The 115,343-nt window shown below is 41.9% G+C and carries 91 protein-coding genes and 2 pseudogenes (1 of these 93 running past the window's edge); 53 read left to right on the forward strand and 40 right to left on the reverse strand.

What is annotated here, in order from left to right:
- The first annotated feature begins 173 nt into the window (after nt 1-173).
- Nucleotides 174-1,556 carry a chromosomal replication initiator protein DnaA gene (gene dnaA / locus NOS7524_RS00010; protein ID WP_015136400.1) on the forward strand — a complete coding sequence of 461 codons (1,383 nt, stop codon included), beginning with the start codon at nt 174-176 and terminating at the stop codon, nt 1,554-1,556.
- A gap of 336 nt (nt 1,557-1,892) precedes the next feature.
- A complete protein-coding gene (dnaN, locus tag NOS7524_RS00015) occupies nt 1,893-3,053 on the forward strand; it encodes a DNA polymerase III subunit beta (protein ID WP_015136401.1) in 1,161 nt (386 codons plus the stop codon).
- Nucleotides 3,054-3,276: 223 nt separating this feature from the next.
- Here the strand turns inward: dnaN and NOS7524_RS00020 are convergent, their stop codons facing one another.
- The 7 genes from NOS7524_RS00020 to trxA form a co-directional block, all read right to left on the reverse strand.
- Complete coding sequence (locus NOS7524_RS00020; protein WP_015136402.1) at nt 3,277-6,033, reverse strand: GAF domain-containing protein; 2,757 nt, start codon at nt 6,031-6,033, stop codon at nt 3,277-3,279.
- A 347-nt stretch (nt 6,034-6,380) separates the two neighbouring features.
- Nucleotides 6,381-7,568 (reverse strand): TRC40/GET3/ArsA family transport-energizing ATPase, encoded by a 1,188-nt coding sequence (locus tag NOS7524_RS00025; RefSeq protein ID WP_041555471.1) that lies wholly within the window; start codon nt 7,566-7,568, stop codon nt 6,381-6,383.
- A 116-nt stretch (nt 7,569-7,684) separates the two neighbouring features.
- On the reverse strand, nt 7,685-7,954 hold the full coding sequence (locus NOS7524_RS00030; protein ID WP_015136404.1) for a hypothetical protein: 270 nt from the start codon (nt 7,952-7,954) through the stop codon (nt 7,685-7,687).
- Nucleotides 7,955-8,032: 78 nt separating this feature from the next.
- On the reverse strand, nt 8,033-8,410 hold the full coding sequence (locus NOS7524_RS00035) for a DUF2358 domain-containing protein (protein WP_015136405.1): 378 nt from the start codon (nt 8,408-8,410) through the stop codon (nt 8,033-8,035).
- A gap of 4 nt (nt 8,411-8,414) precedes the next feature.
- Nucleotides 8,415-8,993: a hypothetical protein gene (locus NOS7524_RS00040; RefSeq protein WP_015136406.1), complete on the reverse strand. Its 579-nt coding sequence runs from the start codon at nt 8,991-8,993 to the stop codon at nt 8,415-8,417.
- A 220-nt stretch (nt 8,994-9,213) separates the two neighbouring features.
- Nucleotides 9,214-9,819: a hypothetical protein gene (locus NOS7524_RS27675; RefSeq protein WP_015136407.1), complete on the reverse strand. Its 606-nt coding sequence runs from the start codon at nt 9,817-9,819 to the stop codon at nt 9,214-9,216.
- A gap of 344 nt (nt 9,820-10,163) precedes the next feature.
- A complete protein-coding gene (trxA, locus tag NOS7524_RS00050) occupies nt 10,164-10,481 on the reverse strand; it encodes a thioredoxin (RefSeq protein ID WP_015136408.1) in 318 nt (105 codons plus the stop codon).
- 311 nt (nt 10,482-10,792) lie between these two features.
- Between trxA and fabG the strand changes: the two genes are divergently transcribed.
- Nucleotides 10,793-11,545, forward strand: coding sequence for a 3-oxoacyl-[acyl-carrier-protein] reductase (gene fabG, locus NOS7524_RS00055; protein ID WP_015136409.1), 753 nt, complete (start codon nt 10,793-10,795; stop codon nt 11,543-11,545).
- Between the two features lie 15 nt (nt 11,546-11,560).
- Here fabG and NOS7524_RS00060 read toward each other — a convergent pair whose 3' ends face one another.
- Nucleotides 11,561-12,640, reverse strand: coding sequence for an MraY family glycosyltransferase (locus NOS7524_RS00060; RefSeq protein WP_015136410.1), 1,080 nt, complete (start codon nt 12,638-12,640; stop codon nt 11,561-11,563).
- Nucleotides 12,641-12,798: 158 nt separating this feature from the next.
- Here NOS7524_RS00060 and groL point away from each other — a divergent pair, with 158 nt between their 5' ends.
- Complete coding sequence (groL, locus tag NOS7524_RS00065) at nt 12,799-14,472, forward strand: chaperonin GroEL (RefSeq protein ID WP_041555042.1); 1,674 nt, start codon at nt 12,799-12,801, stop codon at nt 14,470-14,472.
- Nucleotides 14,473-14,652: 180 nt separating this feature from the next.
- On the opposite strand, the gene NOS7524_RS00070 is transcribed toward groL, so the two are convergent.
- Nucleotides 14,653-15,369 (reverse strand): biliverdin-producing heme oxygenase, encoded by a 717-nt coding sequence (locus NOS7524_RS00070; protein ID WP_015136412.1) that lies wholly within the window; start codon nt 15,367-15,369, stop codon nt 14,653-14,655.
- 875 nt (nt 15,370-16,244) lie between these two features.
- On the opposite strand from NOS7524_RS00070, the gene glmM reads away from it, so the two are divergent.
- From glmM to hpsP, 6 genes and pseudogenes are all read left to right on the forward strand, one after another.
- Nucleotides 16,245-17,720, forward strand: coding sequence for a phosphoglucosamine mutase (gene glmM, locus NOS7524_RS00075; RefSeq protein ID WP_015136413.1), 1,476 nt, complete (start codon nt 16,245-16,247; stop codon nt 17,718-17,720).
- A 221-nt stretch (nt 17,721-17,941) separates the two neighbouring features.
- Nucleotides 17,942-18,715: a glycosyltransferase family A protein gene (locus NOS7524_RS00080; RefSeq protein WP_015136414.1), complete on the forward strand. Its 774-nt coding sequence runs from the start codon at nt 17,942-17,944 to the stop codon at nt 18,713-18,715.
- An 8-nt stretch (nt 18,716-18,723) separates the two neighbouring features.
- Nucleotides 18,724-20,388, forward strand: a complete 1,665-nt coding sequence (hpsL, locus tag NOS7524_RS00085) for a hormogonium polysaccharide biosynthesis protein HpsL (RefSeq protein WP_015136415.1) — start codon at nt 18,724-18,726, stop codon at nt 20,386-20,388.
- Nucleotides 20,389-20,446: 58 nt separating this feature from the next.
- A pseudogene (locus NOS7524_RS30505) lies at nt 20,447-20,548 on the forward strand (hormogonium polysaccharide biosynthesis glycosyltransferase HpsN); the annotation flags it as partial.
- Nucleotides 20,547-21,386: pseudogene (locus tag NOS7524_RS00090) on the forward strand (glycosyltransferase); the annotation flags it as partial. The pseudogenes NOS7524_RS30505 and NOS7524_RS00090, both read left to right, overlap by 2 nt.
- A 92-nt stretch (nt 21,387-21,478) precedes the next feature.
- Nucleotides 21,479-22,669 carry a hormogonium polysaccharide biosynthesis glycosyltransferase HpsP gene (gene hpsP, locus NOS7524_RS00095; protein ID WP_015136416.1) on the forward strand — a complete coding sequence of 397 codons (1,191 nt, stop codon included), beginning with the start codon at nt 21,479-21,481 and terminating at the stop codon, nt 22,667-22,669.
- Here the strand turns inward: hpsP and NOS7524_RS00100 are convergent.
- From NOS7524_RS00100 to NOS7524_RS00115, 4 genes are all read right to left on the reverse strand, one after another.
- The gene (locus NOS7524_RS00100) at nt 22,666-23,787 is read right to left on the reverse strand and encodes a substrate-binding domain-containing protein (protein ID WP_015136417.1); all 1,122 of its coding nucleotides are present in this window, start codon (nt 23,785-23,787) and stop codon (nt 22,666-22,668) included. The genes hpsP and NOS7524_RS00100 overlap by 4 nt on opposite strands.
- A 1-nt stretch (nt 23,788) precedes the next feature.
- Complete coding sequence (locus NOS7524_RS00105; RefSeq protein ID WP_015136418.1) at nt 23,789-24,343, reverse strand: hypothetical protein; 555 nt, start codon at nt 24,341-24,343, stop codon at nt 23,789-23,791.
- A gap of 85 nt (nt 24,344-24,428) precedes the next feature.
- Nucleotides 24,429-25,154, reverse strand: coding sequence for a hypothetical protein (locus tag NOS7524_RS00110; RefSeq protein ID WP_015136419.1), 726 nt, complete (start codon nt 25,152-25,154; stop codon nt 24,429-24,431).
- Between the two features lie 46 nt (nt 25,155-25,200).
- Nucleotides 25,201-26,913 carry a VWA domain-containing protein gene (locus tag NOS7524_RS00115; RefSeq protein WP_015136420.1) on the reverse strand — a complete coding sequence of 571 codons (1,713 nt, stop codon included), beginning with the start codon at nt 26,911-26,913 and terminating at the stop codon, nt 25,201-25,203.
- 364 nt (nt 26,914-27,277) lie between these two features.
- On the opposite strand from NOS7524_RS00115, the gene NOS7524_RS00120 reads away from it, so the two are divergent.
- The 3 genes from NOS7524_RS00120 to NOS7524_RS00130 all read left to right on the forward strand — a co-directional run bounded on the left by NOS7524_RS00120 (nt 27,278) and on the right by NOS7524_RS00130 (nt 29,286).
- Nucleotides 27,278-27,916 (forward strand): peroxiredoxin, encoded by a 639-nt coding sequence (locus tag NOS7524_RS00120; RefSeq protein WP_015136421.1) that lies wholly within the window; start codon nt 27,278-27,280, stop codon nt 27,914-27,916.
- Between the two features lie 153 nt (nt 27,917-28,069).
- Nucleotides 28,070-28,654, forward strand: a complete 585-nt coding sequence (locus NOS7524_RS00125) for a Uma2 family endonuclease (RefSeq protein ID WP_015136422.1) — start codon at nt 28,070-28,072, stop codon at nt 28,652-28,654.
- A 47-nt stretch (nt 28,655-28,701) separates the two neighbouring features.
- The gene (locus NOS7524_RS00130; RefSeq protein WP_015136423.1) at nt 28,702-29,286 is read left to right on the forward strand and encodes a Uma2 family endonuclease; all 585 of its coding nucleotides are present in this window, start codon (nt 28,702-28,704) and stop codon (nt 29,284-29,286) included.
- Between the two features lie 46 nt (nt 29,287-29,332).
- On the opposite strand, the gene NOS7524_RS00135 is transcribed toward NOS7524_RS00130, so the two are convergent.
- The 6 genes from NOS7524_RS00135 to NOS7524_RS00160 form a co-directional block, all read right to left on the reverse strand.
- Nucleotides 29,333-31,540, reverse strand: a complete 2,208-nt coding sequence (locus NOS7524_RS00135; RefSeq protein WP_015136424.1) for a dynamin family protein — start codon at nt 31,538-31,540, stop codon at nt 29,333-29,335.
- Between the two features lie 86 nt (nt 31,541-31,626).
- Entirely contained in the window at nt 31,627-33,711 is a 2,085-nt protein-coding gene (locus tag NOS7524_RS00140; RefSeq protein ID WP_015136425.1) for a dynamin family protein, read from the reverse strand.
- Nucleotides 33,712-33,734: 23 nt separating this feature from the next.
- Nucleotides 33,735-34,055, reverse strand: a complete 321-nt coding sequence (locus NOS7524_RS00145) for a DUF3040 domain-containing protein (protein ID WP_015136426.1) — start codon at nt 34,053-34,055, stop codon at nt 33,735-33,737.
- 245 nt (nt 34,056-34,300) lie between these two features.
- Complete coding sequence (locus tag NOS7524_RS00150) at nt 34,301-34,684, reverse strand: hypothetical protein (RefSeq protein WP_015136427.1); 384 nt, start codon at nt 34,682-34,684, stop codon at nt 34,301-34,303.
- A gap of 416 nt (nt 34,685-35,100) precedes the next feature.
- Entirely contained in the window at nt 35,101-40,590 is a 5,490-nt protein-coding gene (locus tag NOS7524_RS27680; RefSeq protein WP_015136429.1) for an FG-GAP-like repeat-containing protein, read from the reverse strand.
- A gap of 62 nt (nt 40,591-40,652) precedes the next feature.
- Nucleotides 40,653-42,803: a TIGR03032 family protein gene (locus NOS7524_RS00160; protein ID WP_015136430.1), complete on the reverse strand. Its 2,151-nt coding sequence runs from the start codon at nt 42,801-42,803 to the stop codon at nt 40,653-40,655.
- A gap of 611 nt (nt 42,804-43,414) precedes the next feature.
- Here NOS7524_RS00160 and NOS7524_RS00165 point away from each other — a divergent pair.
- The 3 genes from NOS7524_RS00165 (at nt 43,415) to NOS7524_RS00175 (ending at nt 45,867) form a co-directional block, all read left to right on the forward strand.
- On the forward strand, nt 43,415-44,389 hold the full coding sequence (locus NOS7524_RS00165; RefSeq protein ID WP_015136431.1) for a cysteine synthase A: 975 nt from the start codon (nt 43,415-43,417) through the stop codon (nt 44,387-44,389).
- Between the two features lie 224 nt (nt 44,390-44,613).
- On the forward strand, nt 44,614-44,946 hold the full coding sequence (locus NOS7524_RS00170) for a (2Fe-2S) ferredoxin domain-containing protein (RefSeq protein ID WP_015136432.1): 333 nt from the start codon (nt 44,614-44,616) through the stop codon (nt 44,944-44,946).
- Between the two features lie 54 nt (nt 44,947-45,000).
- A complete protein-coding gene (locus NOS7524_RS00175) occupies nt 45,001-45,867 on the forward strand; it encodes a DUF5331 domain-containing protein (RefSeq protein ID WP_015136433.1) in 867 nt (288 codons plus the stop codon).
- Nucleotides 45,868-45,921: 54 nt separating this feature from the next.
- Here NOS7524_RS00175 and NOS7524_RS00180 read toward each other — a convergent pair whose 3' ends face one another.
- Together NOS7524_RS00180 and NOS7524_RS00185 are read right to left on the reverse strand one after the other, a co-directional pair.
- Entirely contained in the window at nt 45,922-46,962 is a 1,041-nt protein-coding gene (locus tag NOS7524_RS00180) for an adenosine deaminase (RefSeq protein ID WP_015136434.1), read from the reverse strand.
- Nucleotides 46,963-47,054: 92 nt separating this feature from the next.
- The gene (locus NOS7524_RS00185) at nt 47,055-49,544 is read right to left on the reverse strand and encodes a PAS domain S-box protein (RefSeq protein ID WP_015136435.1); all 2,490 of its coding nucleotides are present in this window, start codon (nt 49,542-49,544) and stop codon (nt 47,055-47,057) included.
- 592 nt (nt 49,545-50,136) lie between these two features.
- Between NOS7524_RS00185 and NOS7524_RS00190 the strand changes: the two genes are divergently transcribed.
- From NOS7524_RS00190 to NOS7524_RS00215, 6 genes are all read left to right on the forward strand, one after another.
- Nucleotides 50,137-51,480, forward strand: a complete 1,344-nt coding sequence (locus tag NOS7524_RS00190; RefSeq protein WP_015136436.1) for an adenylosuccinate synthase — start codon at nt 50,137-50,139, stop codon at nt 51,478-51,480.
- A gap of 89 nt (nt 51,481-51,569) precedes the next feature.
- Nucleotides 51,570-51,869 carry a 50S ribosomal protein L25 gene (rplY, locus tag NOS7524_RS00195; protein ID WP_015136437.1) on the forward strand — a complete coding sequence of 100 codons (300 nt, stop codon included), beginning with the start codon at nt 51,570-51,572 and terminating at the stop codon, nt 51,867-51,869.
- 213 nt (nt 51,870-52,082) lie between these two features.
- A complete protein-coding gene (locus NOS7524_RS00200) occupies nt 52,083-53,624 on the forward strand; it encodes a bifunctional aminoglycoside phosphotransferase/ATP-binding protein (protein WP_015136438.1) in 1,542 nt (513 codons plus the stop codon).
- A gap of 84 nt (nt 53,625-53,708) precedes the next feature.
- Nucleotides 53,709-54,212: a hypothetical protein gene (locus tag NOS7524_RS00205; RefSeq protein ID WP_015136439.1), complete on the forward strand. Its 504-nt coding sequence runs from the start codon at nt 53,709-53,711 to the stop codon at nt 54,210-54,212.
- A 60-nt stretch (nt 54,213-54,272) separates the two neighbouring features.
- The gene (locus NOS7524_RS00210; RefSeq protein WP_015136440.1) at nt 54,273-55,064 is read left to right on the forward strand and encodes a YdcF family protein; all 792 of its coding nucleotides are present in this window, start codon (nt 54,273-54,275) and stop codon (nt 55,062-55,064) included.
- A gap of 186 nt (nt 55,065-55,250) precedes the next feature.
- Complete coding sequence (locus NOS7524_RS00215; protein ID WP_015136441.1) at nt 55,251-55,472, forward strand: hypothetical protein; 222 nt, start codon at nt 55,251-55,253, stop codon at nt 55,470-55,472.
- A gap of 5 nt (nt 55,473-55,477) precedes the next feature.
- Here the strand turns inward: NOS7524_RS00215 and NOS7524_RS00220 are convergent, their stop codons facing one another.
- Together NOS7524_RS00220 and NOS7524_RS00225 are read right to left on the reverse strand one after the other, a co-directional pair.
- Complete coding sequence (locus NOS7524_RS00220; RefSeq protein ID WP_041555046.1) at nt 55,478-55,750, reverse strand: ferredoxin-thioredoxin reductase variable chain; 273 nt, start codon at nt 55,748-55,750, stop codon at nt 55,478-55,480.
- A 566-nt stretch (nt 55,751-56,316) separates the two neighbouring features.
- Nucleotides 56,317-58,317, reverse strand: a complete 2,001-nt coding sequence (locus NOS7524_RS00225; RefSeq protein ID WP_015136443.1) for a PP2C family protein-serine/threonine phosphatase — start codon at nt 58,315-58,317, stop codon at nt 56,317-56,319.
- 238 nt (nt 58,318-58,555) lie between these two features.
- Here NOS7524_RS00225 and NOS7524_RS00230 point away from each other — a divergent pair, with 238 nt between their 5' ends.
- Together NOS7524_RS00230 and NOS7524_RS00235 are read left to right on the forward strand one after the other, a co-directional pair.
- The gene (locus NOS7524_RS00230) at nt 58,556-58,993 is read left to right on the forward strand and encodes an NfeD family protein (RefSeq protein WP_015136444.1); all 438 of its coding nucleotides are present in this window, start codon (nt 58,556-58,558) and stop codon (nt 58,991-58,993) included.
- A gap of 44 nt (nt 58,994-59,037) precedes the next feature.
- Entirely contained in the window at nt 59,038-60,012 is a 975-nt protein-coding gene (locus tag NOS7524_RS00235; protein WP_015136445.1) for an SPFH domain-containing protein, read from the forward strand.
- A gap of 113 nt (nt 60,013-60,125) precedes the next feature.
- On the opposite strand, the gene NOS7524_RS00240 is transcribed toward NOS7524_RS00235, so the two are convergent.
- Nucleotides 60,126-60,527 carry a Fur family transcriptional regulator gene (locus NOS7524_RS00240; RefSeq protein ID WP_015136446.1) on the reverse strand — a complete coding sequence of 134 codons (402 nt, stop codon included), beginning with the start codon at nt 60,525-60,527 and terminating at the stop codon, nt 60,126-60,128.
- Between the two features lie 144 nt (nt 60,528-60,671).
- Between NOS7524_RS00240 and purS the strand changes: the two genes are divergently transcribed.
- From purS to NOS7524_RS00260, 4 genes are all read left to right on the forward strand, one after another.
- Nucleotides 60,672-60,950, forward strand: coding sequence for a phosphoribosylformylglycinamidine synthase subunit PurS (purS, locus tag NOS7524_RS00245; protein WP_015136447.1), 279 nt, complete (start codon nt 60,672-60,674; stop codon nt 60,948-60,950).
- Between the two features lie 112 nt (nt 60,951-61,062).
- Entirely contained in the window at nt 61,063-61,737 is a 675-nt protein-coding gene (purQ, locus tag NOS7524_RS00250) for a phosphoribosylformylglycinamidine synthase subunit PurQ (RefSeq protein ID WP_015136448.1), read from the forward strand.
- Nucleotides 61,738-62,047: 310 nt separating this feature from the next.
- Nucleotides 62,048-63,976, forward strand: a complete 1,929-nt coding sequence (locus NOS7524_RS00255; protein WP_015136449.1) for a type I restriction enzyme HsdR N-terminal domain-containing protein — start codon at nt 62,048-62,050, stop codon at nt 63,974-63,976.
- A gap of 57 nt (nt 63,977-64,033) precedes the next feature.
- Nucleotides 64,034-64,342, forward strand: a complete 309-nt coding sequence (locus NOS7524_RS00260) for a Uma2 family endonuclease (RefSeq protein WP_235622382.1) — start codon at nt 64,034-64,036, stop codon at nt 64,340-64,342.
- A gap of 43 nt (nt 64,343-64,385) precedes the next feature.
- Here NOS7524_RS00260 and trpE read toward each other — a convergent pair whose 3' ends face one another.
- From trpE to NOS7524_RS00280, 4 genes are all read right to left on the reverse strand, one after another.
- Nucleotides 64,386-65,900, reverse strand: coding sequence for an anthranilate synthase component I (gene trpE / locus NOS7524_RS00265; RefSeq protein ID WP_015136450.1), 1,515 nt, complete (start codon nt 65,898-65,900; stop codon nt 64,386-64,388).
- A gap of 149 nt (nt 65,901-66,049) precedes the next feature.
- Nucleotides 66,050-66,469, reverse strand: a complete 420-nt coding sequence (locus NOS7524_RS00270) for a photosystem I reaction center subunit II PsaD (protein ID WP_015136451.1) — start codon at nt 66,467-66,469, stop codon at nt 66,050-66,052.
- 197 nt (nt 66,470-66,666) lie between these two features.
- Nucleotides 66,667-68,688, reverse strand: a complete 2,022-nt coding sequence (locus tag NOS7524_RS00275) for a DICT sensory domain-containing protein (protein WP_015136452.1) — start codon at nt 68,686-68,688, stop codon at nt 66,667-66,669.
- Nucleotides 68,689-68,740: 52 nt separating this feature from the next.
- Nucleotides 68,741-68,977: a hypothetical protein gene (locus tag NOS7524_RS00280; protein ID WP_015136453.1), complete on the reverse strand. Its 237-nt coding sequence runs from the start codon at nt 68,975-68,977 to the stop codon at nt 68,741-68,743.
- Nucleotides 68,978-69,552: 575 nt separating this feature from the next.
- On the opposite strand from NOS7524_RS00280, the gene NOS7524_RS00285 reads away from it, so the two are divergent.
- Nucleotides 69,553-71,847: an amylo-alpha-1,6-glucosidase gene (locus NOS7524_RS00285; RefSeq protein WP_015136454.1), complete on the forward strand. Its 2,295-nt coding sequence runs from the start codon at nt 69,553-69,555 to the stop codon at nt 71,845-71,847.
- A 71-nt stretch (nt 71,848-71,918) separates the two neighbouring features.
- Nucleotides 71,919-72,164, forward strand: coding sequence for a type II toxin-antitoxin system Phd/YefM family antitoxin (locus NOS7524_RS00290; protein WP_015136455.1), 246 nt, complete (start codon nt 71,919-71,921; stop codon nt 72,162-72,164).
- Nucleotides 72,165-72,556: 392 nt separating this feature from the next.
- Here the strand turns inward: NOS7524_RS00290 and NOS7524_RS00295 are convergent, their stop codons facing one another.
- Both NOS7524_RS00295 and NOS7524_RS00300 read right to left on the reverse strand, forming a co-directional pair.
- Nucleotides 72,557-72,886, reverse strand: a complete 330-nt coding sequence (locus tag NOS7524_RS00295) for a DUF2973 domain-containing protein (protein ID WP_015136456.1) — start codon at nt 72,884-72,886, stop codon at nt 72,557-72,559.
- 249 nt (nt 72,887-73,135) lie between these two features.
- Nucleotides 73,136-73,444, reverse strand: a complete 309-nt coding sequence (locus NOS7524_RS00300; protein ID WP_041555476.1) for a DUF2605 domain-containing protein — start codon at nt 73,442-73,444, stop codon at nt 73,136-73,138.
- Between the two features lie 448 nt (nt 73,445-73,892).
- Between NOS7524_RS00300 and thrS the strand changes: the two genes are divergently transcribed.
- Nucleotides 73,893-75,740 (forward strand): threonine--tRNA ligase, encoded by a 1,848-nt coding sequence (thrS, locus tag NOS7524_RS00305; RefSeq protein WP_015136458.1) that lies wholly within the window; start codon nt 73,893-73,895, stop codon nt 75,738-75,740.
- An 81-nt stretch (nt 75,741-75,821) separates the two neighbouring features.
- Here the strand turns inward: thrS and NOS7524_RS00310 are convergent, their stop codons facing one another.
- Nucleotides 75,822-76,634, reverse strand: coding sequence for a MerR family transcriptional regulator (locus NOS7524_RS00310; RefSeq protein WP_015136459.1), 813 nt, complete (start codon nt 76,632-76,634; stop codon nt 75,822-75,824).
- A 249-nt stretch (nt 76,635-76,883) separates the two neighbouring features.
- Here NOS7524_RS00310 and NOS7524_RS00315 point away from each other — a divergent pair, with 249 nt between their 5' ends.
- The 7 genes from NOS7524_RS00315 to NOS7524_RS00345 all read left to right on the forward strand — a co-directional run bounded on the left by NOS7524_RS00315 (nt 76,884) and on the right by NOS7524_RS00345 (nt 86,554).
- Complete coding sequence (locus NOS7524_RS00315) at nt 76,884-77,921, forward strand: FecCD family ABC transporter permease (RefSeq protein ID WP_015136460.1); 1,038 nt, start codon at nt 76,884-76,886, stop codon at nt 77,919-77,921.
- A 79-nt stretch (nt 77,922-78,000) separates the two neighbouring features.
- Nucleotides 78,001-78,789: an ABC transporter ATP-binding protein gene (locus NOS7524_RS00320; protein ID WP_015136461.1), complete on the forward strand. Its 789-nt coding sequence runs from the start codon at nt 78,001-78,003 to the stop codon at nt 78,787-78,789.
- A 455-nt stretch (nt 78,790-79,244) separates the two neighbouring features.
- Nucleotides 79,245-81,914, forward strand: a complete 2,670-nt coding sequence (locus NOS7524_RS00325) for a TonB-dependent hemoglobin/transferrin/lactoferrin family receptor (protein ID WP_015136462.1) — start codon at nt 79,245-79,247, stop codon at nt 81,912-81,914.
- A 19-nt stretch (nt 81,915-81,933) separates the two neighbouring features.
- A complete protein-coding gene (locus tag NOS7524_RS00330) occupies nt 81,934-82,821 on the forward strand; it encodes an ABC transporter substrate-binding protein (protein ID WP_015136463.1) in 888 nt (295 codons plus the stop codon).
- A gap of 195 nt (nt 82,822-83,016) precedes the next feature.
- Entirely contained in the window at nt 83,017-83,925 is a 909-nt protein-coding gene (gene thrB / locus NOS7524_RS00335; RefSeq protein ID WP_015136464.1) for a homoserine kinase, read from the forward strand.
- Nucleotides 83,926-84,014: 89 nt separating this feature from the next.
- Nucleotides 84,015-84,554, forward strand: a complete 540-nt coding sequence (locus NOS7524_RS00340; RefSeq protein WP_015136465.1) for a hypothetical protein — start codon at nt 84,015-84,017, stop codon at nt 84,552-84,554.
- A gap of 386 nt (nt 84,555-84,940) precedes the next feature.
- On the forward strand, nt 84,941-86,554 hold the full coding sequence (locus tag NOS7524_RS00345) for an NAD(P)H-quinone oxidoreductase subunit 4 (RefSeq protein WP_015136466.1): 1,614 nt from the start codon (nt 84,941-84,943) through the stop codon (nt 86,552-86,554).
- A 244-nt stretch (nt 86,555-86,798) separates the two neighbouring features.
- Here the strand turns inward: NOS7524_RS00345 and NOS7524_RS00350 are convergent, their stop codons facing one another.
- On the reverse strand, nt 86,799-87,215 hold the full coding sequence (locus NOS7524_RS00350) for a 2TM domain-containing protein (protein WP_015136467.1): 417 nt from the start codon (nt 87,213-87,215) through the stop codon (nt 86,799-86,801).
- Between the two features lie 318 nt (nt 87,216-87,533).
- Nucleotides 87,534-88,247, reverse strand: a complete 714-nt coding sequence (locus NOS7524_RS00355) for an SDR family oxidoreductase (RefSeq protein WP_015136468.1) — start codon at nt 88,245-88,247, stop codon at nt 87,534-87,536.
- Between the two features lie 86 nt (nt 88,248-88,333).
- Between NOS7524_RS00355 and NOS7524_RS00360 the strand changes: the two genes are divergently transcribed.
- Complete coding sequence (locus NOS7524_RS00360; protein WP_015136469.1) at nt 88,334-88,993, forward strand: helix-turn-helix transcriptional regulator; 660 nt, start codon at nt 88,334-88,336, stop codon at nt 88,991-88,993.
- Between the two features lie 57 nt (nt 88,994-89,050).
- On the opposite strand, the gene NOS7524_RS00365 is transcribed toward NOS7524_RS00360, so the two are convergent.
- Together NOS7524_RS00365 and ruvB are read right to left on the reverse strand one after the other, a co-directional pair.
- Nucleotides 89,051-89,857, reverse strand: a complete 807-nt coding sequence (locus NOS7524_RS00365) for a tetratricopeptide repeat protein (protein WP_015136470.1) — start codon at nt 89,855-89,857, stop codon at nt 89,051-89,053.
- A 93-nt stretch (nt 89,858-89,950) separates the two neighbouring features.
- Entirely contained in the window at nt 89,951-91,051 is a 1,101-nt protein-coding gene (gene ruvB, locus NOS7524_RS00370) for a Holliday junction branch migration DNA helicase RuvB (protein ID WP_015136471.1), read from the reverse strand.
- A 152-nt stretch (nt 91,052-91,203) separates the two neighbouring features.
- On the opposite strand from ruvB, the gene hisF reads away from it, so the two are divergent.
- The 8 genes from hisF to NOS7524_RS00410 all read left to right on the forward strand — a co-directional run bounded on the left by hisF (nt 91,204) and on the right by NOS7524_RS00410 (nt 100,218).
- A complete protein-coding gene (gene hisF, locus NOS7524_RS00375) occupies nt 91,204-91,971 on the forward strand; it encodes an imidazole glycerol phosphate synthase subunit HisF (RefSeq protein WP_015136472.1) in 768 nt (255 codons plus the stop codon).
- A gap of 112 nt (nt 91,972-92,083) precedes the next feature.
- Nucleotides 92,084-92,275 carry a hypothetical protein gene (locus NOS7524_RS00380; protein ID WP_015136473.1) on the forward strand — a complete coding sequence of 64 codons (192 nt, stop codon included), beginning with the start codon at nt 92,084-92,086 and terminating at the stop codon, nt 92,273-92,275.
- A 354-nt stretch (nt 92,276-92,629) separates the two neighbouring features.
- Nucleotides 92,630-94,192, forward strand: coding sequence for a bifunctional ADP-dependent NAD(P)H-hydrate dehydratase/NAD(P)H-hydrate epimerase (locus NOS7524_RS00385; protein WP_051039216.1), 1,563 nt, complete (start codon nt 92,630-92,632; stop codon nt 94,190-94,192).
- 57 nt (nt 94,193-94,249) lie between these two features.
- Nucleotides 94,250-94,603, forward strand: coding sequence for a papain fold toxin domain-containing protein (locus NOS7524_RS00390; protein ID WP_015136475.1), 354 nt, complete (start codon nt 94,250-94,252; stop codon nt 94,601-94,603).
- Between the two features lie 13 nt (nt 94,604-94,616).
- Nucleotides 94,617-94,985, forward strand: a complete 369-nt coding sequence (locus tag NOS7524_RS00395; RefSeq protein WP_015136476.1) for a hypothetical protein — start codon at nt 94,617-94,619, stop codon at nt 94,983-94,985.
- A gap of 268 nt (nt 94,986-95,253) precedes the next feature.
- Nucleotides 95,254-95,553 (forward strand): hypothetical protein, encoded by a 300-nt coding sequence (locus tag NOS7524_RS00400; protein WP_015136477.1) that lies wholly within the window; start codon nt 95,254-95,256, stop codon nt 95,551-95,553.
- Between the two features lie 117 nt (nt 95,554-95,670).
- Nucleotides 95,671-98,082, forward strand: coding sequence for a GH116 family glycosyl hydrolase (locus NOS7524_RS00405; RefSeq protein WP_015136478.1), 2,412 nt, complete (start codon nt 95,671-95,673; stop codon nt 98,080-98,082).
- An 84-nt stretch (nt 98,083-98,166) separates the two neighbouring features.
- Entirely contained in the window at nt 98,167-100,218 is a 2,052-nt protein-coding gene (locus NOS7524_RS00410) for a prolyl oligopeptidase family serine peptidase (protein WP_015136479.1), read from the forward strand.
- A gap of 117 nt (nt 100,219-100,335) precedes the next feature.
- On the opposite strand, the gene NOS7524_RS00415 is transcribed toward NOS7524_RS00410, so the two are convergent.
- Genes NOS7524_RS00415 through NOS7524_RS30510 form a run of 3 tightly spaced genes read right to left on the reverse strand, consistent with a single transcriptional unit; the run spans nt 100,336 to nt 106,096 of the window.
- Nucleotides 100,336-100,917 carry a GNAT family N-acetyltransferase gene (locus NOS7524_RS00415; protein WP_015136480.1) on the reverse strand — a complete coding sequence of 194 codons (582 nt, stop codon included), beginning with the start codon at nt 100,915-100,917 and terminating at the stop codon, nt 100,336-100,338.
- A gap of 34 nt (nt 100,918-100,951) precedes the next feature.
- Complete coding sequence (locus tag NOS7524_RS00420) at nt 100,952-102,028, reverse strand: hybrid sensor histidine kinase/response regulator (protein ID WP_015136481.1); 1,077 nt, start codon at nt 102,026-102,028, stop codon at nt 100,952-100,954.
- A gap of 12 nt (nt 102,029-102,040) precedes the next feature.
- Complete coding sequence (locus NOS7524_RS30510) at nt 102,041-106,096, reverse strand: PAS domain-containing protein (RefSeq protein ID WP_015136482.1); 4,056 nt, start codon at nt 106,094-106,096, stop codon at nt 102,041-102,043.
- Nucleotides 106,097-106,461: 365 nt separating this feature from the next.
- On the opposite strand from NOS7524_RS30510, the gene NOS7524_RS00435 reads away from it, so the two are divergent.
- Nucleotides 106,462-109,230, forward strand: coding sequence for a M16 family metallopeptidase (locus NOS7524_RS00435; protein ID WP_015136483.1), 2,769 nt, complete (start codon nt 106,462-106,464; stop codon nt 109,228-109,230).
- Between the two features lie 180 nt (nt 109,231-109,410).
- Here NOS7524_RS00435 and NOS7524_RS00440 read toward each other — a convergent pair whose 3' ends face one another.
- Complete coding sequence (locus NOS7524_RS00440; RefSeq protein WP_015136484.1) at nt 109,411-110,262, reverse strand: uroporphyrinogen-III synthase; 852 nt, start codon at nt 110,260-110,262, stop codon at nt 109,411-109,413.
- A gap of 87 nt (nt 110,263-110,349) precedes the next feature.
- Here NOS7524_RS00440 and NOS7524_RS00445 point away from each other — a divergent pair, with 87 nt between their 5' ends.
- The 4 genes from NOS7524_RS00445 (at nt 110,350) to NOS7524_RS00455 (ending at nt 112,084) form a co-directional block, all read left to right on the forward strand.
- Entirely contained in the window at nt 110,350-111,042 is a 693-nt protein-coding gene (locus NOS7524_RS00445; RefSeq protein WP_235622383.1) for an HAD family hydrolase, read from the forward strand.
- A 27-nt stretch (nt 111,043-111,069) separates the two neighbouring features.
- Nucleotides 111,070-111,240 (forward strand): hypothetical protein, encoded by a 171-nt coding sequence (locus NOS7524_RS29775; RefSeq protein ID WP_171815334.1) that lies wholly within the window; start codon nt 111,070-111,072, stop codon nt 111,238-111,240.
- 182 nt (nt 111,241-111,422) lie between these two features.
- On the forward strand, nt 111,423-111,791 hold the full coding sequence (locus tag NOS7524_RS00450) for a Crp/Fnr family transcriptional regulator (RefSeq protein WP_015136486.1): 369 nt from the start codon (nt 111,423-111,425) through the stop codon (nt 111,789-111,791).
- 56 nt (nt 111,792-111,847) lie between these two features.
- A complete protein-coding gene (locus NOS7524_RS00455; protein WP_041555051.1) occupies nt 111,848-112,084 on the forward strand; it encodes a hypothetical protein in 237 nt (78 codons plus the stop codon).
- 8 nt (nt 112,085-112,092) lie between these two features.
- Here the strand turns inward: NOS7524_RS00455 and NOS7524_RS00460 are convergent, their stop codons facing one another.
- Nucleotides 112,093-114,561 (reverse strand): BsuBI/PstI family type II restriction endonuclease, encoded by a 2,469-nt coding sequence (locus tag NOS7524_RS00460; protein WP_041555053.1) that lies wholly within the window; start codon nt 114,559-114,561, stop codon nt 112,093-112,095.
- Between the two features lie 370 nt (nt 114,562-114,931).
- On the opposite strand from NOS7524_RS00460, the gene NOS7524_RS00465 reads away from it, so the two are divergent.
- On the forward strand, nt 114,932-115,343 hold the 5' portion of the coding sequence (locus NOS7524_RS00465) for a TspO/MBR family protein (RefSeq protein WP_015136488.1). It continues 344 nt past the right edge of the window; only the first 412 of its 756 coding nucleotides appear in the window; it begins with the start codon at nt 114,932-114,934; its stop codon lies off the right edge, out of view.

Consider the following 115,343-nt stretch of genomic DNA (forward strand, 5'->3'; position numbering starts at 1 on the left):
TCAAAAACTGGTTCCGGGTCTAGAGCATCTCAATCTAATTTGATGCTTGCTTTCAAGAAACTAGGGGTGCAGGGAAAGAACAAGTGTCGCTTTCATCTGTTGCTAGCGTGTAGTCGCGCTGGTTGGAGGCTCACATCTTCTATTGTGACGATTAGCAGCAAAGGTGGTAAATGATGGAAATTCCCATTGACAGTTTATGGAGTCAGGTATTAGAGCGTTTACAGATCGAATTATCCCGTCCCACCTTTGAAACGTGGATTAAAACTGCTAGCGCAGAACGGTTAGAAAATAACTGTTTGGTAATCATGACTCCTAACCCTTTTGCTCGCAATTGGTTACAAAAGTATTACATCACTACAATTGCCAATGTTGTGCAAGATATTTTGGGTTATCCTATAGAAATTTCTATTAAAGTTGTTCAGGGTGATGCAGTTTGTGAACTGGGAGAATCAGCACTTGGTTGGGAATTACCCACTCCCAATATTTTTGCAGAAACTATTCCGAAAAAAAAGCAAACAACTACAGAATTAAACTCTAAATATACCTTTTCTCGCTTTGTGGTCGGTGCAAATAGTCGTATGGCTCATGCCGCCTCGTTAGCTGTGGCAGAATCTCCTGGGCGAGAGTTTAACCCTTTATTTTTATGTGGTGGTGTCGGTTTAGGTAAAACTCATCTCATGCAAGCTATCGGACACTATCGCTTAGAAATTTGTCCAGATTCTAAGATATTTTATGTTTCTACAGAACAGTTTACTAACGATTTAATTACAGCTATTCGTAATGATAGTATGCAGAGTTTCCGAGAACATTATCGGGCAGCTGATGTGTTGTTAGTAGATGATATCCAGTTTCTTGAAGGTAAGGAATATACTCAAGAAGAATTTTTTCATACTTTTAATACATTACATGAAGCTGGTAAGCAAGTAGTGATTGCTTCCGACCGTCCACCAAACCAGATACCTCAATTACAAGAGCGTCTTTGTTCCCGATTTTCGATGGGCTTGATTGCTGATATTCAGTCTCCAGATTTAGAAACGAGAATGGCTATTTTGCAAAAAAAATCTGAGTACGAAAATATTAGGCTACCCCGTGATGTAATTGAGTATATTGCTGCTAATTATACTTCTAATATTCGGGAACTAGAAGGAGCTTTAACCAGGGCGTTGGCTTACATTTCGATTTGGGGTTTACCGATGACGGTAGAAAACATTGCCCCAGTTTTAGAAACCCCTACGGAGAAAATCGCAGCTAGACCGGAAGAGATTTTAACGGTGATAGCTGACAATTTTAATATTGCCATAGAAGACCTTAAAGGTAACTCCCGTCGCCGAGAAATCAGTTGGGCGCGTCAAATTGGGATGTATCTGATGCGGCAACACACTGATTTGAGTTTACCGAGAATTGGCGAAGAATTTGGTGGTAAAGACCATACAACGGTGTTATATAGTTGTGACAAAATTACTCAACTCCGGGAGAGCGATCGCGCCTTAGCTCAAACTTTACGTCAACTGAGCGATCGCATCAATATGACTAGCCGTTCCCATAAAACAACTTGACAATAATTTATTGTTTTCCACAACCAGTAATCATCTCACTCGCCGAACACAAATTAAAATATTAAGTAATGTATAAAAACAGTTTAAATTTCCTTCTCCTCTGTGGAAAAATAGTGATTTTTTTGTGGAAAACTTGATATTTTCGTGGAAAACTTCATTAAGTATAATTACCCTGTGGAAAAAACCTCAATGTTTTCCACAAGTTTTCCACAGACTATAAGTAATAGGCAATAGGCAATAGGCAATAGTTATTCTCCTCTGCTCCTCTCCTCTCCAATCCCTACTCCAGACTGAACTAGGGATGTTAGTATATTCACTCACCAGCTAAATCTAACTATGAAATTAGTTTGCTCCCAAAGCGACCTCAGTAGCAATCTCTCCCTTGTCAGTCGTGCTGTACCGTCACGGCCGACTCATCCCGTACTTGCCAATGTGCTACTACAAGCAGATGCTCAAACTAACCAGGTAAGCTTAACAGCCTTTGATCTCAGTTTGGGTCTTCGCACCAGCTTTAATGCGGAAGTTTGGCAAGGAGGAGCGATCGCACTTCCTGCTAAGTTACTTGTAGATATCACCTCTCGTCTACCAGAGGGAGAAATTACCCTAGATGATGAATCGGCAGATAGCAAAGCCACAGGAGAGGGTTTAGTTGTTACCCTCACACCCAAAACTGGACAATATCAGTTACGCGCTATGGGTGCGGAAGAGTTTCCCGAATTACCTTTAATTGAAAACACCGAAGCCATCAATATCACCGCCACAGCATTAATTGAAGGCTTGCGGGGTTCATTATTTGCTACCAGTGGGGATGAAACAAAGCAAGTCCTCACAGGAGTTCATCTCACAGTGAAACAAGACGCATTGGAATTTGCTGCTACTGATGGACATCGCCTCGCAGTGGTAGAAACCAGCAACGAGCAGCCTGTGGAAGATACTGAGCAACAACTAGAGGTGACAGTACCAGCTAGAGCATTAAGAGAACTAGAACGGATGTTAGCTCATAATGCTGCTTCCGATGAACCCATAGCCCTATATTTAGATCAAGGTCAAGTTGTGTTCTCATGGCGTAATCAACGCCTCACCAGTCGGACATTAGAAGGCCAATACCCAGCTTATCGGCAACTTATTCCTCGCCAATTTGAACGACAAGTAACAGTTGAGCGCCGACAATTTTTAAGTACATTAGAGCGAATTGCCGTATTAGCTGATCAAAAAAATAATATTGTTAAACTCACAATTGATAGTGATGCTCAAGAACTTACCTTATCTTGTGAAGCTCAAGAAATGGGTAGTGGCAGAGAGTCTATGTCTGCTCAAATTTCTGGCACAAATATAGACATTGCCTTTAACGTCAAGTATTTAATGGAAGGCTTGAAAGCTTTGCCATCCTCAGAAATTCAAATGCACCTGAATCAAGAACTGACTCCAGTGATTTTTACACCCTTGGGTGGTTTAAAGATGACTTATCTAGCCATGCCAATCCAATTGAGAAATTAAGAATGTGACAGGTTATACCAATTCAAAATACCCTACGGAAAGGCAAGCCTACAAAATTCAAAATTAAGAAATTGAGACTCAGCATACCTTTTAGCGTTTGCATCTGTATCAAATTTTTTGTGAATTGGTATTACAGCTCAAGAGTTCTCTAACCCATAACCTGTCACCTGTCACCTGTCACCTATCACCTGTAACCTGTCACCTGTCACCTGTCACCTATTCCCTAACTCCTACTTTGTTGCATAGGAATTTCAATCCAAAATTCTGTCCCAGATCCTAACTGCGAATCACATTTAAATACACCACCATGTTTATCGACTACAATCCCATAACTAATTGATAATCCTAAGCCAGTACCCTTACCTACTGGCTTAGTAGTAAAAAATGGATCACATATCCTTCTTCTTACACTTTCTGGTATGCCTGGGCCATTATCTGTCATGCGAATCACGATGCTTTTAATATTGCCCTGTAACTCGCCAATGCTAGTACGGATAGTAATCTGACTTTTATGGGGTTGTAATTGCTTGTCTTGATAGTCTTCTAAAGCATCAATGGCATTACTCAAAACATTCATAAACACCTGATTCATCTGCCCGGCATAGCACTCTACTAAAGGAATGTCACCATACTCTTTGATGACTTTAATCGCAGGACTTTCCGGTTTTGCTTTCAGGCGATGCTGCAAAATCAGCAAGGTACTGTCTATACCATCATGAATATTTACAGCTTTCATTTCTGCTTCATCGAGACGAGAGAAATTTCGTAAAGACATGACAATCTGACGGATACGCTCCACCCCAATTTCCATAGAAGATAAAGTTTTGGGTAAATCTTCCGATAAAAACTCCAAATCAATCTTATTTACCAAATCGAAAATTTCCAAAGTTCCATCAGGGAATTGCTGCTGATAAAGCTCCACCAGACTGAGCAAATCTTTAGCGTATTCGCTGACATGAGAGAGATTGCCATAAATAAAGTTGACTGGGTTATTAATTTCGTGGGCAACACCTGCCACCAATTGCCCTAATGAGGACATTTTCTCTGTTTGAATCAGTTGGGTTTGGGTTTGTTGTAAATGATGTAGTGCTTGAGATAACTTTTGGGCTTGCTGTTTTGTTTGACTTAGGAGTTCAGCTTGTTGTAATGCTACTCCTAATTGGGCAGCAATCTGAGTGAGGAAATTAACTTCTGAGGGTTTCCACTGACGAGAACCAGAATGTTGATAAGTTGCTAATAAACCCCAAAGTTTTTGCCCAAAAAAGATGGGAGCAAGAATAAAAGCATGAATTTGATACTGTTCTAAATTATCAATATGACACTGAGCAAACCCCATTTTATAGATGTCATCTACTGCAAAAGTTTCATTATGGCGGTAGCGTCCACCTTCTGTATCTTGTAAGTAAGTGTCATTCCAAACTAAATTAATACCTAATTGGGATTCATTAGACCAATGGGGACTAGCAGCCTCAAAATCACCAACAAATTCACCACCCCATTCAGCGTTGAAGCGATACACAGAAACCCGATCTGTTTTGATGAGTTGACAAACTTCTTTAGTAGTTGTTTGAAAGATAATATCAGTATCCAGAGATTCACGAATCTTATTAACAACCCCGAATATTGTTTGTTGTTGTTCTGTGGTTTGTTGTAGCTCAAGAGTGCGCTTTTGAACTTGTTTTTCTAAATTCTCATTGAAGGCTTGTATCTGTTGGTATTGTTCATATTGCTGAATCGCTGAAGCAAAGTGTTTACCGAGTTCTCTAGCTAGTTCAATGTCTTCAATTGTCCATTGTTGAGCTTGGGCTTTCTTAGATTCACGCCACAGTTCAAATGATAGGCGGGGGTAAATTTGCCTTTGATCAGGATCATGCTGACCAGCCCAGAGAGTTTCTGTGTCTATTTCATTGCGGAAAATGCTTAAATATCCTAGCAACTGTTGACGATATTCCAATGGAATCATCAAAATGCTACGAATTTTCGTTGCTTGAAAAACAGGTTGTAAACTTCGTAAGGCGGAAGTTTGATAGATGTCGGTAATTGCCCACACATCATACTCATGGGATTTGTAGTGTTCCTGCCAGACGCTATACTGCTCTATGAGGGGATAGATAGTTTGTTCTGGGATGAGTGGTTGCTGTCCATAAGTATAAAGTCGAATACAATCACTACCTGGAATCAAACATTCTGCCAAACTCTTGTGATTGCCATTGTTGAGATCAAAAGCTTCATTTCTCAGACAAAGCCGACCACCAACACCGTTAAAAGCATTAACGGCTGCTTCTAAAGCTGGTTGTAAGACAACTGTGGGTAATGAGTGTAGTAGGGTAGCAATGCGGTTAATTACTGCTTCCCGTTGGGCTTTGGCACGGGATTGAGTGAGGAGGTTACTGTGGGCGATCGCTACCGATAATTGATCGACAACCATCTGCATGGCTGCTAACTCATTCTCTGAAATGTTGCGGGTTTCAGAGTGATGGGATACCAGCAATCCCCAGAGTGTATCTTGATGAAAAATTGGGGCAACAACGGAAGACTTCACCCCCATTGCAGTGAGATATTCCAGATGACAGGGATCTACGGGACGATAACAAATTTCTTCTGCTATTTGTTCTCCTGTTTCCAAGTTGTATAAGGGACTTTGCCCAATTTGCCCTGCATCAACATTGACGACAGAACGTACCTTGGATTTGATCAATAGTTCTCTGGCGTGGGGAGGAATGTCATCAGCTGGAAAATTTAAGCCCAGCAATGAGGGTAGGCGATTTTCATAAATCGATTCAGCAATGACCTGACCGCTTGCATCTGCATGGAATTTGTAAATCATCACTCGGTCAGTTCCCAGTAAGGAACGTACCTCAGCCGTTGTCGCTGTAATGATATCTTCCAATTCTAAGGATTGACGTATACGAGTTGTGATGCTGCGTAGTATGCTTTCTTGATTAAGGCTAACTTGCAGTGGTTGAGCGATCGGGAACATTGGTTTTAGTGAAATGAATTTTAGAATAATCGCCAGATTTTTATAAATCTAAAGACATTTTGGTTTTCAATTAATCACATTGTCCACAGTAAAACTACGGTCAAAATTTACCTAACAAATTTCGCTGTCTGTACATTAGTTAAATATCTAAAAATGCCAATAATTTTTAGGTAATATATTGCTCAACTTAGGAAGAACAATTTAATCAAACTAACCTGAACCCAAAACAAAAAAATCTGCCAAAAAAAGACGCAATATTGATTGCGCCTGATAAAGTTGCTGAAGAACCTCTTAATAGTAATATTTAGTGTTCATGGATTATCTCGTTACCCACTTCATCCACTAAATTAAACTCTCACATTATCAGCAAAGCGGATTTTAAGATAGTCTTCTTCCATCTTTGCGCCTGCGGGCTGGAGTGCTGCTAGGGCTTGGGGTAAGACCAGATTGCGGCGATGGTTGCCAATCGTAATATTTAATTCATCTCCAGTTTTACTGAGTTGAATTTGGTTTTTAGGAATTCCCGGCAAGTACAATTCTAAGCTGTATTGATTTTGTTCTTGCACGACTCTGACAGTCGTTTCTTTGTAATATACCTGAGTGGGGTCTTCATCTTTATAGAGTGTTTCTTTTAAACGCTCTAAGGCTGCTAAACCACACATTTCTTCAGAGAATAAGGGTACCTCTTTCACGGGTAGAGGAAGAAAATTTTCATGGATTTCTTGACGATATTCTTCCTGATTTTGTTTCCAACTTTGGAAGAATGGATCTTGCACTTCAGCCGGGATAATGCGATTAGCCACTACTAAATCTGTGGCAACATTGTATAAGCTTAAATAAGCATGAGCGCGTAGAGATTCTTTAATCACCATCTTTTCTGGATTGGTGATTAAGCGAACTGAAGTTTGGGTATTATCTGTTAATACTTTTTCCAACGCTTCAATTTGCTCATAAAATTCATAAGGTGCATCCATCACCTCTTTATCTGGTAAAGAAAACCCTGCGATTGGTTTAAATATAGGTTCAACTAGGGGGCGGAGTGCAACTGAGATGTTTTGAAATGGCTTGTAAAAACGCCGCATATACCAGCCACCGACTTCTGGTAAACTCAGAAGTCGCAATGCTGTACCGGTGGGAGCAGAGTCGATAATTAAAACATCATACTCGCCTTCATCATAGTGGCGTTTCATTCTTACCAAGCCAAAAATTTCGTCCATTCCTGGCAAGATGGCTAATTCTTCTGCTTGGACTCCCTCTAATCCTCTGGCTTGTAAAACCTGGGTAATATAACGCTTCACAGCACCCCAGTTTCCTTCTAGTTCTTGTAGTGCATCTAGTTCTGCACCCCATAAGTTGGGGCGAATTTGCCGGGGTGCGTGTGCTAGTTCTAAGTCAAAACTGTCTGCTAATGAGTGGGCAGGGTCTGTACTCAAAACCAGTGTACGATATCCTAATTCTGCACAACGGAGTCCAGTTGCTGCTGCAACTGAGGTTTTACCCACGCCGCCTTTTCCTGTCATTAAAATTACTCGCATGGATGATTCTGCCCTGCCTGAGAATTGTTTACATTTATTTACGCTATCTCCATTATCGATGGTTTTGGGGATTGGGGGCATGAGTCAATAGTTATTCTCCCCTGCTCCTCTACTCTCTACTCCCTATTCCCTTGTAAAAGTTGATCTAGTTTATTTTCGATTTCTGAGAGTTTGTTAAGAATTGTGGGGCGCTCACCATCTACTGACAGCAACAAATTGAATATTCCCTCTTGTACTTGCGTTAATCGTTCTACTGCTTTTTGTAGTTGGATCATGCCTTCGCGGAGTTCTTGGCGTTCCTCTCGTGCGTCAGCCATTTCGTCTAGCATAGATTGGACGGTTTTAGCGTTAGTTTCAATTAGTTGTTTAAGTTCTTTATCAGCCATTGCGATCGCTCTTTTGGGTTAAGTATATTATTTAAACGCAGAGGGGGAGAGAGGTAAGCGCAGAGGTACGCGGAGAATTTAGGGAATGATATGTTGTTTCAACACATCTAGCTTGGAACAATGCCAATAATCGATGTGAGAGACAATTAAGCCATCGGAGTTAAGTCCTAGTTCACTCCAGCCAGAAATCTCAATGCGCGGTTTCCATGGTAGGGGCGTGTTCCAACTGAGTGTCCATTCGGTTTTGATAGTGTCTCCCAATTGTTGAATATGATGCAAGTCCATTCGGCAATTTAAAAACCACGTTTGGATGAATTTAATCATTTTTTTATAACGTTCTACACCGCGAAAGCTATTTAAGGGGTCTTGAAAATACACATCCTCAGCATAAATATTGTAGGTTTGATGATCTGGAAATCTTTGATAATCTGCTTTTAGGATTGCGATGATATCCATTAATTTATTGTGGGTTAATATTTACTTCATGCCATAGTCTTTCTAATTGTCTTTGCCAAGCGGCTAAAACTTCTTCTCTGGCTTGTGGAGTTTGGTTAATCTCTCCTAATAATCCTTCGGCATAGAATCGTTCTAAGTTTTGCATTGTGGCTTGCAGAGATTGTCCTTGCTGTTTAGCGGCTTGAATAATTTGCCGGACACGACTTTCTAGTAGACGATTGAAGACATCGTTTAAACCAGCGTCGTGCAAAGATACTAAGCGCGCGATCGCATTACTTAAATCAGCACTGACCAAACTACCGCTATGATGCTGATAAACTCCCCAAATTACGCCGTCATACAAAGCGTAACGTACTTCTTGGGTGTCATCAAAGTTGGCTTCTAAAAATTGTGCTAAAAATGGTTGAGCTTCTGTAGCTGGCACAATTGGTAGTAAAACTCTCAGCCAACTGTGATCTTCTGACAGCAGTATTAATAGTCTAAATGTAGGTGTGTCTATCTGCCATGATCCAGGTGCGATTTTCTCCACATTGGCTGTACCAAATAAGTCTGTCAGAGTTGCCGCAATTTCTTCAGGTGTCATAGTCTTTTTTGAACTTTACTTTCTAGCCTACCGCTTTTCAGTTTTAAGGCGCATCAGCTAAGTAATAGATGAGACTACTAGACTATTAGAAGCAGACTTCAGCAGCCAGACCAATATCTGACTGCTGAAGTTACACCTTTATATGTAAGGCTAACCACAACCGACTCATCGCCCCGAAGAAAGCTAACAGCACTTATGTCTCTTTCTCTTTCTAGCTACCTTAATACCTCTGCGTGACTTGAACTCTGATTCTGGGTGTGGGACAGCGCCAATCATCACCAGAGATCTGTTGACAACCTGCTCTGATCATTGCGTCATAGGGGACACCAGGGGCAGAATAGCGCCAACGCCCTTCCAGTGTTGGGCCAGACCTCGCTTGTAACTCTATAAACCTTCCGCGTTCGTTTTGTCCTGGATACTGCCCCCATCCATCTTGGGTTTGAACTCGAATTCTGGGTGTGGGACAGCGCCAATCATCACCAGAGATCTGTTGACAACCTGCTCTGGTCATGGCGTTATAGGGGACACCAGGGGCAGAATAGCGCCAACGCCCTTCTAGTGTCGGGCCAGACCTCGCTTGTAACTCTATATACTGTCCTCTACCTCTGTAATCATCCCAATATCCACCCCGTCGGTTTCGACAAATCCTTGCCGCCTCGCGTCCTGAAACACCACGGTTTCTGAGGTTTTGTATACATTGCCCTACAGATTTTTGAGCTAGTGCTGGTTGTTGTGGCATCAATAGTTCTGTAGTTGCGATCGCACTACCGACAGAGACTAGGACAAGAATAGATGTGTTAGTAATATGTTTAAGTTTTAGTGGCATGATTTTTACTCCTCACCACAGTTAGGTGTGGTGGATTTTTTCTTGTTTATAAGCATCTACCTTTTGACTCCTGTCCACCTCCTACAATTGGATCACCCAATTGGTTGATTCTTATATAAAATAGGCGCTTAACCACATTTTTGCTGAGAAGCAATCATGCGATCGCCTATGGTGGGCGCTCTGCACCATCGCCTACAGTAAGACGCAGACTATCGCTCTTTATATTTTTGAATTTGTTGCTTTAAAATAAAATAATTTGCTACAAATCAACTATCCTTTTTATTGATTAATTAATCAGCCAAGGTGTAGAGATGCAAATATTTGCATCTCTAAGTTAACAAGAATTAAATCAAACTTTGCAGATGTTGCACTAATTGTGGTGCTTGTAACACACCTTCAATGCGATCTACTGGCCTACCTTCTTTGAAGAGGATCAGTGTTGGTAGAGCATAAATTTCATACTGACTGGCTAACTCTGTGTATTTTTCAGTGTCAATTTTGACAATTCGTAAACGGTCTTTAAGTTGAGCATTTACTTGTTCTAAAATCGGAACCATCATTTGACAAGGGCCACACCATTCAGCATAAAAATCTACTAAAACGGGTACATCAGAACCAGACAGCATCTCTTCAAAGCTGTTGAATTGCTTTTTAGTAGTCATGTGACACACACCAATTTTCTATTGATTGAATTCAATATTAATGTGTGCTTTCTGAAAACGGTGTAACATTATTTTGTTTTTATTGTTGATTAATTCTTTGCCTCATCCTCAAGGCATAGGTATTGAGGATTAGGGATTGGGGATTGGGGACGGGGAAAGAAATGTTGATTGTGTTATCAAACATTTTTCTGGATTGTGTAGGCTTACGCTTACCCGTAGGGTATGAGTGAATTTTGAATTCTTGGTAAGTTGCAGGTACAAATCACCATAAGATCATTAGCGCGGTAATTTGCAATATTGAGGAATAGTTTATGGCGATTTTAAGTGAAAATTTAAAAGGGCAAGTGGCAATTGTCACAGGTGCTTCACGGGGGATTGGACGAGCGATCGCACTAGAATTATCTACCTATGGGGCTACTGTGGTGGTTAATTATGCTAGTTCTAGCGGTGCAGCTGATAATCTCGTGGCAGAAATTACTGGTGCTGGTGGGGAAGCGATCGCTCTCCAAGCTGATGTTTCCCAAGCCGATCAGGTAGACGCACTCATCAATGCTGTCATGGACAAGTTCAAACGCGTTGATATTTTAGTTAACAATGCAGGGATTACCCGTGACACCCTACTTTTACGGATGAAGCTGGAAGATTGGCAAGCAGTGATTGACCTCAATCTCACTGGTGTATTTTTATGTACTCGTTCTGTCAGTAAAATCATGCTGAAACAGCGTTCTGGGCGGATTATCAATATTAGCTCCGTAGCCGGACAGATGGGTAATCCTGGTCAAGCTAACTACAGTGCGGCTAAAGCAGGTGTGATTGGCTTTACGAAAACCGTAGCTAAAGAACTGGCTTCCCGTGGGATCACCGTTAACGCGATCGCCCCTGGTTTTATTGCCACGGATATGACCAGTGATCTCAAAGCCGATGAAATTCTCAAATATATTCCTCTAGGTCGCTACGGTCAACCAGAAGAAATTGCTGGGATGGTGCGCTTCCTGGCTGCTGATCCGGCTGCTGCTTACATTACTGGACAAGTGTTTAATGTCGATGGTGGCATGGTGATGTAATTCTTGATGGCAAAATCAACTGTTACGGAGTTTGTGCCAAACAGTAAAGCCGAGGAGGATAATAATCCCACTGGTAGTGGCAACAATCACGGCGGCACTCATACCTTGGATTCTCATAGCCAGCAGGTTACAAACTAAGGTAATTGACCATAAAGTAAGTGCTGCACGGCGTTGAGAAAATCCCCAAGCCAGGAGACGATGGTGTAAGTGGTCTTTACCAGGGGTACTGAGCGGGTTTTTACCTGCTAACAGCCGTCTGACAAACACTTGTGTAGTATCTAGTACAGGTAACAGCAGAAATAAAACTGCGGGGCCTAGAGCATAAATGGTATTCCGTTGCAGATTACCTAAAATACTGGTAGCAGCCAGCACATAACCAAAGAAGTAGGCTCCGGCATCACCCATGATAATCCTTGAGGGGTGGAAGTTATGGCGCAAAAAGCCCAAGGCTGCACCCCCCAAGGCTGCCAACACTAAGATAGCCGCAGCCCGATTGGGAAACTGGGCAGCGACTCCTAGTAAACTCATGGCAGTGATAAAGCTAATTCCTCCAGCCAAGCCATCCATCCCATCCATTAAGTTGACAGCATTGGTAATCCCCACGATCCACAGCACCGTCAATAACATCGAGAGAATTGAGTCAATAGGCGTACCTAGAACAACATCAACACTAATACCATTAGCAAACAGTAACAGTGCCGTAATAATCTGCGCCCATAACCGTACAGAGGGGGGTAATCCGAACTGATCGTCAATAAAGCCGACCAAGACTAGGATTGAACCTCCCAGTAAAATAGTCAGTACCTGAGCTAAGACATTTTGCAGTTCAATGGGTCTCAAAAGGCTAGCTAGTACCAATGCGGCAATTACTCCCGCATAAATAGCTAAACCGCCTGCATTCGGCAATGGTTCTTGGTTGAGTCTTCGGGCGTTTGGTTGGTCAGCCCAACCTACCCGCAAAGCGAATTTACGAATTGTGGGAATTAAACGCCAAGTTACCAACCAAGCCAAGATAAACGTAAATGCTACTGCCAACCAGCCGGAACCGCTAGGGTTAGCAATGCCAATAGACTTAAGGGAGTCGTAGAAATTCATCTCCCGATTTAACCATTACTGCCAGTATCCTACATGAGCATCAAGTGTATATTAATCAATTTTTTTGATTTTCAGATGTGATCTGTTTAGCTTGGGTACTTAGCACTCTGAACCTGTGAGTGCTAAATTGTCTAATGGAACCGCTAGAGAAAGGAAACATGGCAAAGATTATTTCATTTGATGAAGAATCACGGCGAGCCTTAGAACGGGGTGTCAACGCCCTAGCTGATGCTGTGAAAATCACCTTGGGGCCAAAAGGTCGCAACGTACTTTTAGAAAAAAAATTTGGTACACCCCAAATTGTTAACGATGGTATCACTGTCGCTAAAGAAATTGAATTAGAAGATCCTTTAGAAAATACTGGTGCCAGACTCATCCAAGAGGTAGCATCTAAAACCAAAGATGTTGCCGGAGATGGGACAACCACTGCTACTGTTTTAGTCCAAGCCTTGATTAAAGAAGGTTTGAAGAACGTGGCAGCTGGTAGCAACCCCGTGAGTTTAAAGCGTGGCATTGATAAAACTACTGAAGCACTTGTAGCAGAAATTGCTAAGGTAGCCAAACCAGTAGAAGGCAGTGCGATCGCTCAAGTTGCCACTGTTTCATCTGGTAACGATGAAGAAGTCGGCCAAATGATTGCCGAAGCAATGGAAAAAGTCACCAAAGACGGTGTAATTACCGTTGAAGAATCTAAATCCCTCACCACCGAATTAGAAGTAGTAGAAGGGATGCAGATTGATAGAGGTTACATTTCCCCCTACTTCGTCACCAACAACGAACGGATGACGGTAGAGTTTGAAAACGCTCGCATCCTGATCACCGACAAGAAAATCAGCAGCATCCAAGAGTTAGTTCCTGTTTTAGAAAAGATTGCCCGTTTAGGTCAACCTCTGCTGATTATTGCTGAAGATGTAGAAGGAGATGCCTTAGCTACTTTAGTAGTTAACAAAGCGCGGGGTGTGCTGACTGTGGCGGCAATTAAAGCCCCCGGATTTGGCGAACGCCGCAAAGCCATGTTGCAAGACATAGCCATCCTCACCGATGGACAAATGATTTCCGAAGAAATTGGTCTGAGCTTAGATACAGCTACTTTGGAAATGTTGGGAACTGCTCGTAAAATCACCATTGACAAAGAAAATACCACTATTGTTGCTGGTAGTGCTGTCAAGCCTGAAGTCCAAAAGCGGATTGCTCAAATTCGCAAGCAGTTGGAAGAAACTGATTCTGAATACGATCAAGAGAAACTACAAGAACGCATTGCCAAGCTAGCTGGCGGTGTAGCAGTAATTAAAGTCGGCGCAGCCACAGAAACCGAACTCAAAGACCGCAAGCTGCGGATTGAAGACGCACTCAACGCTACCAAGGCGGCTGTAGAAGAAGGTATTGTTCCTGGTGGTGGTACAACCTTAATTCACCTGTCCAAGAAAGTAGACGAAATTAAGAATAGCCTGGACGGAGAAGAAAAAATTGGCGCGGATATCATCAAACGCTCTTTAGAAGCTCCTTTGCGTCAAATTGCTAACAATGCCGGTGCAGAAGGTTCTGTCATTGTCTCCCAAGTCAGAGACAGTGAATTTAACATGGGTTACAACGCTGCTACCGGAGAATTCCAAGACTTAATTGCTGCGGGTATTATCGATCCTGCTAAAGTTGTCCGTTCAGCTTTGCAAAACGCTGCTTCAATTGCTGGTATGGTTTTAACCACCGAAGCGATCATTGCAGAAAAACCAGAGAAGAAACCTGCAATGCCTGCTGATGCCGGTATGGGCGGCATGGGTGGCATGGGCGGCATGGGCGGCATGGGCGGCATGGGCGGCATGGGGATGTTCTAAGGGAACAGGGAACAGGGAATAGGGTATTCCTCACTCTGTCACCTGTAACCTGTCACCTATCATCTATCATCTATCCCCAAACACTAGGGGCAACTTCCCCACGATCGCCTGCTGAAAGCAGATGAACCTAGGGAGGCTGCCCCTAAATTTTGCTTAATATTGCTTTACAAAAATTTACTTTTACTCAGCAGTGGCAAGTTCGGTGTTACCGCGTGTGCGTCTGCGGGTGAGGGTGTTATACAACATCACTCCAATAGCCTTGATTAAGTTACCTTCCAATTCTTGGAACATCTTCATGTTCATTCCAAAGGCGGCGTTAGCTTCATCAACAATGCGATCGCCTGCGGCATCATCAATGGGTAGTTCATCCAATGTTTGACGATATTTAGCTTTAAATGCTTTCTCATCAGAAATCTCGTCAAATTCATAGAAGGCCGTTCCTTGCCCGTCATTCAGATTCATTGCTGTCACAGCAATGTTTTTGAGAATTTGACCCCCAGATAAATCGCCCAAATAACGAGTGTAGGAATGGGCAATTAATAATTCTGGTTCGGTTGCGGAAATTTCGCGGATGCGTTGTACATAAGCTTCCCCGGCTGGTGATAATTGGATATTTTCCCGCCAATTAGCACCATAGTAGTAACTCAGGTCTTGTTCTAAGGTATGCTTACGGTTGAGTTGGGGGAAGTTAATTTTAGAGACAATTGGGTGCTGGCTGTGCTTTTCCATCTCCTCTTCCATCGCGGAGTAGATGTAGTAAAAATTAGCCACTAACTTCCGGTAAGAGCTTTTCTCAACAACCCCTTTTAAAAAACACTTGACAAAACCTACATTCTCTGCCATTGTGTGGGCTTTTTTTGTACCTACACGCAGTTTGCTTGCTAAATTGCTGCTCATACTAAATTTCTCAACTTTAAAAGGTCAACTGCCAGAGCTTTAAATTACGAACGGCTAAAAAATGCCATTAAAACGTTACATTAGAACTATTTGATGAGAATTTATATTAAAAATTCTTAAGCGCAGAAGGTAGAAGGCTGGGGGCTGGGGGCAGGGGAGCAGAGGGCAGGGGAGCAGGGGAGCAGGGGGGCAGGGGAGCAGAGGAGCAGGGGAGAAAAGTTAATAACTTATTGACGCTTACCAGGCTACGCCTTCCTACGCTAACAGCAATCAACAATCAGCACGCTGCTCAAGCTCCGCTTCTACTAAGGAACTTCCAGATAAAAAAATATCCAAAATTTAGGGTGCGTCAGTGCGAGAAAACTTAGCTGTACGAAGAAATTATTCATACTGACGCACCCTTGTATATTGAGAGAAGTAGTAGACCGTCAATTTGGAATAATTTATTTTTTGGTGTCCCTAACAGCACTCACGGCTTTCGGAGCATTCCCCTACACACGCAACTTGGCTCAAGTCGGGAAAGCCTTTCGGCAGTTGCTCATGGGGGAAACCCCCAAGATCGCACTGCCTCACCAACGCACTGCCTCCCCTATGCCCTAAAAAATATCCAGTTAACCCTAGTCAATAACGCAATCAGAGTTTAAACTGAGGAGCATCAAAATCGAAAAAGTACCTTTATATCAAAACTTTACAATAAATTGATAGCTTTTCAGTGAAATTACTGGAAATATGCCTTTGGGAAATTTTTTCTCCTCAGAAAAATAACTATCATGAAGACAAAGTAAAGGGTATTTACTAGGATTTGTTGAATCTAAATAGTTGAATAACTTGTAAAGTGATAATTTCCAGTGTGAGTGTGCGGGGTGTTTAAGCTTATGGTTTCATCAATAACTCGGAATCAAGGTGACATTCGAGTAGTTTCTGGTACTGAATCTGAGAAATTGGGGAAAGAACTGGAGAGGTATGAGGCGCTAAATTTACTATCTCTACCAAACAATCCTCTATTTGGTACGGATGGGATTCGTGGCAGAGTAGGAGAATTACTGAGTGCGCCTCTAGCATTGCAAGTGGGTTTCTGGGCTGGTGTAGTTCTACGTACCCACGCGAATCGAGTCGGGCCAGTGATTCTAGGACAGGATTCTCGCAACTCCAGCGATATGTTAGCAATGGCTGTGAGTGCTGGGTTAACAGCTGCGGGTATAGAAGTTTGGTATTTAGGATTATGTCCGACTCCTTGTGTTGCTTATCTGACTAGCAGCAGTGAAGCTATCGGTGGAGTAATGATTTCCGCTAGCCATAACCCACCAGAAGATAATGGGATTAAAATTTTTGGCGTAGATGGTGCTAAGTTACCTCCAGCTTTGCAAGCTGAAATTGAAACTGGACTACGTGGTAAGACGACATTCATTGACAGTGTGAGCCATTACGGCAGACATTACTCACGTTGGGAATTAATAGGGAATTACGGGGAAGCGTTAAAACAACCCTTGCAGGCATCTGGGAATCTTCAAGGCATCAAGATTGTTTTAGACTTAGCTTGGGGTGCGGCCGTTGGTTTAGCACCTTCAGTATTTGAACAAATGGGAGCAGAAGTCATTTGTTTGCATAATCAAGCAGATGGCGATCGCATTAACGTTAATTGCGGTTCTACCCACCTAGAAATTTTGCAAGCAACTGTGCAAGAACATCACGCCGACTTAGGTTTTGCCTTTGATGGTGATGCCGATCGCGTCTTGGCAGTAGATCACACAGGCCGCCCAGTCAATGGTGATTACATTCTCTACCTCTGGGGACAGCACCTCAAACAACAGCAACAACTGCCAGATAACCTGATTGTCTCCACTGTCATGGCCAATTTAGGGTTTGAAAGGGCATGGCAACAACAGGGTGGTCAATTGATTCGCACGGCTGTAGGCGACCAATATGTGCAAGCCGAAATGCTAAAGACTGGGGGAATGCTCGGCGGCGAACAGTCTGGACACATCCTGTGCCGTCACTATGGGATTACCGGAGATGGTTTGTTAACAGCTTTACATTTAGCTAGTTTAGTGAAACAGGCTGGTGTTTCCTTAGCGGAATTAGTGGATCAAAGCTTTGAAACCTATCCCCAATTATTGCGGAATGTCCGAGTTGTAGATCGCGATCGCCGTTTGAGTTGGCAAAATTGCGAGCCGGTGCAACAGGCGATCGCCTCTGCGGAAGCCGCAATGGGTGATGGTGGCAGAATTTTAGTCCGCGCTTCTGGGACAGAACCAGTCATCAGAGTAATGGTAGAAGCTGCCAATGCTGAACTAGCTAACTATTGGACAACAGAACTTGTAGCGCAAGTGCAACAACACTTGGCCATTTAATCAAGGCTGAAACATTCTTTGTCTTAGGTTTTACAGGGCATAGCATTGCTATGCTCTGACTGAATATCATTTTTATATACAAAACTTTAATGGCATCTTTTATCTATTTTTTACACATTAGTTATATTTCCTTACGGAAATACACTGTAACTAAACATTTTTATCAATATTAATTGTTATTATCTAAGTATTATTGTTTACGTAAATACACAGGTAATAATATGCTTGTTTTTGTGATGCCGCTCAAAAGTCAGAAAGCTTCTAAGTCTTGGCAGCGTGTTACACAACTTTTTGAAAGAAGCCTGAAATCAGCTTGTAATCAAACCTCATCTAATTTTCATGTGATTGTTGTTTGCCATGAAAAACCAGAAATAGATTTTCAGCATCCCAATGTCACCTATGTTCAAGTTGATTTTCTACCTGCAAAAGCCAAAAATTCTACAGTCACAGGAGCAATTGATAAAGGACGAAAACTATTGAAAGGAGTAGCTCTGGCTCGGCAGTTTTCTCCTACTCATATTATGCCCATAGATGCTGATGATTGTGTCAGTCAAAAATTAGCAGAGTTTGTAGAAAAAAATCCCACAAGTCATGGTTGGGTTGTCAATAAAGGTTATAAATATCAGGAGGGTAGTCAACATATTTATATTAAAAGACGAAATTTTTATCAGATGTGTGGGACTTGTAATATTATTCGTTATGACTTGACTTATTTGCCAGAGAATCCTGAATATGATCGTGATTATGGATACTATAAATTTTATATAGAGCATGGCAAAGCCAAGGCTAGCTTGTCCGAACAATCAGTATTTCTAAAATCATTACCATTTCCAGGTGCAGTTTATATCTTAGAGACAGGAGAACATCTTTTTTATAATTCAACAAGATTGAATTTTAGCATTTTCAATCGGAAGAAATTAAATCAAGCAATTGAAAATGAATTTGGCTTGCACAAATTACAGGAGCGCCAATTAATTTATCAATCAATAAATTAAATTTTTATATGCCAAAATTAAAATCAAAATCACCCCGTTCTAAAAAATCAAAACAGCAAGAAAAATCTAACACTCCTACTCTAAGTATTAAGGAACAGTTAGCCCAAAAGCGCAAAGCAGCCCAAGCACGAAAAGAACTCATTAGCGTGCTGACTACTGTCTCGTTTGTCAGTATCTTTGTGGGAATTGTAGCTTTTGCCGTAGCAGGAATTAAGGTAGCGATTCCTAGTGTTTTAGGGATCATTATCATGTCTCTTTCTTACAAATACCCCCGTATAGCTCTTTTCGCTTTTTTAGCCTACGTACCATTTGGAGGAACCATAACCTACTACATTGGTAACAGCCCTATACTGCAATTGGCAAAAGATGCTTTCTACTTTCCCGCTTTAATTGCCATTTGGCAAATGTGTCGCCAGAAAAAACTACCTTTAATTGTCCCCCCAGCAATTAGAACGCCACTATTTATTTTATTTGGTTTATGTATGCTAACTCTTCTGTTCATCAATGGTGGACAGCAATTAAATCCACCCAGCGTGGGACTCCTCGAACAAGCTAGTAATGAAATACCTATTGGTATAGGTATTCTGGGGTTAAAAGTATTTTTAGGCTATGTACCATTAATTGGCTGCACTTACTATTTAATTCGCAACAAACAGGATTTTCTATTTCTATCCCGCTTACAGATTAGCCTCATCCTCATCTGTGGAGTATTAGGTATTATTCAATACTTACTTTTATATACCGGAGTCTGTGAAGGTACTAGAAACGCATCGGGAGCTGACTTATTTAAAGCCACACTAGAAGCCCGATGTTACTTTGGTGGTTCCTTAGTTTATAGTCCAGACCAAGGGGTGATTCGTCTACCAGGAACTTTTGTCGCTCCTTGGCAGTGGGCATGGTTTTTAATTGCCAGCACCTTTTTTACCTTTGCAACAGGTTTCTCTGATCCTTCCATAATTTGGCGGATTGTCAGTCTAGGCTCTATGGCTACGGTGTTTATTAATGCAGTTGTCTCTGGACAGAGAATTGCTCTTGGGCTAGTACCAACTTGTTTTGTAATTTTACTATTCTTGACTGGTCAAATTGCTAACCTGAAACGATTTATTCCCATTGGTATAGGACTGGCTGCTATCTTGGGAATTGCGATGGTGACTAACCCTGATGTCGTCCAAGAGAGGACGGATAGTTTTTTTGGTCGTTGGTCAGCTTCACCACCTCAAGAGTTTATTGTCCAGCAATTTGAGGAGAATTGGCGAAGCGTAGATACTCCCATCGGTAGTGGTTTGGGTCGAGCGACAAACTCGGCGCGAGCTTTGGGTAGAACTAAGTTAGTGGAAACTTACTACCCTAAAGTCTTATACGAAGTGGGAATTGTAGGATTACTGGGTTTTGTGGCTTTAGTTACTACTCTCACAATCGTAGCCTTTAAAACTTATCGATCCATAAAAAACCGTAATTTCCGAACTTACGGCGCAGCTTTATGGGTGTTTATATTGTTTATTAGTTACAACACTTACTACTACCCTCTAGATGTCGATCCAGTAGCTGTGTATTATTGGTTCTTTGCGGGAGTATTGTTTAAACTACCAATCATAGATAAACAAGAGAAGGAAAACGAAAATCCTCAAGCAACAAAAATTAAGAAAAAAGGATTACAAGCAAAATTTTTCTAGATTCCACTCTTACAGGGTAAGAAAAGTATCAACAACTTAAATTGAGTATGAAAGTAGTATGAGTAATTTGCCTTTGGTTTCCGTAATTATACCAACCTACGGACGAGAGGAACCGCTACGGGATAGCATTATAGATATGTTAAATCAAGACTATCCCCATGTTAGGACTGAAGGCGAAAAATATCTTTTTCACTTGGTGGAATTTACCTTACGAATTAAAATTACCAGTCGCTTTATTGGAAAAATATAACCTCAATCACAGTCATGGTATTATCTCTGGTAATCAGGATGGGGCTGACGTTTTAAAACAACGGGGTTATAAAGGTGCAATTAAAGTTATGCCGCAATTGGGTGTAGATGAAACTCTGTTTAAACCTCAAGCACAACCAGAGTTGGCGGCTAAATTGGGAATTAAATCTAATGATTTTGTTGTGGGGTTTGTAGGGCGGTTTGTTCCAGAAAAAGGATTATTAACTCTTGTAAAATCATTAATTATTTTACAAAATAAACCTTGGAAGTTATTACTGCTTGGACGCGGCATTTTAAAAGAGGAATTAGTTAAATTAGCAGCAGAAAATAATCTTCAAGATCGGGTGATTTTTGTAGAGAGTGTTCCTCATGATGAAGTCACCAACTATATTAATTTAATGAGTACATTGGTATTACCTTCAGAGACTACATACCAATTTAAAACTCTAACTTCTGTTGGTTGGAAAGAACAGTTTGGTCATGTACTGATTGAAGCAATGGCTTGTAAAGTACCTACGATTGGTTCTGATTCTGGCGAAATACCTTATGTAATTGGTGATGCTGGTTTAATATTTCCTGAAGGTAACACACAAGCTTTAGCTGATTGTTTATTACAACTAATAGAAAAACCGGATTTGGCTGATAAATTAGGTGAAATCGGTTATCAAAAAGTTATGAATCAGTATACTAATAAAGCTTTAGCAAAGCAACAATTTGAGTTTTATCAGGAATTGGTTAATGGTCAATAGTTATTAGTCATTAGTTGTGAAATGAATATATAGGATTCATATTTAATTTTTACGAAGCTAAATAGACCTCTAATCAATAAAAATTAAATAAAATGAAAATTTTACAGATTGTTCCATCTATTTCTTTAGTTTATGGTGGCCCTAGTCAAATGGTGTTAGGACTAGCCCCTGCTTTGGCTAAAGAAGGGGTACAAGTTACGGTACTGACCACTGATAGCAATGGTGATACTGGTCAAAAACCTCTGGATGTACCTTTAAATGTTCCTATCCCACAAGATGGTTATGAAATTATCTATTTTCGCTGTGCGCCATTTCGTAGATATAAATTTTCTTTGGATTTACTAAATTGGTTAAAAATCCACGCCAATAAGTTTGACTTGGCACATATTCATGCTTTATTTTCTCCTGTTAGTAGTGCGGCGGCGGTTCTGTGTAGTCAACAAACACTCCCCTATATTTTACGTCCATTAGGAACGCTTGACCCGGCTGACTTAATGAAGAAAAAGCAATTGAAAAGGCTGTATGTAAACATTATTGAACGTCGCAATTTAGCTAAAGCAGCCGCAATTCATTTTACCAGTGAGCAAGAAGCAAAAATCTCGGAAAGATTTGGTGTAGCTACAAGAGATTTAGTAATTCCTTTGGGTGTGATTCCTCCTCAATCTTCGTCCCAAAATGGAAGAAATCTAGTCAGTATTAAGTTCGGTATACCAGAGGATGTTCCTTTGGTGCTGTTTATGTCACGACTTGACCCCAAAAAAGGTTTAAATTTGTTACTTCCAGCACTAGAAAAGCTTCTAGATTTGGGTAATAAGTTTCATTTTGTTTTAGCTGGTGCAAGTCCCCAAGACCCAGATTATGAACAAAAAATCAAAGACAAAATTGCTAATTCATCTTTAAAACAGCACACTACTATTACAGGTTTTGTCAGTGGTGAATTGAAAGCTAGTCTACTACAAGCGGCTGATTTATTTGTCTTACCTTCCTACTATGAAAACTTTGGTATTGCTGTAGCTGAGGCAATGGTAGCAGGAAAACCTGTTGTAATTTCCGACCAAGTGCATATTTGGGAACAGGTGCGTGATAGTGAATCTGGTTGGGTAGGAACAACAGATGTAGAATCTTTGGTAGGCTTACTGCAAGAAGCTTTACAAAATCCCCAAGAATGTCAGCGTCGGGGTTTCAATGCGAGAAATTATGCCTTAGAAAATTTTAGCTGGGATGCGATCGCTAAACAAACTATTCAAGCCTATCAAGCAATTATCGCCAAGCAGTTAAATTAATTTGCTCTTTCCCAAACACGCTGAATTTCTCTAATTATCTGAGTGTTTGGTGGTGGTATGGTTTGGACAGTGGGTTTAACTTCTGCCCCAGGGATATTTTGAGTCCAGGGACTATTCGGTACAGTTTTTAAATCAACCGCATTATTCACCGGACGGAAACCATACTGAACTAGGATTTCTTGCTGTGCAGGTTGTGTCAGAAACTCTAAAAACTTCCTAGCTGCATTTGCTGTTGAATTATCAACATCCCGGCGGACAATTGCGGCTGTAGCAATAGATTCACTTGTAGGATTTAAATAGTAGATTTGGTAAGGTTTACCTTGATTAGCAGTTGACTGTTGCCAACGATAGAGGGCTATACTTTCATATACTGTAGCCACATCTGCATCGTTGGGACCTCTAGCAATAAATTCTTGTAGGAGAATATCTGTAGACCGGGGTGGCTGATAAACTGATTTTTTCACTAACCCAAACAACGATTGCACAGATGGGTTATTAAAACTATTTTGGTTGATGTTTGCACCTAATTTTGCTTGTGTCCACAGGTTCAGCGTTACCTGACCACTATTAGAACGAGTGGGGTCTGTGGTGACAAAATCAAAGCTACCCCAGTCATTAGCACCACCGACTTTTCCCCAATTACTAGCTTGCATTGCTTGTTCAACTTTTTGCCATTGGAAACGTCCATCTGGGAACAGGACTTTACCTCGTTGTGGCCAGGCAATGGCTACGAGTAGGGTTTTAGCGATGGGTGTGGGAGAATCATAAAACGGGTTGGTGTTGTTGGTGGCTCGTAAGCGATCGCTCAATTCTGCTAAAATTTCTCCATTGGCAGGAATTAACACCGCAGCTTTAAAATCATTCTTCTGGTCAACATAATTGTTAACCATCTCTTGAGAACCCTGAAATTTGAGTTCCAATTTAATATTCGGGTTTTCCTGCTCAAATTTTGCTTCTAATTTTTGCAGTGGTTCTTGTAGTTCTGTACCACTAACAACTACCACAGTTTGCTGTAAACCAGGAATTGGGGCGTAAGTTAAACCTAATGTGGCTAGGATAATCGCGACAGAGGTAAAAACTTGATTTTTACGGTTAAATTTAGTTTTTTTGGATTTCATATTATTTTGTTTTGCGGTAAAAGTGACTAACGGTAACTACCATCACGATAAACATAATCAGAGTAATGAAAGTGAATAAAACAATCGAAAATACAATAATAATGTTGAGACCTACCCAGGTTGTGAGAAAATTTAAAGCACTAAAATAAGTATCTTTAACTGTAATTTCTAGTGATGATTGACCAGTATTATTTAGTAGTATTTCCAGGCGTTCTTTATCTGCTAATGCTGCCTTTAAATTACTCCCGTAAAAATATCGATTTTCTTCTTGATTATTAGTTTGGAGATCAATATAAGTCCCTTCAGGTAAATCTTCTTTAAAAACATACTCTTCTACTTCCACACCCGTTAACCTAAATGATGTAGGTGCATTTGACCACAAACCATATAAATGGCTAACCTGCTGCTGACAGTTAACATGATTAGGTTCAATTCGTTGACATTTTAAGTTAACTGACTTACCAAGCGTCAATATCAACATTGGTATAACTATCAATGATTCTCCAATGATGACAGCAAAGGTAAACTTTTTGAAATGGCTGTTTTTTTTCTTCATTTATACAGTAGAAAACAGAAATAATAGTCACTTGTGATATAGTTTCGTTCTTAAAATTTATCCCTCATCTACCTACACAATAAAGTTATTGTCGTACTACTAAATCCAGGTTCTCTGTAAGGCTGCTTAGTTCATCAGCAACTAATTGTAAACCATTAATTTGTTCAGAATCAGTTAAATCAGACGTACGTAATCTGGTTTGCAATTTTTGCAATACACCTGAAAAATTTTGTATTAAAGTAGCAATATTAATAATCCTGGCTAGACGACTATCTTCACCTTCTTGTGCTAACTGTATATTGTGTTTGAGACTCTCTGCTAATTGATTGAGATGTCGTTGAGCTACCCCAGAACTAGAGGGCAACTTCTTTTGTACTTCTGTGAGTTGCTGTTGTAAAGCCTCGATAGAAAGGAGTGAATTGGTATGATGTAGATTAAACACTAATGCGTCAATTTTACCTGGAAGTTCGGTGGCGCGATCGCAACTCATTAAAACCGTTGTCAAAAGTTCCACCTGAAAAGTATCAGTTAATAACCTCTGTACCTCTAAACGTATGTCATTAGCTTGATTAGCCAAAGCCAAAGCCGAAGATTTAACTGTTAATATTTCCCGTTCCAAAGCTGGATTATCTAACTCTAACACCTCACCTTCACGAGACTTTAAAAAACTAGCACCAGCCACCGCCACACCACTCGCCACAGGTATCATCACCAAACTAGACAAATGTCCCAACCGCACCCCAACAAACAGAGTCAAACCCCCAACCAAAACAGCCCCCGGATAATACAACGGATTAGCTAACTTCACCATAAAAAACTCCGCGCCCCTTTGCGCTTCCCTCAGCGTACCTTTGCGTTTAAAACTCCACCTGCAAATCAGACATTAACCTTGCAATTGTTTCTGGATTACCCTTAGAATAATACCCCCCATTTAACTCTGCAATTTTCTTCAAAGCATCAGGATTAAACTCACCTTCCTTACCATAACCAACCGTAAAAAAGCCGATTCTTTGGTCAGTAGAAAACCCACTTTTTTGCAATTCACTTGATAGCTGGTCTAAAGAAATTTGTGAACCAGAATCTTCCCCATCTGTTAAGATTAAAACCGCATTAATCGCATCTTTACGCCGATTTTGTTGTAACCAATTGCGAGCGTAAATTGCCGCATCGTATAAATTTGTCCCACCATCAGCCCTGAGTCCACTAATAAATTGCAAACCGCGATCGCGCCCTTCGGGTGTACCATCTACTAACACTGGGGGACGAATCTCCGAATCAAAGTCTATAAGGGCAATTTGCTCCTTAACGCCCAAATTCTTAATGTAATTTAATAAAGTATTCTGTACGGCGGGTAATTTATTTCCCTCCATTGAACCAGAAGAATCAACAACTACCACCACTAGAGAAGGTTTCTTAGAAGCTTCTTGCCAAGATTTCAACATAGCATCTACCACCTCTGGTTTAGGTGGTCGGAGAGAATCATACTTAGCTTGAGATTCCACACCAAAATCTGGGGAAAACTTTGCACCTAAAGCTACACCGGGAGTTCCTGGCCTTAAACCTAAATCAGTGGCAATTTTTTGAGTTTCCGGCGATCGCCAATAAGTGATAAACTTCTGGGCAGCTGCCTTCTCATCCGCACTCACCCAAGGCGCATTCGGTATAATCGCCCGCATATTAGATGTAAACGTTGCTTTCGGATACACGGCTGTATAACGCTGCTGTCCTGGTTGCAAGCTAGAATTAGCGGTAATCACACTAGACTCGTACACAGACCCCACAGAAGCCCAAAACGGGCCATTTTTCACCATCGCTTGGGCAAGAGAATTAGTAGACACCCCATAACGGGTAATTTTGCTTTGAATTTGCTGAATTTGTGGCTGAAACTTCTGTACATCAGCAATAGTCAACTCTTCAGGACGCTTACCCGATACACTGGCATATTGAGCTACCAGTGTTTGTAAACCGGAATTAGAACGCGTCGGTGCAGTGTGGACATAGTTCACTGTTAACGCCGGTGCGCTGGGGTCAATATCTTTATGAGTTTTCGCTGTCACCAAAGCTTGATAAGGATCAGCAACTTTTCTCAGACCTTGAGCTACATCTGACTGCGCCATAAATACCATTGGGGTATTTGCTATTAAGGGTGCATCGGTAATGTCAGGAATATAATTTTGCCCTGGGAACAGTTGGTTAATGCGGTAAACTAGCTGATTGTGATATATATCTCCATCCAAAGAAATAATCGTCGGTAATTCCACTGCATCCGCTTGCAGAGTACCATTTTTCAATTGAGTAGCGGAATTAACTACCGTGGTTACTACGTCCCCGCTACCCTGTGCTTCACAACTTACCCGAAATTCTGTCCCAGAATCTAACTTTGGTTGGGTAGCATTAAAATTATTTGCGGCTTGGGTGCAAAAATCACCCAAGGCACTACCCACCAAAAGTTTTACTTTCAAACCCGTAAATTTATCATCAGAGTTGGCATTACCATTACAAGCTGTTAGTAATAGTAAACCAAAGGCTGCTGTCAAACGTGTAATTGACCAAGACCCTATGAGACTCATGTATTTAGAAGGGAATGGGGAATAGGGAAGAAACTGCTTAGATTTTCACTCAGTTTTGTCAAAAGTCAAATAAGAATCTTCGATAACTAATTCCAGATGATCAAGTACCTCTACAAACCACAAATCCTAGTGAGGCTATTCCCGAAAAAGTATCAAATTATTTCATTGTTAAGAAAAAACAAATACATTGTATTTGTGCAATAATCAGAATTCGTCAGTGATTGTTCCCCATCTGGAACAACTTTTTAGATGCTGAAAAGTTAAAATTTTGTTACAAAGCACTAAAAGCCGATGGGGAAACCGATGTTGTGTCATAACGACACGGTAAAATACATAAGCCTTATTTAACTACAGGGAATCTTATATGGCTCTCCGTCTTGGTGATACAGTACCCAACTTTACACAAGCGTCTACACATGGCGACATAGATTTTTACACATGGGCTGGTGATAGCTGGGTAGTGCTGTTTTCTCACCCTGCTGACTATACACCAGTTTGTACAACTGAATTAGGTACAGTTGCCAAACTCAAACCAGAATTTGACAAGCGTAACGTCAAAGCGATCGCTCTCAGTGTTGATGATGTAGAATCTCATAATGGCTGGGTAGGCGACATCGAAGAAACTCAAAGCACTACTCTCAACTACCCCATTTTGGCAGACGCAGATCGTAAAGTTTCCGACCTTTACGACATGATTCACCCCAACGCTAACGCAGCTGTAACAGTGCGTTCCGTATTTGTCATTGATCCCAACAAAAAACTACGTCTTTCTTTCACCTACCCCCCCAGCACCGGACGTAACTTTGATGAACTGTTGCGGGTAATTGATTCACTGCAACTTACCGATAACTACAGCGTAGCCACCCCTGCTGACTGGAAAGACGGCGAAGATTGCGTAATTGTACCTTCCCTCAAAGATCCAGAAGTATTGAAAGAAAAATTCCCCAAAGGCTACAAAGAAATTAAACCCTACTTGCGGATGACTCCTCAGCCTAATAAGTAATGAGTGCTGAGTTTTGAGTGCTGAGTGAGAATTACGACTCAGCACTAAGTGGATAAATTTTTAATTCAGTTTGTATATGAGACGCAAAGCTTTATCTTTGCGTTTTTTTGTATTTACGTAAAAATGGAAAATAAAGTCAGCTGTTGAAATATTATGCTGTCATCTTCCTTTGTGATACAAATGCCGCCATCAATGCAAATGACAGACGAACAATTCTTTGATTTCTGTCAAGTGAATCGAGATTTACACATTGAAATGAATCAATTCGGAGAAATTTCAATTATGCCGCCTACGGGTTCAGAAACAGGAAACCGAGAGTTGAATATTGCCTTACAGTTAGGAGTGTGGACAGAAAAAGACGGTACAGGTATCGCTTTTAGCTCCAGTACAGGATTTACGTTATCCACGGGTGCAAAACGCTCCCCTGATGCTTCCTGGATGAAATTAGAGCGGTGGAATGCTTTATCATTGGAACAACAACAGGTATTCGCACCCATTTGTCCTGATTTTGTCATTGAACTGCGATCGCCTAGTGATAATCTCCAGCCCCTAAAAGATAAAATGGCAGAATATATGCAAGAGCCAGGGGTACAGTTAGGTTTTTTAATTGACCGCAAACACCGCCGAGTTTATATTTATCATCCTCATCAACCAGAAGAATGTTTAGAAAATCCTGAGACAGTTAGTGGTGAAACTGTCTTACCTGGATTTATTTTGAAAATGAGCAAAATCTGGTAAAGCAATATTTGCAACAGACTATCTGAGAGAGCAATTATAGAGGTAATATGCTGTCATCACCCTTGCTAATTCAAATGCCGCCATCAATGCAAATGACAGATGAACAATTCTTTGATTTCTGTCAAGTAAATCGAGATTTACGCATTGAGCGCAATCAATTAGGAGAAATTTCAATTATGCCTCCTACGGGTTCAGAGACAGGCAATCGAGAGTCTAATATCATAGGGCAGTTGTGGTTATGGTCAGAACAAAATGGCACAGGAATAGCCTTTAGTTCCAGTACCGGATTTAAGTTATCAACTCGTGCAGAACGCTCTCCCGATGCTTCTTGGATTAAATTGGAAAGGTGGAACACTCTGTCGTCTGAACAAAAACAGAGATTTGCACCGATTTGTCCTGATTTTGTCATTGAATTGCGATCGCCCAGTGATAATCTCCAGCCCCTAAAAGATAAAATGGCAGAATATATGCAAGAGCCAGGGGTACAGTTAGGTTTTTTAATTGACCGCAAACACCGCCGAGTTTATATTTATCATCCTCATCAACCAGAAGAATGTTTAGAAAATCCTGAGACAGTTAGCGGTGAACCTGTCTTACCAGGATTTTCCTTAAATATGTCTAAAATTTGGTAGTTATATTATTATCCTAAACGAACGTATTGTCTATACCCCTACACCCTTATTTAGCAGCAGATAATACCGTATAAGCTTCATTAAATAAACGCATTTTTTCTTGAGCTTGTTTTTGCATCTGCGGTTGATTGACAAATAAATCTGGATGCCATTTTTTAACTAAGGTTTTATAAGCTTGTTTAATATCAGCTAAGGCTGCATTTTGCGGTAATCCTAAAATTTTATAAGCGCGCGCAATTTTATCTTTTTCGGCTTGGCCTTGGGGTGGTTTAGGTGCTTGCGTATTTTGACTTGTTTGCTGCTTACTATTCTGAAAACCAGGAGAACGCATTTCAGCTTTCATGCGTGCTATTTCTTCATCCATTTCCCAGTTACGAAACTTTGCTTCTAATTCTGCGGGATTGGGTGACGGAGTAGTTTTTGGTGGCGGTGGTGGTGAATAAACTTGCTGTTTTGGAGGCTCAACTTTTTTCTCAGTAGTTTTAGCTGTATTCTCCTGTTGTGGTGGACGAGTATAAACCCGTTCTTGTTGTCGTGGTTGAGTTTGACTAACTTTTGGTGTTTCTGTATAAGGTTGATATTTAGCAGGAATTTTGACTTTTTCTAATTCAATTAGTAATTGATTAAATCCTTGTTGCAATCGGCGTAATTCTTCACGTTTTCTAGTCACTTCTTGGGTTTCTTGCGGGACTTTAAAGATAATGACTTTTTCCGCTTGGCGTTCAAACTCAGATAATATTGATAAAGCTTGACTACTAAATTGAGATAAATAGTCTTCAGTTGCGTTTATACAAAGTTTAGCAACTTGCTGATGATATGATTCATTAACTGATTTTTCTTCCTGCTTTTGAATATTTTTATTTAATACATAAGAAATACTCCCAACTACAGCCGCACCAACTGGCCCGCCTAATAACCAACCAATTCCACCACCTACAGCCATTGCTCCAGGTTCACTTAATAGTTCGGTATTATCTGGCTTTGAAGGTAAAGTAATTTGTGGTTCTGGGGGGAAAGAAATTAATAAATCTTCTGGACGTTCTTCTTTGAAAAATTCATAAGCTTGATACAGCCATTTCATTACACCTAACTGTAATTCTATGAAGTCTTTTTTGAGTTTACTTGTTTGCCAAGATTTAAAATTATTTTCTGCTAGTGCTACAGCCGCATCAGCTTGATACTTAGCTAGTAATTTTGGTAGAGATAACCAATCTCTTAATTCAGCTAGACTATTATTAAAGCCTTGCTTGATGAGATTTTGCGCTTTTTGTTTAATTTCTATTTTAGCATTTTGTTTCTCATCAAAAGGTTTAAACTCATTAGCGATAGGGTCAATTTTATTCTTTAATGATAATTGAATTTGGGATGCGATCGCCTGCACTCTTGGCAACCTCACATCACCCCGATTTTGTTGTAAAATACTCACTATATTTTGCAAAGCTGTCTCAAAAGCCACTAAGCCGCTACTACTAGCCGCACCTACATCACCCTTTAATCTAGCGCGTAAAGCCGGTAAAGCATCCACACGATATAAATTACTAAAACCCGGAGGTAATTCTGCGCGGAAACTTTCTGCAACAAACCGTAGTCGGTTCTGCACTTGTTTTTGTTCTTCCGGGTCAAGTAAATTAATAAAATTAGCAACAAAAATAACTGTTTTAATATTCCTATCTAATAACCAATCTCGTAAATTTTCCCGTTCACCCAAAGTCATCAACTTACGCGCATCTAGTAACTGCACAACTAAATCAGCACTCAATAGTTGTTCTCTCACTAAATTATCTTGCTCATCCCTATCATTAGTTCCTGGTAAATCAATAAGCTCCACACCAGTTTCTAAAAAAGTATGGGGACAAAAAACCTCAACAGATGCTACATCTTTACGCATCTGTCTATCACCATCTAGAATTGCATATTGTTGTAAAACTTCCGTCCCACTGCGATAAATTTCCGTACCATCTCGCAACATGATGCGAGTTCTGACATCAGAACCATACTTCACAGTAATTGCTGCACCTGTAGTGGGAATTAAATCTATAGGTAAGGCGCGAGTGCCTAAAATAGCATTTAACAGAGTAGACTTACCATGATTAAAAGGGCCAAAAACCGCAATCCTAAAATTAGGATTAGTCAAATAATTGCCAACATTAATTACATCACGATATAGCTGTGAATTGCGTTCCAAACCCAGCAAAGTAGACGCAGATTTAAGAACCGCTACTAAATCTTGATATCTCTCATCCTGTTTTTGCATACTTCCTTAAATCTCTGCGTCACTCTGCGTTAATCTCTGCGCTCCTCTGCGTTTACAAACTCCCCCTTAAGGGGAGATATGTAATCTTAACTATAGTAAGCCAAAAGATTACTATAAGCTGCCTCAATCTTTTGCAGTTGAGCTATAACATCCTCCTGCAAACTTTTAAACCGCTTTAACTCACCCTCACGATTAATTTCCCGTGTTTCCTTTTGCTTCAGCAAATTATCCAACTCTGACTTACGAGCAGTAATATCATCATTAATCCGCTTACTTACTTCTCTTTCATAAGCATCAAAACACTCTTTCACCGCATCATATACAGTTTGTGATTGCTCATTAGCAACTTGCGGCAAATATTTGACTAACTCTTTCTTGGCAGTTTTTACTAACTCTTTACGCGCTTGCTCTGCTTGTAAAAAACCTACCCCCAAGCCGAGTAAAGCAAATCCAATAGGGCCGAGAAAAACACCTGTAACGGCAGTAATAATACTACCAATACCAATGACAGTGAAGTAATTTAATAAAATATTCTTCCAATCAAATCCCACCCCAGCCATTGCAACACCAGCTAAATTTCCCCTAGAAAGGGATAACAATCCCATCGCCCATTTTGCCCAACCGGGAGAATTATCTTCTTCTGTCGTACTGGTGTGAGGATTGACTTTAACTTGTTTCCCGGTAAGTTTTGCGGTAATTTGTTCAGTAACTTGATGATAGGATGCACCATATTGGGCTGCACTATGAGATAGTTCTTTAAAAGCTGAATTAATATCTTTCTCAGCCGTTAAAGTCCACGCTGAGAACTTATCAGTCATGTATTCTTCAAAGGCTTTTTGCAGTGCGGAGTTAAACGCTTCTCTTTTTCCGTTGCTGAGGAAATCTAATATCTTTAATTCTGGTTGATAGCGTAAGAAATCGCTTTCAAAGGTATTGCCTAAGTTTAAAACATAACTGCGGAATGATTCAGAGATTGTTCTGGCTTGGTTATCTCTAGTAGTAAGAATTTCTCTTTGAAATTGATCCCGAATATTGGTGAGTTTTTTAAACTCTGGTTCTACCGAATCGATACGTTTTTTGAGTTCTTCGACATCTTGATCTAGTAATGGTAGCCTTCTATCTATGGCTTCGCGGGTATGCTTAACAGCTTGTCTAGCTAATGTTCTCGCTTGTCGGAGTTCTGCGATCGCCCGTTCTCTGGTAAGAAAAGTATTAAGCGAACTCATAAACTCAGGGAAGCCAGTCCCGCTTAAATCTGCTTGGGGATTCTTTAACCGTCTTCGCAGTGCTTGAATCGATGACAGTTCAAATACTCGTTCATCATAAATATTTTGTCCATCTACATAGCAATACTCTGCTAAGTTAGCTTGAAAAACTTGCCTGAGTCTATTTTCAGCCGCTTGTAATTCTTCCACATCATCAGGATCAATCAATGATTCTTTTACTTGATCCCAAGCATTAATTAAAAAGAAAACTGATAAACCACGCCCTTTAATATAGTTTTCCAAGTAACGACGCTCACCCAATGTACAAGGTTGGGAAGCTCTCATCACAAATAGAATAGCATGGCAATTATTCACATATCCTAGAGACAATTCATTACGGGCTTCTGTGTCATTTAATCCTGGGCTATCAACAATTTCAATGCCTTTTTCTAGCAAGGTTAAAGGGTACTCAACTACTGCATAATCAACATCTGGAAATGCTTGTTTTTTCTCTTGTTCTAACTTTTTAGCTTCGGCTGGATCAATTGTATATTTATATTTAAAACTCTGGAAATCTAGCGTTTGTGGTTTTTTACCATCATTAAAATGAATCGTAACTTTTTTTTCTAAACCGTAGCGTAAAACTGTTAAAACTGCGGTACAGGGGTTAACATCACTGGGAAGTAAATTTTCACCAATTAAGGCATTGAGGAAGGTACTTTTACCTCGCTTCATGTCGCCTAAAACTAAAAGACGAAATACACCTTTTTTTAGATTTTTACTGACTACGTTAATGTCTTCTAGATCCCGTTCCAAACTGAGTTTACCAGATGAATTCTCTCCATCCAATTCAGCTTTTACAATGGTTTCAGATAGATTTTGCAAACACACGGCTATCTCAGAGCGTACCTGAGCAACACGCTCTAAATCTTGAATAAATCTATCAGTTACTACTTGATTAACCATAACCATAACACCTTAGTTAAAGATTATTTCTTACGAGTTTCAAAGAACAGTTTATAAGCTACCCAGGCGAGAACTGCCATAATCACAAATCCAGCCAAAACTGATGCTACTCTCACCGCTACTAATGCTGCTACACCAAGCGCAAATAGTTTTCCGGCAATAATTAATTTTTTTACCCAAGGTTTGGGAGAATTTTCGGTTTGATGTTTCACTGTTTGATGAAATGGTGTATCATTTACAGACATTTTTTGTTCCATTTCTCGCAGTCGTATTTCTACTTCTTTTTCTCTCAGTAACCTTTCTCGTTGCTCTAGCTCATCATGGCGATTATGTTGAGATGTCATCGATGTCCACCCCATTAAGGATGATGTTAGTAATATTATTACGTACCAAGTTAATGTATATTAACTTACTTAGATAATTAACAGCTCCAGTAAAATCACTATTTTAAGGCTATCAAGTTTCTTCTTCTCTGCTCCTCCTGTGCCTCCTGCTAACTAAAACAGATCTAAAATGTCAGGTGCGTCAGGGCGATAAAACTTAACTATCCCAACAAATTATTTAGACTGACGCACACTACAAAGTAGCTTTAGCTGGGTTGCAGAGCTACATTTTGGCGCATAGTACGTTTACGTAGGCATAGCCCGTCGTAGACATCGCTTTTGCGAGTACCTCCAGCCATCTGATACTCTTGGCTATTACTACCAAATTTATAGGCAACACCACGCAGAATTTTGTCAGAATAATCTGCCAAATCTTTTTCGTTTTCCCGTATCTGGGTTAGTAAGGCATCGATAGTGGAGAGGGTGGTATTGTATATTTCTAGAGATTGTCGCAAGTTTTCAATTTTACCAGTATAATCTTTGACTGTTAATCCCTCTCCAATATCGAGTGTTGGACTAATGGATTTAATACTTGCTAGACGGACTTCTGCTTTGTCGAGAGCGCGTGAATTTCGTTTATGTCTTGCCATAATTAATACTTATGTTGCAAATTTTCCCTAACTCTATGGTGGACAATTGTTAAAAAAGTTGTCATACGTAAAATTGTTGATTTTTATTAAAAAATCTAAATTTAAGTGATTTACAGTAGCTTTTACTATTTATTGTCCAGATACAGCCGTTGTGTCCTGCAAAAACATATTTTATTTCGGTAAAAATAGGTGTAACACTATTTCACAAACATCTTGGCAGGCATAGATTCTGCCTAGGGGTTGAGCAAACGTCAAGGCGGAAGCTCTTACAGACTGCGCGTAATACTGAAACCTCTTGACGGAAGCTCTTACAAAGAAGGCGGAAACTGTTCCCACGACAGTGTAACCCACCATTTCTAAAAATTTGGAGCGATCGCACTTTAAGTTTCCTCAAAATGCGATCGCCCTGACATCAACTAAACTAAGACATTAGTACCCACAACCAAACTAGCCGCCGACACATTAGTCAGGGTGGAGAGGTTAACGAAACTATTACCACCACCATCAGCATCAATCTGCACTAGGGCATTTGCACCAGATTGAGTGAATTGCAGATATCCCAGAACATTGCCGCTATACCCAATTAAAGTCGGCAATAACTGCGTCAAATCTAGCTTGTCACTGATGGTAGAGAAACCATTAATAGTGTCCCCAGCCGCTAAAGTGCCGCGATCGCTGATGGTATTGTAGACAAAGCGATCGCTACCATCACCACCATTGAGGACATCAGAACCCAAACCACCGACTAACACATCATCACCATTACCACCCAAGAGAGTATCATTACCATTTTCACCGAGGAGGCGATCGTTACCTCCTAGTCCTGAAAGCCAATCGTTGCCATTACCGCCTGATAAAATATTTCCTGCCGAGTTACCAATCAGAACATTATTACTACTGTTACCAGTACCATTAATAGCATTAGTTCCTGTGAGTGTTAAATTTTCTAGGTGACTGCCCAATTGCCAACTGATACTAGCAATTACTGTATCTATGCCACCATCTGCCTCTTCAATGATGATGTCTTGCGGATTGTCTACAAAGTAAATATCCATGCCACTGCCGCCTACCATCATATCTGCACCAGTACCGCCATCTAGCCAATCTAAACCTGCACCACCATAAAGTGTGTCGTTACCAGCATTACCATTGAGGGTATCATTGCCATTATGACCAGAAACATTATCGTTACCCACACCGCCATTAAAGATATCGTTACCGCCACCCATGTCTACAACTGAGTGAGCATAACTTCCCAACAGTGTTACCACATCATTACCATCTTGGGGTTGATTGCTAGTTGGTTCATCACCCTTCAAATTAATGAAGAAATTACTGTTGTTCATGGTGACAGTAATTACATCATTACCAAAACCACCAGTAATTTTCCCGTCAGAACGGGGAGCATTATTAGGGTTAGTGTCGTTATCCCAACTGGCAGCAAAGGTGATATTTATCACATCATTGCCTGGGCTACCATGTGCGCCATTGACACCATCGGAGTCAGTAATGCGATCATCTCCATCTCCACCAAATATACGGTCTAGGTTGCCTGCTCCACCGTCAAGTGTATCGTTACCTTCCAAGCCCTCAATCAAGTCATTAGACGCAGTGCCAGTGAGATTATTATTGCCTGGTGTGCCGATGATGCGGTTAGATTGGACTGTAACTGTGACTGTACCAATGTCAGTACCACCAAAACCATCACTCACTGTGTAGTCAAAGCTGGCATTGCCAATAAAGTCAGTAGTTGGTGTAAACTCGATAACACCATTATTTAATACAGCCGTGCCATTGGTGGCGTTGAGGGTGTTAATAATGCTGAGTGAGTCGCCGTCAATATCGCTATCATTGAGCAGCAAGTCACTGACTGGGATAAAAAGCGGGGTATTGAAGTTAGTAATTCTGTTGTCATCACTTGCAATGGGATGATCATTCACACCGTTAATCGTCACGGTAATCTCTTGGCTGGCTGTACCATCAACAGATTGCACTGTAAAGGTTTCCGTTTTGCTGTCGCCTGCACCTAAAGACTGCACAGCACTGTTGGCGACGGTGTAGTTCCATGTTCCTGCTGTGGTGATGGTGAGGCTACCTATGTTGCCTGTGCCTGCGATCGTGGTGTTAAAATTGTTTTCGCCAGTATCGACATCAGTAACGGTTAATGTACCAGTGGTGGTCAAGTTGGGAGTGCTGGCATCTTCGGTGACTGTACCTGTGGCTGTGCCTGTGATGGTAGCAACATCATTCACCCCAGTAATGGTGATGATCGTAGTGGCATTAGCTGTGCCGCCGTTGCCATCGCTAATGGTGTAGGTAAAAGATGCGGTGGCAGTAACTCCTTGGGCTAAGTAATCGTAGCCATCTGTTAGGGCTGGAGTGCCGTTGGTCGGGTCAAAGGTAAAGCTGCCGTTGGCATTTACCCTAAGTTTACCATTGCCCAGGATAATTTCTTGCCCAACGTTAGCAGCACTGCCGTTGACCTGAGTTACTGTGAGGGGACTGCCATCGAGGTCGCTGTCATTGGTGAGGACATTGCCATTGAGCAACGTGTTTTCGTTGATGCTAACTGCATCGTTGGCGGCAGTGGGGGGAGTGTTGGGGATGTTCAGGAAAAACAAGGTATTGCCGTCACTATTGCCCACAAAAGTATCGAGGTCGCCATCGCCATCGATATCGACTAGGGTGGGTGCGGCACCAGCCCTTACATCAGTCAGACCGAAGGGGTTAGTGGTGGGGGTGTTAAACTGCGGATTGGTGGCAGTGCCTGTGTTGCGGTAGAACAACGTATTGCCGTCACCATTGCCCACAAAAGCATCAAGGTCGCCATCGCCATCAATATCGGCAAAGGTGGGCTTGGCAAAAGTCCCCACATTAGTTAGACCGAAGGGGTTAGTAGTGGGGGCAGCAAACTGCGGATTGGTGGCAGTACCTGTGTTCCGATACAACAAGATATTGCCATCAAAATTGCCTACAAAAACATCTAGGTCGCCATCACCATCAATATCGGCAAAGGTGGGCACGGCATTAAATCCCACATCACTCAGACCGAAGGGGTTATTAGTGGGGGCAGCAAACTGCGGATTGGTGGCAGTGCCTGTGTTCCGATAAAACATGGTATTGCCATCAAAATGACCGACAAAAGCATCAAGGTCGCCATCGCCATCAATATCGGCAAAGGTGGGCGCGGCATTAAATCCCACATCAGTCAGACCGAAGGGGTTATTAATGGGGGTGGCAAATTGCGGATTAGTAGCAGTACCTGTGTTCCGATACAACAAGATATTGCCATCAAAATTGCCTACAAAAGCATCGAGGTCGCCATCCCCATCGATGTCAGCTAAGGTGGCTACAGCAGAAAATCCCACATCAGTCAGACCGAAGGAGTTAGTGCTGGGGGGACGGAAGTTGATAGGTGTGGGAGGAGCAGGTTGGTTTTGGTAGAACGCGGTATCGCCGTAACGTTCGCCCACAAAAGCATCGAGGTCGCCATCGCCATCAATATCGGCAAAGGTGAGCGCGGCATTCAATCCCACATCAGTTAGACCAAAGGAGTTAGGGGTGGGGGTGTCAAACTGCGGATTGCTGGCAGTGCCTATGTTGCGGTAGAACAAAATATTGCTGTCAACATTGATTACAAAAGCATCGAGGTCGCCATCACCATCAATATCGGCAAAGGTCGGCGCGGCAAAGCTCCCCACACCAGTTAAACCGAAGGGGTTAGTAGTAGGGGAGGCAAACTGCGGATTGGTAGCAGTGCCTATGTTGCGGTAGAACAAAATATTGCCGTCACGATTGCCCACAAAAGCATCAAGGTCGCCATCGCCATCAATATCGGCAAAGGTGGGCTTGGCCAAATACCCCACATCAGTCAGACCGAAGGGGTTAGTAGTAGGGGCGGCAAACTGCGGATTAGTGGCAGTGCCTATGTTGCGGTAGAACAACGTATTGCCTTCACTATTGCCCACAAAAGCATCGAGGTCGCCATCGCCATCGATATCGACTAGGGTGGGTGCGGCATAAAATCCCACATCAGTCAGACCGAAGGAGTTAGGGGTGGGGGTGTCAAACTGCGGTTTGGTGGCAGTGCCTATGTTGCGGTAGAACAAAATATTGCCGTCACGATTGCCCACAAAAGCATCAAGGTCGCCATCGCCATCAATATCGGCAAAGGTCGGCGTGGAATAAGACTCCAGAGGAGTCAGACCGAAGGGGTTGGTGCTACGGGGTAAGAAGTTGATCGATGGGGGAAAAGCAGGCTGGTTTTGGGAGAAATTTGTATTACCGTCACCATTGCCCACAAAAGCATCAAGGTTGCCATCGCCATCAATATCGGCAAAGGTGGGCTTGGCATATCTCCCCACATCAGCTAGACCAAAGGGGTTGGTGCTGGGGGTGACAAACTGCGGATTGCGGGCAGTCCCTGTGTTGCGGTAGAACAATGTATTGCCTTCACCCTCGCCCACAAAAGCATCAAGGTCGCCATCGCCATCAAGGTCGGCAAAGGTGGGCGCGGCAAAATACCCCACATCAGTCAAACCGAAGGAGTTAGTAGTAGGGGCGGCAAACTGCGGATTGTTAGCAGTCCCTATGTTGCGGTAGAACAACGTATTGCCGTCAAGATTGCCCACAAAAGCATCAAGGTCGCCATCGCCATCAATATCGGCTAAGGTAGGCGCGGCAAAATACCCCACATCAGTCAAACCGAAGGGGTTAGTAGTAGGGGAGGCAAACTGCGGATTGGTAGCAGTCCCTATGTTGCGGTAGAACAAAATATTGCCGTCAAAATTGCCTACAAAAGCATCCAGGTCGCCATCGCCATCAATATCGGCAAATGTCGGACTTGCTAAATACCCCACATCAGTCAGACCGAAGGGGTTAGTGGTGGGGGTGTTAAACTGCGGGTTGGTGGCAGTGCCTATGTTGCGGTAGAACAAGGTATTGCCGTCAAAATTGCCGACAAAAGCATCGAGGTCGCCATCACCATCGATATCGACTAGGGTGGGCGAGGCATACAATCCCACATCAGTCACACCGAAGGGGTAGGTAGTGGGGGGATGGAAGTTGATATTCGGGGAAGAAAAAGGCTGGTTTCGGGAAAAATTTGTATTGCCGTCAAGATTGCCCACAAAAGCATCAAGGTCGCCATCCCCATCGATATCGGCAAAGGTCGGCGCGGCAACCAACCCCACATCAGTCAGACCAAAGGGGTTAGTAGTAGGGGAGGCAAACTGCGGATTGGTAGCAGTGCCTATGTTGCGGTAGAACAACGTATTGCCGTCAAGATTGCCCACAAAAGCATCAAGGTCGCCATCGCCATCAATATCGGCAAAGGTGGGCTTGGCATTAAATCCCACATCAGTCAAACCAAAGGGATTGGTGCTGGGGTCTGCAAATCTCGTATTGCTGGCAGTGCCTATGTTGCGGTAGAACAATATATTGCCGTCAAGATTGCCCACAAAAGCATCAAGGTCGCCATCGCCATCAATATCTGCAAAGGTAGGCGCGGCATACAATCCCACATTAGTCAGACCGAAAGGGTTAGTAGTGAGAGCGGCAAACTGCGGGTTGGTGGCAGTGCCTGTGTTCTGATAGAACAAGGTATTGCCGCTACGATTGCCCACAAAAGCATCAAGGTCGCCATCGCCATCAATATCTGCAAAGGTAGGCGCGGCATACAATCCCACATTAGTCAGACCAAAGGGGTTGGTGCTAGGAGCAGCAAACTGCGGGTTGGTGACAGTGCCTGTGTTCTGATAGAACAAGGTATTGCCGCTATTATTGCCCACAAAAGCATCCAGGTCGCCATCGCCATCAATATCGGCAAAGGTAGGTGCAGCAACCAACCCCACATCAGTCAGGCCGAATAGATTGGCAATAATGTTTAAAAATCTTGGGTAAGTCATGTTACTTTGCTCTAAATTTCAAATTGGGGGCTGGGGATTGGGGATTGGGGACTGGGCATTTTTTATCTCTCTTGCTCTGCTGCTTGCTGGCTCTGATGCCAACAAGCGATCGCCTTTTCGGTTTCCCCCAGTTGTTGCCAGACATTGCCCAGATCGTAGTAAGTGGCAGCTTCTGGTTGTAGTCGCACTGCTTCCTGTAAACACTGGGCGGCTGCTAGCCAAGATTGCTGATTGGCGTGTAACCTGCCTAAGTTGAGGTATGCTAAGGCAAAATCAGGCTTGAGTTGAATCGCCCTTTGGTAAGCTGCGATCGCCTCTTGTGTTTTCCCCTGCATCTGCCAGATTGCCCCCAGGTTGCAGTGTGCCTGGGCAACATTGGGGTTAATTTCTAGGAGGCTTTGATAGGCTGCGATCGCTGGCTCCAGTTGCCCTAACCCCTGCAAAGCATTACCCAATTGGTTGTAGGCGGCGATGTAGTCTGGTTGCAAGCGAATCGCCTCACTAAAGCTAGTCACCGCCGCTTGTAAGTCGCCCTGTTGCGCCCACTGTTTCCCCTGCTCAAACTGGACACGGGCGGACACAGAGAGTAATTTGTGCGATCGTTGTAAGCCATCTGCCCCAAGAGTGGGCATTTGCCAAGCCAAGCGTTGTAAAAGAGGTTCGAGAGCAATGGCACTCAACGCCGTTGGCTGGTAAACTACGGTGATTTGATCACAACCTTCCGACACCAAAGCTTTTTCTAGGTATTGCATCAACTTAGTAGCAATACCCTGCTGCCGATATGCTGGGGCGACAAATAGTGATATCAATTCCGCCGTCTTTTCCGGTAGCATTTCCGCAATACCAAAGGCCACCATTTCCCCCACCACCGACGCAGAGATGCCCACCAATTCACCCCGTTGGGGCTGAGTTTGCCACCTTTGCTGCAAACTGGGGAAGGTGAAGGCATCGTAATCAGCTAGGTTGCTGGCAGTAATGTGATAGACTCGCTGGAATTTGAGTGTTGTTAGGGGTAGCGGGGCTTGAGCAGCTTGCTGAGTGCTGGGTGCTGAGTTTTGGGTGTTTTCCCACAATTGGCGGGGCAATCCGGCGACGGGAGCCATACCACCGACACTTGGGCGTTTTACTGTAGGTTTGGTAGTGACAATACCACCAGAACCAGGAAAAGTAACTAAGCGTTCGATTTCCTCTGACTGGAAGCCCAAAGCCTGGGGCTGACGCACACCTGGTAGCACTACCACATCAAATAGTTCTTCGACTACCCCATCCAGTTGCAGCCAATGCACCGTTTCACCTGTGTTAATATCAATCACCATCAGCCCACACTGGGAAGTCTTACCAAGAGCTACCAGCCGTTCTTCTAAAGGCAGTCCGCTAAAAGTAGGCGATCGCAGTTTTGATAGCCCCACAAAGGCGAAGTTTTCCCAAAATGCCAACCCCCTCACAAACCCAGGACAGAAAGCGATCGGCACTAATTGCTCACCGTCCAGGTAGCCAAAGTCCCCCGTCCCGGCATTCAGTAGCCACAGCTTATCTTGATACCATCGGGGTGAGTGGGGCATAGATAACCCCGTGGCAATGATGTTATTGGTTTGTACATCAATCACCACACCCCCGCCTACTCGATGGTTACGCCAACCGGCGGCGGTGTCGGTGGTACTACAGGCGGTGACGTATTGGGGTTTGCCGTCTCGCAACCCTAAGCCGTTGAGATGACAACGGTCTTCCGCCGCCAACTTAGAAATAAACGGTGGTTGCCACAGGGGAACAAAACTATAGTCTTTGCTGATAGTGGCAAGGCAGCTAAAGTCTGTATTGACAAATACAATATTTTCTGCATCATCCAGCACCAAATCGTGAACATTTAAGTCGCCGGTGGTGTATGCAGTGCGGGGGATATAAAGGCGTTCACAACGTGTCTCTGAAAGAGAATCGCTTTGCTGATATATTTCTCCTGGTGCAAGTAAATTTTCAAACCGCCAAATTTGGTAACGTGTGCTAATATATATACTGTTGTTTGCTGCATATATTCCCATTGGCTTATCAAATAGCCGCTCATGAGCAGCTATCTCACCTTCCTGATTGCAACCAACGAAAAATAGCCGATTAGTTTGGTAAGTAGAGAAAGCGAGGCTAATTCCCTGACTTTGTAGCCAAGATCCTAGCTGCGGTGAGCAACTAATATTGAGTTGAGATGTGGTTGAGAAAGTCATAAACTGACTGTGTTGCAGAAAATTTTTAAGAAATTTGCCTAGAATTAATCAGTAATTTTAGACACCATAAAACTGCCCCTATTCCGCTTATAAGGGGTAATTTTGCATATCAAACCTAGTTAATCTATGTTTTGTCTACCAAATCTGTAAGTAATATTACGGCTAAATCTAAAAGCGTTGCAGTAAGTTTATTAAAAGTTCAACAAATCCTTTTGAAGAAGGCAGAAGGCAGGAGGCAGAGGGCAGAAGGTTTCGTTGAGATGGGGATTCAAACTCCACCTCAACGAGAGCCACCAAATTGAAAATTTGGTGGGGGTCTTAAACCCTTGCTCCTTCCCGTCGCGCAGACGGTTCGGGCAATTAGAGAAGGGATAAATCCCTTCTGCCCTCTGCCTAAATTGATAAAAAATGCCGTTAAGTGCTACTTTTGATTCATTTCATAGCAATGAATCCATTTTTAATCAATTTAGGCGGAGAAAAATCAATTTTTGCAGGTTTGTAGTGAAAACTGCCTGAAGAACAGATATCTCATTGAGGATGGCGAATCGGTGCGTATGATGCCACCACTATGAGCCACAATTTTTATAGGTAAGAACTCAAGTAAAATCACAATGGATATCAAAAATGGTTTCATAGGCGCTGTTGGTAATACACCACTGATTCGGCTCAATAGCTTCAGTGAAGAAACAGGGTGTGAAATCCTTGGTAAAGCGGAATTTCTCAATCCGGGTGGTTCTGTCAAAGACCGCGCTGCACTGTATATCATCAAAGATGCGGAAGAAAAAGGGCTACTGAAACCCGGTGGTACTGTTGTCGAAGGCACGGCAGGTAATACTGGTATTGGACTAGCTCATATTTGCAATGCCAAAGGCTACAAATGCCTGATTATCATTCCTAACACCCAGTCCCAAGAAAAAATCGATGCTCTCACCGCTTTAGGTGCAGAAGTTCGTCCCGTTCCAGCTGTACCCTATAAAGACCCCAATAACTACGTCAAGCTATCAGGCAGAATTGCGGCTGAGATGGATAATGCGATTTGGGCAAATCAATTTGATAATTTAGCTAACCGTCGCGCTCATTACGAAACCACAGGGCCAGAAATCTGGGCGCAAACCGATGGTAAAGTTGACGGTTGGGTAGCGGCAACTGGCACAGGGGGAACATTTGCTGGGGTGGCAATGTATCTTAAAGAACAAAATCCCGCAGTTAAATGTGTGGTTGCTGACCCAATGGGTAGTGGATTATATAGCTATATCAAAACAGGGGATATCAAGCTAGAAGGCAATTCTATCACCGAAGGTATTGGTAATAGCCGCATCACAGCCAACATGGAAGGCGCACCTGCTGATGATGCTATCCAAATCGATGACAAAGAAGCTTTGCGGGTTGTTTACCAGCTATTGCGGAAAGATGGATTATTAATGGGTGGTTCCACGGGTATCAATGTAGGTGCTGCGGTGGCTCTAGCTAAACAGTTAGGCCCCGGACATACCATTGTCACCATCTTATGTGATAGCGGTTCACGGTATCAATCACGGATATTTAACCGTGAATGGTTAGCATCAAAAGGACTGTCTTTAGATTAGGCAATAGGCAATAGGCAATAGGCAATAGTTAATAGTTAATAGTCAATAGTTATTCTTACTCTGGACTATAGACTATTAACTGTGAACTATAGCAGTAGCCATATAGATTAGGATATCCAACAATCCTAAAACCTTTACAATGTAAGGCTTTTAATTCTATCACCTATCACCTATCACCTGTCCCCTGCTATATTCAATTTTTCACAGGGTGTCATCACAAAATCATGACTAATATTAGCCAAACATCCAACTCTTCAATTACAAACCAATCGTCTACCCCCAGATGTGTGAGAGTTTGCCAACATCGCACCTGTAAAAAGCAAGGTGGTAAAGAAGTATTAGCAGCTTTTACCGCTTTGCCAGTTCCCAATGTGACGGTGACAGCTAGCAGTTGTTTGGGACAGTGCGGTAACGGGCCGATGGTGTTGATTCTGCCGGATATGGTTTGGTATTGTGGTGTTCAACCCCATGAAGTACCTCTAGTAGTAGAAAAGCATTTATTAGGTGGTCAAAGAGTGCAGAAGATGCTCTATCATCGGTTTCATCCCCAAGGATAAAGCCAATTAAAAATATACAGGTCTGCACTATTTTTGACTGAAGCGAGGCATCCGATGAATATTCAGGAGCTGCGTCAATCCTTAAAAATGAAGTGGCTGAGTTACTACGAGGAAAATCGTCCTTGGTTAGTCAAAATGCGAATTTGGGCTAGCTACAATGGTCTAAGACGACCTTCATCTGGGTTCATTGTGGCAACATTGTCTGTTTTAGAACCAGAGTTTCCTCAGATTATTGCTTTTCTGATAGAACTGAATAATAACCCTGATGAAATAGTTGCAGCTTTAGGTCTAAACTTTAACCCTGACAAAGAGTTAGGCTTAATCAAATCACAGCCGAACTTGGCTGTAACCCAACTTGAACATGAATTTCCAGAGGAGGAACCAGTCACGTCAGTGGCGCTGACAATTCAGGATGCTCCCTCAGCTATTACCAAGGCGCAAAAACCGGAAAAGCTGGTAGTAATGCCACGCTTGTCTAAATCTATGGCGGAAGTTGTCCCTATTAATCAACCTACACCAGCGATCGCAACTTCTGCCAAAATCAATACAAGTCTTTGTGTCAATCAGCTCCCCTCTAAACCTGGGGGTTTGCCTACGCTGACTATAACTACACAAGTCCCCAATAAAGCTAAACCTTTACCATCGATTGGCTTGGCACTAGCCACCACACCCCCCCGCAATGGTAAAGTCATACGCTCACTGGAGATTACTACTCAAGTTCCCGGTAAACCAAAAACGCTCATCTCGCCAACCTTAGTGACAGAAATTTCCCAAAATGGCAAACATGAACATAAACAACCACCCGCACCCGTAAACAAAGTTAATCCCACACCTCAAACTAATGCCAGTAATCTGGCTTCTTGGGTGGATGAATTTTGTCAGGGTACTGAGTGGCATCAGGAAGAAGCAATTTCTATGTAGGGGAGTAGGAAGTGGGGAGTGCTGTTAGCTCCTTTTCTTCCTAGTTTCTAGCCCCTAAATTGCCAAAACTGTGGCAGGTTCTTCTGGTTTGAGTAACCCATTCAAAAGGTATGCTGGACGTTGACCATAAGGCCAAGCAAAGGCATGACGAAAGGCTGCATCTTGACAAACTTGCAACTGTTCAAAATTAATGATGTCGTAAGTCAAGAGATTTTCATACTCGAACGGTAAACGTACATTATGCAAGCCAGCATTATCCGTACAAATAGCTATATCTACCCCAGCTTCAAAACATCGGTCAAATACTAACTTCAGTTGCCGAATATCCTGTAAAGTCCCTGTTTTCAGGTAAGTTGTGGGGCAAACTTCCAAACACTGTCTTCTTCTTGCTACTTCTGGTAGTAACTCTGGATACAATAAGGGAATCTGGATACCGTGACCTATCCGCATGAGGTAAGGTAGCAGTTCTGGGTAACATCCGGCTGTAGTTTCATACAGGTGTCCTGTGGTGTTAATTCCCAGCGATCGCGCATAATTATACAGATTAATCCATTCTTCCATGCGATCGCCATAATAACTATCACCCCCAGCAACGTCCACACCACAAACATAATCTCTATTGTGTGCCGCTAAATCAATAATCGCTTTATTCACCTCATAGGGTAAGCGCGAGTGCATACAGAGAATTTGGCTAGTGACAATGGGATATTCTGGCTGGTGGCTGGCTCTACCTACGACTTCCACAATTTCCGCCATTTGATCAATTCTCTGGGACTGACTCAAATGCTCTGGTGTCCGTAAGTAAGGAGTATAGCGTAGTTCCAGATAAGCCAAATTCTCAAAAATGTAAGCACCACGCACTAAGCGGTAAATAAAGTAAGGCAGTGTCTCTACGGTTTGCACACTTTCCACTAAAGTATGCAATTCTAAGTATTCATCTAGGGTATTGCGTGGTCTAGTGTAAAAATCTTCAAACTCTGGATAGTTGCTAAACCGGGAAATTAACTCTGAGGAATGCCGCTCGAAATAGCGCCATAAGACACGAGGGACAACGGAACCACCCAAGTGTCTGTGCAATTCAGCATATAAGGCCATAATGATACTTTGTCTATAAAAAGTTTAATAATATTAACAAAAATACTGAGCAAAAAAATCTACATCTCCAGGAAGATTGTGTAAATTTATCGTCAATTATCCTGATGTACAGCTTTAATGGTTTGTAGTAGTTCTTGAGCAGTAGAGGGCTTGGATAAAAATGCCTTTACCCCCATCCTAGCAATTGCTAGAGTTTGTGGAGCAGATAAAAACCCACTCATGGCAATGATTTTGATGTGGGGATTGATTTTTTGTAACTGACGAATTGCGATCGCTCCATCCATTGATGGCATCATTATATCTAGCAGCACTACGCTAATTTGCTGTTGATATTGTGTATATACTGATACTGCTTCTAAGCCATCACGAGCAGTTAATACCCGGTAATTATACGCTTCTAGAGCGGATTTAGTAATTTCTCGAATAATGGCTTCGTCATCTACTACCAAAATCAATTCACCATTTCCGCCTGGTGGCTCTATCTCAACAACCGTAGTTGATGGCACACTATTAGATTCCAAAGCAGGCAAATACACTTTAAATTGAGTGCCTTTGTCCATTTCACTCTGGACGTTGATAAAACCACAGTGGTTATTAATAATACCTAAAGTAGTAGATAACCCTAAGCCTGTACCTTTACCTACTTCTTTGGTAGAAAAAAATGGCTCAAAAATCTGCGCTTGAATCTTTGGCGGTATGCCCGTACCTGTATCTTCAATAGATATGGCAATATAAGAGCCTGATTGTGGTGCAAGTATGACATTTTCGGCGGATATCTTCAACATACCACCATCAGGCATGGCATCACGGGCATTAACTACCAGATTCATCAATACCTGATGTAGTTGGGTGATATCTCCAGATACATACCAAAGATTTTCCGCGATATTTGTTGAGCAGGTAATAGACTTAGGAAATGTTTGTTGGACAATCTGCTCGACTTCTTGGAGGAGATGTTTCACTTGCACAATTGTCTTATGTCCTTCAATACCCCGTGCAAAAGACAAGACTTGCTTGAGCAAATTAGCACCACGTTTCACGTTACCTTCTAGAGTATTCAGCACTTTTTGCATTTGTTGGTCATGCAATTTCATCTGTAACAGCTGAACCGACATTAGAATTGGGGCGAGGATATTGTTGAGATCATGGACAATACCACTTGCTAGTGTACCAATAGTTTCGAGGCGTTGCGATCGCAATAATCGCGCTTCTAATTGTTTTTTCTGTGTGATGTTCGTATTTACACTTAAAATAGACTTTGGTTTGCCCTGCTCGTCTCTCACCAAAGTCCAGTGACTTTCAATGATAATTTCTTTACCATCTTTTGTGAGCTGATGTAACTCACCCTGCCACTCACCAGTGTTGATAACGGTAAATAATGCTTCCTCTAACTGGCTAGAAGTAGCTTGATGCAAAAGTTCGACAATATTTTTTCCTAAAACTTCCTCAAACAGCCAACCATATAAACGTTCTGCACTTTTATTCCAAAATAAAATCTGGTTATCAATATTACTCACCAGAATCGCATCAGTAGCCACATCTAAAAGTGCAGCTTGTTCATAGATTTTTTGTTCTGCTTGCTTACGCCGAGTAATATCTCGTGTCACTGCTAAATGTAGAAATGTTCCATCAGCTTCATTAATTAGTGGTACAGCATGAGTTTCCATCCAGCGACGAGTACCTTTAAATCCTTGAATCTCAAACTCTAGGCTGCCTTTATTCCCCTGGCAAACACTCCTATGCAAAGCGGTAAAGGCATCTCGATACTCTGGGAGAATACCAATATCAATAGATTTACCAATCAGGGTATCAGCATTTTCCACCTCCATCATTGCCAGTCCAGACGCATTAATTTCCAACAGCGTGCCATCTCTAGCAATTAACTTGATACAGTCTGGTTCGGCATCAATAATGGCTCGTAGCCGATTCTGGCTTTGGTGCAAAGCAATTTCCGTTTGCTGAAGTTTGTTAACGTAACGCCATAACAAGTCATATAAAAACACCAGCAGCAGCACATTCACGACAACAGCTAAAGTAAATGTCGCCAGTGTTGTCTGGGAACTCGTTTGTGATGCACTTTGTTCTGTAGCTAATGCTGTGTCAACTAACTTTTGGATATCTTGGTGGAGTTGGAGTCTCTTATTTTGATGAGATGATACTAGCAGTTGAGCAACTGCAACACCTTGCTTTTGACTAACAGTAACTTCTTGTTGGAGGAGATTTTGCTGTTCGGTAATTTTTTGTTGGAGTGCGGAAATCCATTGCGGCTTTTGATGCTTCTTTATAGTTAATTGCTGGAGGATTGCGATTTTTTTCTGGGCTTGTTCACTAGCTGCTACGTAATTTTTTAACTCATCTGTATTAGTTGTCAGCAAGTAATTACGCTGGGCAATTTCAGCATCTTTAAGTGTATTGATGAGCATGACAACTTGATTCATCACTCTAGAGGAATTAGCTACCCATTGTTGATGCTCAAACGATTTCATCGTGTTACTATAGGGGATTACAGCATTTGTTAATAACACTGCTAATGCTAGAATAAATATACCTTTTAGCTTGTGGATGACAGAAAATTTCGTCATGCGATCGCCCTTTATGCCGCCAATGCCTCCAATCAGTTAGAACTAAAAATTACCATTTTTACATTCAAATTCAGTCTAAAAATTTCTGAATTTCATGATCACAACAATTTTTTGCTAACCGTAATTATTGACTACCACAGAGACACAATAACAGCACTAAATGTTCCTTATATCAGGAAATATAGCTGAATAACCATTTAAATTAGTCGATAAATGTAATTTTAGATACATTTATTCAGTTATTTTGTTTTATTTTAATTTGATTTTCCTGCTTTGATCTTCTTACTAATCCAGATATTATCTATACCGCTTAAACCGCAATATTTTTTAGCCATAAAAACCCGAATAAGAATTATGTGACTTATGCAATCTTCAAGTAGTGAGAAATTAACGAAAAATAGATAAGTATTAAATTCCAATTTATGATACGAAGCTATCGTTATCAGATAAAAACAAAAATAATTAGAAAAATGTAAAGAAAAATTAAGGTTGCCAAAATATACTAAAGATTACTGTCTTTTATGTTGACATATATCGCATATTGTGTTGATAATGGTTCTTTGTGGAAACTTTACCTCGATAAAATAAACTCTTGGCTAACGTCATTGTCATAGGCGCTCAATGGGGCGATGAAGGAAAAGGTAAAATAACTGACTTACTCAGCCGCTCCGCAGATGTGGTAGTCCGTTACCAAGGGGGTGTTAACGCTGGACACACAATTGTAGTTAAAGATCAGACCTTTAAACTACACTTGATCCCCTCTGGTATTTTGTATCCGGATACAGAATGTATGATCGGCTGTGGCACAGTCATCGATCCACAAGTTTTAATAGCAGAACTCGACCAATTAGAAAAGTTAAATATTTCTACTAAAAATCTGCTCATTTCTGAGACTGCCCACGTCACGATGCCCTACCATCGATTAATCGATAAGGCAGCAGAAGAACGGCGCGGTAGTCATAAAATCGGAACCACTGGTCGAGGGATTGGCCCTACCTACGCTGATAAATCAGAGCGTACAGGTATTAGGGTACTAGACTTGATGGATGCAGATGCACTACGCGACCAGTTGGAATGGACGATTAACTATAAAAACGTTATTTTAGATAAACTGTATAACATACCACCCTTAGATCCGCAACAAGTAATTGAAGAGTATCTAGGGTATGCAGAACGCCTGCGCCCCTACGTTGTTGATACATCACTAAAAATCTATGATGCCATCCAACGACGGCGTAACATATTATTTGAAGGCGCACAAGGTACTCTCTTGGATCTTGATCATGGTACTTATCCCTATGTCACCTCATCTAACCCGGTAGCCGGGGGGGCTTGCGTAGGTACAGGGTTAGGGCCGACAATGATAGATCGGGTGATTGGCGTTTCAAAAGCCTACACAACGCGAGTAGGGGAAGGACCATTTCCTACAGAATTGCATGGTGAATTAGGCGAATTACTATGCGATCGCGGGGCCGAATTCGGCACAACTACCGGACGGAAACGACGCTGTGGTTGGTTTGATGCCGTCATTGGACGGTATGCCGTGCGAATTAACGGCATGGACTGCATGGCAATTACTAAACTAGATGTCCTTGATGAGTTAGAGGAAATCCAAGTTTGTGTCGCCTACGAAATAGACGGCGAACGCTGCGAACACTTCCCCACAAGTGCGCGTCAGTTTGCTCGGTGTCGTCCCATTTACAAAACCTTACCAGGATGGCAAGTGCCAACAACACAATGCCGCACCCTGGAAGACTTGCCACAGCAAGCACTGGACTATCTCAAGTTCTTAGCAGAATTAATGGAAGTCCCGATTGCGATCGTCTCATTAGGCGCAAGCCGCGATCAAACCATAATTGTAGAAGACCCCATTCACGGGCCAAAACGTGCCTTACTGCACGCTGATGGTACTCCCGCCTCCTTACTCAGTGCTTAGTTGATGCTGAGTGCTGAGTTTTGAGTCAATAGTCTCAAGTAAAAAACTATTGACTACTGATTATTGACAACTAACAACTGATAACTTGTATGGCTCTGACAGTCGAATCTCAAAAACGACCAGAAGGCAGCAAACCTAATGCTTTGCGTCGTTCTGGACTTATTCCCGCTAACTTGTACGGACACAACGGTACAGAATCAATTTCTTTAGTAATTGATGCCAAAACTGTTGAACGTCTACTCAAAGCAGCTGCTGTTAACAAAACAGAAATCGAACTCAACATTCCCGAACTAGAATGGCGCGGTACAACTGTACTGAAAGAAGTTCAAAAACATCCAGCAAAGGGTACACCCTACCACCTCAGCTTTTACGCTTCTGCTAAAGGCTAAGGTTGGCATAAAATTTGTCTTAACTTGTCATTTAAAGTTTGTGATAATTGCTGATCAGACCGGGGGTAAAACCCTGGTTTTTTGTTGTTTAGCTGTTTCGGCTTAAAGTTTGTAGTAAGGACTTTAGTCCTAGCTTAGTTGCTGTAGCGTCTCAATAGAGGACTAAAGTCCTCACTACCAACGGAAAAAAATAAGTTTTTGTACCACATTTTTATGACAGAAGTAACTCTTCCAATGTTAATTCAGCAAATGTTACAACCGGGATTCTATCCCCATCCCGTTACAGAACCAATTCAACTGATTCAAACCCATGTTTCTTACGTGCTGCTAACTGGCGATTATGCCTATAAATTAAAAAAACCAGTCAATTTTGGGTTTTTGGATTTTTCCACCCTAGAGAAACGCCAACATTTTTGTCAGGAAGAATTGCGGTTGAATCAACGGGGAGCAGCTGAACTGTATTTGGAAGTGTTACCTATCACTTTGATGGATGAACAATACACTTTAGCAGGAACGGGTGAGGCTGTTGAATATGTGCTAAAAATGCGTCAGTTTCCCCAGGAGACTTTACTTAGTTCACTGTTTGCTCAGGGTAAGTTAAACGAATCTCATCTAGAAGCATTAGGACGAGTAGTAGCTCAATACCACGCTAAAACTGAGACTAATGATTACATTCGTAGTTTTGGGGAAGTAGCGCAAGTTAGGGCTGCGTTTGATGAGAATTACGAGCAAACTGAGAAATATATTGGTGGCCCCCAGACTCAAAAACAGTTTGACGAAACCAAAGCTTATACCGATAGTTTTTTTGCCGAAAAACAAGAACTATTTCAGCGCCGCATCCAAAATGACTACATACGGGAATGTCATGGAGACTTGCACCTGAGAAATATTTGTCTATGGCAAGATAAAATTCTGCTGTTTGATTGTATTGAGTTTAACGAGCCGTTTCGTTTTGTTGATGTGATGTTTGACATTGCTTATGCGGTGATGGATTTAGAAGCACAGCAGCGTCCAGACTTGAGTAATGCTTATCTCAACACTTATTTAGAACAGACTGGGGATTGGGAAGGCTTGGAGGTACTACCGATATATGTCAATCGTCAGTCCTATGTCCGAGCCAAAGTGACATCGTTTTTATTAGATGACCCTAGTGTACCTGTGGAGGTTAAGGAAGAAGCAAGCAAAACAGCCGCCCAATATTACAAACTAGCATGGGAATATACCAAACCCAAATTAGGAAAACTGATTTTAATGTCAGGTTTATCCGGTTCTGGCAAGAGTACCACAGCAAAATACATAGCACGGCAAACTGGAGCAATTCACATTCGCTCAGATGCGGTTAGGAAACACTTGGGGGGAATTCCTCTACAAGAACGTGGTGGCGATGATTTATATACGCCAGAAATGACCCAGAAAACCTATGCACGGTTACTAGATTTGGGAATTATACTAGCTAATCAAGGTTACACCGTGATTTTAGATGCTAAGTATGATAAACAAGAACTGAGACAGGAAGCGATCGCCCAAGCTCAAAAGCATCAATTACCCCTGCAAATCATCTCCTGTACAGCACCTTTAGAAGTAATTCAAGAGCGTCTTGTCAACCGTACTGGTGATATTGCTGATGCTACAGTTGATTTATTAGCCTCACAACTCAAGCAAGCAGAACCCTTTACTGATACAGAAAAAGCCTACGTCCAAATTTGGGATACAACTCAGCCACAACAGACACAATTTCAACAGGTCATTAACTGAGTGCTGAGTATGGAGTGCTGAGTTAGGATATTCACGTAGCATATCAGACTATCAACTCAGCACTCATCAAACCCTAGTGAATTTATGGCCAACAATAACAATTTATTCAATTTCTCCCCTGACTTTCTTTCTCAACTGATATTTGGGGCATTTTTAACATTTATATTAATTACGACAGGCTCACCCATAGCCCTAAGTATATTTTTAGGAATTATTGGTGGTTTCACTTTAGGTTGGTTTACTAATGCTAGTAAAAATAGTTCTCAGCCTCCTACTGTAGCCTCCTCTGATGGCATTGATGCCGGACTCAAGTATTGGTTATTTTTTTTACTAGGGTTTGGATTGTTAGGGTATCCAGCACCGATGAGTATTTTGTTAGGTGGAATAGGTGCTTTAGGTGGTGGTTGGATTATTGCTTGGTGGAGAAGTAAAGAAGAAACCAGAACTCAATTACCAGTTGAAACTGTCGAAGAACTGCAAGAAGAACAGTCTACCGATAGAATCACCAGACGGCAAACCAGACGGCCTAGCCGACGCTACCGCCGCACACCTGGGAGTTTTAGTTTCAAGTTTTGGAATAGGCAATAGGCAATAGGCAATAGGCAATAGTTATTTTCCCCTGCTTCTTAAAAGTCCCCAGACCCTAATATGTTTTTATATCTCTCTAAGTTACTGCCACTATTTTTTTACCCTTTGGGACTAGCCAGTATCAGTTTAGTAGTGGCACTTTTTACTTTGTGGAAAAGACCCCGTGTGGCAGCGATCGCTGTCTCTTTATCGCTGATTGTATTATTATTTTGTAGCAATGCTTGGGTCGCTAAATACCTAGTGCGATCGCTAGAATGGCAGAATATCCCACCTGTACAATTACCAACAGCTGAAGCAATAGTAGTTTTGGGTGGTGCAACTAAATCGGCCTTTCCTCCCAGGCCTAGTGTAGATTTAAGTGAACAAGGCGATCGCGTGATTTATGCGGCTCAACTATATCGACAAAAAAAAGCTCCTATAATCATCCTCAGTGGCGGACGTATTGATTGGCGCGGTAGTGGTTCACCAGAATCGGCAGATATGGTTGATATCCTCACATCTATCGGCATACCAGCTGAGGCGCTAATTCAAGAACCAGACTCTCTCAATACTTATCAAAATGCTGTTAATGTGAAGAAAATTCTTGATGCTCAAGGTATTCGCCGCATACTGTTGGTAACATCAGCCTTACATATGCCGCGATCGCTCAAAATTTTTCAGCGTCAAGGCATTGATGCTATTCCCGCAGCCACCGATTTTCTTGTCAGCGAAGGTGAACTACAAGAACTCGGAAGCACCCCCAAAGCCGCTATCCTGAATTTATTACCCGATACCGACAACCTACACCAATTTACGAGCGCCCTAAAAGAGTACATTGGTAGTTTTGTTTATCGTTTACGTGGTTGGTTGTAATTATTAGGCAATAGGCATCAATACAATTCAAAATTCAAAATAGTCTACGACAAGGCTTGCGCCTACAAAATTCAAAAATTATTGAGAAAAATCTCCCCTGCTTGCTCCTCTGCTCCTCTGCTCCCCTGCTTCCTCATCTCCCCCAATCCCCAGTCCCCAATCCCCAGTCCCCAATCCCTAAAGCTCATGTCCCAAAACCTACCCCACATCCTACCTGTCCTTCCACCTCAAGTTGAGGAAGGTTTCGCTACATACCAAACTACTAAGCAGTTTTATTATGAAGTGCAAACGCGCTTAGAGTTTCAGAGTTATTGTGAATGGTATTACCTGACTGCTGAACAACATCGTCAAGAACTCAAGAAAATGCGCGGCGAATTGAATATTTTCAGGTGGTTTCGCCGCCAATAATTGATTTAGATGAGTTCTATTTCATTTTCTCGCAAGTGGACTTTAAATTTTTTACTAACCTGGACTAAAAACGGCAAATTTGCACTTACAGGTCTACCTTGCCATTGGGTGACAATCTCGACAATTTCGCCTTCTATGCCTTTGATGTCAAAAGCTTCACCACGATGTTCAGGATGATGGTAAACTACCACCGACTCTTTAACACGGACGCGATCGCCTACTTTCATATCAACATTTTTACCTTGCTTTTGCTGTTCCACAAGTGTCTCCACGGCCAACCCTCACTGAGCTAACTTACTTTTTACCAATAAACTGTTTACAACAGTAACTCCCACGCCAATCTTTACAGATGGTTTCTTGCACGCTTCTTTACCTGCTATATAAACAAAGCCTGCCCATGCAGGCTTTGAGTGTAATTAGTCAAACACATCAGAATTTCTGATTAGACTTATAATGTATTAACAGGTTTACGTGATAAAACCCTGTATTTCCTAGTCTCTGATAGTAATTCAGCGCGAACTTGATAAACGCTTTTGCGACTACTCGTAGGTACGGCAGTTGTCGCCAAGCAGTAGTTCCGTGGCAAAAAATCCACAACGCTTTTTCTCCTCAATGCACTTGTTGACTCCCAAGGGTGTCTCAGAAGTACATTTTCGAGGATAGATAGGCAACCAGGCTAGGAAAAACCCTCTTTACTCTTGATTTGCGCTTTAATGATAGATTCAATTCTACAACAATCAGAACTCAGAACTCAAAACTCAGCAAGAGGGTGGGACTGGGGATTGGGGATTGGGGACTGGGATCTGGGGAGAAAAAACTTAGTCCATGTCCCATGACAAGAAAATCATTGCCGTGGTGGACAAACTGGTTGAATACTTGGGGGTAATTTTCGACACATTTGTTGAAAAGTTTGTGGGTTGAGTTGCCACCAAGCAAATAATCCGACACCAGTACCCCCTACTAGCAAAGCTAATAATCCTCCTATCAGTACCAAAGGCTGACGCTGACGGGTTGGTTGTTGAAATGGGGTTGGACTGGGTTCATCCACTGTCAAATCCAAATCTAACAGTGCTTGAGAACTTTCTGTTAATGTAGATTGTTCAATTTCTGCCAAACTAGATTGTGTTTCTATTTCTGCCAAACTAGATTGTGTTTCTATTTCTGCTAGAGCAGAGATTTCTGGTTCTGGTGGTTCTAATTTAGGTATTGCTACTAGCGGCGGTGGTGGTGGCATCGGCACTAAGGATTCTTTAGCAATCCGGCAAAGAGTCAGCACCACTGAAGTATTATCATGACCATTCTTTTCGTTGGCTAAATTAATCCATTCACGGACAGCATCTTCCACAGTTAAGTTCCCTGTTAACATGGACATTGCGTAATTTTGCCAGTATTCTTCTACTAAATTGCGATCGCTTAAACCATCAGAACAAAGCAGTAATATGCCATCTTCTTCCAAGATGAACCTTTGAATTACTAGACGCAAGGCTTCCGCGTCTCTTGTCCCCAAGGCTTGAGTGAGGGCGTGGGCATCTGGCCTTTGGAGTGCTTGACGATACAGGCTCCGTGCTAACCGCACTTCCCTAGCTACTACGTCATCATCTACGGTGAGTTGTTGGCAGTAGTTACGAGTTATCCAGTAAGCGCGGCTATCACCAACACTAGCCAAGTAAAGTTCGTGGGCGTTTGACTGCCAACCAGATTTTTTTAACACTCGTTGCGGCACTTGTACAGCCATGACGAGAGTTGTCGCCATCCTTTCTCTACCTTGGCGTTTTTGTTCATCATTACGGGAGCTAATGACGTTATTAACTACCCGTAAACAAGCTTCTAATTGTTCCTGCAACAATTTGGGCGGCACAATTTCAGTTTGTTCCGTTATCTCTGCTAATAAGGCACGGATTTGTAATTTGAGAGACTGTACTGCTAATTGACTAGCAACTTCACCGCCTTGATGTCCGCCAATACCATCACAAACAATTGATAAATGAGGCAGTAATGAATCATCTGCATTATCGGTAGTGTTGGGATAGCAAGCATCTTCATTTTGTTGTAGTTGGGGGCCAGTATCGGTTGCGCCTACTACCTTAAGATTTAAAGGTAATTCTGCTGCCGTTGACAGTAATAAAGCATTGAGTTGAGTTGCAATGGTGTCTAACTCTACGTCAGATTTAGTCATTAGCTCGATTATCGGCTTTAATTCTGCGGCTGTTTTGGCGGCATCTACCAGAGGTTGCCACCCATGAGCTAAATCTGCCAAACTAGGCTGTTCTGTGGCTGTAGTGTCTAGTTCTAACAGTCGTACACACCAACCTTGGACTCGTAGGTTGTCTGGGATGAGTAAACTTTGGGCAAGTCCTAATTCTGATAAAGGTGTCCAAAGTTGGAGAATTTGCCATAACCAGTAAACCTGTCTGACGGCTTTGGCTTGCTCCCAAGTTGCCGTCAGGGAGGGGTAGAGATTCCCATGCTCATCAATAGGGACATTTTCTAGCAACAAGATATCATCTGTATCTGCTTCCCCACTGGCAACCAATCCATAAACTTGGGGGAGGTGCAAATGCTCTGAATATAGACGGAGATAAGGAATAACTATCGGTGGTAACTCTTCTTGTATGTCTGGCGGTAGCCCTGGTTGAGTATCGAGCCAAATTTGGGGTGCGATCGCCTCATATCTATCTGCTACTTTTGTACCTAGGGGAATAGTCGCTACCAATTTACCTGTAGCCCAGAGATACCGATATACCACAGGAGTTTGACAACTGGCACAAACCACATTGCCCACTGTATTAATCGGCTGTTCGCAGTTAGGATTTATACAATAAATTATTCTTGGCGTAGAAATCATAAAAGTATGAATTTAAAAAATAAATCGACTCGTGAATTTCGATTACATTTAGCTGTCAAAGGTTTGAAGGCTAGAATAGACTTGAACTTGTGTACATCTGACTACAGATTGTTACTGAATTTAATCACAATTTTTTACTAAAAAGAGTAAGTTTTTCTGTAAGTCGCTAGTGTCGGTATGTATCTACTCTCAGTTATTGAGAAATGTATGTTGTCAATGTAGTGTCTAGGATGACGCTATGCCAATTTATACCTTAATCTGGCTGCTGGCAGGATCAGTTCTGTGTTTGATGGAACTGTTCTTCCCATCGGCTTTTATCGAATTCATGATGGGAATTAGTGCTTTGATTGTGGCACTACTATCTCAATTCGGTTTGACGAGTTTATGGTTGCAAGTTGTAGCTTGGCTATTGCTTTCTACTTTGTTGATTGTGCTTTCCCGGCGGTTTTTACAACCGCGACGACGCAAATCGAAAATTCAAGATGCGATTGTCGCGGAAACTTTGACAGAAATTCCAGCAGGTAAAACAGGACGAGTGCTATATGAGGGCAATTCTTGGCGGGCGCAATGTGATGATGACAAACTCAGTGTTGCAGCTTATGAAAGAGTTTATGTAGTCAGGAGGGAAGGGACTACATTAATTGTGATGCCAGAAAATTTGTTAAGTAGTCAATAGTTATTAGTTAAAATTCCAACTTGAATAATTAGGAGCATCAATAAATGTTTGAACAATTTTTTTTGCTAGTCTTTTTAGCATTGGGTGGTTCTGCTGTGGCTGGGTCTGTTAAAGTTGTGAATCAAGGTAATGAAGCTTTAGTAGAAAGATTAGGTAGCTATAATAAGAAACTTGAACCTGGACTAAATTTTGTGATTCCGTTTTTAGATAAAATCGTCTACCAAGGAACAATCCGGGAAAAAGTTTTAGATATTCCACCCCAAAAATGTATCACCCGTGACAACGTAGGTATTGAAGTCGATGCGGTAATTTATTGGCGGATTGTCGATATGGAAAAAGCCTGGTACAAGGTGGAAAATCTCCAGTCGGCAATGACGAATTTGGTGCTAACTCAAATTCGCTCGGAAATGGGACAACTGGAATTAGATGAAACTTTTACTGCTCGCGCCCAAATTAATGAAATTTTATTAAGAGATTTAGATATTGCTACTGATCCTTGGGGTGTGAAGGTGACACGGGTAGAACTGCGAGACATTATCCCTTCTCAAGCGGTACGGGAATCGATGGAATTGCAAATGTCAGCAGAACGTCGCAGACGGGCAGCTATTTTAAATTCTGAGGGTGAGAGGGAAGCGGCTGTTAATAGTGCTAGAGGTAAAGCAGAAGCCCAAATTTTAGATGCAGAAGCTAGACAAAAATCTGTAATTTTACAAGCAGAGGCGGAACAAAAGGCAATAGTTTTGAAAGCCCAGGCGGAACGTCAGCAGCAAGTTCTCAAAGCCCAAGCGATCGCAGAATCCGCAGAGATTATAGCTCAAAAAATCAACACCAATGCTACTGCTCGCCCAGCATTAGAAGTATTGTTGGCTTTAGGCTATCTAGATATGGGTTCTACCATCGGTAAGAGTGATAGTAGCAAGGTGATGTTTATAGATCCCCGCACTATCCCCGCTACCTTGGAAGGAATACGTTCTATTGTTTCAGACACTCAAACTGATTCAGTGGCAAATGGGCGTTAGTTAGTAGGCAATAGGCAATAGGCAATGGGCAATAGGCAATAGGCAATAGTTATTAGTTTTTCTCCTCTGCGCCTCTGCTCCCCTGCGCCCCTGCTCCCTTGCTCCCCTGACTCTCAACCAATCTCACTGGCTTGATTCATCTGGCATTTACCACACAAACCAAAAAACTCTAGTGTGTGGTAAAAAATTCTAAAGTTGTGGGTAGCTTGTAGTTGTCCTTCTAAATCATGCACAGGGCATTGATGAATGGGAATCGACGCACCACATTGCAGGCAAGTAAGATGATGTTTGTCTTGCTGCACTAGGCTGTATAAGGCCTCACCATTAGACAAAGTACGTACTTGCACCAGACCTTCGAGTTTTAATGCTTCCAAGGAGCGATAAACTGTAGCTAAACCCATACTCTGATTGCGATTACGTAGTTCCACGTAAATATCTTGGGCAGAAATGCCTTGTTTGATACTTTGCAACAGGTCTAAAATGCGCTCTTGACTGCGGGTGCGGATGGCTCTCATAGACATTGTGATAATTTGCCACTGTAATTGGAACTGTTATACTAGCTAACTCAATAAATCAACAGTAACTGTTCTATAATCTTATTTTTACTTAGTTGGGACAGAAAGTTATAGTATAGCGATCGCAGCATTCAGCAAAAACCCGTGCAAACCAAGTATCTAGCCAAAATTTTTGTCACTCTTCGTCCCTCAGTCTTAGATCCGGCTGGTGTGGCTGTACAATCTGGTCTTCAGCAAATGGGATACGATAACGTAGAAAATATACGGATTGGTAAGTACATCGAATTAACTATTACCTCATCTGAGGAGAGTAAAGCGCGTCAAGACATGGAACGCATCTGTGATCAAATGTTAGCCAATCCCGTGATTGAAAATTACCGTTTTGATTTGATTGAAGTCGAAACCCAAACGGGAGTGTTTTAGGGGTTGGAGACTAGGGGCTAGGGAATGGAGATGATAGGAAGAACTATTGCCTATTGCCTATTGCCTATTGCCTATTGCCTATTGCCTATTGCCTATTGACTATAAACTAATCATGAAATTTGGTGTTGTTGTTTTTCCGGGTTCTAATTGCGATCGCGATGTTGCTTATGTCACTAGAGACTTGCTAGGACAACCAACTCGCATGATTTGGCATCAAGATACGGATATTGATGATTTAGATGCCATCATTGTCCCTGGGGGATTTAGTTACGGCGATTATTTACGCTGTGGTGCGATCGCGCGGTTCTCGCCTGTGATGCAGCAGGTAATTACCCACGCTCAAAAGGGTAAGTTAGTCCTAGGCATTTGTAACGGTTTTCAGGTGCTAACTGAAGCTGGACTTTTGCCAGGGATATTGACGCGAAATCGGGATTTGCATTTTATCTGCGATCGCGTGCCTTTAAAAGTTGAAAGCACAAATAGCCCTTGGACTCAAGCTTACGCCACTGGTGAAATCATCACCTTACCAATTGCCCACGGCGAAGGACGATTTTACGCTGATCAGGCGACTTTATCTGAGATTGAAGAACATGGGCAAGTAGTCTTCCGGTATGCTGGAGACAACCCTAATGGTTCTCTAAATAACATTGCCGGGATTTGCAATCGTCAAGGCAATGTTTTAGGTATGATGCCACACCCAGAACGAGCCTCTGATCCTGTGCTTGGAGGTAGTGATGGATTGGTGATGTTTAAAGGATTGTTAGAACAGGTGGTGGCGTTGGTGTAATGTTGGCCTCCGCATCGATCATTGTTCAACCGAACAGAGGTACAGTATAACTGTGCCTCTGTAGGTTATTTTCCTCTAAAATTATTTTTATTTTATAAAAGTTAATTAATTCAGACTGTATAGTTACTAATTTTATTGAATAAATAACTTGGCCATATTCAAACGTGATCACATCTGGTGGTGTTGTATATTATCTGTCAAAATTTGTCCAGTAGTTATCATTGCTATGGCATCCACACTGACTTGATAAGTTACTGATTCAATCAACCATATAAGAAATAATTTTTTATCCGATCAGGTGGATTCACAAATGTCAACCTCTGATGCAAGTAAACAATTTATAAAATGGCTACAAACTTTTGATTATCGGGTTTTACATAACAAGGATGATGTAGAAAAAAAGTTTGTTATCCCGCTCTTTCGTAGTTTAGGTTATCCAGATAAATGTTGTGCTAGTAAATATAGTTTAAATAGTGAACTTAAGGAAAATCCAGAAAAAAAGCTTGAAGATGTGCAAATTTATTTTGCTCATGATGATGTAGCCAAGCAAAATGCTGAAACAGCTTTAGTTATTGTTATATATTTAGAGCCTCAAGGCAATCATTTTCAACCAGCTATTGAACAAGCAATATTTTATAGTACATATCTCAAACCGTTGTTTTTTATAATTACTAACGGACATCAAATCAAAGTTTTCAAATATTTTGCTTATCATAAAGAAGAGTGTATTTACGATAAAAATATTTATTCATTAAAAATAAATTCTACAGCTTTAGAGTTTTATAACCAATTTAATTTTTATGTAGTTAAAAATATAGATAAAGATACAGTTAGTGTTTTGAGGTATTCACAATATAATCTCATCGAAAAACATTTACGGCGGCGTGATTTACAAGAAATTGTAGGGCAAGCTGATTTTAAACCTGCAATTTTGCGGGAAGGCGATCGCTTAGTCGTCGTCAAACCAAAAGTAGTCATAGAGTGTAATCTACCCAAGGCTTTTAAAGAAGGTAACTGTCAAATTCAATTTAGTGGTGTGATTGTCAGAGGCTTAAAAATTCAATTAAATCACCACGATATTTTAGGTCAATTAATGACAGGACTAAACACTCGCCCAGAGTGGGGATGTCGAAGATTTCTTAAACAAATAGATAGTAATGCTTTTGAAGTATGTTTGGGACAAACTACCATTATTTTATCTGATGTAGAAACAGTTGATTTATGCTTGTGTATTGATATTATGTGTCAAGCATACAAGCAATCAATTATTGAATGTGAGAACCATTTAGAAACATGGGATTTTGAATTTGTAGAATTTTTAGGTAGTCGTGGGTTTCATCTATTTTCTGTCGATGTCAAACTCTGGCGATTAATGCAAAACTTCGCCAGCGAATTTAATTATGCACAAGGTAAATCAGAATGGCATTTATTTCAACAAGAAGAAATTTCTATCCGTGTGAGTCGAGGTATTCGCGATCATGCGTTTATTTTACCCATACCTGTTAATTATTTATCTTTATTACCTAATGGCATCATTAATATTGTTTATGAAATTAATGATGTTCACCTCCAAACTCTAGAAAAGGGTGAACTTAAATCATGGCAGCAAGATATTGGGCCGAGGGGAACTTGGACAGCTAAATATACTAAAGAGTGGTTATTACAAATTTTTATTCCCAAAGTGATTGATTACTATTCCCAAAAATATCAACTATCAGCCGCAGATTTACAGAAGAATATAGCAGATTATCATCATGACCGCGCTGCCATTACAGAGATTCATGATATTAAAGAATTAGTTCCTTATCTGCAAGATGTGCAATCTTGGTTAAATAATTATGTTGCAAATATTCCTAGTTTCTTACTGAGAGACTATTACCAAGCATTAACAAATTTACTGCGAAATACTGACTCTGCAATAGAAGGCATGGATTATATTATCCGCAACTTGTCTTTGATGGAAGTTGATAATACAAAAGACAGAATGAGGAGTAATTTTGAGCGATGGAACTTTAAAGATGCTTGGTATTATTTAGATGCTCAAGCAGGAAGGATAAATAATTATCAGTATGAACAAAATTTTAAAGCAGATTTAATGACAAGAATTTTTATCTGGATTATTGAACACGGGAAAATTAGGTTTTCGCAATCTCAGTTAAACTTTGCGAAACAAGCTTTATTACCACTGTGGGAACAGAGTCGTTTTGAAATGCGTTATGTCAATCCCCATCGAAAGTAAAGATTTGGGTTGATAAAATTTTTGTTAGATTAGGGCAATATCTTACTTTCTATTTTAGTGCTGAGTCGTGGGCGATCGCTACATAAGCTTGTAATTTTATCTATTGAAATTCTTTCACCAGAACAAAACACAACCAAGGTAATTAGAAATATTATTCACTGCTTAAAACATGGTACGAAATTAGGATGGTTAATTGATCCAGATGAACGCGTAGTGTTGGTATTTTTGCCAGAAGAATCACCTTTAGAAATCACACGAGATGAACTATTACCCTTACCAGAATTTTTGCAACTGGATTTAACAGCTACACAAATATTTGCATGGCTAAAACCCACCAAACCCGGAAACCGACCATTTGTTTTATAGCAAATAACTCTGATTAAACCTCTGTGTTCCTCTGCGTTCCAATTTACCGTAAACAACGAATCGCCACCAGCAACCCTCTAGCCTTATTTAAAGTCTCCTCATATTCCTTCTCAGGCTCAGAATCAGCCACCAAACCCGCACCGGCTTGCACTGTCACCGTATTATCTTTAACTACCATTGTGCGAATTGCGATCGCACTATTTAATTGCCCTTCAAAATCGTAATATCCATACACCCCAGAATAAACACCCCGGCGACTCGGTTCTAATTCATTAATAATTTCCATCGCCCGGATTTTGGGCGCGCCGCTAACCGTCCCCGCCGGAAAACAAGCCTTTAACAAATCCCAAGCGGTTTTTTCTGGTGCTAATTTCCCCACCACATTGCTAACAATGTGCATCACATGAGAGTAGCGTTCCACTACCATCAACTCATCAACTTTAACGCTACCACTTTCACAAACACGTCCTAAATCATTTCGTCCTAAATCGACTAACATGACGTGTTCAGCAATTTCTTTGGGATCTTGTAATAAATCTTCTGCGAAGGCTAAATCCTCTTTTGTAGTTTTACCCCGTGGACGTGTCCCCGCAATTGGACGGACTGTAGCTATTACCCCACCATCTGCATCCCGTTCTGCTTTCACCATCACTTCCGGGCTAGAACCGATGATTTGCCAATCTTGGAAGTGAAAATAAGCCATGTAAGGCGAAGGATTAATCTGACGTAGGGAACGATAAAGGGAAAAAGGATCACCTGTGTATTGTGTGGATAGACGCTGAGAAACGACGACTTGAAAGATATCCCCAGCTTTGATGTATTCCTTAGCTTTTTCGACGCTAGCGCAAAATTCTGTCTGAGTGAAGTTACTGCTATATTCTGTTATTTCCCCAACTTTGGTATTACTTGGGGGTTTCCATTCCAAGATAGTTTTTTGGGGCGATAGAGGCAAAGATAATTTACTTACCATCTGGGTGACGCGATCGCACGCCTGTTGATATGCTGCTTTGATATCTACGTTAGGGTCACGTAAATCAGCATAGGCGATCGCCCAAATTTTCCGCTTTACTTGGTCAAAAATCAATAGGTGGTCTACCTGCATCCACAAACCATCAGGAATGTTGCGCTCATCTTGTGGATGTACTGGGACACGCGGCTCAATCCAGCGAATCAACTCATAACCCCAAAAGCCAAACAATCCCCCAATTCCCGGAGGTAGTTGGGGTAATTTTACTGGGTGAAACGGTGCAAGGCATTCAGCTAAAGCCGTAAACGGATCTCCCGCAAACTCAACTTGCGAACCGTCGCGGTGCGTCTGGGTGGTAGATTCACCCCTGGCTTCTAAAATCCAAAGCGGATCACAACCCACCAAACTGTAACGCCCGATGTTTTCCCCACCTTCCACCGATTCCAGCAAAAAACTATAAGGCTGTCCTGCACAAACTTTGTACCATGCAGAAACGGGTGTATCTAGGTCGGCGACCCATTCTTGATACACTGGCACAAAATTACCTTGCGTAGCTAGCTCAGAGAATTCGGAAAAATCGGGGAATATCATAGGCAGGTTGGGGATTGGGGGTTGGGGACTGGGGATTGGGGATTGGGGATTGGGGGCCGGGGATTGGGGGAGGAATTTCTCCCTTTCTCCCTGCTCCCCTGCCTCTCCTACTCCCTACTCCCCATTCCCTACTCCCCAGTATTTACCTCTTAAGCATCGTGGGTAGCTTTACCAGAGAATTTGAGTTGTGCAGGGTTGGGATTTTCCCCAATGCTGCGGGGAACGTGACGGACTTTCTCACGACCAGCATTCACTTTTTCTGGGAATACGCCATCAGCAGGGTGAATAAAAGTGGTTTCGCCATTGGGCAGAATCCGGTAAATTTTATAATCTGTGATTTTGAATTTCCGGAGTTGACCGCCTAAAGCGATACCATATTCTTTCCGAGCCAAGTATAGGAGGTTTTGGCCTTGAAGCATAGTAGCTGCACCGCCGGTAGGCAGTTCAAAAACCTGCTGCTTGGGGCTAGTCCAGGTGATCGCGTATTTTTCTTCTTCTACTGCTTTTGTGAGCAAGCCGCCAGTGCTGCCCGCAAATAGTGGAGTTTGTCCAGAAAGTGTTTCTGCCATAAGGTATTCTCTCAACGTTTTTAGGGCATCGTAACACCGCCATCACGATCATATTGCGTTCGTGTCACAGTCTGTAACAGTTGTTAGCCAGTTAAGAATGCTGAGTAGGAATAGGGCATGGGATTTTCTCCCCCTGCTTCCCCTGCTTCCCCTGCCTCCCCTGCCTCCCCTGCTTCCCCTGCCTCCCCTGCTTTTTCCTAATCCCTACTCCCCCGCCTCTTAACCTTCGAGCGGCTTTCCTCTTGGCTACCTTGAACGATGGGAACGGTGAAATGAAACTGACTACCTTGGTCTTTGCCGTTGGAATCTGCCCAAATTGCGCCGCCCCAACCGTTGACAATTTGGCGGCAAATAGCCAAACCTAACCCTGTACCGCCAGCTGTCCGCCGCAAAGCTCCCTCTTCTTGATAAAAACGGTCAAAGACAACTTCTAGGCGATTGGGTTCAATTCCACGCCCAGTATCAGCTACGGTGACTTCTACCATGCGATCGCTATTTTGATTGGCACTGATGGTAATTAACCCTTGCATGGGGGTAAATTTACAAGCGTTATCAATTAGTTTTGCTAATACTTCTACCAGCCAATCACCATCAGCTCTAATCAAAGGCAAGTTTTCGGCCAGTTGTGTTTTGATTTGGGGTGGTTTTTCTGTTGTGGTGCGTGTCTTCAGGCGACTGAGGGCTAAATCTACACATTCTTGCAAAGTCAGAGATTCTGGATGCCATTCCACACGCCCGCTTTCTAGGTTAGAAAGGGTCAAGAAGTCTTGTACCAGTTTTCGCATCCGTTCTGAGTCATCCAGAGCCGTATTCAGCATCACCTGGCGCAATTCTAAGGGCATATCTGGCTCAGTCGCGAGACTTTCTAGACAGACTTGAATTGTGGATAAAGGTGTACGGAGTTCATGACCGGTGATGGCAATTAAGTTGCTGCGGGTGCGATCTAGGGCTTCTAGTTGCTGATTGAGGACTTCTAAGTTAGCATAGGCTTCGGCTTGGATTAAGGCTGCTCCGATTTGGGTAGCGATCGCTTCTACTAGGTCCAATTCTCCTTGTTGCCATTGGTGCGGCGGTAAAGAGCAATAATGTAACTCGACAATGCCCAAGAGTCGCCCCTGAAACAATACCGGCTCTATCAACCAAGAACGTACCGCAAATTTTTTCACAATCAAGGACAGCGTGACTGAACTGGTGACACGAAAATCATTCAGGCTATCACTAACACAAACACCTTCCCCGTGATCTACCACTGCTTGAAATAGTGGATTGTTCTTTAACTCCCAGTTCTGCCCGCAAATCGATACTACTCCAGGCATTAAAAACTCATGTTCTAGGGTGGCTTGGGCATCTGAGGCTTGAGCGCGGTAAATTAAACAACGACTTGCTCCTAAGTGTTGCCCTAGTTCCTGTGCTGCGATTTGTAAGACTTGATGGGGATCAAGCGATCGCCGAATTGCTGTACTAATTGAGTTGACTAAACGCTCTTTTCGTGCTTGAGCGGCAATAGAACGGTAAGCTTTATGGAGTTTATACTGACTAGCTTGGAGATAGGTAACTAAACGTTGCACAAATGGATCTGTATCAATGTCACAAGCATATTCAGCAATAACACCAGGGGGGGAGTAAATTTTACTATCCCCGATGCCAAATCTCTGACAGGCTCTCTCAACCTTTTGGGCCAGGTCTGGTCTGTAAACCAAAATCCTGTCTAATAGCAATTGAGCAGCTTTAATACTGACTCCCCGTTCTGATGTCCAAATACCTTCAAATCGCCTCCCTGTGTCCATATCTAGACTAGGAAGCCACTCAGGTACTTGCCGATTCTTGGTGATTGAACCCAGACTTTCCCGACATACCAAGCAGGTAGCATAGTTATCAGCAATTACTACCAAATGCCACTCTTGGCTTAAAGCATCTTCTGGCTCAAATGCCACCTTTTCATAGTATTCTGAGCTATTGGCAAAATCAGTTTCTGGTGCAGATAATACGTATATTTGGTTACTACGTTGCGCTAAACGCTGATAGCGGTGAGCTTCTTGGCGATAGAATCGCTCTCGTTGAAAGCTGGCAATTACTAAGGGCTGATCTAAAGTCGCAGCCAAAACCTGATCTTCCATTGCGTGGGATAGGGCTGTTAATGAAGCCTTGAAGTATAGCTGGGGTCGCAGGTAAGGTAGGGACTGTAGCAGATCACTCAGCACAGAAGTTGAAATGCTCATGAATATCTTTAAAAAAGCCCAATCTGAACTATATCCACGTCACAGCTGCATTTTACAAATTACAACTGTCTCTCAAGTTAAATAGAAAGTTGCAATTATGTAAATAATTTTGAACAGCACCTGCAAAGGCATTGGCAGTAATTTGCACCCACCTGCAAGGAGTGTTCATAGCTTCTCTACAGACTGAAAAACCCAGAGTGACAAATCGACCAAAAACGTTAGTTTGACGTGACTTAGGTCTAGGCACATCATAGCCACTTTGGTCTTCACCCAAGTTTTCTTGATCCATGTGCTGGCATCGTGATGTTTAAAAAAATAGGCTACTAAGCCCAATATACATTCTCGAACGCCTCTGCTTATCACGCTGTTGGGAAGTTTAACAGCTAAATTTGTCTATGATGCGCGGATTGGGGACTGGGAAAGATCATCTCCTTCATCACCTCTTCTCAAAAATCTAGAACAGTAGGGCGTAAATCAATTACCCATTGCAAATCACCAAAAAGGTTGCTCTATAAGCTTTTTGACTTTTGACTTTTGATTTTTGACTTCACTGCAATACTAGGTTCTGCCTCAATTGGGATATTGCTGTATCTTGGGTAAGTTTTAGCAATAAGAAATGCTATTTTGGGTTTTATTGGAATAAATCAACTGTAAATTCCTATTTTTCAAGCTTGACTTCAGATTTAAACAGTATACATTTATAAACTTATTGTGTAAGTTTCTGATGTCTGGTCTTCTGCCAGCAGTAAATGAGTATTTATTTAGCTCTAATAGCTCGTAAAAGTTGGTCTCAGCCTTGTTTGGCTGTTGACCTTGCTCCAATCGCAAAAATTTAGACTTGACCTATACACGGAATTTTGGCTAATGACACCGGATACACTAACGACCCCGGACAAAGTTTTATTGGATGGCAAAACCTTTATCCCCGCCGAGCAATTACCTCTTCCTGAATGGCCTTGTGTGGTAGGGGAAAGACCACAGCCTACTCTGACAGTTAAGGATGATGATCTATTTTTGGTGACAGACACAATGGGGAACATCTCCGGCTGTTCCCTCCATGATGGTGGTAATCTCAGCATGGGTCTATTTTGCTGTGATACGCGCTTTCTCAGTCGTCTGGAGTTGCAAATTGATGGGCGATCGCCTGTACTCCTCAGTAGTACGGCGGAAAAGGGGTTTTCTGTGTCAGTTTTGTGTACTAACCCCAGAATCGATGAACGGATGAAACCTGATACTGTCGGGATTCGGCGGGAAATGGTACTCAATGGTGCATTATTTGAAGAAATCGAGGTGGCCAATTACAGTACCACTACCATCAGTTTTGAACTCAGTATCAGCTTTGATGCCGATTTTGCGGATTTGTTTGAAGTCCGGGGTTATGACAGAGAAAAAAGAGGTAAGCTTTTACGCTTAGTAGAACCTATCGCTGAAGATGTAGCCGCTTTCCATCCTGATGGTGTCTCTCCTCTCCCAACTCAGCCTTCAGCAACCAAGAATGAGCTTTTGACCCTAGCCTATCAAGGTCTAGATGGCTTATTGATGGAATCCCGCATTCAGTTCCAGTATCGTCAACCAGACTATTTCAAGGGCTACACTGCGGTTTGGCGGCTAGAGTTGCCTTCTCATGGCACTCAGAAGTTGGGCTATCGGTTGAATATGTTAACCAATAACAACTCTAGTTCCAGTGTGAGTGCGGCTACCACTTTAGGACAAGCTAAAGCAGCTGAGATGATGGAAGAGCAACACTGGGTACAACAAATTACCAGTATTCGCTCAGATAAAAGCATTTTCAATCGTGTGATTGAACGCGCTGAACAGGATATGTATTTACTGCGCCAGTCTTTTGGTGAGAATAAGACTGTCTCGGCGGGTGTACCTTGGTTTTCTGCACTGTTTGGGCGAGATTCCTTAATTACAGCTTCCCAAACCCTCATGCTCAACGCCGAAATTGCTAAAGAAACCTTGATGTTATTGGCAGCTTATCAAGGTCAGGTTGAGGATGAATGGCGGGAAGAAGAACCAGGGAAGATTTTACACGAGCTGCGCTTGGGGGAAATGGCTCGGTGTCAAGAAATTCCCCATACACCCTACTACGGCACAGTCGATGCTACTCCCCTGTGGCTAATGCTGTATGCTGAATACTACGCTTGGACTCATGATCACGAAACTCTAGAACAACTTTGGCCGAATGCACTAGCGGCGATGGACTGGATTGATCGCAATCTACAAGCTACCGGTTATCTGACTTACTATCGCAAGTCGAAACGGGGTTTAGCTAACCAAGGTTGGAAAGATTCTGGCGATTGCATTGTAGACCGTAAGGGAGAATTAGCCAACGGCGCGATCGCTTTGAGTGAAGTCCAAGCTTACGTTTATGCAGCAAAGACACGTTTGGCAGATATTGCTAGAGTGAAGAAACGGCTTGACCTAGCCGAACGCTGGCAAGAAGATGCTAGAAGCCTCAAAGTTCGTTTCAATCGAGATTTTTGGATAGAAGACCAAGATTTCTGCGCTTTGGCTTTGGATGGTGACGGCAACCAGGTAGATAGTATTACTTCTAACCCTGGTCATTGCCTGCTTTTAGGACTTTTCACCCCAGAAAAAGCCTACAGTGTGGCGGAAAGGTTGCGCGCCCCTGATATGTTTAACGGTTGGGGTATTCGCACTTTGAGTGGTTTGTCGCCAGCTTACAACCCAATGGGTTATCACATTGGCTCGGTTTGGCCTCATGATAATGCTTTGATTGCTATGGGATTGCGATCGCTTGGTTTAATTGATCAAGCTTTGGAACTGTTCCAAGGTTTATTCGACATGACGAGTCAGCAACCCTACCAACGTCCCCCAGAATTATTTTGCGGTTATGAACGCAATGGCGATCGCGCTCCGGTACAGTATCCTGTAGCTTGTACTCCCCAAGCTTGGGCAACTGGTAGCGTTTTCCAGCTACTACAAATGATTGTGAATTTAGTCCCAGATGCTCCCAATAACTGCTTGCGAATCATTGATCCTGTTTTACCAGAGTCCATTAATCGCCTGTCATTACACAATTTGCAAGTTGGTACTACGATTCTGGATTTAGAATTTGAGCGTTTTGGTAGCACTACAGCCTGTCGTGTAGCTAAAAAACGTGGCAATCTCCGTGTAGTAATTGAAGCGTAGAAAATAACCTAATTTGGGATTATGGAAATAATCAAACTAAACTAAGTCTATAAACTAAGTTTAGTTTGATTATGAAAAATGTAAATATCCATGAAGCTAAAACTAATCTTTCAAAGCTGTTATCCCGTGTGGAACTAGGAGAAGAAATCATTATTTCTAACCGAGGTGTTCCAATTGCCAAGTTAGTTCCATTTCATTCGCCATCAAATCGACGCAATAGTTTAGGGCTGGATCGAGGACGTTTTGTAGTACCAGAAGATTTCAACGCTCCCTTACCAGAAGAGATATTAACAGCATTTGAAGGTGGAGAAGAGTAAAACTCTTGTTAGATACACAATGCTGGCAACAAATTAACCTGCGTTGTACAGCCATTTTTAATTGGATCAAAAAATCCCGAACAAGTTGCTCAAACAAATTCGGGATGCAATTCAATTCCAGCTTTTTGATCACAAAAAAGAAAAAAGTTATATATAGCTGTAGACAAGGCGATTAGGGCATGACTAAAAGCTCAAACTCATTCATGATATGGATTTTACTATTGCCTATTGCCTATTGCCTTCTGCTATAAATTAAATCTTATGCTACAGCTTGTAAATTACAGCATATTGCAGGTAAATGAGATACAAGTTTTAAGAACAAAGCCATATACCAAGAGAGTTTTAAACCTGTTTCCTGTCCCCTGTCCCCTGTCTCCTGTTTCCTGCTGTATTTATGCTTCTTCTGTGTTTTCGCTTTTTTGTCCTGGGGAAGATTCATAAAGAGCATCTAGCTGTTGACGTGCATCTTCAACATTGATGGAACGCATTACTAACAGAGGCTCTTTGATCATTTTACCTGTGCTATCCAATAATTCTGGATGCGGTGTGAACTGTCTTGTGGTAGACGAATAGCCAAAATTCCCCTGATTCCCGAATTGCGAGTTTCTAGCTGGGTAATTTCGCTCACGCTCAAAGCTGAACATAATTAGGTTGCGAATTAAGTTAGCAACAGCTATAACCGCAAGAATCGTAAAAGCCAGAATGTAGAGTAGGTGTAACATAGGATTTTCCTCCAGGGGCAGCAAGTTTTAAAACCTTTTTATTTAAAGCTTTGTTTCGCCGATGTCATTACCATTGGCGAGAATAAATGCTCGGCACATTTGTTATGTGCCTATGTCTATGATGAGAAATTTGTCAACAATTATTTAGTTTACAGTAGCATAAGATACATTATTTGTTAATAAAATTAATGTTAAGGATTTGGTTTGAGTGCTGTGAGTGACATATCTTCTAACTAATTTTTAGCTAGTCTATTGAGAACGAAAGCGAGCTGCCACCTGCCAACATTCTGTTACCAATTTATGCCAGGGCGTTAAGGTCGCCATATCAATCCCGACTTGTCCCTCAGTGGCATTAAATAGCATCTTTGCTGTATTGAGTTCTTCCTGGGCTTGCTGAATTCGCAGTAGCAGGTCTAATTGCTCTTGTTCGTCCATAAATGAGAGCCGTTCTGTTTCCAGAAAGTTACGCGATCGCGTAAACCAATACTGAAAATCATCTAACAACGGTTCTAACACCGTCTTGAGTAAATTAGCCTCCGGTAAGTTCGAGTCTCGCATAAATGAGAAGGAATCTTCTAATTTCTTCATTAAGATTAACATTTTTTACAATTCTTTACATTATTTTCAGCTATTTCTGAAGAAAGATTTTTTTAAAGCAGTAACTCATACTACAATTATGTAATATATAGTGTGTATAGCAGCCCTCATATCCCATGAAGAACCCAAAGGTATATCTGCATACATAAATGTATATTTTGAGAGATAGATAGATGTAGTCCCCCATAGCCTAAAATACTTATGTAACCTAATGTCTGCATCTTGAATGAGTCTGAAAATCTCGGAGTAGTAGATAGATCTTTAGCTAATCATCGGCATCACTCTACAGTCAGCAGAGGTACATTGAGCCAGGGTGAAAACGCACGCAGCAAGGCTATAACCCCGTGTTATATTTGGGTAGATTTTCCAGAACTTTAATTGATCAATTACTTTCGTAATCACTTCGCCAATGGTTCAGCAGCCAATGTCGTCCAATCAAGACTCTCATAATCAGCCAGCACAACCAGAAAAAATGTATTTACCGCGTACCAGCGAATCAGACACCTTAAAGAAGATTCGCCACACCGCTTCCCATGTGATGGCAATGGCAGTACAAAAGCTGTTTCCCAAGGCGCAAGTTACAATCGGCCCCTGGATTGAAAATGGATTCTATTATGACTTTGATAGTCCAGAGCCATTTACTGACAAGGATCTCAAAGCCATCCAAAAAGAGATGGTGAAAATTATTAATCGCAAACTGCCAGTAGTGCGGGAAGAAGTCAGCCGGGAAGAAGCCGAACGCCGCATTCAGGAAATCAAGGAACCTTATAAATTAGAAATCCTGGCAGATATTAAAGAAGAACCGATCACGATTTATCACCTAGGGGATGAGTGGTGGGACTTGTGCGCCGGGCCTCATGTGGAAAACACCAAAGAGTTAAACCCCAAAGCTCTTGAATTAGAAAGCGTGGCGGGTGCTTATTGGCGGGGAGATGAAACCAAAGCCCAATTGCAACGGATTTATGCCACCGCTTGGGAAACTCCGGAACAACTAGCCGAATACAAGCGGCGTAAGGAAGAAGCCCTACGGCGTGACCATCGTAAACTGGGTAAAGAACTGGGATTATTTATTTTCTCAGACCAAGTAGGGCCGGGTTTACCTTTGTGGACTCCCAAAGGTACTTTATTACGCAGTATCTTAGAAGATTTTCTCAAGCAAGAGCAGCTAAAACGCGGTTATTTACCTGTTGTTACGCCTCATATTGCCAGGGTGGATTTATTTAAAACTTCGGGACACTGGCAGAAATATAAAGAAGATATGTTTCCCCTGATGGCAGAGGATGAAGTAGCAGCAGCCCAAGAACAAGGTTTTGTTCTCAAGCCGATGAACTGCCCCTTCCACATCCAAATTTATAAAAGTGAGTTACGTTCTTATCGGGAACTACCGATGCGCTTGGCTGAGTTTGGAACTGTTTACCGCTACGAACAATCAGGAGAATTAGGCGGTTTAACCAGAGTGCGTGGCTTTACCGTGGATGATTCTCACCTGTTTGTCACCCCAGAACAGTTAGACGATGAATTCTTGAATGTAGTGGATTTGATTTTGTCTGTGTTCAAGAGTCTGCAACTGAAGAACTTTAAAGCTAGACTCAGCTTCCGTGATCCGGCGAGTGATAAATATATCGGTTCTGATGAAGTTTGGGACAAAGCCGAAGGTGCAATTCGCCGGGCGGTGCAAGAGTTGGGAATGGAACACTTTGAAGGCATTGGGGAAGCGGCGTTTTATGGGCCGAAACTCGACTTTATTTTCAGCGATGCCTTAGAAAGAGAATGGCAGTTGGGAACTGTACAGGTAGATTACAACTTACCAGAACGCTTTGATTTAGAGTACGTCGCTGAAGATGGTTCTCGCAAACGTCCGGTGATGATTCATCGTGCGCCTTTCGGTTCCCTAGAAAGGCTGATTGGGATCTTAATTGAAGAATATGCGGGTGATTTCCCCTTATGGTTAGGACCAGTACAAGCCAGATTGTTACCTGTAGGTGAAGCGCAGCTAGATTTTACTAAAGATGTAGCGGCAAAGTTGCGGGCTGTGGGTATTCGCGCCGAAATTGACACCAGTGGCGATCGCTTGGGTAAACTCATCCGCAATGCAGAGAAAGAAAAAATACCAGTGATGGCAGTAGTGGGAGCTAAAGAGGTTGAAACTAATAGCTTAAGCATCCGTACCCGTGCTTCAGGAGAGTTAGGAGCGATACCTGTAGATGAAGTGGTGCAGAAGATGAAGGATGCGATCGCCAACTTCGAGAACTTCTAATAATGACTTGGCTGGGTAACACCCAGCCGAGAGGTACAGAATCAATACCCTACCCAATGCCCCTTGAATTGGTACTAGATATTAGGCTGGAATAACTGGAAACTGTAATTCTGTCACATAAGATTCATTGTTCTGCTCGTTACCACCAACGATATATACTTCACGGTTAGACCCGCTAATCTTGTAGCCATTGGCTTCAATCCAAGATACTAAAGTGGCGTAGGCTTGGCTCAGGGTGTCATAACTACCATGATGAATTAAACAAGCGATTTTCTCTATCCCAGGTAACTCGTAAACCTTGATTCTTTCATTACCTTTGACTAACCCAGCAATAGAAATTACGGCTTCTCCATCTACATCAGCATCTTTGTATTCTGGATCATGCCAAATCCCAGCATAATAATCACCAGGTTGGGCTTGTTGTTGTTGCAAATATTCGTGCAATTCATCATAAAGTCTGCCTATACTGGTGTAATTTGGCAAAATATCCCGTATAGATACAACTTGAATAGGTTCAGCTTTTTTGATTACAACTTCATAGTTGGGCATACTATTCTCCTGTTCAATTTGCTTGAGTCTTGCTTCTACTCGTGTGAGTCTTGCTTGTTCTGCTGCTACTAACTGCTGAATTTCCCCCTGCTTGAGTCGCAGCATTCCCCGAATTTGGGCTGGTGGTAAGTTATCATCTAGTAACTTGGCAATTTGCTCTAGAGAAAAACCCAAATCTTTGAAAGCTAAAATGCGATTCAGTTGTGGTAGTTGTTCAGCCGAGTAGTAGCGATAGCCTGTAAAATTGTCTACGTGTAGTGGTTTGAGCAGTCCCATTTGGTCGTAGAGACGTAATGCTTTCACACTCACTTGGCTAAGTTTGGAAAAATCTCCTATCTTCAGCATCTTGATTTTTGCGTCAACTGTGTGACTCTCTACAGTACACACCCTGCCGTAAGGGTAGAGTCAAGAGGTGTTTGCTAGTATTGATAGCAAGATTGGCAAGCTGTGCTGAACTTCTACGACAGGCTGTCTATTGACAATTAAAGTCAATTATAATTATTCTCATTTAGGCACTTATCACCATTCCACGGGCATTACCTCAAGTAAAAAACTTGCGGTCATACATTCATCACTAGCAATCAAAATTCCTCCATGAAACTTAAGCAGCGATCGCAAAAAATGGTCAAGAGTGTCAACGCTGCTTCTAAAAATGAAGCACGAGTATTGTTAGCGACTGGGTTTTTAGTTGTCGTTCTCGTTTTGGCGATCGCTTTTTCCTTGTCTTTTGGTGCTGTCGCCATGACTCCGGAACAATTGTGGCAGGCGATTTGGCGACAGGGAGACCAACTGTATCAAACTATTCTTTGGGATTTGCGCTTACCGAGAACTGTAGCGGCGATTTTGGTCGGTGCAGCCTTGGGAATGGCGGGTTCACTACTTCAGGGAATGTTACGCAATGGACTAGCTGACCCGTTTTTACTCGGTATTTCTGCGGGTGCTGGTTTAGTGGCGATCGCCATGTTTAGTTTAGGTGTATTTATAGCTTGGATTCCTCTGGCAGCCTGGGTGGGCGGAGTCTTAACAACAATGCTTGTATACTTTTTATCCAGAACAGGGGATGGTGTTTCCGTTGAACGGCTGATTTTAGGTGGCGTGGCGGTAAGTTCGATGTTTGGCGCGATTCAGTCGGTGCTACTTCTGTTAACGGAGGATGGACGGATACAGGCTGCCTTAAATTGGTTAATTGGTAGTTTAAATGGTCGGGGATGGTCTGAAGTCACCACAGCCGGATCTTATATTAGTGTCGCATTGGTGTTGGGATGTTTGTTAGCGCGATCGCTGAATTTATTAAGCTTGGGGGATGAGTTAGCGGTAAGTTTGGGGGTTTCGCTGACGCGATCGCGTATTTTAATTGGGGGAGTTGCGACACTATTAGCCGCCGGTGCAGTCAGTATTGGCGGTTTGATTGGTTTTGTCGGTTTAATCGTACCGCATGGTATTCGGTTACTGGTAGGCACAGATTACCGCGCCTTGTTACCACTTAGCGCATTGGGAGGCGCGTTAGTAATGACTATTGCAGATTTACTATCCCGCTTGGGTGCTGTAGAACTTCCTGTGGGTTCAGTGACGGCTTTATTGGGTTCACCTGTATTTATTTGGTTGCTATATCGTCGTAAAAATGGGATATAGGGAATTGGGCATTGGGCATGAATAGCTAGAACAAACAAATGACTATTGACTATTGACTATTGACTATTGACTATTGACTATGCCTTTAGAAACTCAAAACTTAACTGGTGGATATACAGCTAAAACTGTAGTTAAGAATATATCTTTAACAATCGAAAAAGGTGAGTGGTTGAGCTTAGTAGGTGCTAATGGTTCTGGGAAATCTACTCTCCTCAAACTCATGAGTCGTTTATTAGTTCCACAAACCGGAATTGTTTTATTAGATGGTAAGGCAATTCATACTCAACCCGCCGCCGTTGTCGCTCAAAAATTAGCTTTATTACCTCAACAACAAGCAATTCCTCCAGGCTTAACAGTTCGTCAATTAGTATCTTTAGGACGCACCCCCCATCAGCCTTGGTGGCAATGGGATTTAAATGCAGACGATAGAGAAAAAGTTGAGGAAGCTTTGCATTTAACCCAAATGTTAGATTATCGAGAACGGCTAGTAGAACAACTTTCTGGTGGAGAACGGCAAAGAGCATTTTTAGCATTAGCTTTAGCACAAAATCCCCAAATATTATTGTTAGATGAACCAACAACTTACTTAGATATTCGTTACCAATTAGAGTTATTAGAATTATTAAAAAACCTGAATCAAGTATCAGGGATAACGATTTTGACAGTTTTACATGAAATTAATTTAGCTGCTAGATATAGTTCTAGAATTGCCTTACTTTATCAAGGGAATATTTTTGCATTAGGAGAACCGGAAATTGTACTTACACCAGAAAATTTAGCCGAAGTTTTAGGAGTAGAAGTCGCTGTGTTAAAAACACCTGTAGGACTACAAATTTGTCCTTTAGCACCAATTCATCAATCTAAGTAGAACAACTAAAAAAAACCTATGTTAAGCAATCTAAAAACACTAAGATTCAGTTCGTAGTAAGGACTTTAGTCCTTGTTTGAGAACTTTAGTTCTCACTACAAACCTTTAATTATTTACTCTTTTCTATTCATTTGATAGTAATTCCATTGGCAATATTTATATATGTAGTACAGATAATGATTATCACTATCATGATATACTAATAATAATTAAACATGAACTATGATTAACAATGAATCAAAAATTTACTTTGGATAAATATTAAATTCTGCCTTACACGCCATCTAAGTAACTAGATTTTTTTACATAACCTAGCCACAATAATATTTACCCAAAACATTAATATAAATCAGGTAAATATTATTGCCATTTTCCTATAGCTAAGTTTCAACCATTAATCATCATATTAATGGTGTGATTTCCGTGCGTCTATCTTTGATTTGTGAGAGGGGTCAATGAGCAAGTTAAAACCTATTGTTAGCTATTCTTTATTAACTATATCTTGTATTTGCATCCTACCTGTAGCAACTTTTGCTAATGAAACACCAAGCCAAAATAATCAAGTAAATTCAGCACAAAATGCCGCATCAACTGAAATTACAGCAATTAATATTCAAGAAAGTGACCAAGGAATCACATTAATTATAGAAACAGCTAACGGTAAAACTCCTGAAGGTGAAATCATTGATAACGATACCGATGTAGTTATTAAATTAACTGATGTCAAACTCAATCTTCCTGATGGTAATAACTTCCTCAAAAATCAGCCAATGGAGGGAATAAACTCTATTAGTGTCACCCAAACCTCCGCTACGGAAGTAGAAATCAAAATTACAGGAAATGGCACATTACCAAATGTTGAACAAGTAGAAAATCAACAAGGACTGACGTTAAGTATAATTCCTACTCCTAAAACAGTTTTAACAGAAAATAATCAATCAGAAGACAGTATTGAACTTAGTGTTGTAGGAACTCGTAACGTAGATGAAACCACGCCTGCTAACGTCACTATTATCAATAGAGAACAAATCGAAAAACAGCAAGCGCGCGATGTGCGGGATTTATTGCGTTATGAACCAGGGATTTCTGTACCTTATGACAGTCGTGGTGGTTTACAAGGAATTAATCTGCGCGGTTTAAGTGGAAATCGCGTTAATTTACAAGTAGACGGAATTCGCCTACCTTATGAATATAATTATGGTGCAACTCGTCTTGGTAGAGACTTTGTAGATATTGAAACTTTAAACGCCTTAGAAATATTTCGGGGAAATAATTCCGCAGCTTTAGGAAGTGACGCATTAGGTGGAACAGTTAATTTTGCAACTGCTAGCACAAGGGAATTTCTAGAAAGTATTGGCAAAAATTCCTACACCAGTTTACGCGCTCAATATAGTAGTAAAGATAGTGGGTTTGTAGGGACATTTACTCAAGCTAATCGCCTAGATAATTTTGATACTTTATTCATTTATACTCGGCGTGATAGTGGTTCATTAGATGTGGCTGGTGGAAATAGCATTTATCAAGATGATCAAGATAGAACTCGGAATAACTTTTTAGGAAAATTAACTTATAACTTTAACGAACAAAGTTTTCTAGAGTTCACTGGAGAATATTTTAACAACGTTACTGATAGTAAATTCTCTACTGCCAATTTACCCGGAATGATTTTTGAAGCTTCGACTCAAGATTTACAAGAAGAAGTGACAACAAATCGGGAGAGATTTAGTCTGGCTTATCAATATGATGATCCCAATAGTAAATCCTGGCTGCAATTTGCTCGCGCTCACATTTATTATCAAAATGCCATTACAGAAGAAGATAGTAATAGGAGTGTTCGTACTGCTGGAACTATTAGAACAGAAGCTGCCGAAAAAGATTTAACTGATAGAGTATTTGGCGTTAATTTACAACTTCGCAGTGATTTTAACGTAGGAAATACCAAACATCGACTGACTTCTGGCTTTGATATTTCTAACACCTACAATGAGCGCAATTACTTTAATTTTATTACTACTACTGGTACAAGAGTAAATGCACCTACATTTCCCCAGAAAGACTTTCCTGATAGTGATACTTTCCGCTTGGGTACTTACTTACAAAACGAAATTTCCTTTGGCAATGGTCAGGTAAAATTAATTCCTGGGTTGCGTTTTGACTTTTATAATTTAACCACTGCTAATAACCCTGAATTTACCCAAAAACAGCAAGGTATAGACGCAGTAAATTATTCCACATCTGCGATTTCTCCTAGCTTGGGAATTGTTTATGAACCATCCCCTGGTTTAACATTATTTAGTCGATATTCCCGTGGGTTTCGTCCACCACTGTATAGCGAACTCAACTTTGCTTTCCGTGCGGATATTCCGTTTCGACCCCATAAAGGTATTTCTAATCCCAATTTACAAGCAGAAACTAGCAATAATTTTGAATTAGGATTACGTAGTCGTTCTCAACAGTTCGATTTTGATATTACTGGTTTCTATAATCGTTACAGTAACTTCATTGAACCATCTGTATTTGTTGGATTTGACCCCAATGATTTCGGCACATTTAGAACTGCTGGGAGAGCGATTCCTTTCCAGATTTTTCAAGCACAGAATATACCTGATGCAGAAATTTATGGCTTAGAAATTAAAACTGCTTATCGTTTTAGCAAAGAACCTGGTGGTTTTAGCCTCAAAGGTGCTTTAGGATGGCAGGTTGGTAATAATTTAACTAGAGATATTCCCTTAACAACTATCAACCCATTACAAGCAGTCATCGGTTTAGGATATCAATCACCGAATGATAAGTGGGGTGCAGAGTTAATTGGAACTTTTGTAGCTAAATCTAGAGAACAAGCCTTAGTAGATGACCAAACCAGTGTGCAGAATGGTGGTCAACCGACTAGAAAAATTGATTTTTATGAACCTGATGCTTACACATTAGTTGATTTTGTGGGTTACTACAATATCAATCCCAATCTGACATTAACGGCTGGTGTTTATAACATCTTTAATACTGAATATTATCAGTATGCTGATGTCAGATCAATTAATAGAAGTGCTGCCACTTTTGAAGCGCAACGTGGACGCTATGCTCAACCAGGTACAAATTTTGCTGTTGGTTTAACTTGGAGATTTTGAATATTTACAGGGGTGAGTCATGAATAAATATTTGATAGCTGTGGTGACTGCTTGTTTAGTAGCTGTTAATTTAGTAGGTTGTTCTAGTCCTCAGAATCGCACGAATCCAGATAAAAATACCAGTCAGGTACAAGCACCTGTTTTATTAGCAAATAGAGTAGTAGCATTGACACCTCTAGGTGCAGATTTAATTTACAATCTGGATAAAAGTAAATTATTAGCCGTACCCGTAGGAAGATATACAGATGTAATCGCTAAAGAAAAATTCGCAAAGTTACCAAGAATAGGTGGTAGAGGTAATATTAACTTAGAAAAAATAGTGGCATTAAAACCAGATTTAGTTATTGGTTCAGAGACATTTCAGAGTCAAGCTTTAAATAGGTTGAAGGAATTAGGAATTAACACAGTTGCTCATGAAACTAGAAGTTGGCAAGACTTGAAAAAATTGACAGAAGATTTAGCTACACGTATTGGTGCTGACCCTAAACCGATTTTATCGAAATACGAATCGTTTGTTTCTCAAATACCTGATAATGGTAAATCTGTTTTAGTATTAGTTAGCACTCAGCCAACATTATCTCCTAATAAAAATAGTTGGTCTGGTGATTTATTAGAGAAGTTTCAATACAAAAATGTGACGGCGGATTTACAAGCTAATAGCAGATTCCAAGGTTATTTAACTCTTTCTCAAGAGCAAATATTAGCAACTAATCCAGAGAAAATATTTATTATGGAATCGGATAATGTAAATCCAGAGGCATTTAAAAAATTACCTTTTTGGAGTCAACTGCAAGCTACACAAAATAATCAAGTTTATATTTTCCATCATGACGGTTTAATTAGTCCAACTAGCGTGAGGACTGTGGAAGAAGTGACGAATCAATTACGGGAAGTCGCGTCTAATTAGAGGTTATTACAACCTACATTTGGGGACTGGGGACTGGGGACTGGGGACTGGGGACTGGGGACTGGGGACTGGGGACAAGGAAGAATTATATATATTCCCAATGCCCGATGCCCCATGCCCAATTCCCAATGAAGCCTTTATTTTTGCACCATTACATGGGATGCTGATTGATTGGGTTAGATGAGTATTTTATAGATGTCTGTGGTTTCTTCTATCACGGTGAGAGTCCCTGGAACAACTGCTAATTTGGGGCCTGGTTTTGACTGCATTGGTGCAGCTTTGACTATATATAATCAGTTTCAGTTCACCCGCCTGGATGAAGGCGAGTTAATTATTCATGTCACAGGTGCGGAAGCTGAACGGGTACAAACTGATGAGAGTAATTTAATTTATCAGGCGTTTGTTAAGTTATATCAATATATAGATCAGACACCGCCACCTGTGAAAATTGAGATTGAGTTGGGTGTACCCCTGGCTAGAGGTTTGGGGAGTTCTGCGACGGCGATTGTGGGTGGTTTGGTTGCAGCGAATAAATTAGCGGGTTCGCCTTTGTCTCAGTCGCAGGTGATGGAATTAGCGATCGCAATGGAAGGACATCCTGATAATGTAGTTCCAGCTTTGTTGGGAGGATGTCGCCTAGCCGCTACCTCTGCTACAGGTTGGGCAATTTGTGATGTCCCTTGGGATAATAGTATTGTGCCTGTAGTAGCGATTCCTGATTTTGAATTATCAACCTCGGAAGCACGGCGAGTTTTACCGACGGAATTTAGTCGTGCAGATGCGATTTTTAATACTGCTCATTTAGGCTTATTGTTACGCGGTTTAGAAACCGGTAAGGGAGAATGGTTAACAGCAGCCTTACAAGATAAATTACATCAGCCTTATCGCCAAGCTTTAATTCCTGGTTACGATGCTGTGAATGCGGCGGCGATCACATCCGGTGCTTACGGTATGGTAATTAGTGGTGCAGGGCCGACACTGTTAGCTTTAACAAATGTAAACAATGCCCAGGCTGTAGAAACTGCAATGGCTGCCGCCTGGAAAGCACAAGGAATTAACGCTGTAGTGCGATCGCTCACTCTCGATACCCAAGGCGCAATCTAAATTCAAAATACCCTGCGGGAAGGCTTGCGCCTACAAAATTCAAAATTCAAAATACCTTACGGTAACGCTCAAGGCGTACAAAACTCAAAATGAAAAAACTTAACCCTAGCTTGTCTTTGGAGCAAATGCACTCAGAGATTGCAGCACTCAAGTCTCAAATTCAGGTGCTTGAGCAAGAACGTGCAGCACTGACTCATAATAATGATGTAATTGTAGCTGAAAATGATTCCCCTTGGGCAATTGTGGAAGCTTACCGCCGTCAAGCTAGGGAAAACGCCCAATTATTTGCAGAACTTAAGGGTATAGATGATGCGATCGCGGCTCTCCAAACCCAGCTACAAAATAAACAAGCTGAACTAACTCATCTACCTAGGAAATTACAACAAATTACCCAAAAACAACAGCTAGAAGAAGCCAAAGAAGTAGCGCAAGTCCATGCTGAACGCATCAATCAGATAGCCGGGGAACTAGCAACAGAAATTCGTCTATTAAAAGCCTGCGCCGATCAACTCAGTCCCTTATATTGGCAAGTTTATTACAAACCCTTCATCACCGGATTTAAAACCATCTCAGTTCCCCATGTCCGTTCAGACGGTGAGGTGTGGACAATTGTGAATCGGATTGTCTGAGGGATTGGGAGCAGGGGGCAGGGAGCAGGGGGCAGGGAGCAGGGGGCAGGGAGCAGGGGGAGTAAAACTCTTCAATTTTGAATTTTGAATTTTGAATTTTGAATTGATTAGCCCAATGCCCCATACCCAATTCCATAAACTTTTGTAACGGTAGTTTTGACTGCCGTTTTTTATTGACGTTGCAAAAGTTTACATTTAGGATGGACTAGCGAACATTTTGTAGGTATTTATTCTCTTTTTTGCGGAAAATCTGGGGTTGATTGAGTATATATTCCTAGGAATTCAGCAAAATTTAATTTTCATAGAGATAAATAATGTTTACAAATGTACGAATTCCTTAATATAATGTAATTAAAAGCGAAAACAAAAAACGATTGTCAGAAGTGATGAATCCCCTTGCATTTCCTTGGCTAACAGCCATAATTGCCTTACCGTTGGTGGCAGCCTTAGCCATCCCTATAATTCCAGATAAAGAAGGTAAAACAGTCCGGTGGTATGGTTTAGGAGTAGCGATCGCTGATTTTGCCTTAATGATTTACGCCTTTTGGCAAAACTACGATTTCCACAGTTCCGCCTATCAATTTGTAGAAAAATACGCCTGGATACCCCAAATCGGCTTAAATTGGTCAGTAGCAGTTGACGGCTTATCAATGCCCCTCTTGTTACTAACAGGCTTAATTAACACCCTAGCAATCTTCGCGGCTTGGAAAGTAACTAACAAGCCGCGATTATTTTATGGGTTGATGTTGGCAATGTATAGCGCACAGTTAGGTGTGTTTGTTGCCCAAGACTTACTGTTATTCTTCCTCATGTGGGAAATTGAGCTAGTTCCCGTATACTTGCTAATTTCTATCTGGGGAGGCGCGAAACGCCGCTATGCAGCTACCAAGTTTATTCTTTATACTGCTGCTGCCTCTATATTTATTCTCGTAGCCGGTTTTGCTCTAGCATTCTCTGGAGATACATTCACTTTCGACATCGCCTCTTTGGGCATGAAAGAATATCCCAAAGCGATTGAACTATTGGCTTATGCAGGTTTCTTAATTGCTTTCGGTGTCAAACTCCCAATTTTCCCCTTACACACCTGGCTACCTGATGCTCACGGTGAAGCATCTGCACCTGGTTCGATGATTCTAGCTGGTGTGTTGTTGAAGATGGGTGGTTATGCCTTAATCCGCTTCAACATGGAAATGTTACCTAACGCTCATGTTTACTTTGCGCCAGTCTTAGCCATCTTGGGTGTAGTTAACATTATCTACGGTGCTTGTTGCGCCTTTGCTCAAACCAACCTCAAACGCCGCCTCGCTTACTCTTCAATTGCCCACATGGGTTTTGTTCTCATCGGTTTAGCTTCCTACACCGAACTGGGTGTAAGTGGCGCGATGTTACAGATGGTTTCTCATGGTTTAATTGCTGCTAGCTTGTTCTTCTTAACTGGTGTAACTTACGAACGTACCCACACCTTGTTAATGGATAAAATGGGTGGTATCGGTAAAGTAATGCCCAAAACCTTCGCTCTCTACACCGCCGGCGCAATGGCTTCTCTAGCTTTACCTGGAATGAGTGGCTTCGTGGGTGAGTTGATGGTATTCCTCGGTATCGCTACCAGTGATGTTTACAGTTCCAGCTTCAAAGTTGTAGTAGTTCTCCTCTCAGCAGTGGGTGTGATTCTAACACCAATTTACTTACTTTCCATGCTGCGTCAAGTGTTCTACGGTCAGCAAAGTGAAGAATTACATCTAGATACTGTAGTTGCTGATGTCAAACCCCGTGAGTTGTTCATCACCGCTTGTTTGATTCTTCCCATCATCGGTATCGGTTTGTATCCCAAGATCGTAACGCAGACTTACGATGTGAAGACAGTAGAAGTTGCAACCCATGCCCGTCAAGTGTTACCAGTTGTGGGTGGACAACAGCCAGCAAGTATGTACTCACAAATTTTCACAGCACCAACACTGGCTTCTGCTGAAGTTCAAAGTTTAGTTAATATTTCAAAGTAAATATACGTCCCGACAAGGGAACGAAAAGTAAATTCTAATATGAGGGGAGTAAAGGGGTAGTTATATAACTACCCCTTAAATTTTTTAGTGATTATTGGGTAATACCAATTCTCCAAAATTCAGCAACAGATGCAAAGCTTGAAACCCAGATGGTATATGACTTCCTTAATTGCGTTAGCGGAGCGGGACGTTAGTCCATTGCGTTAGCGGAGCGGGACGTTAGTCCATTGCGAATTGGTATAACTTATTTCGACAATTTTCTAGACCATTCCTGAAAATCCTGTTCATATGATTCCCCGCTATTTTTATAAGCCTTCATACCAGAAAAAAACAAACCTAATCCCCAACCTAGTAAGGGAAAAATCGCCCAGAAATATGAAGGGCTTGTCCACAGATTCAATGCAATCAAAAATCCATTAACACCAATAAAAGAAATCAAATGTGATTTAAACTCCCCTTGTCTTTGGGCATGAAATTTATGCCGCTTTTTCTCTTCTATTTCTTGGATCAACCATTCTTGTTCAGCAGCTTGCAGGGATGCCGATGAAACTCCTAGTTCTGAGGCGATTTCTATAATCTGCTGCCGTGAAATTTCTCCCTGTTGCTGACGGGCAAAAGCTTTTTGGAGAATTTGTTGCATTTGTTCTGAATTGTAAGTCATATAACTACCAAAGAAGGTGCAAAAATAGCCAGGAGAATGAAGTGAATTTAGAAACTTTAGCTACAAAAGCATTAAAAGGATATTTAGCCGTTGTTACTAACTGCTGAGACACACATTTTATATCTGAAAAAATAACCCATGCAGTAATTGAAAACACAAATATGGGCATATTGGGTTCGTTTTTATTTGTTAAATAAAATCTTGTTAATTCTGTATACTTAGCAACGTAAAAAACAGTAAATGGTCTAGCCTAAAAGAACTGTATATGTGGGGAGTAGGGGCGTAATGTCTTCCGCCCCTAGGAGGATATACACTCCACTAAATAGCCGCAGAATAGGCTTCATCTACTTTCAAGGTTGTACCTGTGATAAATTTGGCATCATCGGAAATCAAGAAAGCTACTGTTTTGGCAAACTCTCTGTAGTTAGCAGGACGACCAAACATTAAATCAGTCGGGACATTCCAGCCTTCTAACTCTGCCATTGAATCTGCGACAAAGAAAGGCGCGACAGAAACCATCCGGATTTTATCTGTTCTGTAACGCTTGGCATACAGCTTTGTAAAGCCTTCCATTGCGGCGCGGAGTGTCCCGCTAAAAGGTGTTCCTAGGCTCGGTTCTTGGGAGTCGCAGGCGGAAATATTGACGATCGCACCACCACCGGAATTTTGCATCGGTTCTGTCACAAGTTTGGCGATGCGAACCACACTCAAAAACAGCATTTCAAAGTTTTCTAACCACATTTCATCGGAAATAGACAGTAAATCTGGTCGAGATGGATCGCCAAAACTATTAACTACGGCATCTATCCGACCAAATTTAGTTAAGGTTGCCGCGATTAATCGCTGTAAGTCTGGCAAATTGGTAATTGAGCCTTGAATGGCAATACCATCCAATTCTGCTGCTAAATCTAAAACTTCAGGCGATCGCGCCATTAACGCTACATTGTAACCCCGTGCGGCTAATTCTCGCGCACAACCCGCACCAATTCCCCGACTAGCAGCCGTAATAATTGCCACTTTTGGTGAAGTCATATTGCAACTTTCTAAATATTTTTGTTTAGAAAGTATGATAAACCTCTAGAGTTGACTTTGTAAAGAATTTTCTTTAGTTTGTGAGTATGACCAAAAACTCACCGAAAAAATCAACTACAGTCCGCACTCGTCGGGCTATTGTCAACTTACTCAAACAACAGGGTGCAATGGACTCCCAAGAGTTAGCAGCTTGTTTGGGGATTTCTGCAATGGCTGTGCGTCAGCATTTGTATGCCCTACAAGATGAGCATTTAGTCACCTATGAGGAAGAACCCCGTGACATGGGACGACCTGCTAAACTATGGCAATTAACCCCAGATGCTAACCGCTTGTTTCCTGATGGTTATGCGGAGTTAACGTTGGGTTTGATACAGGCGGTAACGGTAGCTTTTGGTGAAACGGGGCTAGATAAGCTCCTGGAAGTCAGGACTAAACAGCAACTTGCTATCTATCAAGCACAAATATCTAACCAAGATACATTAGCAGCAAGATTAGCAGCTTTAGTAAAATTGCGATCGCACGAAGGATACATGGCCGAGAGTAAAGCTTTAGATGATGGTTCTTTCCTGTTGATTGAAAATCACTGTCCCATTTGCGCTGCGGCTACAGCCTGTACGGGATTATGTGAGCAAGAGTTAATGATTTTTCAATGTGTTCTGGGAGAAAATGTAAAAGTAGAGAGAGCAGAACACATCTTAGCAGGGGCAAGACGATGTGTTTATCGGGTTTTTGTTAACGCGACTTAAACAAAATTGGATGTCAGGATTTTAAGACTGATCGACTCGTCCTTAAATCCTCTCCCCTTACTGAATTTTCAAGAATTTATCCAAAGCAGATACCATACTCGGAGGCCAGCGACGGATATTTTTCACCCAATTCATATCCTTATAGCGACTATCCAATCCATAGGCAGCTACCCAGTTACTTTCAGCTTCGCCCTTTTGTCCATTTACCCAGTAAGCTGCTGTCAAAGCCGCACGGACATCAGCAAAGTTGGGATATTTACGGGCAATATTCCGCATTTCACGGATAGCTGTGTCTTTCTGCCCAGTTTCATAGAGGGCTATGGCATAGTTAGCACGGGCAAAGGCAAAGTTAGGGGCAATCTCAAAAGATTTTTGATAATCTGCGATCGCGTCTTCCCATTTCCCTAAACCAGTTTTGGCATTGCCGCGATTGTTATAAGCCATAGCGTCTTTAGGGTCGAGTTCTAGAACATGATTATAATCTGCGATCGCGTCTTCCCATTTACCCAACCCTTCCAAGGCTGTACCACGATTTAAATAAGGATCAGTGACATTCGGGGCTAATTCTATAGCTTTGTTGTAATCTGCCAGTGCTGCCTCTAATTTATTCTGACTCACCCGTGAGTTGCCCCGGTTACTCCATGCGCCGGCATTGGTGGGGAAGTTCTCAATAATCTTTGTCCAATATTTTTCCGCCGTGACAAAATCACCTTTATTTGTGGCAGCAAAAGCTTGATTTGCCCACTCATCACCCTGTTCTAACTGTTCTTGGGTAATTGTAGGTTGTTGAGTTTGTGCCATAACTGGTGTACCCCAGCCCAACACAAGTAACAGACTGAGAAAAATACTAATTAATTTAATCATCATCTGGGTGTAGTTGTGTCTATAGATCGGGGATGGGGGACTGGGGATAGGGAGAAAACTATTCTACATTGTCTGTTTCCCATGTCCCATTCCCTATAGTAAAGACATTTGCTCATTAGGTGGTGTAAATCCCATGTGCTTGTATGCCGCTTTGGTTGCTATTCGTCCACGGGGAGTCCGGCTTAAATAACCAATTTGCATAAGGTAGGGTTCGTAAACTTCCTCAATGGTTTGGGTATCTTCTCCTGTAGCCGCAGCAATTGTTTCTAAGCCGACAGGGCCACCGTTAAATTGTTCAATAATTACACTGAGCATCCGGCGATCTGTCCAATCCAAGCCGCAAGGGTCTACTTGAAATAATTCTAAAGCCTCGGCTGCAACGTTTTGGGTAACTTCCAGGCATGATTTTACTTCAGCATAATCACGTACACGCTTGAGTAATCTATTAGCAATCCGTGGTGTTCCCCGTGAACGGCGGGCAATTTCTGTAGCACCATCCTCTGTGACATGGGTTTGGAGTAATTGGGAACTCCGCAGGACGATTTTACTGAGTTCGTCAACTTCATAGAAGCGCAGTTTTTGAATTAAGCCAAAGCGATCGCGTAGTGGTGAGGTCAAAGCACCGACGCGGGTTGTCGCACCCACTAAGGTAAACTTTGACAAAGGCAAGCTGCGAATCCTGGCACTGGAACCTTTACCCACAGTGATATCTAGGCGGTAATCTTCCATTGCTGGATAGAGGATTTCCTCTGTCATCCGTGAGAGGCGATGAATCTCATCCACAAATAAAATATCACCTGGTTTGAGGTTAACCAGTAGCCCGACAATATCTCTGGGGCGTTCTAAAGCTGGCGCACTGGTGATTTTGTAGTTGACTCCCATCTCCGATGCTAATATCATTGCCATTGTTGTTTTACCCAATCCGGGCGGCCCATACAGTAGCAAGTGATCCAAAACTTCACCCCTTGACTTGGCTGCTTTGATGGCAATATCTAAGACATCTTTGAGGTCTTTCTGCCCGATGTAGTCGGCAAATTTTTGTGGTCTGATACTTTCTTCTTGCTTACCTTGTTCATCAATAGCAGCTTCAGGGTGCAAAATATTCTCCTTGGAGGCTGGTTTTGTTGACTCCTGATGCTGTTGTGGTTTGCCGTTGGGTTCTGGGGGCTGTTTTTTCGAGGAGATGATCGCCATAATTCAGCTTGGACTTTGAGTTTAGGTCTGTTTGAGCGCAATCTCCGCCGTAATACTGCAAATAGACACGCTTGCGAAGATTTTCGGTGGGAAATACCCACGTCAATTTAAAATTTAAATTCCGGACAATTACCGAGGAGTTAGAAATTAGTATGTTATCTAAAAGAATTTTACCTTGTTTGGATGTGAAGGCGGGACGGGTTGTTAAAGGAGTTAACTTTGTCAACCTCAAGGATGCAGGCGATCCGGTGGAATTAGCGAAGGTTTACAATGAAGCCGGGGCTGATGAGTTAGTGTTTCTAGATATTACGGCTACTCATGAAGACCGGGATATTATCATCGATGTGGTTTACCGGACTGCTGAACAGGTGTTTATTCCCCTGACTGTCGGTGGTGGTATTCAATCCTTAGAAAATGTTAAAGCTTTGTTACGAGCCGGAGCAGATAAGGTTAGTATTAACTCTGCGGCAGTGCGTGACCCAGACTTAATTAATCGAGCCAGCGATCGCTTTGGTAATCAGTGTATAGTTGTCGCCATTGATGCTAGGCGCAGAGTAGACCCCCAAAATCCTGGGTGGGATGTGTACGTACGTGGAGGACGAGAAAATACCGGCTTAGATGCCTTACTTTGGGCTAAAGAAGTCGAACAACGCGGCGCAGGAGAACTATTGGTAACAAGTATGGATGCTGACGGGACTCAAGCCGGCTATGACATAGAGTTAACACGAGCAATTGCTGAGGCTGTGGAAATCCCAGTGATTGCATCTGGTGGTGCCGGTAACTGTGAACATATCCATGACGCACTGACAGCAGGGAAAGCAGAAGCTGCTCTATTAGCATCGCTTCTACATTATGGTCAATTAAGCGTGGCTGAAATTAAGAATTTTTTGCGCGATCGCAACGTACCAGTCCGTTTGTAGACTCAATTCTAAAGCCTTTATGTAAATCCAGTTACATCTATCCCAAGTTAGAGACAGTTCCCTAAAAGGATGTTAAGATTAATTTACAAAGTATGAATAAATATTAAGAAATATGTTGATTCCTATTTTATTATTTGATGTAGCACTGGTGGCATGGTCACTCCACCTAATGGAGAAAGCAGTTGAGCATAAAGAATTTTCTCTCATGTTAGCAGGGACATTGGTAGCCCTTGCGGCTGCTGCTATGTTAGTAGTTTACTTTCTTATGGGGCATTGTATGAGCTATTTACTACAAGTAAGGTAATCAGTATTGATTGATCAAGGCGATCGCTGAGATTTAAGCAAAAATTTGACAAGATATATATTATTTAAGAGATAGTAGACAACGCATTGGTATTAAAAATCAGGTAGTTAAAAACCTCTGAAACATTTTCTAATTTGACAGTAGTACAAATGCTCTGAAAGTTCTCCCTTGTCAGAATAGATCTGGTGAGTGAGTGTAGAGTTACTCACCTGTTAGAATCAATGAAGAATTGCTGGCATTGTAGTTAAGTGACAACTCAAGAATCAAAGCCATCACCAAAAAACAGTGTCAATGTGAGGTGAAGTGCTGACTAGAAAAGAACAAATTTCCCAAGTAGTAGTCACTGCTACCCAAATGCGGGACATTGAGGGGCGGATTTTTGCAGCCGGAATGCCTGTAGCAGCTTTGATGGAAAAAGTGGCGGGACTTGTTGCTGGGTTTATTCAGGATATTTACCCACATGAGAGACAAGGTAGACAAGGTAAAATTTACTCCTCCTATTCCCCCAGTCCCCATGTCGGTATCCTTGTTGGCCCTGGACATAATGGTGGTGATGCGTTGGTTGTAGCGCGTGAGTTACACTTTCATGGTTACAATGTTTGGATTTACGCACCTTTTTCTAAGTTCAAGGAATTAACCTCGCAGCATTTGCAATATGTTCAAAGTTTGGGAATTGTTTGTTATCAAGATATTGAACAATTACCTGATTGTGATTTTTTAGTAGATGGTTTGTTTGGATTTGGTTTAGAGAAAGCAATTACTGATCCCATCGCTGCGGCAATTAATCATTTCAATGACTGGGATAAACCGATTATTAGTATTGATGTGCCTTCGGGTTTGCACACTGATACAGGTGAGGTTTTGGGGACAGCCATCCGTGCAACTTATACCTTGTGTTTGGGTTTGTGGAAGTTGGGTTTGTTGCAAGATCAGGCTTTGGAGTATGTGGGGAAAGCGGAGTTAATCGATTTTGATATTCCTTTAGCTGATGTGCAAGCAGTGCTGGGAGAAAGCCATAAAATTAAACGCATCACACCAGTAACGGCACTTTCTACCCTACCCTTACCCCGTCCCCCAGTGACGCACAAGTATAAAGAAGGACATTTACTGTTAATTTGTGGTTCGCGGCGTTATGCGGGTGGAGCAATTTTAACGGCTTTGGGTGCTAGGGGTAGTGGTGTGGGGATGCTATCTGTGGCTGTACCGGAATCTCTCAAGCCGCTTTTGGTGTCCCATTTGCCGGAAGCCTTGATTATTGGGTGTCCAGAAACGGAAACAGGAGCCATTGCTCAGTTACAATTACCAGAGAAAACAGATTTAAATTCCTTTAGTGCGATCGCCTGTGGCCCTGGGTTAACTACAGATGCTACTCCTATTGTCCAGGAAGTTATTCAAAGCGATCGCCTCTTAGTTCTCGATGCTGATGGTTTAAATATTCTGGCGCAACTAGACACCATCCCCACATTACAACAGCGTCAAGCAGCAACGGTACTCACACCCCATACTGGTGAATTTCAACGGTTGTTTCCCCATCTTCCTGATGCTAAACGAGACAGAATTAATGCTGTAAGAGAAGCAGCCCTTCAGAGTGGGGCAGTAGTATTGTTGAAAGGTGCGAGAACTGCGTTGGCAGCGCCCGCCGCAGGCATCGCTAATCCCCACGGTATAGTATGGATTAATCCCGAAAGTACGCCAGCTTTAGCTCGTGGTGGTAGTGGCGATGTATTAACAGGCTTACTCGGTGGATTATTAGCACAAGCTGCGACTAAAGAATTGCCGATAGAAGATATTGTAGCGACGGCGGCATGGTGGCACGCCCAAGCTGGGATTTTAGCAGCCCAAGAACGCACGGAATTGGGGGTAGATGCCTTTACGTTGACTAATTATCTGATGTCAGTGCTTAGTGTTTTTGCTTAAATAAGGGAGGAAGATATATTTATATTATTAAACTCAGCAAATTTTTAGGATGTATGATTGGGCAGTTTATCGAGAGAAGAAATTTATCAGGCACTTGGCAATATTTCCATTCAATTTGGCAACCTTGAATGTGACAAATGTGCCATAGCATTAAAGTCATGGAGTGATGGTAATGGAATTGAGGCAAAAATTCTTAAGCTCAGAACTAAAAAGCGAAATGATTTCTTTATAATTAGCGATCGTTATGGTGATAGTGAGTCAATTACTGATAATGGTATTCATTATGGTGTAGAAGTTTTAGGGCTGGTTTTTGATAACCTTTCACCTCAAGGATTACCCCGTGATGAGTGGATAAATGATTTTTCCTGCCGCAGTGGTGAATTTTATTTAGAAGAGTTAGATAACTTCTAAAGGAGAGAATATTATGAGCGGAGTATACGAAATTCTAGCAAAAATAAAAGCCAAACCAGGTATGTATCTTGGCCGTCCTTCTGTGAGCGACTTATTTATGTTTTTGGTTGGATATGAATGTTCTCGCAGTGAACTAGGCATTGAGAATACTGAAGAAGAAGAAGATTTTTATGGGGAGTTTCAACCTTGGTTACAGAAAAACCTAGGAATAAAAACGGTAAGTTCTTGGTCGAAGATGATTATGCTTTACTGTCACGATGAGAAGGCTGGTTTTGAAAAGTTCTTCAGTTTATTGGATGAGTTCAAACAACGAAATCAAGATTTAATTGGTAATGAGGTTAATAATACATCTGAAGCGGTGAGCATTGGTTTAAAACATTGATATAGGACTCGTATTTGATTTCTGAAAAAAACTCAGTACACCCCTACTCTCTCCTTTCCTATTGCCTATTGCCTATTGCCTGGCTACGCAGATAATTTTAGAAATCAAAGCGGATTCCTATAATTTAACGACAGCCATAAACTGATAATAATGATAGAGTTCTGCTGATTCCAATGATAGGAACTGGTTATCCTCCAATCTAGTTGAATCTGATAGCCTGAAATTATTAAGTAATTCTTAATACTTCCTAGAATTAAGGAGTTAAATCATGAGATTAAATCCCACAAGATTCTTATTTCTCGGTGTTGTCATTCTGGCATCGATACCAGCATTTGCTCAAAATCAAGGTAATTCCTTTTCTGGTAGAGTTCAGCGAGTTTGGGAAGATGGATTTCGCTTAAATACCAGTGGTCGTTCCATCACAGTTGATACTTATGATATCTGTGGAGATAATACTACCAGGCACATATCGGCTGGTGATCAAGTAACCGTAATCGGCGAATTTGATGGAGGCGAATTTGATGCCTCCTCTGTTACTAAAGCTAATGGTACAAATGTTTGCCAATAGCTCAAATCACAATTCATGTTATTGACTGTACTGATGTTACATTGCAAAATTTCTACTTGAGAAAATTGACACATCACGTTAAGCTTCCTTAGCAGAACTGCACTGTAACACTAGGTAATGACAACGCAACCCTCCCTGCAAATTCCCACTTGTACTTGGAATCGTCCTATAGGTTTAGGCTGGGACAAACCTTATACTGTTCGCTACGCCAGTAATATTGATGATGGCCCTTGGCATGGTATGCCCTTGGGTGGCTTTGGTGCTGGCTGTATCGGGCGTTCTTCGCGGGGAGATTTTAACCTGTGGCACATCGACGGCGGTGAGCATCTTTTCCAAAATATTCCCGCCTGTCAGTTCAGTGTGTTTGAATCTCATGGCACATCCTCCCAAGCTTACGCTTTGGCGACAACAGCACCCGAAGATGGTAGTCTGCAAGCTTGGCAATGGTATCCAGCCTCTACCGCCACACAGGAAACAGGAGCATATCACGCGCTGTATCCTCGTAGCTGGTTTGTGTATGAGAACGTCTTGCAAGCACAGTTAACCTGTGAGCAATTTTCCCCCGTCTATGCTCATAATTACCAAGAAACTAGCTACCCTGTGGCGGTATTTGTCTGGAAGGCGCACAACCCGACAAATGCACCTATCACTCTCAGTATTATGCTGACTTGGCAGAATATGACGGGCTGGTTTACTAATGCGCTGAAGTCTCCAGAGGTGAAGGTGCGGGATGATGGTAGTCCGGTTTATGAATATCAGCCACGTTTAGGCGAAAGTCAGGGTAATTACAATTATTTAGTGGAAAGTCCCCAATCTCTAGGTTGCTTTTTGGGGCGGGTAGGAATTACAGAACCTTTACAGGAAGGTGAGGGTAGTTGGTGTATTGTCACTCAGAAACATCCCCAAGTAGAAGTGTTTCATCATACCCGTTGGAATGCTGCTGGTAAGGGGGATGAGATATGGCAGAGCTTTGCGGCAGATGGTTCCTTACCTGATTATATTGATACTACCCCAGCCGGAGAAAATGAACAGATAGGAACTGCGATCGCAGTCCGTTTCACTCTCCAGCCAGGGGAAAATCTGGAAATTCCCTTTGTTCTGGCTTGGGATTTCCCCGTGACAGAATTTGCTGCTGGAGTGAATTATCATCGCAGATATACAGATTTTTTTGGTACTAATGGTAACAATGCTTGGGCGATCGCTACCCTAGCTTTAGAACAATATCAAACTTGGCAACAACAAATTCAAGCTTGGCAACAACCCATTATAGAACGGGAAGACTTACCCAACTGGTTGAAAATGGCTCTATTTAATGAGCTGTATGACCTCACCAGTGGTGGTACACTTTGGAGTGCAGCCACAGAGCGCGATCCTATTGGTCAGTTTGCTGTATTAGAGTGTCTTGATTACCGTTGGTATGAAAGTTTAGATGTCCGCTTATACGGTTCATTTGGACTGGTGTTACTGTTTCCAGAACTGGAAAAATCGGTGATGCGTGCTTTTGCACGGGCAATTCCCCAAGGTGATGATACACCCCGTGTGATTGGTTATTACTATACTATCGGTGCAGAAAGTCCCGTTGCTGTGCGGAAAGCTGTCGGTGCTACACCCCATGACTTAGGCGCACCCAATGAACACGTTTGGCAGAAAACCAACTACACCAGTTATCAAGACTGCAATTTGTGGAAGGATTTAGGCTGTGATTTTGTCTTGCAGGTTTACCGGGATTATCTGTTTACTGGTGCGAATGATGTTGAGTTTCTGCAAGACTGCTGGGATGCCATTGTGCAAACCCTAGATTATGTCAAAACCTTTGATTTAGATGGGGATGGGATTCCAGAAAACTCCGGCGCACCTGATCAAACCTTTGATGATTGGCGATTACAAGGGGTAAGCGCCTATTGTGGTGGTTTATGGATGGCGGCGTTAGAAGCAGCGATCGCTATTAGTGAAATTTTAAGCCAACATCAGCCAGACTCAGCATTACTCAAGCAAAAATCTATCTATGCAACTTGGTTAGAAAAATCTTTGCCTATCTATCAAGAAAAACTTTGGAATGGTCAATATTATCGTTTAGATAGTAACAGTGGTTCTGATGTGGTGATGGCAGATCAATTGTGTGGACAATTTTACGCTGCTTTATTAAATTTACCGGATATTGTGCCGGGCGATCGCGCTATTTCTGCTTTAAGAACTGTGTATGATGCTTGTTTCCTCAAATTTTACAATGGACAATTTGGGGCGGCGAATGGTGTGCGTCCTGATGGTTCACCAGAAAACCCTCAAGCTACCCATCCTCTAGAAGTTTGGACGGGGATTAATTTTGGGTTAGCAGCGTTTTTAGTGCAGATGGGGATGAAGGATGAAGCATTACGATTAACTGAGGCGGTGGTGCAGCAAATTTATAGTAATGGTTTGCAATTTCGGACACCGGAAGCTATCACTCCATCTGGGACTTTCCGCGCTAGTACCTATTTACGGGCGATGGCAATTTGGGGTGTTTATTTAGTTATGAGTGAGAGGGTTTAAAAGATTTTTTAAACGCGGAGGAGCGCGGAGGTTTACGCGGAGGGGCGCGGAGTTTTTTGTTGAAGTTGAGAGATTTGAAATTTTATGAAATATCCACACACTCACAAAATTGAACAGGTTGACAATTATCACGGTACTCTAGTTGCTGATCCTTATCGTTGGTTGGAAAATCCTGATTCAGCAGAAACTCAGGCTTGGGTTGAGGCACAAAATCAAGTTACTTTTGCCTATCTGGGGGAGATTTCTGTTAGGGAAAAGATTAAGCAGCGTCTTACTAAGCTTTGGGATTATGAGAAATATGGGATTCCGTTTAAAGAGGGGGAAAATTATTTTTATTTCAAAAATGATGGGTTGCAAAATCAAAGTGTTCTCTATACTTTAAAATCTTTGGATGCTGAACCGAGAGTTTTACTTGATCCCAATAAGTTATCTGAAGATGGGACTGTTGCACTTTCAGGTTTGGCTGTGAGTGATAATGGTAAGTTATTGGCTTATGGTTTATCTACCTCTGGTTCTGATTGGCAAGAGTGGAAGGTAAAAGATGTAGAAACTGGTGAAGATTTACCTGATCATTTACAGTGGATTAAATTCTCCGGTGCATCTTGGACGAGTGATCATCAAGGTTTTTTCTACAGTCGTTATGATGAGCCAAATGCAGAAACTAAATTAGAAGAGGTTAACTATTATCAAAAGCTTTACTATCACCGCTTAGGTACTCCCCAATCAGAAGACATACTCATTTATCATCGTCCTGATCAAAAAGAATGGGGTTTTAGTGGTGGTGTCACAGAAGATGGTAAATATCTGATTATTTCAGTTTGGTTAGGAACTGATCCACGCAATTTAGTTTTCTACAAAGATGTAACTAATCCTCATGCTGAAGTTGTGGAATTAATTAACCAATTTGAAGCAGATTATAGTTTTATTGAGCATGACAATGGTGTGTTCTATTTCCGTACAGATTTAGATGCGCCACGGGGTAAAGTAATTGCCATTGATACTAATAATCCAGCGCAAGCAGCATGGCAAGAAATTATTCCTGAATCTGAAGCAACTTTAGGCACAGTAACTATTTTAAATAATCAATTTGTGGCTGATTATTTAGAAGATGCTTACTCCCAAATTAAAATTTTTAACCTGGATGGCACATTTGTACGCGAGGTAGAATTACCTGGGATTGGTTCAGTTGGTGGATTTGGTGGTAAGCGTTATGATACAGAAACTTTTTATAGTTTTACTAGCTTCACTACACCCGGAACTATTTACCGCTACAACATGATGACGGGAGAAAGTGAACTGTTTAGAAAACCACAGGTAGATTTTAATCCTGATGATTATGAAACTAAACAAGTCTTTTACACCAGTAAAGATGGTACGCAAGTACCGATGTTTATTACTCATAAAAAAGGGATAAAATTAGACCAAAATAATCCTACTTATCTTTATGCCTATGGTGGTTTTAGGGCTGCACTTACTCCGACTTTTTCTGTAAGTAATTTAGTATGGATGGAAATGGGTGGTGTTTATGCTATGCCCAATATCCGTGGTGGTGGAGAGTATGGTGAGGAATGGCATCAAGCCGGAATGAAGGAGAAAAAACAGAATGTCTTTGATGACTTTATCGCGGCGGCTGAGTGGCTAATTGAAAATAATTATACCAAACCTGCAAAACTAGCGATCGCAGGTGGTAGCAATGGTGGTTTATTAGTGGGTGCTTGTATGACTCAGCGTCCAGAATTATTCGGTGCAGCTTTACCAGCCGTTGGTGTGATGGATATGTTGCGCTTTCATAAGTTTACCATCGGTTGGGCTTGGACTGCTGAATATGGTTCGCCAGATAATCCCGAAGATTTCCCCACGCTTTACACCTATTCACCTCTGCATAACCTCAAGCCAGGTACAGCTTACCCAGCTACTTTAATTACTACCGCCGATCATGACGATCGCGTTGTTCCTGCCCATAGTTTCAAATTTGCCGCAACTTTGCAAGCGTCTCACAATGGTGATGCGCCAGTGTTAATTAGAATTGAAACTAAGGCGGGACATGGTGCAGGTAAACCTACAGCTAAAATCATTGAGGAAGCAGCAGACAAGTGGGCGTTTTTAGTGCGTACTTTGGATGTTGAAATTGAGTAATTTTGTAGGGTAGATAAATATTTTATTACCTCACGCTCCAGACGCTCCAGACGCACAGGGAGTAAATTCTCCCTTGTCTCTCCCAGTCCCTAATACCTACTCCCACCCTCATTTTCATCATTGAATTAGAGTTGATATTTTCTTTCCAGAATGCCATTCATCGCGCAAAACAGCAAACCACATCTCATCTACCCAGTTGTTTTTGAACCACAAACTTTTAATCAAGTGTCCTTCACGCCGCATACCAACTCGTTCTAGTAATTTAATAGAGGCTATATTCTGCGGATCGCAGTTGGCACGTACACGGTGCAAATTATGTTGTTTAAATAGATAGTCAAGGAAACAAGTTATCGCTTCTGTAGCGTAGCCTTTACCTTGGTGTGTCTGCGCTAGGGTAAAGCCAATTTCTGCTTGTTGTCCATCATCAGCTAAGATACAAAAGCCGCAGTCTCCAATGATTTCTTCTGTTGACTTGAGTGCAATTGCCAGTTGATACCACTCACCTAAAACACCAGGGGTTAACTGCTGTAATGTTTCTATAAATTCTGTTGCTTCTACTTCTGAATAAGGTATATCCCAACTTTGATACTGCGCTACCTCTGGATCAGAACGATAGCTGGCAAATGCTACGATATCGCTGTTTTGGAAGTTACGCAGAAACAAGCGTGGTGTTTCGATTCTGATAGTAGCTGCAAACATAAATTCTCATAACACATAGTTGTGATTTTCTAACCTATACAGACGGCAAGAAGATTGTAAAAATAGTACCTTTGGGATGATGATCTTCGACAGTAATAGTACCGTGATGTGCCTCAATTGCCATTTTGCAAAAAGCCAATCCTAAACCAATTTGTGAAACTTCCGGCATCCGTGTGCCAATCTCATACTTCTCGAAAATGCTTTGACGTAAGTTTTGAGGCACTCCCGAACCGGAATCAACAACTTGTAATTTAGCACCTGTGGTTAAATACTCTGCTTTCAGGGTAACTTGAGAATTAGATGGGGAAAACTTAATCGCATTGGAGAGTAAATTATCCAAAACTCGGCGGAAGATGGGTACATCTACTTTTACCATGCCACCAGGATCGGGTAATTCGCTGACAAGATTGAGTTTTTTTTGGAGCGCGATCGCCTCAATATCTGCCAACGCTGAAATGCAAAGCGCACACAGGTCTACTTCTATACAGTTAAGATCCATTTTGCTAGATTCTAACTTGGCCACAACGAGCAAGTTATCAATCAACGATTGCATTTGTTGAGCTGCGAGTGTGATTTTATCCGTCTTGTCTTGATGCTTTTCGGGTGACAAACCAGGAAACCGGAGAATCTCATTGGAGATGACTATACTGGTAAGCGGATTTCGCAAATCATGTACAATCATATTGACCATATCTTCTCGCAGATTCAGCAAAGTCTGTAATTTATCGTACTGTTGCTTAATCCGCAACATGGAATGAATTCTGGCTCTTAACTCTACACCGTTGACGGGCTTACTAATAAAATCATCAGCTCCGGCTGCTATACATTTAGCTAAGTCTTCTTTAGCAGTTAATGCTGTCACCATAATAATCGGAAGTGCTTGCCACTGCGGGTCAGATTTGATCTGCCGACAGACTTCCATGCCATCTAAATCAGGCATCATCACATCCAACAAAATCACATCAGGCTGAAAACTATTGAGGCAATCAATGGCTTGTTTACCAGTAGGAGCATAATGTAATTCGTAGTTTTCACTATCTAGTAACGTTTCAACCACATCGAAGTTATCCGGCTCATCATCAATTACCAAAATAGAGTGTTGATTATTCATTTAAAATCTCCACTACCTCGTTAAAAGTTTTTGAATTGTTGCTATGAGCTGTTTGAGTTTTACAGGTTTAGTTAAATATTCATTAGCTCCGGCTGCGAGGCAATTTTCGCGATCGCCTGGCATGGCTAGTGCCGTTAATGCAATGATCGGAATATCGACAAATTGCTGATCATCCCGAATCCGGCGGATGGCTGTCAATCCGTCCATTTCCGGCATCTGAATATCCATCACAATTAAATCGGGATGTTGAGCCTGAACCTGTTCAATGGCTTGTTGTCCATTCTTGGCGATCGCCAGTCGATATCCTCGACTTTCCAGATAACCACATATTGTATTGATATTAGCTTGATTGTCTTCTGCTAGTAAAATTAAAGGAGATACCAAAGTGGGTTTTGCGACTACATTGATGGCAGCTGATGCAGTACCAGCAGGATATTGTAGTTGGTTGAGAGTTGTCCGTAATTGAGCGCGGGTAATAGGTTTCACCAGATATGCAAATGCCCCCTCAGCAAGTCCTTTGATGCGCTCATCCACAACTGAAATGATCACAACTGGAATTTCTTTGGTTTGAGGGTTGAGCTGGAGTTGCTTCAGCACTTCCCAACCTGATACGTTTGGTAGTTGCAGATCCAAAATAACTAGCGCCGGCCGGACACGCATTACTTCTTCTACTGCTCCTTCACCCATTGCATAGATGACAGATTGCATTCCCATGTCACTGAGGTAGCGACTAATCTGATCAGCCGCAGCCGTCGAATCTTCGATCATCAACACTGGTGCATTCTCAGCCAGTGCGTAATGTTTGGGCAATTGAGCAATTACCTGCCTTGTGGGAACATCATCACTGGTAAGGTAGGGAATGCGGACAGTAAAACAACTACCTTGTCCAACCTGACTGGTAACTGAGACTGTTCCCCCATGTAAAGCAGTGATTCGTTGTACCAGAGCCAAACCTAAACCTGTGCCATTGTACTGGCGGTTAAGGCTGCTGTCGAGCTGAATGAAAGGCTGAAATAATTTGCCAATATCTTCAGGGGCGATACCAATGCCGGTGTCACTGACACAGAAGTTAATGTGAGGGTAGGGGGAACAGAGGACAGGGAGAGACAAGGAAGAATTTACTTCCTCTACACCCTCCGAAGTTCCGAGCGGAGGCTTCCTCCGCTCGGACTTCTCTCTGCTCCCTCTGCCCTCCCCTACTTCCTCCAGCCAAACCTGGAGCTTCACCGCACCTCCTTCTGGGGTGAACTTGACGGCGTTGCTTAATAGATTGATCAGTACCTGACGCAGACGGCGATCGTCGGCTTGGATACTGCCCAGATGATCAGGAATGTCAGTAATCAGGCGAATATTTTTTTTCAATGCCATCTGTTTGATAAAGACGAGACTGGTATTACACAGACCTTTGATCGGAATGTCACTCAGTTGTAGTTCCAGTTTGCCTGATTCAATTTTGGATAAGTCCAGAATGTCATTGATCAGTTCTAGGAGGTGTCTACCACTGCGTTCGATGGTGGCGATCGCTTTTGCTTGCTGTTCATTGATCGCACCAAACACACCTTCCTCAAACCCCTCAGACATACCTAGAATGGCATTGAGTGGTGTTCGTAATTCATGGCTCATATTAGCCAGAAATTCATCTTTGAGGCGAGTAGCACGGGCTAGTTCGGCGTTGGCATTGGCTAATTGCTCATTTGTTTGTCGCAGTTGTTCTTCAGCTTGTTTGCGCTCGTGTAGTGCCGCTTGTTGTTCGCTGATGTCAGTCACTCGTACTAAATTCATGGTACGACCAGCTATAGTAATGGGCTTGGCGGCAATGTTGCCCCAGAAAACCTTGCCTTGACGAGTCACATATTCAATTTCTTGACTCCAAAATCCTTTCGTCTGCATTTGTGCAACGATGGCAGCTATCTCTTCTGGAGAGAATTGGCGGTGCTGGAGTGAATGCCCTTCAATGCCCAGCAGTTCAGCTTTGTTAGCCGCCTCAAATAATTCTACTGCTCGCCGATTACAATCGAGAGTGAGTAGTGTTGCCGGATCAACCAGAAACAAAGCATCGGTAGATTCGTTGAAAATTATCTCCCGCAAATCCCTGTGACGGATCAATTCTTGTTCAGCTTGTTGGCGATCGCGTAGCGCCACTTGCTGTTCGCTAATGTCAAAGTTGACTCCAATCATCTGTAGAGGTTGGCCTTGCTGGTCACAATTGAGTAGACCATAGGCTTTGATGTAACGAATTTCTCCACTCGGTAGAATGATGCGGAACTCGACGTTGTATTCTTGTTTGTTTTGCAGAACTTGCTGGATATTTGCCAAAATATGATCGCGGTCATCGGGGTGCAGGCAGTTTAACCATGTATCAAAAGTACAGTCAAAATTTTCGTGGCTCACTCCATACAATTCGTACATCCGCTCATCCCAAATTTGTCTGGCTTGGACAAAATCGTATTCCCAAATTCCAAACCCCCCGGAACGGATGGCTAAGGTTAAACGTTGGGAGAGTTGATGCAGCTGTTCCTCTGCTTGTTTGCGCTGTGTGATATCCGTGAGTGTGCCAACATAGCCCATAATTTTGCCATTGGAGTCAGTTTCGGGTACTATGTGGCAGTAAAACCAGTTAATGCTACCATCTGGAAGTAAATGTCTGCCTTCACTTTGATAGAGTTCTGGTTGGCTGAATCCCCGTTGCGACCATTGCATGAGAACACAATGGCGATGTTCTGGGTGCAAAGTTTCTACCCATCCCATACCCAAGGCTGCCTGAGTTGGTCTACCTGTCATCTCGCTCCAACGCTCGTTGACGTAAACACAATTCCCCTCAGTATCTAAACGGAAAATAGCAACGGGAGCGGCTTCCGTCAATGTCGCATAGCGGTGTTCGCTCTCTCTCAAGGCTGATTCTACTTGCTTACGCTCGGTAATATCATAGTTAATTCCAACCATCCGTTGTGCTTCACCCTGCTGATTGCGTTGCACAAGAGCCGAAGCATGGATATAGCGAATACTATGATCGGGTCGCACAATGCGAAATTCTACATCAAATTCCCGCTTTCCTTGTATCGCATCCTGAAGGGCAGTTTCTGTTTCTGTGCGATCATCGGGATGGAGGGCATTGAGCCAATCTTGATATGTGGCAGGAGCAACAGACCGTTGTAAATCATATAATTCATACATCCGGTCATCCCAGTATGCTTCATGGATCATATCCCAGTCCCAAGTGCCAATATCAGCTGACTTGAGTGCCAATGTCAATCGATCTGAGAGGTTTCTCAGATGTTGTTCGGTTTGTTTGCGCTCGGTAATGTCAAGGATAATACCGATCAACTGGATTGCCTGGCCATCGGCATCTAGTATCACTTCGCCCCGTGATAGTACATAACGTAAACTCTGATCTGGGCGATAACAACGATACTCTAGCTCATAACATAGCCCTTGAGCGATCGCTTGCTGCATCACAAAGTCTTGTTGATGGCGATCATCTGGATGTATGCGCTCTAGCATCTCGTTGTAAGTGGGCGTACCAGACTCAGGATTGCGTCCAAAAATGCGAAAAACTTCTTCTGACCAAATCATCTCTTGGGTTAGCAAATTCAGTTCCCAGCTACCTAGATGAGCAATTCTTTGGGCCGCAGCGAGGTTAGCTGCGTTTTTGTGGAGTTGGGCTTCTATCTGTTTTTGCTGCGTAATGTCTTTGGCAATACCCACACCGCCAATTATCTCTCCTGCGTCATTGCATAAGGGTTTAACCGAGAGAGAGACAGGAAAGCGGGAGCCATCTTTACGAATGAAAGTCCATTCATCTTTGTGGTTAACTGATTGGGTTGTGACGATAAAGTCTTTACCTGGGGCAATTTCTCTACCTAGGGCTTGCGAAAGTGTTTGTGCCTGTTGCTTAAGTTCCTCCGGGTCGTGGAAGATTAGAGGAGTGACATGATTAACAACTTCCTCGGCCGCATAACCCAACATCTTCTGGGCGGCTGGGTTAAAGGTTTGAATTATCCCCTCGGAGTTGGTAGCAATGATTGCATAATCGGTACATTCTAGGATGGCTTGTTGCAGATTCATCATGTTAAGGGAGTGTTTACTCTTTTACTTTCTTCAACAATCCACTGCTAGAGTTGAGTCTGTAGTGGTAGATCATTGAGCAACTCATAGCAACTTCTACATCAAAGAGCCAATATCTACTATTCTAGTTCACACTGAGAGCCTAGTTATAAAATGTACCAGTAAAGAGATAAAGTTACTGTAAATTAGACATCTTCAGAAATTTATGATGCTTTACCTGAAATCTCTGTAGAGACGTAGCAGTGGTACGTCTCTACATATTGAAGAATTTAATTAAGACGATTGAGGCGATCGCTCGCTAAACTGAATGAACTATTAACCCTACTTTCTATTTCCCGGTTTGATACCTTAAGAAGTGTAAAACACTTATGAAACTCCGCCTATATATGATTTTAGGTTTTTTTCTCAGCCTCCTGTTGAGTATTTTACCTGTGGCGGGTAATTTAACAATTGCAGCCACACCCACACCCACTGTTACACCCGTGTCTGGTTTGTCTTTTACTCAAGGAGTGCAGAAAACAGTATTAGATAACGGTTTAACCGTACTCACTAAGGAAGTGCATACTGCGCCAGTGGTGAGTGTGCAGGTTTGGTATAAAGTTGGCTCTAGAAATGAAGTCAAGGGAGAAAACGGCATTTCCCACCAGCTTGAGCATTTGATGTTTAAGGGAACAAAAGACCGTCCGGTACAGTTTGGTAGGTTGTTTAGTGCTTTGGGTAGTCAGTTTAATGCTTTCACTAGCTACGACGAAACCGCTTACTTCGGCACGGTGGAACAAGACAAACTAGAAGCACTGCTAACCCTAGAAGCAGACCGCATGGCCAATGCTTTGATTGAGTCGGAACAATTAACCAGTGAAAAACGGGTAGTGATCTCTGAGTTGCAGGGATATGAAAACTCTCCTGATTATCGTTTAAGTCGGGCGGTGATGCGAGCGGCTTTTCCTAACCGCGCCTATGGTTTGCCTGTGGGTGGGACAAAAACCGATGTGGAACAATTCACACTGGAACAGGTGAGGAATTACTATCAAAAATACTACACTCCAGATAATGCCACTTTGGTAATTACAGGGGATTTTGCCACAGAACCGACGCTGCAAGTGGTGCAAGAAACTTTTGGGAAATTGTCCAGGAGAGTTAGAGAGGACAAGGGGGACAAGGGGGACAAGGTAGTAAATACTGCTAGTACAGGACCCATAGTTTTGAAGGAACCTGGAAGTGCGGCATTATTGCAAGCTGTGTATCCCTTGCCTGATATCAATCATCCTGATGTCCCGGCAATTGATGTGATGGATGCTATCTTGACAGGTGGGCGCAGTTCTAGGCTTTATCAGGCTTTGGTGGAATCTGGTCTGGCTAGTTCTGTGAGTGCTAGCGCATTAGAATTAATTGAACCGGGTTGGTATGAAATTAATGCGACAGCAGCACCAGGGCAGAAGCTAGAAAAAATTACTCAGGTATTGCAAACATCTTTATCACAACTACAACAGCAGCCAGTTTCCCCAGTCGAATTGAATCGAGCTAAAACCCAACTGCAAGCCTCATTTGTACTGGGTAATCAAGATATTACCAGCCAAGCCAATCAATTAGGATACAGCCAAACCATAGCCGGGGATTATCACTATATTGAGAAGTATTTAGCAGCGATCGCTAATGTCACTCCAGCTGATATTCAAAGAGTAGCGAAAACCTATCTTAATCCTGCTAAACAAACCATTGGCTATTTTGAACCGACTCAAATCGATGGTCAAGGTGAAACCGCTAGTGCTGGTTCTGGGCGCACTGTAGAAAACTTCGACCCCGGTCAACCTTTAGACCCCGCACAATTGGCTAAATATCTACCACCTACGACCACATCTACAGACAGCAATAAACAATCTCTACCACAACAGTTTTCTCTCACCAATGGTTTGCGGGTGCTGCTATTACCTGACCATAATGTTCCCACAGTTAACTTGAGTGGACAAATTGATGCGGGAAGTGAGTTTGATGGTAATCAAAAAGCGGGACTAGCAAATCTCACTGCGACTAATTTAATGAATGGAACGCAGACACAAGATGCCCTCACCTTGGCGCAAACTTTAGAAGACAGAGGCGCTAGTTTAAGTTTTGGCGCAGGCCGTGAGGGAGTGACTATCGGTGGTCAAGGGTTATCAGCAAATCTGCCGATATTAATTCAAACACTGGCTGATGTCTTGCAAAATGCCTCCTTCCCCAAGGATCAACTAGAATTAAGTCGTCAACGAGCCTTAAGCACCCTGAAAGCTCAACTAGATGATCCTAGAAGTTTAGGGAGACGGGTATTCCAGCAGGTAATTTACCCAAAAAATCACCCGTTCTACAGTTTCCCAACGGCGGAGAGTTTAACAAGTATTACTCGGAATGATGTTGTGCGTTTCTATCGCAACCATTACCGACCTGATACAACAACACTAGCTTTAGTAGGTGACTTTGACCCAGTACAGGTGAAGGATTTACTGAATCAGTCCCTCGGTAAATGGCAAGCTATTGGTCAACCGCCTACCCTCAAATTAACATCGGTGTCATTACCGCCAAGTTTGACTCGTATTAATCAAGTGATTCCTGGTAAAGCTGAGGCTGTGACTTACATTGGTTACAATGGGATTTCTCGCAAAGATCCCCGTTATTATGCAGCTTTGGTACTGAATCAGATTTTGGGTGGTGATACCTTATCTAGCCGCTTAGGTACAGAAGTACGCGATCGCCTGGGTTTGACCTATGGTATTTACAGTGGGTTTGCGGCTGGGGTAAATCCTGGCCCATTCTTGATTCAAATGCAGACTGCACCCCAAGATGCTGATCAAGCGATCGCTAGCACTTTAGCATTACTCAAACAGTTACGCCAGCAAGGTGTCACCGAAGCAGAATTAAACACTGCCAAACGCTCAATTGCTAACAGCTATCCTGTAGATTTAGCTAATCCTAGTAATGTCTCCAGCATCATTTTAGATAATGCTGTGTTGGGGCTATCACCAGCAGAAATTCGGGAATTTCCCCAGCGCATTCAGTCAGTCACGATGAATGATCTGCAACAGGCAATTCAAGACTTCATTCAGCCAGAAAATCTAGTAATTGTCACAGCCGGCCCAGGAAATGCAGTATCTAAAGACCGTTAATACTATTCACAACTAACAATATACCCGACTTCTTAAAAAGTCGGGTATATTTTATTTTCACGAAAATATAAAGTTTTGTGTTTTTGTATCTCCACATAAATTTGCTAAAGATTGCTCAATGAATTATCCTCATGATGAAGTTTTACAAGTAATTAACGATTACACCAGCATGACTATTTCTTATTGAAGTATAAGTTTATTACTCACACAAGCGATCGCCTGGACAAATCCCTCAAATGAACTGAAATCTGTTGACACAATATCAACTTTTATACCCATCTGTTGGGCATTAGCAGCTGTATAAGGGCCAAAACAAGCTATAAGACAATTCTCTAAATCATTATTGGATTCAACCATTGTTAATAAACTGGTGATTTCTGCTGTACTACTAAAGGCGATGACATCAATCATGCCTTGACGAATTAAATTTAATTCTAATTGGTAGATATTTTTATCTAAACATTGAGTTATATATGTAGATATCCGAGTGACTTGCATTCCCAATTTTTGCAAATCTGCTACTAAGTTAGGAACTACATTTGGTTCAGGTATACCTATAACTTCGGGAGCAGGTACTAAAACTTTTTTGCCACTAATTCCAGGTATTTGAGATAGTTCAGTCACAATTCCCACCGGGCTAGATTCTTTGGGAATCACATCAACTTTGCCACAGTAAGATAATAAAATATCTGCATCTTTACCCAATGCACATAATTGGCTATTTTGCAATTTTGATATAGAAATATTTAAATCATACATCCGTTCAAAAAAAGCAATAATGCCATTTCTACTGGTAAAAGTAATCCAGTCAAATTGATCTACGGATTTCAGAGTCTGATCTAAATCTGTATAGTTGGATAAATAACAAGTCTCTATAGTAGGCATGAGAATTGGCAATCCACCTTGAGAAATAATTTGTGCAGATAACCGAGAAGCATAATTTCTAGGAGCTGTCACTAGGATTCTTTTGCCATATAAAGGTAGTTGGCATGATGCAGTTAGCAAGTCAGTTTTTCTGGATTCAGAGTGCATAATTAAGTCAAAATTTTCTGATTATTAAATGCCACAGGTATTGTCACCAATGAAAGGCATAATTACATAATTAAGTGTTGTCCAACTGTGAATAGAGGATTGAGTGTGCTACCAGATATCCGAGCCGCAATTTTTGATATGGATGGCTTGCTGTTTGATACAGAAAGCATTGCTCGCTGGGCTTGGAAACAAGCCTTAGCCAGTCATGGCTATATGATGAGCGACGATTTTTATAAGGAGTTTGTCGGGCGTGATTTATTTTGGCGGGAAAAAATACTCAAACAAAGATATGGTAATAACTTTCCTTTCGATGCGATAACAACACAACGGATTGAAATAGGCGATCGCCGAGAATTGCAAGAAGGTTTACCATTAAAAACTGGTGTCTTAGATTTACTCTATCAGCTCAATCATTTGGGCATAGTCGTTGCCTTAGCCACAGGTACATCCCGCAGTCGTACCATTCGCCGCTTAACTAACGCCGGCATTCTGCACTACTTTACTACTATTGTCACAAGTGAAGATGTGGCTGAGGGTAAACCTGCACCAGATATATATTTAGAAGCCAGTCGCAGAATTAATGTTGCACCTGTGCAGTGTGTGGTTTTTGAAGACTCATGTGTTGGTATAGAAGCAGCATTTAGCGCCGGGATGTACCCTATTATGGTTCCCGACATAGAACAACCATCTCCAGAAATCAGGTGTTTGGCTTTCCAAGTGTTGGACTCTTTAGAGCAAGCCAGTGATTTATTAAAACAGAGGTTAGGGGTTAGAAGTTAAGAATTGAGGATTGGGGAAACTTATTTTGTGCTGAAAATCTATGAGGCGATCGCGCGAAGTATCTTGGCGATCGCTTTCTGTATGGGTGCTAGTAAGAGCGTCGCAGAAAATGAAGCGTTGATTAATTCAGAAGTTTTGCAGAAGTTACCCCAACCTCGCGGTCGGGGCTACTTTTGCTACACCCCTTGCACAATATAAATAATACCAGTGTTCATCACTCTATGGTTGCCAAATTGGCAAAAACTTGTTTTTCGGGAAGTGATTAATGATATTTTGCATGGGGACGCTTACTTTAGGGGAAGTAGTATACTTGACTCGGCTTTTAGATCAGCAATCTAAAAGTTTCACTGACATCTAGAGAATTTTGCAGAAGGTGTTTTATGTTAAGTCCTGTGGTTACAATTGGCATCTTTCAAAAACAACCTGTCCATCAAAAGTTTTCAGCAGGTGAAGTCATCTTCGAGCAAGGACAGCCTGGTGAATATATGTACGGTATTTTAGAAGGAAAATTAGATATATCTGTCAATGGTAAAATTGTGGAAACCATTGAGGCAGGTGAAGTATTTGGTGTTGGTGTATTGGTAGGGGTAAACAACAGAACCTATACTGCGATCGCTCAAACTGATTGTACACTCACTTACTTAGATGATAAAAGGTTTCTCTTTGCTGTCCAAGAAACACCTATGTTTGCCCTCATGGTGATCAAAAATTATTCAGAACGCTTAACTCGGTTGCAGCATTTGCTCTAAGAGACTAATAAAGTAAATCTTAAGTAGCGTGTGTTATGCCTTCAGCCTAACGCACCATGTTATGTGGCGGTGCATTAGGCGCTTTAATCCTGGAGTTGAGACTCAGCAAGAAGAAATTACCCAGCAAGGCTGAGTTGAAAAAAACTAGAGCGGCGAAGTTTGCTAGAGAATTAGTTTCTCAAGAGTTGGGAAGTAAGCTTCAGGATTTCGACGGAATCGAAGTTTTTCAATGCGATGAAGTTGATGATGGTGTAAATCAGAGCGTAATTGTAGGTAAACCTTCAACCTCGTAACAATTCTCTTAGTCTTCATAAGGGCCAAGGAATCTTTCCCCGTTGAAATGAATCATGTGATCCGGTTGATCTGCTACCCAAACTTCTGTTTCCCAAGAAATCTCAGCCAGATATCGAGTCATTTCCTTACGACTGGGGAAAGCAGTAACAAAAACTAATCCCTTGCGACTGGAATGAAATAGCTGCCTTAATTCGTTGCGACGTTTCAAGTTGACAGGCCCATGACTAGTCACAGCTTCTACCAATACCAGCCAGTCTTGTTGCTCATAATAAACTACAACGTCTGGCATTTTACCGTGAGGATCTAATTCAATCCCCAGTTCTCGGAATTTTTGAGTTTCATTAATGATGAACTTATCTCCCGCATCGCCTACATAGAGAACAAAACCTCCAGGCGTAAATCTGGGACAAAAATTTTCCAAAATTGCTTTGATCAGAATATTTTGTCCACCTGATGATAATTGAATAGCTTGACCGTCAGGCAAACTTACGGGAATTATTGGTATGTTGCGATTCCTATCCTGCAATAAATTTGTGATTGTCACAGCATAATTGCGACGAGCCTCTTCCCAATGCTCCGAGCCATAAGATTGAAGAAGTGACAATGCTGGCTGATGAAGTTGATAACACCATTTTGGGCTGTTAATTGGTCGATCTGGTCGGTCTGGATTCTCAATAACTATGCCCATCTGTACAAACTGGTGCATCGTCTGCCGTCGAACCGTTTCGCGTGTATTCGGTGCGTATTGTTTACCGTAGTAATCACGAAACCAATCCATCATTTCTGTGATTCTGCGTCTTGGTGCTGTGCCTTGATGCCAAGGTGTTTCCGGTTGAATGTCTGCCAAAGCGAGTAAGCATAGTGCCGATCGCTCGTTCTGTTGCGCTTTGGGGGCAGAAATATCTTTAAGAATTGCCAAAGCTTCCTCAATCCGTTTACTAGCCTGAATCGCATTTATGGCTTCACTCATAATTGACAAAGTTTCATGTACAACCTGATCCAGTTGTTCCTGATCAAAGTAAGAATCACTAATCTGGCTTCCTAGTCGAATTAAATCATCTTTGCTAGGGTATTTGATTCTACGTAAATCCGTTGCATTAACCTGTGTGTGTCCACTAAACTGCCGGAAGTAACTATCAAATAAAGTTGAATTGAGGAATGCAGCTAAACCTCGTGCTAGATCAGGGTTCATTCCCTGACCTTGAGCATGGTAGTAATTGAGGTGATTTTCTATACCTATTGCTGGTGCATCTAAAGGAGAACAAACAGCAGCAACAACACGGCGTTTTTCCTCTTTAGCAGAAAAACGCTTTGTCAAAACGTAACAACCCGATGGAACTAACCATTTTCTTGTTTCTGGGTTTTGTTCAATGGCGATCGCCTTACGAGGATTGTGGGGTGGAAATGTAACTTTCCCTACCTTGATAGCTTCTGGGTAAAGCAGGGGAACACTTTGCTGATCTAAGCAAGTTCTCAAAGCTGATTTGAGACGAAAATCGACAACTGGCCCCGTTGAAACTTCTAAACCAATTTCATCCAAAGTAGATGAGAATTTATTCATTTGCACTCTCAAAGCATCTTCAAGAGAGTTGGTCACAATATAAATCAAACTCTCAGTATCATTGGCTTCTATTACATCTCTATAAGGAACATATCTTAATTCTGAAAATTCATCTAACTCGCTTTCATAGCTACGTGTAATTTCTACATAATCAGGCTGATTTCTAGTTTTAACTGCATGAAAAACAATATTTTCTTGTAAGACATTATCTTCTCTAAAAGCTGCTGAACGACTTTCAAAAATATGAATTTTTTGCAGCCCCATTTTTGCTAACAAAGCCTGACGAAAATGACGAAAATAAGCACCATTACAAAAACTCCTGGGCGTAATTGCAACTATCTCTCCGTATTCAGCCAGATGTAATAAAGTCAGCCAAACAAACGCGCTATAGAGATTTACAGTTTCAATTCCCAGGCTGGAAAGTATTTTTCGTTCGACTGATTGACTGTTAATTTTCTTATAAGGCGGATTGATAATTGCGTGAGTAAAACTAATGGATGAGTTAGTAATAAGCGGCAAATTAATATCAGCAAAAGACTTGATAAAGCTTTCTTTATGTAAGCTGTAATTTGCTTTAATTCCTCTGTTTTCTAGAGCTAAACAGCATTCCGTAAGACATTGATCCAAAGAAGACAGAAAAGCTGATTCAACTTCATACGCTGTTATCAAGCAGCTTTCAACCTTGTTGGGACTTGCCAATATTCGCTCTACAAATGCAGCCGTTAATGCACCAACTCCGGCTCCGGGATCTAGAAGACTGAGATGACCAGATAGACTACTGAATTGTTTTGCCATAAAACGAGCAACTGGGGCAGGAGTGAAAAATTGTCCCAATTCACTACGCTGCTTTAAATCCAGTATTGACGAGAAATAAATTCTGTTAATCTCAGTAGAATCTGTCAGGAACATAGTCATGCTGTTAATTTAGTCTCAAAGATAAAGAAATACCATATATTTGCATCTTAGTATAAACAGGACGGCGTAAATAATTAAAGGGTTGTAGAGTAATAAATTTAGTCCTAAAAAAAGCTAGAGTCGCTTACTACAAAATCAATCTCTTAAACTAAAAACGGGCGCTCCCACCAAAATTGCTTTCTCCACTTCTTCAGAAATTGAAAATAAAATCTCAATATTTTTATCTGCTTCTTGTGCTGGAGGGTTTGCTAGATTTTCTAAATACCGCACTAGGTAGGAGTAGATAATCTCATCGGAATAGCCTGATGTATTGCACTATCATATAATGGGGTATTGTTAATCGTTACAAACTACTTGTAATATCTTAATTATGAATCAGTCCAACAATAGTGGAATACTAGAACAGTTTGTTAACACAGTCATGGGTGTAAAAACTGGTAATCAACAACAGTCTCCCAATACATCAATAGCTACTACACAAGAACTAGATGTTAGAGCAGTTTTAGTTTATAAACTAGGAACTATTCTCCAAATAGGAGTGATGATTCTTGTATTACTGGGAATGGAAAAATTGGTTATTTTGATTGATAGCAATTCTTCACTTCCCAGTTGGTTTAGTACCTTAGCAACTGGATTATTTTTTGCTCTATTAAGTATCCGTTCAAGAATTTTTTCTCTGTTAGATAATACCCGTTCTCGTCAGACTTATGACCAGGTAATCAGACCAAGATGGTCTCCTCCACCTTTAGTATTTCCCATAGTTTGGATGATCATTGCCGTTT

The sequence above is a fragment of the Nostoc sp. PCC 7524 genome, assembly GCF_000316645.1.
In the GTDB taxonomy this organism is placed as follows: Bacteria; Cyanobacteriota; Cyanobacteriia; order Cyanobacteriales; family Nostocaceae; genus Trichormus.

Coding starts and splice junctions, on each gene's coding strand:
- dnaA (WP_015136400.1), top strand. CDS start 174: ATGGAAATTCCCATTGACAGTTTATGGAGTCAGGTATTAGAGCGTTTA.
- dnaN (WP_015136401.1), top strand. CDS start 1,893: ATGAAATTAGTTTGCTCCCAAAGCGACCTCAGTAGCAATCTCTCCCTT.
- NOS7524_RS00020 (WP_015136402.1), bottom strand. CDS start 6,033: ATGTTCCCGATCGCTCAACCACTGCAAGTTAGCCTTAATCAAGAAAGC.
- NOS7524_RS00025 (WP_041555471.1), bottom strand. CDS start 7,568: ATGCGAGTAATTTTAATGACAGGAAAAGGCGGCGTGGGTAAAACCTCA.
- NOS7524_RS00030 (WP_015136404.1), bottom strand. CDS start 7,954: ATGGCTGATAAAGAACTTAAACAACTAATTGAAACTAACGCTAAAACC.
- NOS7524_RS00035 (WP_015136405.1), bottom strand. CDS start 8,410: ATGGATATCATCGCAATCCTAAAAGCAGATTATCAAAGATTTCCAGAT.
- NOS7524_RS00040 (WP_015136406.1), bottom strand. CDS start 8,993: ATGACACCTGAAGAAATTGCGGCAACTCTGACAGACTTATTTGGTACA.
- NOS7524_RS27675 (WP_015136407.1), bottom strand. CDS start 9,819: ATGCCACTAAAACTTAAACATATTACTAACACATCTATTCTTGTCCTA.
- trxA (WP_015136408.1), bottom strand. CDS start 10,481: ATGACTACTAAAAAGCAATTCAACAGCTTTGAAGAGATGCTGTCTGGT.
- fabG (WP_015136409.1), top strand. CDS start 10,793: ATGGCGATTTTAAGTGAAAATTTAAAAGGGCAAGTGGCAATTGTCACA.
- NOS7524_RS00060 (WP_015136410.1), bottom strand. CDS start 12,640: ATGAATTTCTACGACTCCCTTAAGTCTATTGGCATTGCTAACCCTAGC.
- groL (WP_041555042.1), top strand. CDS start 12,799: ATGGCAAAGATTATTTCATTTGATGAAGAATCACGGCGAGCCTTAGAA.
- NOS7524_RS00070 (WP_015136412.1), bottom strand. CDS start 15,369: ATGAGCAGCAATTTAGCAAGCAAACTGCGTGTAGGTACAAAAAAAGCC.
- glmM (WP_015136413.1), top strand. CDS start 16,245: ATGGTTTCATCAATAACTCGGAATCAAGGTGACATTCGAGTAGTTTCT.
- NOS7524_RS00080 (WP_015136414.1), top strand. CDS start 17,942: ATGCTTGTTTTTGTGATGCCGCTCAAAAGTCAGAAAGCTTCTAAGTCT.
- hpsL (WP_015136415.1), top strand. CDS start 18,724: ATGCCAAAATTAAAATCAAAATCACCCCGTTCTAAAAAATCAAAACAG.
- hpsP (WP_015136416.1), top strand. CDS start 21,479: ATGAAAATTTTACAGATTGTTCCATCTATTTCTTTAGTTTATGGTGGC.
- NOS7524_RS00100 (WP_015136417.1), bottom strand. CDS start 23,787: ATGAAATCCAAAAAAACTAAATTTAACCGTAAAAATCAAGTTTTTACC.
- NOS7524_RS00105 (WP_015136418.1), bottom strand. CDS start 24,343: ATGAAGAAAAAAAACAGCCATTTCAAAAAGTTTACCTTTGCTGTCATC.
- NOS7524_RS00110 (WP_015136419.1), bottom strand. CDS start 25,154: ATGGTGAAGTTAGCTAATCCGTTGTATTATCCGGGGGCTGTTTTGGTT.
- NOS7524_RS00115 (WP_015136420.1), bottom strand. CDS start 26,913: ATGAGTCTCATAGGGTCTTGGTCAATTACACGTTTGACAGCAGCCTTT.
- NOS7524_RS00120 (WP_015136421.1), top strand. CDS start 27,278: ATGGCTCTCCGTCTTGGTGATACAGTACCCAACTTTACACAAGCGTCT.
- NOS7524_RS00125 (WP_015136422.1), top strand. CDS start 28,070: ATGCTGTCATCTTCCTTTGTGATACAAATGCCGCCATCAATGCAAATG.
- NOS7524_RS00130 (WP_015136423.1), top strand. CDS start 28,702: ATGCTGTCATCACCCTTGCTAATTCAAATGCCGCCATCAATGCAAATG.
- NOS7524_RS00135 (WP_015136424.1), bottom strand. CDS start 31,540: ATGCAAAAACAGGATGAGAGATATCAAGATTTAGTAGCGGTTCTTAAA.
- NOS7524_RS00140 (WP_015136425.1), bottom strand. CDS start 33,711: ATGGTTAATCAAGTAGTAACTGATAGATTTATTCAAGATTTAGAGCGT.
- NOS7524_RS00145 (WP_015136426.1), bottom strand. CDS start 34,055: ATGACATCTCAACATAATCGCCATGATGAGCTAGAGCAACGAGAAAGG.
- NOS7524_RS00150 (WP_015136427.1), bottom strand. CDS start 34,684: ATGGCAAGACATAAACGAAATTCACGCGCTCTCGACAAAGCAGAAGTC.
- NOS7524_RS27680 (WP_015136429.1), bottom strand. CDS start 40,590: ATGACTTACCCAAGATTTTTAAACATTATTGCCAATCTATTCGGCCTG.
- NOS7524_RS00160 (WP_015136430.1), bottom strand. CDS start 42,803: ATGACTTTCTCAACCACATCTCAACTCAATATTAGTTGCTCACCGCAG.
- NOS7524_RS00165 (WP_015136431.1), top strand. CDS start 43,415: ATGGATATCAAAAATGGTTTCATAGGCGCTGTTGGTAATACACCACTG.
- NOS7524_RS00170 (WP_015136432.1), top strand. CDS start 44,614: ATGACTAATATTAGCCAAACATCCAACTCTTCAATTACAAACCAATCG.
- NOS7524_RS00175 (WP_015136433.1), top strand. CDS start 45,001: ATGAATATTCAGGAGCTGCGTCAATCCTTAAAAATGAAGTGGCTGAGT.
- NOS7524_RS00180 (WP_015136434.1), bottom strand. CDS start 46,962: ATGGCCTTATATGCTGAATTGCACAGACACTTGGGTGGTTCCGTTGTC.
- NOS7524_RS00185 (WP_015136435.1), bottom strand. CDS start 49,544: ATGACGAAATTTTCTGTCATCCACAAGCTAAAAGGTATATTTATTCTA.
- rplY (WP_015136437.1), top strand. CDS start 51,570: ATGGCTCTGACAGTCGAATCTCAAAAACGACCAGAAGGCAGCAAACCT.
- NOS7524_RS00200 (WP_015136438.1), top strand. CDS start 52,083: ATGACAGAAGTAACTCTTCCAATGTTAATTCAGCAAATGTTACAACCG.
- NOS7524_RS00205 (WP_015136439.1), top strand. CDS start 53,709: ATGGCCAACAATAACAATTTATTCAATTTCTCCCCTGACTTTCTTTCT.
- NOS7524_RS00210 (WP_015136440.1), top strand. CDS start 54,273: ATGTTTTTATATCTCTCTAAGTTACTGCCACTATTTTTTTACCCTTTG.
- NOS7524_RS00215 (WP_015136441.1), top strand. CDS start 55,251: ATGTCCCAAAACCTACCCCACATCCTACCTGTCCTTCCACCTCAAGTT.
- NOS7524_RS00225 (WP_015136443.1), bottom strand. CDS start 58,317: ATGATTTCTACGCCAAGAATAATTTATTGTATAAATCCTAACTGCGAA.
- NOS7524_RS00230 (WP_015136444.1), top strand. CDS start 58,556: ATGCCAATTTATACCTTAATCTGGCTGCTGGCAGGATCAGTTCTGTGT.
- NOS7524_RS00235 (WP_015136445.1), top strand. CDS start 59,038: ATGTTTGAACAATTTTTTTTGCTAGTCTTTTTAGCATTGGGTGGTTCT.
- NOS7524_RS00240 (WP_015136446.1), bottom strand. CDS start 60,527: ATGAGAGCCATCCGCACCCGCAGTCAAGAGCGCATTTTAGACCTGTTG.
- purQ (WP_015136448.1), top strand. CDS start 61,063: ATGAAATTTGGTGTTGTTGTTTTTCCGGGTTCTAATTGCGATCGCGAT.
- NOS7524_RS00255 (WP_015136449.1), top strand. CDS start 62,048: ATGTCAACCTCTGATGCAAGTAAACAATTTATAAAATGGCTACAAACT.
- trpE (WP_015136450.1), bottom strand. CDS start 65,900: ATGATATTCCCCGATTTTTCCGAATTCTCTGAGCTAGCTACGCAAGGT.
- NOS7524_RS00270 (WP_015136451.1), bottom strand. CDS start 66,469: ATGGCAGAAACACTTTCTGGACAAACTCCACTATTTGCGGGCAGCACT.
- NOS7524_RS00275 (WP_015136452.1), bottom strand. CDS start 68,688: ATGAGCATTTCAACTTCTGTGCTGAGTGATCTGCTACAGTCCCTACCT.
- NOS7524_RS00280 (WP_015136453.1), bottom strand. CDS start 68,977: ATGGATCAAGAAAACTTGGGTGAAGACCAAAGTGGCTATGATGTGCCT.
- NOS7524_RS00285 (WP_015136454.1), top strand. CDS start 69,553: ATGACACCGGATACACTAACGACCCCGGACAAAGTTTTATTGGATGGC.
- NOS7524_RS00290 (WP_015136455.1), top strand. CDS start 71,919: ATGAAAAATGTAAATATCCATGAAGCTAAAACTAATCTTTCAAAGCTG.
- NOS7524_RS00295 (WP_015136456.1), bottom strand. CDS start 72,886: ATGTTACACCTACTCTACATTCTGGCTTTTACGATTCTTGCGGTTATA.
- NOS7524_RS00300 (WP_041555476.1), bottom strand. CDS start 73,444: ATGCGAGACTCGAACTTACCGGAGGCTAATTTACTCAAGACGGTGTTA.
- thrS (WP_015136458.1), top strand. CDS start 73,893: ATGGTTCAGCAGCCAATGTCGTCCAATCAAGACTCTCATAATCAGCCA.
- NOS7524_RS00310 (WP_015136459.1), bottom strand. CDS start 76,634: ATGCTGAAGATAGGAGATTTTTCCAAACTTAGCCAAGTGAGTGTGAAA.
- NOS7524_RS00315 (WP_015136460.1), top strand. CDS start 76,884: ATGAAACTTAAGCAGCGATCGCAAAAAATGGTCAAGAGTGTCAACGCT.
- NOS7524_RS00320 (WP_015136461.1), top strand. CDS start 78,001: ATGCCTTTAGAAACTCAAAACTTAACTGGTGGATATACAGCTAAAACT.
- NOS7524_RS00325 (WP_015136462.1), top strand. CDS start 79,245: ATGAGCAAGTTAAAACCTATTGTTAGCTATTCTTTATTAACTATATCT.
- NOS7524_RS00330 (WP_015136463.1), top strand. CDS start 81,934: ATGAATAAATATTTGATAGCTGTGGTGACTGCTTGTTTAGTAGCTGTT.
- thrB (WP_015136464.1), top strand. CDS start 83,017: ATGTCTGTGGTTTCTTCTATCACGGTGAGAGTCCCTGGAACAACTGCT.
- NOS7524_RS00340 (WP_015136465.1), top strand. CDS start 84,015: ATGAAAAAACTTAACCCTAGCTTGTCTTTGGAGCAAATGCACTCAGAG.
- NOS7524_RS00345 (WP_015136466.1), top strand. CDS start 84,941: ATGAATCCCCTTGCATTTCCTTGGCTAACAGCCATAATTGCCTTACCG.
- NOS7524_RS00350 (WP_015136467.1), bottom strand. CDS start 87,215: ATGACTTACAATTCAGAACAAATGCAACAAATTCTCCAAAAAGCTTTT.
- NOS7524_RS00355 (WP_015136468.1), bottom strand. CDS start 88,247: ATGACTTCACCAAAAGTGGCAATTATTACGGCTGCTAGTCGGGGAATT.
- NOS7524_RS00360 (WP_015136469.1), top strand. CDS start 88,334: ATGACCAAAAACTCACCGAAAAAATCAACTACAGTCCGCACTCGTCGG.
- NOS7524_RS00365 (WP_015136470.1), bottom strand. CDS start 89,857: ATGATTAAATTAATTAGTATTTTTCTCAGTCTGTTACTTGTGTTGGGC.
- ruvB (WP_015136471.1), bottom strand. CDS start 91,051: ATGGCGATCATCTCCTCGAAAAAACAGCCCCCAGAACCCAACGGCAAA.
- hisF (WP_015136472.1), top strand. CDS start 91,204: ATGTTATCTAAAAGAATTTTACCTTGTTTGGATGTGAAGGCGGGACGG.
- NOS7524_RS00380 (WP_015136473.1), top strand. CDS start 92,084: ATGTTGATTCCTATTTTATTATTTGATGTAGCACTGGTGGCATGGTCA.
- NOS7524_RS00385 (WP_051039216.1), top strand. CDS start 92,630: ATGCGGGACATTGAGGGGCGGATTTTTGCAGCCGGAATGCCTGTAGCA.
- NOS7524_RS00395 (WP_015136476.1), top strand. CDS start 94,617: ATGAGCGGAGTATACGAAATTCTAGCAAAAATAAAAGCCAAACCAGGT.
- NOS7524_RS00400 (WP_015136477.1), top strand. CDS start 95,254: ATGAGATTAAATCCCACAAGATTCTTATTTCTCGGTGTTGTCATTCTG.
- NOS7524_RS00405 (WP_015136478.1), top strand. CDS start 95,671: ATGACAACGCAACCCTCCCTGCAAATTCCCACTTGTACTTGGAATCGT.
- NOS7524_RS00410 (WP_015136479.1), top strand. CDS start 98,167: ATGAAATATCCACACACTCACAAAATTGAACAGGTTGACAATTATCAC.
- NOS7524_RS00415 (WP_015136480.1), bottom strand. CDS start 100,917: ATGTTTGCAGCTACTATCAGAATCGAAACACCACGCTTGTTTCTGCGT.
- NOS7524_RS00420 (WP_015136481.1), bottom strand. CDS start 102,028: ATGAATAATCAACACTCTATTTTGGTAATTGATGATGAGCCGGATAAC.
- NOS7524_RS30510 (WP_015136482.1), bottom strand. CDS start 106,096: ATGATGAATCTGCAACAAGCCATCCTAGAATGTACCGATTATGCAATC.
- NOS7524_RS00435 (WP_015136483.1), top strand. CDS start 106,462: ATGAAACTCCGCCTATATATGATTTTAGGTTTTTTTCTCAGCCTCCTG.
- NOS7524_RS00440 (WP_015136484.1), bottom strand. CDS start 110,262: ATGCACTCTGAATCCAGAAAAACTGACTTGCTAACTGCATCATGCCAA.
- NOS7524_RS00450 (WP_015136486.1), top strand. CDS start 111,423: ATGTTAAGTCCTGTGGTTACAATTGGCATCTTTCAAAAACAACCTGTC.
- NOS7524_RS00455 (WP_041555051.1), top strand. CDS start 111,848: ATGTTATGTGGCGGTGCATTAGGCGCTTTAATCCTGGAGTTGAGACTC.
- NOS7524_RS00460 (WP_041555053.1), bottom strand. CDS start 114,561: ATGACTATGTTCCTGACAGATTCTACTGAGATTAACAGAATTTATTTC.